The sequence below is a fragment of the Sodalis ligni genome, from assembly GCF_016865525.2.
GTDB lineage: Bacteria > Pseudomonadota > Gammaproteobacteria > Enterobacterales > Enterobacteriaceae > Acerihabitans > Acerihabitans ligni.
Genome location: NZ_CP075169.1, coordinates 5,359,187 through 5,474,529 on the forward strand (window position 1 = coordinate 5,359,187; position 115,343 = coordinate 5,474,529).

Annotated in this window: 100 protein-coding genes and 7 pseudogenes (2 of these 107 running past the window's edge); 39 read left to right on the forward strand and 68 right to left on the reverse strand. The window is 54.1% G+C overall.

The window, feature by feature from the left end:
* Both GTU79_RS25115 and GTU79_RS25120 read right to left on the reverse strand, forming a co-directional pair.
* Positions 1 to 577, reverse strand: partial view of an ABC transporter permease gene (locus GTU79_RS25115; RefSeq protein WP_203521018.1) — the 5' portion only. 182 nt of this gene lie to the left of the window's left edge; 577 of the gene's 759 nt are visible here — the first part of the coding sequence; its start codon is at positions 575 to 577; the stop codon falls past the left edge of the window.
* Positions 574 to 1,323, reverse strand: a complete 750-nt coding sequence (locus GTU79_RS25120) for an ABC transporter permease (protein ID WP_203521017.1) — start codon at positions 1,321 to 1,323, stop codon at positions 574 to 576. Before GTU79_RS25120 ends, GTU79_RS25115 begins: the two co-directional genes overlap by 4 nt.
* Positions 1,324 to 1,607: 284 nt before the next feature.
* Between GTU79_RS25120 and GTU79_RS25125 the strand changes: the two genes are divergently transcribed.
* Entirely contained in the window at positions 1,608 to 3,017 is a 1,410-nt protein-coding gene (locus GTU79_RS25125) for an aminotransferase class I/II-fold pyridoxal phosphate-dependent enzyme (RefSeq protein WP_203521016.1), read from the forward strand.
* Between the two features lie 42 nt (positions 3,018 to 3,059).
* On the opposite strand, the gene GTU79_RS25130 is transcribed toward GTU79_RS25125, so the two are convergent.
* From GTU79_RS25130 to GTU79_RS25145, 4 genes are all read right to left on the reverse strand, one after another.
* Entirely contained in the window at positions 3,060 to 3,386 is a 327-nt protein-coding gene (locus GTU79_RS25130; RefSeq protein WP_214513477.1) for an ankyrin repeat domain-containing protein, read from the reverse strand.
* Positions 3,352 to 4,356 (reverse strand): hypothetical protein, encoded by a 1,005-nt coding sequence (locus GTU79_RS25135; RefSeq protein WP_214513478.1) that lies wholly within the window; start codon positions 4,354 to 4,356, stop codon positions 3,352 to 3,354. The genes GTU79_RS25130 and GTU79_RS25135 overlap by 35 nt, the downstream gene beginning before the upstream one ends.
* A 51-nt stretch (positions 4,357 to 4,407) precedes the next feature.
* Positions 4,408 to 4,788, reverse strand: a complete 381-nt coding sequence (locus GTU79_RS25140) for a hypothetical protein (RefSeq protein ID WP_214513479.1) — start codon at positions 4,786 to 4,788, stop codon at positions 4,408 to 4,410.
* 207 nt (positions 4,789 to 4,995) lie between these two features.
* The gene (locus GTU79_RS25145; RefSeq protein ID WP_203521014.1) at positions 4,996 to 5,907 is read right to left on the reverse strand and encodes an AraC family transcriptional regulator; all 912 of its coding nucleotides are present in this window, start codon (positions 5,905 to 5,907) and stop codon (positions 4,996 to 4,998) included.
* A 100-nt stretch (positions 5,908 to 6,007) separates the two neighbouring features.
* On the opposite strand from GTU79_RS25145, the gene GTU79_RS25150 reads away from it, so the two are divergent.
* Complete coding sequence (locus GTU79_RS25150) at positions 6,008 to 6,757, forward strand: SDR family oxidoreductase (RefSeq protein ID WP_203521013.1); 750 nt, start codon at positions 6,008 to 6,010, stop codon at positions 6,755 to 6,757.
* 95 nt (positions 6,758 to 6,852) lie between these two features.
* Here the strand turns inward: GTU79_RS25150 and rcnR are convergent.
* Positions 6,853 to 7,124, reverse strand: a pseudogene (gene rcnR / locus GTU79_RS25155) (Ni(II)/Co(II)-binding transcriptional repressor RcnR).
* 119 nt (positions 7,125 to 7,243) lie between these two features.
* Here rcnR and GTU79_RS25160 point away from each other — a divergent pair.
* Positions 7,244 to 8,167: a nickel/cobalt efflux transporter gene (locus tag GTU79_RS25160; RefSeq protein ID WP_203521012.1), complete on the forward strand. Its 924-nt coding sequence runs from the start codon at positions 7,244 to 7,246 to the stop codon at positions 8,165 to 8,167.
* An 81-nt stretch (positions 8,168 to 8,248) separates the two neighbouring features.
* Here GTU79_RS25160 and GTU79_RS25165 read toward each other — a convergent pair whose 3' ends face one another.
* Positions 8,249 to 13,012: an ATP-dependent helicase gene (locus GTU79_RS25165; RefSeq protein WP_203521011.1), complete on the reverse strand. Its 4,764-nt coding sequence runs from the start codon at positions 13,010 to 13,012 to the stop codon at positions 8,249 to 8,251.
* 359 nt (positions 13,013 to 13,371) lie between these two features.
* Between GTU79_RS25165 and GTU79_RS25170 the strand changes: the two genes are divergently transcribed.
* From GTU79_RS25170 to GTU79_RS25205, 8 genes are all read left to right on the forward strand, one after another.
* Positions 13,372 to 14,580, forward strand: a complete 1,209-nt coding sequence (locus tag GTU79_RS25170) for a PfkB family carbohydrate kinase (RefSeq protein WP_203521010.1) — start codon at positions 13,372 to 13,374, stop codon at positions 14,578 to 14,580.
* A gap of 74 nt (positions 14,581 to 14,654) precedes the next feature.
* Entirely contained in the window at positions 14,655 to 15,740 is a 1,086-nt protein-coding gene (locus GTU79_RS25175) for an ABC transporter ATP-binding protein (protein WP_203521009.1), read from the forward strand.
* Positions 15,734 to 17,011 (forward strand): sugar ABC transporter substrate-binding protein, encoded by a 1,278-nt coding sequence (locus GTU79_RS25180; RefSeq protein WP_203521008.1) that lies wholly within the window; start codon positions 15,734 to 15,736, stop codon positions 17,009 to 17,011. Before GTU79_RS25175 ends, GTU79_RS25180 begins: the two co-directional genes overlap by 7 nt.
* Positions 17,012 to 17,039: 28 nt before the next feature.
* Positions 17,040 to 17,888, forward strand: coding sequence for a carbohydrate ABC transporter permease (locus GTU79_RS25185; protein WP_203521007.1), 849 nt, complete (start codon positions 17,040 to 17,042; stop codon positions 17,886 to 17,888).
* Positions 17,885 to 18,721, forward strand: a complete 837-nt coding sequence (locus GTU79_RS25190; protein ID WP_203521006.1) for a carbohydrate ABC transporter permease — start codon at positions 17,885 to 17,887, stop codon at positions 18,719 to 18,721. The genes GTU79_RS25185 and GTU79_RS25190 overlap by 4 nt, the downstream gene beginning before the upstream one ends.
* Before the next feature lie 31 nt (positions 18,722 to 18,752).
* Complete coding sequence (locus GTU79_RS25195; protein WP_203521005.1) at positions 18,753 to 19,685, forward strand: nucleoside hydrolase; 933 nt, start codon at positions 18,753 to 18,755, stop codon at positions 19,683 to 19,685.
* 780 nt (positions 19,686 to 20,465) lie between these two features.
* Entirely contained in the window at positions 20,466 to 20,924 is a 459-nt protein-coding gene (locus tag GTU79_RS25200; protein WP_253073696.1) for a ferritin-like domain-containing protein, read from the forward strand.
* Positions 20,925 to 21,026: 102 nt separating this feature from the next.
* The gene (locus GTU79_RS25205) at positions 21,027 to 21,938 is read left to right on the forward strand and encodes a manganese catalase family protein (protein WP_132925401.1); all 912 of its coding nucleotides are present in this window, start codon (positions 21,027 to 21,029) and stop codon (positions 21,936 to 21,938) included.
* 48 nt (positions 21,939 to 21,986) lie between these two features.
* Here the strand turns inward: GTU79_RS25205 and GTU79_RS25210 are convergent, their stop codons facing one another.
* Complete coding sequence (locus GTU79_RS25210) at positions 21,987 to 22,400, reverse strand: winged helix-turn-helix transcriptional regulator (RefSeq protein ID WP_203521004.1); 414 nt, start codon at positions 22,398 to 22,400, stop codon at positions 21,987 to 21,989.
* Between the two features lie 84 nt (positions 22,401 to 22,484).
* Between GTU79_RS25210 and GTU79_RS25215 the strand changes: the two genes are divergently transcribed.
* The gene (locus tag GTU79_RS25215; protein WP_203521003.1) at positions 22,485 to 23,426 is read left to right on the forward strand and encodes an aromatic alcohol reductase; all 942 of its coding nucleotides are present in this window, start codon (positions 22,485 to 22,487) and stop codon (positions 23,424 to 23,426) included.
* Between the two features lie 132 nt (positions 23,427 to 23,558).
* Here the strand turns inward: GTU79_RS25215 and GTU79_RS25220 are convergent, their stop codons facing one another.
* The 3 genes from GTU79_RS25220 to GTU79_RS25230 all read right to left on the reverse strand — a co-directional run bounded on the left by GTU79_RS25220 (position 23,559) and on the right by GTU79_RS25230 (position 24,925).
* Positions 23,559 to 23,996 (reverse strand): type II toxin-antitoxin system VapC family toxin, encoded by a 438-nt coding sequence (locus GTU79_RS25220; RefSeq protein ID WP_203521002.1) that lies wholly within the window; start codon positions 23,994 to 23,996, stop codon positions 23,559 to 23,561.
* A gap of 2 nt (positions 23,997 to 23,998) precedes the next feature.
* Positions 23,999 to 24,238, reverse strand: a complete 240-nt coding sequence (locus tag GTU79_RS25225; RefSeq protein ID WP_203521001.1) for a type II toxin-antitoxin system Phd/YefM family antitoxin — start codon at positions 24,236 to 24,238, stop codon at positions 23,999 to 24,001.
* 126 nt (positions 24,239 to 24,364) lie between these two features.
* Positions 24,365 to 24,925, reverse strand: coding sequence for a GNAT family N-acetyltransferase (locus GTU79_RS25230; protein WP_203521000.1), 561 nt, complete (start codon positions 24,923 to 24,925; stop codon positions 24,365 to 24,367).
* Positions 24,926 to 25,122: 197 nt separating this feature from the next.
* Here GTU79_RS25230 and GTU79_RS25235 point away from each other — a divergent pair.
* A pseudogene (locus GTU79_RS25235) lies at positions 25,123 to 25,218 on the forward strand (antibiotic biosynthesis monooxygenase); the annotation flags it as partial.
* Positions 25,219 to 25,809: 591 nt separating this feature from the next.
* Here the strand turns inward: GTU79_RS25235 and GTU79_RS25240 are convergent.
* Together GTU79_RS25240 and hpxD are read right to left on the reverse strand one after the other, a co-directional pair.
* Positions 25,810 to 26,778 carry a PDR/VanB family oxidoreductase gene (locus GTU79_RS25240; protein WP_203520998.1) on the reverse strand — a complete coding sequence of 323 codons (969 nt, stop codon included), beginning with the start codon at positions 26,776 to 26,778 and terminating at the stop codon, positions 25,810 to 25,812.
* Positions 26,779 to 26,797: 19 nt separating this feature from the next.
* On the reverse strand, positions 26,798 to 27,832 hold the full coding sequence (hpxD, locus tag GTU79_RS25245) for a molybdenum cofactor-independent xanthine hydroxylase subunit HpxD (RefSeq protein WP_253073424.1): 1,035 nt from the start codon (positions 27,830 to 27,832) through the stop codon (positions 26,798 to 26,800).
* Positions 27,833 to 27,969: 137 nt separating this feature from the next.
* Between hpxD and GTU79_RS25250 the strand changes: the two genes are divergently transcribed.
* The 9 genes from GTU79_RS25250 (at position 27,970) to GTU79_RS25290 (ending at position 34,989) form a co-directional block, all read left to right on the forward strand.
* Positions 27,970 to 28,872, forward strand: a complete 903-nt coding sequence (locus GTU79_RS25250) for a LysR family transcriptional regulator (protein ID WP_203520997.1) — start codon at positions 27,970 to 27,972, stop codon at positions 28,870 to 28,872.
* An 85-nt stretch (positions 28,873 to 28,957) separates the two neighbouring features.
* Positions 28,958 to 29,452, forward strand: a complete 495-nt coding sequence (locus tag GTU79_RS25255; protein WP_203520996.1) for a DUF1198 family protein — start codon at positions 28,958 to 28,960, stop codon at positions 29,450 to 29,452.
* Between the two features lie 367 nt (positions 29,453 to 29,819).
* On the forward strand, positions 29,820 to 30,815 hold the full coding sequence (locus GTU79_RS25260) for a hypothetical protein (protein WP_203520995.1): 996 nt from the start codon (positions 29,820 to 29,822) through the stop codon (positions 30,813 to 30,815).
* Positions 30,816 to 30,981: 166 nt separating this feature from the next.
* Entirely contained in the window at positions 30,982 to 31,275 is a 294-nt protein-coding gene (locus tag GTU79_RS31665; RefSeq protein WP_420854203.1) for a CobW C-terminal domain-containing protein, read from the forward strand.
* Positions 31,164 to 31,403: a GTP-binding protein gene (locus GTU79_RS25270; protein WP_253073425.1), complete on the forward strand. Its 240-nt coding sequence runs from the start codon at positions 31,164 to 31,166 to the stop codon at positions 31,401 to 31,403. Before GTU79_RS31665 ends, GTU79_RS25270 begins: the two co-directional genes overlap by 112 nt.
* Before the next feature lie 197 nt (positions 31,404 to 31,600).
* Entirely contained in the window at positions 31,601 to 32,737 is a 1,137-nt protein-coding gene (locus tag GTU79_RS25275) for a mandelate racemase/muconate lactonizing enzyme family protein (RefSeq protein ID WP_203520993.1), read from the forward strand.
* Between the two features lie 25 nt (positions 32,738 to 32,762).
* Positions 32,763 to 32,954, forward strand: coding sequence for a GntR family transcriptional regulator (locus tag GTU79_RS25280; RefSeq protein ID WP_214513483.1), 192 nt, complete (start codon positions 32,763 to 32,765; stop codon positions 32,952 to 32,954).
* 16 nt (positions 32,955 to 32,970) lie between these two features.
* Positions 32,971 to 33,471 carry a GntR family transcriptional regulator gene (locus GTU79_RS25285; protein ID WP_214513484.1) on the forward strand — a complete coding sequence of 167 codons (501 nt, stop codon included), beginning with the start codon at positions 32,971 to 32,973 and terminating at the stop codon, positions 33,469 to 33,471.
* Positions 33,472 to 33,651: 180 nt separating this feature from the next.
* Positions 33,652 to 34,989 carry an MFS transporter gene (locus GTU79_RS25290; protein ID WP_203520991.1) on the forward strand — a complete coding sequence of 446 codons (1,338 nt, stop codon included), beginning with the start codon at positions 33,652 to 33,654 and terminating at the stop codon, positions 34,987 to 34,989.
* A 106-nt stretch (positions 34,990 to 35,095) separates the two neighbouring features.
* On the opposite strand, the gene GTU79_RS25295 is transcribed toward GTU79_RS25290, so the two are convergent.
* Positions 35,096 to 35,737 carry a glutathione S-transferase family protein gene (locus GTU79_RS25295; protein WP_203520990.1) on the reverse strand — a complete coding sequence of 214 codons (642 nt, stop codon included), beginning with the start codon at positions 35,735 to 35,737 and terminating at the stop codon, positions 35,096 to 35,098.
* A gap of 172 nt (positions 35,738 to 35,909) precedes the next feature.
* On the opposite strand from GTU79_RS25295, the gene GTU79_RS25300 reads away from it, so the two are divergent.
* Positions 35,910 to 36,446 (forward strand): TetR/AcrR family transcriptional regulator, encoded by a 537-nt coding sequence (locus GTU79_RS25300; RefSeq protein WP_203520989.1) that lies wholly within the window; start codon positions 35,910 to 35,912, stop codon positions 36,444 to 36,446.
* 28 nt (positions 36,447 to 36,474) lie between these two features.
* Here GTU79_RS25300 and GTU79_RS25305 read toward each other — a convergent pair whose 3' ends face one another.
* A complete protein-coding gene (locus GTU79_RS25305; RefSeq protein ID WP_203520988.1) occupies positions 36,475 to 36,993 on the reverse strand; it encodes a cupin domain-containing protein in 519 nt (172 codons plus the stop codon).
* A 299-nt stretch (positions 36,994 to 37,292) separates the two neighbouring features.
* Between GTU79_RS25305 and GTU79_RS25310 the strand changes: the two genes are divergently transcribed.
* The 4 genes from GTU79_RS25310 to GTU79_RS25325 all read left to right on the forward strand — a co-directional run bounded on the left by GTU79_RS25310 (position 37,293) and on the right by GTU79_RS25325 (position 42,177).
* Positions 37,293 to 38,057: an alpha/beta hydrolase gene (locus GTU79_RS25310; RefSeq protein ID WP_203520987.1), complete on the forward strand. Its 765-nt coding sequence runs from the start codon at positions 37,293 to 37,295 to the stop codon at positions 38,055 to 38,057.
* Between the two features lie 29 nt (positions 38,058 to 38,086).
* Positions 38,087 to 38,767, forward strand: coding sequence for a heavy metal response regulator transcription factor (locus tag GTU79_RS25315; protein WP_132925356.1), 681 nt, complete (start codon positions 38,087 to 38,089; stop codon positions 38,765 to 38,767).
* Positions 38,764 to 40,215, forward strand: coding sequence for a heavy metal sensor histidine kinase (locus GTU79_RS25320; RefSeq protein WP_214513485.1), 1,452 nt, complete (start codon positions 38,764 to 38,766; stop codon positions 40,213 to 40,215). Before GTU79_RS25315 ends, GTU79_RS25320 begins: the two co-directional genes overlap by 4 nt.
* Positions 40,216 to 40,491: 276 nt before the next feature.
* Complete coding sequence (locus tag GTU79_RS25325; RefSeq protein WP_132925352.1) at positions 40,492 to 42,177, forward strand: NAD-dependent malic enzyme; 1,686 nt, start codon at positions 40,492 to 40,494, stop codon at positions 42,175 to 42,177.
* Positions 42,178 to 42,244: 67 nt separating this feature from the next.
* Here the strand turns inward: GTU79_RS25325 and GTU79_RS31050 are convergent, their stop codons facing one another.
* Positions 42,245 to 42,835, reverse strand: a complete 591-nt coding sequence (locus tag GTU79_RS31050) for a TetR/AcrR family transcriptional regulator (RefSeq protein WP_203520985.1) — start codon at positions 42,833 to 42,835, stop codon at positions 42,245 to 42,247.
* 111 nt (positions 42,836 to 42,946) lie between these two features.
* On the opposite strand from GTU79_RS31050, the gene GTU79_RS25335 reads away from it, so the two are divergent.
* On the forward strand, positions 42,947 to 43,687 hold the full coding sequence (locus GTU79_RS25335) for an SDR family NAD(P)-dependent oxidoreductase (protein ID WP_203520984.1): 741 nt from the start codon (positions 42,947 to 42,949) through the stop codon (positions 43,685 to 43,687).
* 131 nt (positions 43,688 to 43,818) lie between these two features.
* Here GTU79_RS25335 and GTU79_RS25340 read toward each other — a convergent pair whose 3' ends face one another.
* On the reverse strand, positions 43,819 to 44,904 hold the full coding sequence (locus GTU79_RS25340; RefSeq protein ID WP_203520983.1) for a lactonase family protein: 1,086 nt from the start codon (positions 44,902 to 44,904) through the stop codon (positions 43,819 to 43,821).
* A 288-nt stretch (positions 44,905 to 45,192) separates the two neighbouring features.
* A complete protein-coding gene (locus GTU79_RS25345) occupies positions 45,193 to 45,741 on the reverse strand; it encodes a DedA family protein (protein WP_132927981.1) in 549 nt (182 codons plus the stop codon).
* 195 nt (positions 45,742 to 45,936) lie between these two features.
* Here GTU79_RS25345 and yajD point away from each other — a divergent pair, with 195 nt between their 5' ends.
* Positions 45,937 to 46,287, forward strand: coding sequence for a YajD family HNH nuclease (yajD, locus tag GTU79_RS25350; RefSeq protein WP_203520982.1), 351 nt, complete (start codon positions 45,937 to 45,939; stop codon positions 46,285 to 46,287).
* Here the strand turns inward: yajD and GTU79_RS25355 are convergent, their stop codons facing one another.
* From GTU79_RS25355 to GTU79_RS25510, 32 genes and pseudogenes are all read right to left on the reverse strand, one after another.
* The gene (locus GTU79_RS25355) at positions 46,288 to 46,974 is read right to left on the reverse strand and encodes a GntR family transcriptional regulator (protein WP_132925342.1); all 687 of its coding nucleotides are present in this window, start codon (positions 46,972 to 46,974) and stop codon (positions 46,288 to 46,290) included.
* Positions 46,975 to 47,046: 72 nt separating this feature from the next.
* Positions 47,047 to 48,450: a glucuronate isomerase gene (uxaC, locus tag GTU79_RS25360; protein ID WP_203520981.1), complete on the reverse strand. Its 1,404-nt coding sequence runs from the start codon at positions 48,448 to 48,450 to the stop codon at positions 47,047 to 47,049.
* A 100-nt stretch (positions 48,451 to 48,550) separates the two neighbouring features.
* Positions 48,551 to 50,029, reverse strand: coding sequence for a mannitol dehydrogenase family protein (locus GTU79_RS25365; protein ID WP_253073426.1), 1,479 nt, complete (start codon positions 50,027 to 50,029; stop codon positions 48,551 to 48,553).
* 380 nt (positions 50,030 to 50,409) lie between these two features.
* On the reverse strand, positions 50,410 to 50,976 hold the full coding sequence (locus GTU79_RS25370; protein WP_203520980.1) for a hypothetical protein: 567 nt from the start codon (positions 50,974 to 50,976) through the stop codon (positions 50,410 to 50,412).
* A gap of 37 nt (positions 50,977 to 51,013) precedes the next feature.
* A complete protein-coding gene (locus GTU79_RS25375) occupies positions 51,014 to 51,265 on the reverse strand; it encodes a hypothetical protein (RefSeq protein ID WP_203520979.1) in 252 nt (83 codons plus the stop codon).
* Positions 51,265 to 51,912 (reverse strand): HrpE/YscL family type III secretion apparatus protein, encoded by a 648-nt coding sequence (locus tag GTU79_RS25380; RefSeq protein ID WP_203520978.1) that lies wholly within the window; start codon positions 51,910 to 51,912, stop codon positions 51,265 to 51,267. The genes GTU79_RS25375 and GTU79_RS25380 overlap by 1 nt, the downstream gene beginning before the upstream one ends.
* Positions 51,857 to 52,495 carry a type III secretion apparatus protein OrgA/MxiK gene (locus GTU79_RS25385; RefSeq protein ID WP_203520977.1) on the reverse strand — a complete coding sequence of 213 codons (639 nt, stop codon included), beginning with the start codon at positions 52,493 to 52,495 and terminating at the stop codon, positions 51,857 to 51,859. The genes GTU79_RS25380 and GTU79_RS25385 overlap by 56 nt, the downstream gene beginning before the upstream one ends.
* Positions 52,476 to 53,234, reverse strand: coding sequence for an EscJ/YscJ/HrcJ family type III secretion inner membrane ring protein (locus tag GTU79_RS25390; protein ID WP_203520976.1), 759 nt, complete (start codon positions 53,232 to 53,234; stop codon positions 52,476 to 52,478). Before GTU79_RS25390 ends, GTU79_RS25385 begins: the two co-directional genes overlap by 20 nt.
* Positions 53,231 to 53,530: a type III secretion system inner rod subunit SctI gene (sctI, locus tag GTU79_RS25395; protein ID WP_203520975.1), complete on the reverse strand. Its 300-nt coding sequence runs from the start codon at positions 53,528 to 53,530 to the stop codon at positions 53,231 to 53,233. The genes GTU79_RS25390 and sctI overlap by 4 nt, the downstream gene beginning before the upstream one ends.
* A gap of 234 nt (positions 53,531 to 53,764) precedes the next feature.
* Positions 53,765 to 53,989, reverse strand: a complete 225-nt coding sequence (sctF, locus tag GTU79_RS25400) for a type III secretion system needle filament subunit SctF (protein WP_203520973.1) — start codon at positions 53,987 to 53,989, stop codon at positions 53,765 to 53,767.
* A 22-nt stretch (positions 53,990 to 54,011) separates the two neighbouring features.
* The gene (locus GTU79_RS25405; protein ID WP_214513486.1) at positions 54,012 to 55,130 is read right to left on the reverse strand and encodes a PrgH/EprH family type III secretion apparatus protein; all 1,119 of its coding nucleotides are present in this window, start codon (positions 55,128 to 55,130) and stop codon (positions 54,012 to 54,014) included.
* Between the two features lie 526 nt (positions 55,131 to 55,656).
* Positions 55,657 to 55,926 carry an acyl carrier protein gene (locus tag GTU79_RS25410; protein WP_203520969.1) on the reverse strand — a complete coding sequence of 90 codons (270 nt, stop codon included), beginning with the start codon at positions 55,924 to 55,926 and terminating at the stop codon, positions 55,657 to 55,659.
* A gap of 68 nt (positions 55,927 to 55,994) precedes the next feature.
* On the reverse strand, positions 55,995 to 58,421 hold the full coding sequence (locus tag GTU79_RS25415; RefSeq protein ID WP_214513487.1) for a hypothetical protein: 2,427 nt from the start codon (positions 58,419 to 58,421) through the stop codon (positions 55,995 to 55,997).
* Between the two features lie 16 nt (positions 58,422 to 58,437).
* Entirely contained in the window at positions 58,438 to 59,526 is a 1,089-nt protein-coding gene (locus tag GTU79_RS25420) for an IpaD/SipD/SspD family type III secretion system needle tip protein (RefSeq protein ID WP_203520965.1), read from the reverse strand.
* 120 nt (positions 59,527 to 59,646) lie between these two features.
* Positions 59,647 to 60,795, reverse strand: coding sequence for an IpaC/SipC family type III secretion system effector (locus GTU79_RS25425; RefSeq protein WP_203520955.1), 1,149 nt, complete (start codon positions 60,793 to 60,795; stop codon positions 59,647 to 59,649).
* 13 nt (positions 60,796 to 60,808) lie between these two features.
* A complete protein-coding gene (gene sctE, locus GTU79_RS25430) occupies positions 60,809 to 62,596 on the reverse strand; it encodes a type III secretion system translocon subunit SseC family protein (RefSeq protein ID WP_203520953.1) in 1,788 nt (595 codons plus the stop codon).
* Positions 62,593 to 63,093 (reverse strand): annotated as a pseudogene (gene sicA / locus GTU79_RS31670) (type III secretion system translocator chaperone SicA). The gene sctE and the pseudogene sicA overlap by 4 nt, the downstream one beginning before the upstream one ends.
* Positions 63,094 to 63,283: 190 nt before the next feature.
* Positions 63,284 to 64,330: an EscU/YscU/HrcU family type III secretion system export apparatus switch protein gene (locus GTU79_RS25440; RefSeq protein ID WP_203520949.1), complete on the reverse strand. Its 1,047-nt coding sequence runs from the start codon at positions 64,328 to 64,330 to the stop codon at positions 63,284 to 63,286.
* Positions 64,331 to 64,365: 35 nt separating this feature from the next.
* Complete coding sequence (sctT, locus tag GTU79_RS25445) at positions 64,366 to 65,157, reverse strand: type III secretion system export apparatus subunit SctT (RefSeq protein WP_203520947.1); 792 nt, start codon at positions 65,155 to 65,157, stop codon at positions 64,366 to 64,368.
* Positions 65,157 to 65,420, reverse strand: a complete 264-nt coding sequence (locus tag GTU79_RS25450) for an EscS/YscS/HrcS family type III secretion system export apparatus protein (protein ID WP_203520945.1) — start codon at positions 65,418 to 65,420, stop codon at positions 65,157 to 65,159. Before GTU79_RS25450 ends, sctT begins: the two co-directional genes overlap by 1 nt.
* A gap of 21 nt (positions 65,421 to 65,441) precedes the next feature.
* A complete protein-coding gene (locus GTU79_RS25455; protein ID WP_203520943.1) occupies positions 65,442 to 66,098 on the reverse strand; it encodes an EscR/YscR/HrcR family type III secretion system export apparatus protein in 657 nt (218 codons plus the stop codon).
* The gene (gene sctQ, locus GTU79_RS25460) at positions 66,088 to 67,023 is read right to left on the reverse strand and encodes a type III secretion system cytoplasmic ring protein SctQ (RefSeq protein ID WP_203520941.1); all 936 of its coding nucleotides are present in this window, start codon (positions 67,021 to 67,023) and stop codon (positions 66,088 to 66,090) included. Before sctQ ends, GTU79_RS25455 begins: the two co-directional genes overlap by 11 nt.
* Entirely contained in the window at positions 67,020 to 67,937 is a 918-nt protein-coding gene (locus GTU79_RS25465; protein ID WP_203520939.1) for a hypothetical protein, read from the reverse strand. Before GTU79_RS25465 ends, sctQ begins: the two co-directional genes overlap by 4 nt.
* Positions 67,925 to 68,377 (reverse strand): hypothetical protein, encoded by a 453-nt coding sequence (locus GTU79_RS25470; RefSeq protein ID WP_203520937.1) that lies wholly within the window; start codon positions 68,375 to 68,377, stop codon positions 67,925 to 67,927. The genes GTU79_RS25465 and GTU79_RS25470 overlap by 13 nt, the downstream gene beginning before the upstream one ends.
* Positions 68,361 to 69,655, reverse strand: a pseudogene (sctN, locus tag GTU79_RS25475) (type III secretion system ATPase SctN). The gene GTU79_RS25470 and the pseudogene sctN overlap by 17 nt, the downstream one beginning before the upstream one ends.
* Positions 69,656 to 70,057 (reverse strand): SPI-1 type III secretion system chaperone SpaK, encoded by a 402-nt coding sequence (gene spaK / locus GTU79_RS25480; protein ID WP_203520933.1) that lies wholly within the window; start codon positions 70,055 to 70,057, stop codon positions 69,656 to 69,658. It abuts the pseudogene before it with no gap.
* Positions 70,058 to 70,163: 106 nt separating this feature from the next.
* A complete protein-coding gene (locus tag GTU79_RS25485) occupies positions 70,164 to 72,131 on the reverse strand; it encodes an EscV/YscV/HrcV family type III secretion system export apparatus protein (protein WP_420854130.1) in 1,968 nt (655 codons plus the stop codon).
* 47 nt (positions 72,132 to 72,178) lie between these two features.
* Positions 72,179 to 73,285: a type III secretion system gatekeeper subunit SctW gene (sctW, locus tag GTU79_RS25490; RefSeq protein WP_203520930.1), complete on the reverse strand. Its 1,107-nt coding sequence runs from the start codon at positions 73,283 to 73,285 to the stop codon at positions 72,179 to 72,181.
* On the reverse strand, positions 73,276 to 75,012 hold the full coding sequence (gene sctC, locus GTU79_RS25495) for a type III secretion system outer membrane ring subunit SctC (protein ID WP_203520927.1): 1,737 nt from the start codon (positions 75,010 to 75,012) through the stop codon (positions 73,276 to 73,278). The genes sctW and sctC overlap by 10 nt, the downstream gene beginning before the upstream one ends.
* Positions 75,009 to 75,779, reverse strand: coding sequence for a helix-turn-helix domain-containing protein (locus tag GTU79_RS25500; RefSeq protein ID WP_253073427.1), 771 nt, complete (start codon positions 75,777 to 75,779; stop codon positions 75,009 to 75,011). Before GTU79_RS25500 ends, sctC begins: the two co-directional genes overlap by 4 nt.
* A gap of 263 nt (positions 75,780 to 76,042) precedes the next feature.
* Positions 76,043 to 76,537, reverse strand: a complete 495-nt coding sequence (locus GTU79_RS25505) for a transglycosylase SLT domain-containing protein (RefSeq protein ID WP_214513488.1) — start codon at positions 76,535 to 76,537, stop codon at positions 76,043 to 76,045.
* A 9-nt stretch (positions 76,538 to 76,546) separates the two neighbouring features.
* A complete protein-coding gene (locus GTU79_RS25510) occupies positions 76,547 to 78,103 on the reverse strand; it encodes a winged helix-turn-helix domain-containing protein (protein WP_214513489.1) in 1,557 nt (518 codons plus the stop codon).
* Between the two features lie 1,261 nt (positions 78,104 to 79,364).
* On the opposite strand from GTU79_RS25510, the gene GTU79_RS25515 reads away from it, so the two are divergent.
* Genes GTU79_RS25515 through GTU79_RS25530 form a run of 4 tightly spaced genes read left to right on the forward strand, consistent with a single transcriptional unit; the run spans position 79,365 to position 88,374 of the window.
* Entirely contained in the window at positions 79,365 to 80,618 is a 1,254-nt protein-coding gene (locus tag GTU79_RS25515; protein WP_253073428.1) for an MdtA/MuxA family multidrug efflux RND transporter periplasmic adaptor subunit, read from the forward strand.
* Positions 80,615 to 83,830 (forward strand): efflux RND transporter permease subunit, encoded by a 3,216-nt coding sequence (locus tag GTU79_RS25520; RefSeq protein WP_203520917.1) that lies wholly within the window; start codon positions 80,615 to 80,617, stop codon positions 83,828 to 83,830. Before GTU79_RS25515 ends, GTU79_RS25520 begins: the two co-directional genes overlap by 4 nt.
* A complete protein-coding gene (locus tag GTU79_RS25525) occupies positions 83,830 to 86,934 on the forward strand; it encodes an efflux RND transporter permease subunit (protein ID WP_203520915.1) in 3,105 nt (1,034 codons plus the stop codon). Before GTU79_RS25520 ends, GTU79_RS25525 begins: the two co-directional genes overlap by 1 nt.
* A 48-nt stretch (positions 86,935 to 86,982) precedes the next feature.
* Positions 86,983 to 88,374 carry an efflux transporter outer membrane subunit gene (locus tag GTU79_RS25530; RefSeq protein WP_203520913.1) on the forward strand — a complete coding sequence of 464 codons (1,392 nt, stop codon included), beginning with the start codon at positions 86,983 to 86,985 and terminating at the stop codon, positions 88,372 to 88,374.
* 94 nt (positions 88,375 to 88,468) lie between these two features.
* Here GTU79_RS25530 and GTU79_RS25535 read toward each other — a convergent pair whose 3' ends face one another.
* Entirely contained in the window at positions 88,469 to 89,137 is a 669-nt protein-coding gene (locus GTU79_RS25535; protein ID WP_203520911.1) for a TetR/AcrR family transcriptional regulator, read from the reverse strand.
* Positions 89,138 to 89,729: 592 nt separating this feature from the next.
* Here GTU79_RS25535 and GTU79_RS25540 point away from each other — a divergent pair.
* Complete coding sequence (locus GTU79_RS25540; protein ID WP_203520909.1) at positions 89,730 to 89,981, forward strand: YdgH/BhsA/McbA family protein; 252 nt, start codon at positions 89,730 to 89,732, stop codon at positions 89,979 to 89,981.
* Between the two features lie 715 nt (positions 89,982 to 90,696).
* Here GTU79_RS25540 and GTU79_RS25545 read toward each other — a convergent pair.
* From GTU79_RS25545 to GTU79_RS25555, 3 genes are read right to left on the reverse strand one after another with little or no spacing between them, the layout of a single operon-like run.
* Entirely contained in the window at positions 90,697 to 91,731 is a 1,035-nt protein-coding gene (locus GTU79_RS25545; RefSeq protein ID WP_203520907.1) for a lysylphosphatidylglycerol synthase domain-containing protein, read from the reverse strand.
* Positions 91,728 to 92,972, reverse strand: coding sequence for a cardiolipin synthase ClsB (gene clsB / locus GTU79_RS25550; RefSeq protein WP_203520905.1), 1,245 nt, complete (start codon positions 92,970 to 92,972; stop codon positions 91,728 to 91,730). Before clsB ends, GTU79_RS25545 begins: the two co-directional genes overlap by 4 nt.
* The gene (locus tag GTU79_RS25555; protein WP_203520903.1) at positions 92,969 to 93,733 is read right to left on the reverse strand and encodes an endonuclease/exonuclease/phosphatase family protein; all 765 of its coding nucleotides are present in this window, start codon (positions 93,731 to 93,733) and stop codon (positions 92,969 to 92,971) included. Before GTU79_RS25555 ends, clsB begins: the two co-directional genes overlap by 4 nt.
* Before the next feature lie 595 nt (positions 93,734 to 94,328).
* Between GTU79_RS25555 and GTU79_RS25560 the strand changes: the two genes are divergently transcribed.
* Positions 94,329 to 95,423 (forward strand): DNA alkylation repair protein, encoded by a 1,095-nt coding sequence (locus tag GTU79_RS25560; protein ID WP_203520901.1) that lies wholly within the window; start codon positions 94,329 to 94,331, stop codon positions 95,421 to 95,423.
* 128 nt (positions 95,424 to 95,551) lie between these two features.
* Here the strand turns inward: GTU79_RS25560 and GTU79_RS25565 are convergent, their stop codons facing one another.
* The 5 genes and pseudogenes from GTU79_RS25565 to umuC all read right to left on the reverse strand — a co-directional run bounded on the left by GTU79_RS25565 (position 95,552) and on the right by umuC (position 101,621).
* Positions 95,552 to 96,502 carry a hypothetical protein gene (locus GTU79_RS25565; RefSeq protein WP_214513490.1) on the reverse strand — a complete coding sequence of 317 codons (951 nt, stop codon included), beginning with the start codon at positions 96,500 to 96,502 and terminating at the stop codon, positions 95,552 to 95,554.
* Positions 96,460 to 97,260, reverse strand: a complete 801-nt coding sequence (locus GTU79_RS25570) for a hypothetical protein (protein WP_214513491.1) — start codon at positions 97,258 to 97,260, stop codon at positions 96,460 to 96,462. The genes GTU79_RS25565 and GTU79_RS25570 overlap by 43 nt, the downstream gene beginning before the upstream one ends.
* A 210-nt stretch (positions 97,261 to 97,470) precedes the next feature.
* Positions 97,471 to 98,004 carry a hypothetical protein gene (locus GTU79_RS25575; RefSeq protein ID WP_214513492.1) on the reverse strand — a complete coding sequence of 178 codons (534 nt, stop codon included), beginning with the start codon at positions 98,002 to 98,004 and terminating at the stop codon, positions 97,471 to 97,473.
* Between the two features lie 41 nt (positions 98,005 to 98,045).
* Entirely contained in the window at positions 98,046 to 100,214 is a 2,169-nt protein-coding gene (locus GTU79_RS25580) for a hypothetical protein (RefSeq protein WP_214513493.1), read from the reverse strand.
* Positions 100,215 to 100,354: 140 nt separating this feature from the next.
* Positions 100,355 to 101,621 (reverse strand): annotated as a pseudogene (gene umuC, locus GTU79_RS25585) (translesion error-prone DNA polymerase V subunit UmuC).
* 373 nt (positions 101,622 to 101,994) lie between these two features.
* Here umuC and GTU79_RS25590 point away from each other — a divergent pair.
* From GTU79_RS25590 to GTU79_RS25600, 3 genes are read left to right on the forward strand one after another with little or no spacing between them, the layout of a single operon-like run.
* Positions 101,995 to 104,448 carry a DmsA/YnfE/YnfF family dimethyl sulfoxide reductase gene (locus tag GTU79_RS25590; protein ID WP_203520889.1) on the forward strand — a complete coding sequence of 818 codons (2,454 nt, stop codon included), beginning with the start codon at positions 101,995 to 101,997 and terminating at the stop codon, positions 104,446 to 104,448.
* A gap of 9 nt (positions 104,449 to 104,457) precedes the next feature.
* Complete coding sequence (locus tag GTU79_RS25595) at positions 104,458 to 105,075, forward strand: DMSO/selenate family reductase complex B subunit (RefSeq protein ID WP_203520887.1); 618 nt, start codon at positions 104,458 to 104,460, stop codon at positions 105,073 to 105,075.
* A 1-nt stretch (position 105,076) separates the two neighbouring features.
* Positions 105,077 to 105,937: a DmsC/YnfH family molybdoenzyme membrane anchor subunit gene (locus GTU79_RS25600; RefSeq protein ID WP_214513494.1), complete on the forward strand. Its 861-nt coding sequence runs from the start codon at positions 105,077 to 105,079 to the stop codon at positions 105,935 to 105,937.
* Between the two features lie 1,101 nt (positions 105,938 to 107,038).
* On the opposite strand, the gene GTU79_RS25605 is transcribed toward GTU79_RS25600, so the two are convergent.
* Both GTU79_RS25605 and GTU79_RS25610 read right to left on the reverse strand, forming a co-directional pair.
* Positions 107,039 to 107,398 carry a hypothetical protein gene (locus GTU79_RS25605; RefSeq protein ID WP_214513495.1) on the reverse strand — a complete coding sequence of 120 codons (360 nt, stop codon included), beginning with the start codon at positions 107,396 to 107,398 and terminating at the stop codon, positions 107,039 to 107,041.
* Positions 107,399 to 107,804: 406 nt separating this feature from the next.
* Positions 107,805 to 108,008: pseudogene (locus GTU79_RS25610) on the reverse strand (methylated-DNA--[protein]-cysteine S-methyltransferase); the annotation flags it as partial.
* 96 nt (positions 108,009 to 108,104) lie between these two features.
* Here GTU79_RS25610 and GTU79_RS25615 point away from each other — a divergent pair.
* Positions 108,105 to 108,965, forward strand: a complete 861-nt coding sequence (locus tag GTU79_RS25615) for a DmsC/YnfH family molybdoenzyme membrane anchor subunit (protein WP_203520884.1) — start codon at positions 108,105 to 108,107, stop codon at positions 108,963 to 108,965.
* A gap of 742 nt (positions 108,966 to 109,707) precedes the next feature.
* On the opposite strand, the gene GTU79_RS25620 is transcribed toward GTU79_RS25615, so the two are convergent.
* From GTU79_RS25620 to darB, 6 genes and pseudogenes are all read right to left on the reverse strand, one after another.
* A complete protein-coding gene (locus tag GTU79_RS25620; protein WP_214513496.1) occupies positions 109,708 to 110,757 on the reverse strand; it encodes a DUF4097 family beta strand repeat-containing protein in 1,050 nt (349 codons plus the stop codon).
* Positions 110,758 to 110,959: 202 nt separating this feature from the next.
* Positions 110,960 to 112,027 (reverse strand): annotated as a pseudogene (gene ada, locus GTU79_RS25625) (bifunctional DNA-binding transcriptional regulator/O6-methylguanine-DNA methyltransferase Ada).
* Between the two features lie 145 nt (positions 112,028 to 112,172).
* Entirely contained in the window at positions 112,173 to 112,589 is a 417-nt protein-coding gene (locus GTU79_RS25630) for a hypothetical protein (RefSeq protein WP_203520882.1), read from the reverse strand.
* 558 nt (positions 112,590 to 113,147) lie between these two features.
* The gene (darD, locus tag GTU79_RS25635; protein ID WP_203520881.1) at positions 113,148 to 113,807 is read right to left on the reverse strand and encodes a darobactin export ABC transporter ATP-binding protein; all 660 of its coding nucleotides are present in this window, start codon (positions 113,805 to 113,807) and stop codon (positions 113,148 to 113,150) included.
* 1 nt (position 113,808) lies between these two features.
* Complete coding sequence (gene darC / locus GTU79_RS25640; protein WP_214513497.1) at positions 113,809 to 115,065, reverse strand: darobactin export ABC transporter periplasmic adaptor subunit; 1,257 nt, start codon at positions 115,063 to 115,065, stop codon at positions 113,809 to 113,811.
* Positions 115,056 to 115,343, reverse strand: partial view of a darobactin export ABC transporter permease subunit gene (darB, locus tag GTU79_RS25645; RefSeq protein ID WP_214513498.1) — the 3' portion only. Its footprint extends 2,097 nt past the window's final position; the window shows 288 of its 2,385 coding nt (coding positions 2,098–2,385); its start codon lies off the right edge, out of view; the stop codon is at positions 115,056 to 115,058. Before darB ends, darC begins: the two co-directional genes overlap by 10 nt.

Below are 115,343 nucleotides of genomic sequence, written 5' to 3' on the forward strand. Positions count from 1 at the left end.
CGGCGATAACCAGGCTCAGCGGTATGGCCACATTAATGCCCGCCAGGATTCGCGGCATCAGCGCCGGGATCACCACCAGGCACTGGCGCCGCCAGCCGGCGATATGAAAGACGCGCGCGGTATCGAGCCACTGGCCGGGTATATGGCGTACGCCGTCCACCGTATTGATAAGCACCGGCCACAGTATGCTGAAGGCGATAATGGCGATTTTCATTCCATCGCCTATGCCCATTAAACCGATGGCGACGGGCAACAGCGCGACGCTTGGGATGGCGCGCACGAATTCAATGAGCGGCGTTAAGGCCAGACTGAGAAGCCGTATCTGGCCGATGGCGAGACCGGCCAACACGCCGAGGATAACGCCGTCCATAAGGCCGAAGGCGAGGTTGCCCAGCGTTGATCGCATATCGGCCAGCCCGTCGGAGGAAAACCAGTACGACCATGCGTCCCCCAGCATGCGATGCAGCGGCGGAAAGAAGGTGCTCTGCGAATGAAAGCTCACCAGCAGCCATATGCCAATCGTTAACGAGGCGCCGAAAACGCCGCGGGCCATGCGCCTGCCGGGAGAAAATTTCATTGCGGTCGTCCTCCGGTAAGCCGCGAACGGCTGATAACCAAACGCCCCAGGACGATATTGAAACCGACCCCCAATAAACCGCAGAGCAGCACGTAGGCATACATCAAGCTGAGGTTTGATCCCGCATAAGCCAGCGAAATGATCCTGCCGATACCGGACGCGCCGGTCAGCAGTTCCATGCTGATAAGCAGCATCAGCGAGGCGGTGGCGCCGATGCGTAACGCGCTCAGCATGTACGGTTCAAGGGCGGGCAAGGTTATCCAGCGGAATATCTGCAGCCGCGTGAAACCAAAGACGCGCGCAGTGTCAAAGGCCACGGGGTCGGACCGGCCTACGGCGCGGCTCAGTATGGGCAACATCTGCCACAGGGTTCCGAACGTGGTGAGAAAGATCACGCCTTCGGCCGTCGCGCCCAGCGACAAAATCACCAGCGGTATCAGCGCGGTACAAGGCAAGGGGCGCAGGAACCCGATAAGAGGCGCACTGAGGTCATGCAGATACGCCGATGCGTTAAGGGCGACGGCCAGGATGAGCGCAATGAAAAACGACAAAACCAGTGAAACCAGCCAGTTTACCGCCGTGCTGCCCAACGGCGGCCACAGACGGCCGCTCAGCGCTTCGTCGGCCAAGGCGGCTACGACAACGCTCACCGGCGGTACCCTGACGATGCCGGCGCGCGCCAGGCACTCTTCCAGGAGACCGAGGGCGATAAGGGTGCAAAGCGGCACGGCCATCGTAAAACCCATGGGCCGGCGCCGGCGCGATTCGCCGGTTTCGGGAGGTGCATCCGCTGACAATGCGCGAATGGCTGGCAGGAACTGGAGGAGTGTTTTCATGTCGGTAGAATAACGGCATGAAAACGGCGAAGGCCAACATAAAAAACAAATATGTTTAGCGAAAAAAAAACTATGTTCAACAAAAAAGAGACGCCCCGTCCGCTTCCCCTTGTCCCTGGTTGACCATAAGTTGAGGGCGCGCTATTTTGAAAAATATGTTTGCGCTGCATTAGCATTTATTCAACTGAAAGCTGATGCGGTCCAGCCCCCATACGATAGGAACCGCTTTGCGCCAGGACGGGATTAACCACGAATCAGGACAATTGGCGGAAGCCGAGTGGCTGGCCCACTATGTTGCCACGGACGGCGCTGGCAATCTGGTTGCGAGCATCGGCGATCTGGTGCGGTCCGGCCGGCTGGAAAAGGGCGCACGCTTACCGACGGTGCGGGCCCTTGGCGCCTGCATGGGCATCAGTGCTGCCACCGTAGCGGCGGCGTGGCTGCAATTGCGTGAGCAAGGGCTTATCGGAACGCGCCGCCGCGGCGGCACGGTGGTTATCTACCAAGCCACCCATTCTAGCGAGCCATGGGCCGGGCCGGGCAGCGGGCATTCCCTGGACCTGGCCCAAGGGCTGATTGATCATGCGCTATTGCCAGAACTGGGTCCGGCGTTTGTTTACGCCTTAGGCAATCGGTCCGTCCATGGCGCGGCGAAAGATCACTTCATTGCGCCTTTGCTGGAGGCGGTAGCGCTGACCTGGCCATTTAAACCCCAGGCATGGAGCACCGCCGGCAGCGGGACGGAAGGCGCTCTGTTAGCCGTTGAAGCCGCCGCGCGGCAGGGCGGCGGGCAGCTCGTGGCCATCGAGTCGCCCACCAATCCGCGCCTGCTTGATTTGTGCCGCACGCTGGGGCTGACATTTATCCCGGTGGCATGCGACGATGCCGGTCCGGTTCCCGACTCCCTGCGGGAAGCGCTTTTGCACCGCCCCGCGGTTTTCCTTTACCAGCCTCGCGCCCAGATTCCCTTAGGCCATTCCGTACCGGAATCACGGGTAGGGCAAATCGCCGGGGAATTGGCTAAATCCCCCAATACCGTGGTAGTGGAAGATGATTTTTTGGGCCCCCTCGCTCGCACGCGGGTATATAGCGTCGCGTCCTATCTGCCGCAACGGACCCTGTTTGTGCGAACCTATTGCAACGCCTATGGCATCGACCTGCGCACCTGCGTTCTGGCGGGCGCCGCGACGCTTATCGATAGCGTTAGACAGATTCGCAGCCATGGCGCCGCCATGAACAGCCGTATCCTGCAAGGCGCCCTGGCCTACCTGCTGACCGACCCCGAGACGAACTCATGGACTGAGCGGGCGCGGGAACGGTATGCCTCCCGCCGCGTCTCCCTGGTTGAAGCCCTTCGCCACCAGGGATTCCAGATAAAAAATCACGACGGACTCAGTATCTGGCTGCCGGTGGAACATGAAACCCGGGCCATTGTGGCGCTGGCGGAAAAAGGAATCTCCGTCGGCAGCGGGAGCCGATGTTTCCCCGCCGACCCGACGGGGCATTATTTGCGATTGGCCACCGGCCGTCTTCCCGATGGTATGCGCGATATTGATGATATTGCCCGTGTTTTCGGTGAAATACGGTGCTATCAGGATGCCTGAATTGTATTCCACGCGAGGCGTTGATATGCCGTACGCTGAGGCCTAGGACACTCTGCGCCACTTTGGGGGGACGCCGGAAGGGACATTGGCGTCCGATAGATAATCCTTGGTAATGGCCGATTTTTTTTTCAAATTATCGAAGGTTATCTTATAGCTCTCGAATATCTGTATGACCGTGTCATGTTTATTATCTACAGCTATCTTCAAGGCGGTATGGCCGTTTTTATCGGTAGCGTCAAAGTGAATTTCTTCGTGCTCCAGTAAATCCATGACTACAGTAGCCCAGCCCTTTGCCGCCGCCAGCATCAGGGAAGTGGTGCCGGAGTTATTCTTTTCATTGATAAGAAGAGAGTTTATCCTTAAGGCCATTGTACGCGACTTTATCGTCGTGATGGATCATGGCATGAAGGAGTGTATTACCATTTTGTCTTTGAAGTCTTCGATTTTCATTAAGTCTTTTTAACATATGCAATGGACAGCAAATATATATTTTGTTAAAGAAGTCATTAAAAACCTTGCCAACATCCCCGCACCAGTTGCTATGATAATATTCAAGCAGCGATTCCTCTGGAGAATAGGTGATGGCGTCACGAAGCAAATCATCTTGAATGCGACAATTTATCCTACCCATATGCAAGGCCTGCAACGTTACAGAGTCCCTATATTGGCCGTGATCGACCCAAAACAAACCCTTAAATGATTTAATAGTGCTCGAATATGAGATGCGTTTAGACTGGATATTATAAGCATTTCCCTCATTATTTTCCGCGACTAACGCTTCAGCTAAACCACCATAAATGGCACCAGAATATTCCAGTAAATAAATATTATGATTATTTGCGACATTTCGCCCCAGGATCGCGGTGAGATCCACCGGCAGGCTCGTTGATTGCGTAAATTGCAAGATTTCCTGATGGCCACGTTCAGTTAAATACCTCATATCGCCCACGTCGGCATAATTCCCCGGCATATTGAATATTCTTTCTACATTTTGACGTATCCCATCACCGATGTCTTTAATCATGGTGATGATATTGGTAGCTTGATTAAGCTTAGCAAGCATAATATAGAAATGCTCTTTCGTGATACTGTCAATATCCGCTCTGAGCCTCTCATTCTTACACTGTAGTGGGTAAATCCAGTTGGCTTTTTTCAAATGCTGTTTGTAGGCGTCAACGTAGAGTTCCTGTTCATCCCGGTCAATGGTCGCATGATATTGTTGGACATGCTTTATAATGACGTCATGAGCCGTTTTTTCTATGTGTGCATTGATATGTTGCGCAATATTTTTCCCTGAGGGAACATTGATTATTTCATTGATCTGAATGATATCTGACAACGCTTGCTCAACATTATTTTCCAGATTGAGAATTATATTATTCAGCATCCTTTAGATATAAATTTTATGTGCAAAAAAAACGTCAAAATTTAATTGCCTGAAGCCCATTAAAGATTCACCAAGGCCGGCATATAAAAACGGTTTCAGTTCATTTCTAACATTCTGACATTGGTGGAAATTCTGGCAAAAGAGTCTTATAGCTTCTTCGGATGAACGATCTGCATTTATATTTTTTGCAATCGCCTTGAAGTCATTTTCGATCTGTTCAATATATCGAGCGAAGTCTTGGCTGCTTTCAAAATTTTCGGCACAGCCATATTTTCGCTCTGAATAGAACACTCTATTTGTATCATCCTGCCGTGCCGGCTCTTTTGTCAACAACCCGGTGGGGGGAAGCCCTTTAGACGCGGTGCTAACATCACAAACTGGCATGATATCTCCTGGTGATAGGTTCTATTGATTAACCGCTGAAATAGAAATTTTACGGAAATCCTTGATGTTTTACTCATGTTTATACTATTTAAAAAACCGACGGCCATCCATAAGAATTGCCGAGGAAATATGTTATTAGCTTAGGGTTTCATGCTCTTTTTTGCTTGCATAAATCGCTGTAAGATCAATCTTTGCATAATTAAGCGTTTATTTGGGGACCGCGGCCCGCTGCAATCTCGCATATCTGGTGGGCGCCATGCCCACATGGCGCGTGAACGCCACGCTGAAAGTACTGGCCGAGCTGTAGCCGACGTGCTCGGCAATCCCGGCTATGCTGCCCTTGTCGTGCCGCAGCAGATCCTTGGCCATCGCCATGCGCCAGGTGAGCAGGTATTCCATGGGCGTCACGCCCACGGCGCGGCTGAAGCGCTCAAAGAACGCCGAACGTGAAAGCGCCGCCTCTTTCGCCAGCTCCGCCACCGTCCAGGCGCGCGTCGGACGCTCGTGCATGGCGCGGATCGAGGCCGCGAGGCGGCTGTCCGCCAGACCATGCACCAGGCCCGGCGACGCTGCCGTCCCCGCCGTTGACCGCAGCGCTTCAATAAGCAGCACCTCCATCAGGCGTACCAGCACAACTTCGCGCGCGGGCCGCTGCTCGCGAGTCTCTTCGCCCACGAGCTGCACAAGTGTCGTCAGCCGGGGCTCGCCGCGCACGTGCATGATCCGCGGCAGCAGCGAGACCAGCAAGGCTTTATCCGGCGAGCCGAAGCTGCAGTGGCCCGCCAGCATACGAAAGTCGGTCGGCCCCTCCTGGCGGCCGATTCTGAATCGGCCCGCCCCTAACTCGGCGTGCTGCGTCTCGGCGCCCGCGGGCGGCGTCTCAAGGCTGGACATCGCAACACCGTAGACCGATGGGATAAGGGCGAAGTCACCCGACCGGAGCTCGATGGGCGCATGCCCATCGGCAGCAAGGCGGCAAGCGCCCTCGAGGACTACGCAGTAGAAGGGTTCCCCGGCTTCCGAACGGCGGATGGCCCAGGGACCCGCGCCGACGACGCTCTTTGAAAAGCCGGCGCCCGGCTGCAGCAGCGTGACTACCTCGGCGAGAGGATCGACCATACCGGACTCCTACGGATGAAATATGGACTTTTGATTGTAGTGAGTACGGCGTCCGCCGTCTATCATCTGGACATCGCTCACCATAATACCAGGAGCTTTCATGAAGACAGTCTTGATTACCGGTTGTTCGTCCGGCTTCGGCCTTGAAATCGCCCGTCATTTCCTTGACCGCGGCTGGCGGGTTATCGCCACCATGCGCACCCCTCGGGAAGATATCCTGCCCGTTTCCGAGCATCTTCGCGTGCTCGCCCTCGACGTAACCGATGCCAAGAGTATTCAACGGGCCGTGGAGGCTGCGGGGCCTATTGACGTGCTGGTGAACAATGCGGGATTCGGCGCGGCGGCGCCCATCGAGTCCATGCCCCTTGCGACAATGCGCGAACTGTTTGAGACCAACACCTTCGGCACCATGGCCTTGACGCAGGCAGTGCTGCCGCAATTCAGGCAGCGCAAGGCCGGCGTCGTTATCAATGTCACATCCAGCGTCACCTTTAAGGCACTGCCGCTGGTGGGCGTTTACCGGGCCAGCAAGGCGGCGGTGAACGCCTTCACCGAGTCTCTGGCCGCAGAGGTTGGACAGTTCGGCATCCGGGTACGCCTGGTATTGCCGGGGCGCGCTCCCGAGACCCGTTTCGGCGATAACGCACAGCCCCATACGGCGGGCATCGACCATGAAGCCTACGCCGAACTGGTTAAGAATCTTTTCGCCACCTTTGCCGAGAACGTAGGTCCTATCACGCACTCAGAAGATGTAGCCCGGGCGGTATGGCGCGCGGCCACCGACCCGGACAGCCCGATGCATATCCCGGCCGGCGAGGACGCCGAGGCGTGGGCCGCCGAACAGCGGTAAGATGCCTGGCCAAAAAATCGTCAATCTTGATCCTAACGGCTCCCGGAAGCCCTGGTTTCCGGCGAGCCCCATGCGAGCCGCGCGGGTAAGATCAGCTATTTCATATAGGAATCCAGCACCTTCAGCACAACATCAAGGTCTTCTTCCCGTTTTAGCTCTTCGTCCTGATGAACAATGTGTTCCGTGAGATGGCCTTTATCACTTCACGCATTAATCCGTTCACCGCTCCGCGGATAGCCGCTATCTGCTGAAGCACTGCCGCACATTCATTAGGCTCATCAAGCATTTTTTTCAGAGCGGCCACCTGCCCCTGAATTTTATTGGTTCTCGCCTTCAGCTTCTGCTGGTCACGAAGGATATGCGACACGTTAACCTCACTCCGACATCAAATCTGGGGTCAATATACCATTGCAGGGTACTAGGGGGTAGTATATTGTACTGGGGGGGAGTAGTATGCCATCATCTGTTTAATCAAAAATTATTATCATGAATGAATTTAACGCTCTGCTTTCGCAAGGCAATGCCTGGTTATTTATCCCCAGCGCTATTCTACTCGGTTCTCTACATGGGCTGGAGCCCGGTCACTCAAAAACGATGATGGCGGCCTTTATCATTGCCATCAAGGGAACCATCCGCCAGGCCGTTATGCTGGGCCTGGCCGCCACGGTATCGCATACCGCTATTGTCTGGCTGATTGCTTTCGGCGGGATGTACGTCAGCAGAAAATTCACCTCGGAATCAGCCGAGCCCTGGCTTCAGATGATCTCTGCCGTGATTATCCTGGGCACGGCGTTCTGGATGTTCCGGCGGGCGCGGAAAGATGAGGGAAACCGGTTTGGCGATGGGCAGGAAGACGCCCATCCCCATCCTCATCCGCACAACCACTCTCATCCTCGCCACCACCTTCACCCGCATCAAGACCGCAATCCCCGGATATTTCTCGGACCTATGCATCCGGCGCCGGCGGGCGTAAAAGCCTGTCCCGATGCATATCAAACCGCCCATGAGCTGGCGCACGCCGGCGCTATTGCCCGCCGCTTTTCCGGGGACCGTGTCGGCAACATGCAAATCGTTCTTTTTGGCCTGACGGGAGGACTAATACCCTGCCCGGCAGCTATTACGGTGCTGCTTATCTGCCTTCAGCTGAAGGAAGTGGCGCTGGGCGCCGCCATGGTTCTGTGTTTTAGCATCGGTCTTGCGCTCACCCTGGTCACGGTGGGTGTTGTCGCTGCCGTCGGCGCAAGGCAGGCGGCCAAACGCTGGCGCGGCTTTAGCGTTCTTGCCGGGAAAGCGCCTTACCTTTCGTGCCTATTGATGGCTATTGTCGGTCTCTACATGGGTATACCCGTCATCCTTCAAGTTACAGGTGCGTTGGCCCGCCTCGTTCACCCCGGTCACTTACTCGGGTAAGCTCTTGTGGTTCGCTGCGTTGCCGCCTTCCTGCAACTCGCATTATTTAGGGTATATACCGGCTGATACGGCCATTCCTCCTCACCCATACCAGGCGTACCCCTTTGGTGCGCGCGAAAAGCCGGCGGCGGACAGGGCATCCGCCGCCGGGCTGGCGCCCGCCGGCCGGCCATCGACATCTTCCAGGGTAAAACTCCGGCGCGGCTCGCGTTTCAGCGCGGCCGCCAGCGCCCGCAGTACGGCGGCAAGCCATCCGGCGGATTCCGCGTCATTTTTATCAAATGCCTCTTTTTTGCCGGCAAAGGTCAGTAGCTGGCGGCCGCCCTGCCCCAGATAGCATGCCAGACGGCCGTTGCAGATGACCACCAGGGCGCCGCCGCGCCGGGCCGGACGGATACCTGAAGGGTGGGAGGGCCAGGGCAACAGCCAGCCGAAGGGATTGGCCGGATCGTTGGCGGACAGCGCCACCGCTACCGGTTCGCCGGAGGACGCCTCCGCCAGCTCGCGCAGACGCTCGATGCAGTCTTTATCGGCGAACTGCGCGGCCCCCAATCCGCTGATAAAGCGGCCGCGCAGCACACGACCCGCCTCTTCCATGCGCCGCAACACCGGCGTAAGCGCGGGAAAGCCCCCCGGCAGTTGCTCCGCCACCGCCACGCCGCGGCTTATCACGCCATAGCGATCGAAAAGATTCTCCACCAGGGTCAGCGTTCTGACGGTGGGGTTGACCGGTTCGCCGGCTAGCAGCGACCAGCGTCCGGCCAGGGCCGCATCGCCAAAGCGGGCGTTTCTCGCCGATACCGGTTTGGCCGGCTGCCACACCGGCACCCACCCCGCCACCTGGCGACGGTGGCGCGGTGAGCGGACCGGGCGCGAACGTACCGGCGTGCGCACACCGGTCAGCGCGCGCAGCGGCGACCAGGTGTCGCTGGTGACGCGGCCTTGCCAGGCCAGATCCCACAGTGCTTCCGCCACTTCGGCGGCGGTGACCTCCGCCGCGCTCCCTGGTTCGGCCGTTTCCTGGGCAAAAGCCTCCATCAGATGCCCCTGGGCAAGGGTGACCAGCTGGCGGACAAAATAGGCGCCGCCATCCGCCAGCACGTTGAGAATAGCCTGTTGCAACGGGGAAGAAATGGGTACGCCGGCCTCATCATCCGCGCTGTCACCCGTGACGGGCAGCGTTTCGCCGGCCAGCTCGCGCAGATGCAGCGAGACCAGCCCGTCGTCGTCTCCCTGCGCGCCATGGCCGGCCCACAGCACTTCGCCGGCGGCGATGAGTTCGTCCAGCATGGCCGGCCGATAGTCATGCACGCGGCCGGGCAGAATCTGGCGCTCCCACAGCGAAGCCGGCAACGCAATGCCCGCCAGTTGTTCGATGACCCGCGCTACGCCCTCGATACCCTCAAACGCGCCCTGCCCCGCGGCAAGCGCTTGTATCGTGGCCGGGAAAGCGGCGTCGGCCAGCAGCCCCTGACGCTCCAGCACCAGCCGCACAAAGGCTTCCTGCGGCACCGGCCGGGTCGCTTCGCGGGCCGCCTGCAAAGAACGCGCCCGCAAACGGCGGAATACTTCATCCCATACCCACCGGCGTGTGGATCCGGCATCGACGTTACAGGGCAAAATCCTGCCCTGATCCCGCAGGAGCTCCAACTGCTCATTGACCACGGCCACTCCCAGCCCAAGGCGCGCCGCCGGCTGCGCCGAGGCGAAGGGGCCATGGGTGCGGGCATAGCGGCCGAGCAGTTCGCGCAAGGGATCGCTCGCCGCTTGCAGAAATACGTCAGGAATGCCCGGCGGCAACGCCACCCCCAGCCCGTCGCGCAAACGGGCGGCGTCCTCTATGCCGGCCCAGCGCCCCTCGTCGGCTATGCGCACGGCAATAATCCGCCGGGCCGCCTCCAGCGGCGCCAGATAATCAGCGGGATCCTCGCCGGACAAACGACCGGCGATTTCCGCAAGCGACAGCGGACCCAGTTCGCGCAGCAGATCCACCAGCCCCTCAGCGCCCTTGGCCTGGGTGCCCGCGGCGGTGCGCTGCAACTCCTGCTCCACCCGTTCCACCACACGGGGATCGAGCAGCTCGCCCAAATCCACCTGCCCCAGCAGTTCGCCGAGCAGGCCGCTGTCCAAAGACAGCACGGACGCCCGCCGTTCGGCCAGGGGCACATCCCCCTGATACATAAACTCACCCACGTAGCCGAACAGCAAATCGGCGGCAAACGGCGAAGGGATTTCGGTGGTTACCTCTTGCAGCCGCACCGCGCCGTCATGCAGCCGCTGCATCAGCGCCTGCAGTGCGGCCAGGTCGTAAACATCCTGCAAACACTCTCTGGCGGTCTCGATGATAAGCGGGAAATCGTCATGCTCCCGGGCAATCTCCAGCAGTTGGCCGGCGCGCAAGCGCTGCTGCCACAGCGGCGAGCGCTTGCCGGGACGGCGGCGCGGCAGCAGCAGGGCGCGCGCCGCGCATTCGCGAAAGCGCGCGACAAACAGCGCCGACTGCCCCACCGCATCGGTAACGATTTGCGCCAGGGCATGGGGGTCGAAAACAAACAGTTCCGCGCCGGGCAGGCGGCCCACGCCGTCCGGTATGCGAATAATGATGCCGTCATCGCTGGCGACGACGGAAGGATCGATTTTCAAACGCCGGTGAATGCGCGCGGCGATGGCCAGCGCCCAGGGAGCATGTACGCGCTGCCCATAGGAAGAGTGCAACATCACCCGCCAGTCGCCGCTCTCATCGCGGCAGCGCTCGATTACCAGCGTCCGGTCGGTGGGCAGCGCCTCGGTGGCCTCCCGCTGCTCCGCCACCAGCTGCAGCAGATTATTAACGGCGTTTTCGTCCAGGCCGGCGGTTTGGAGGCGCGCCGCCAGCGGACTATCCTTATGCAGCGGATCCCCCTTGCCCGCCGTGGCTTCCTCCACTTCGCGCAGGAAGGCGCCGATGGCTTCGCCTAATTCCGCCGGACGGCCCGGGTTATCGCCATGCCAGAACGGCAGTCGGGCGGAACGTCCCGGCGCCGGGATCACCACCACCTGATCGTGGGTGATCTGCTGGATTCGCCAGGAAGTGGCCCCAAGCGTAATCACGTCGTTGACCCGCGACTCGTAGACCATCTCCTCGTCCAGCTCGCCCACCCGCCGCGCGCCGCGCTGCTCCTCGCCTTCCGGCAGGATCACGCTGAACATGCCGCGATCCGGAATCGTGCCGCCGCTGGTCACCGCCAATTGCTGCGCGCCCGGGCGGGCGGTCAGCGTGCCGCTGCCGCGATCCCACACCAGGCGCGGGCGGAATTCACCAAACGCCTCCGACGGATAGCGACCCGCCAGCATGTCCAGGGTGGCGTCGAAGGCGCTGCGGGGCAACGCGCGAAACGGATCCGCGCGCCGCACCATGGCATACCAGTCCTCAATGTTAAGCGGCCCCATGGACACGGCGGCAACGGTATGCTGCGCCAGAACGTCCAAAGGATTGCGGGGCGGCGCCACCGCTTCCAGAGACCCCGCCAGCATGCGTTCCACCGTGACGGCGGTGTCGATCAAATCGCGCCGGGTACGGGGATAAAACACCCCGGAGGAGACGCCTCCCACCTGATGTCCGGCCCGCCCCACCCGCTGCAGCGCGCTGGCCACCGAGGGCGGCGCGCCAACCTGGATGACCTGATCCACCAAACCCATATCAATGCCGAGCTCCAGGCTGGAGGTGGCCACCACGCAGCGCAGTTCGCCGGATTTAAGCGCGATTTCAATCTCCGCCCGCTGCTCCTTCGACACCGAGCCGTGATGGGACCGTGCGACGGCGGGCGGCTCGCCGGCGGCGCGCTTTCCGGTGCCCCCCGAGGAAGAAAGGTAATTCACGGGCGATTCTTCCGCTAAGGGTGAATGGGCGTAATGCTCGGCATAGCGTTCATTGAGGCGCGCCGTCAGCCTCTCCGCCAGTCCGCGGGAATTGGTAAACACGATGGTGGAATGGCAGGCGAGAATCTGTTCCAGGACACTGGCTTCCACATGGGGCCAAATCGACCCCGGCCGACCGGGCCCGCCGGTCTCCGGCGAGGCATCGCCCCGGGCCGGTATATCGGTCATATCCTCCACCGGCACCACGATTTTCACCTCCAGGGGACGGCGAGACGGCGGATTGATAACGGTGACCGGCATTGCGCCACCCAAAAAACCGGCCACGCGTTCTACCGGGCGCACCGTCGCCGACAGGCCGATGCGAGCAGCGGGCGCTGGCAGCAACGCGTCCAGCCGCTCCAGGCTCAGCGCCAGATGGGAACCGCGCTTGGAACCGGCCACCGCATGGATCTCGTCGATAATCACCGTGGTCACGCCGCGCAGGGTCTCGCGCGCTTTGGAGGTCAGCATCAGGTACAGCGACTCGGGGGTGGTGATCAGAATATCCGGCGGTTTGCGCTGCAGGCCGGCGCGTTCAGCGGCGGGCGTGTCGCCGGTGCGCATCCCCACCGTCAGTGCCACCTGGGGATCCCCCCGCTGCCGGCGCCTGGCGCTGACGCCGTCCAGCGGCACGCTCAAATTGCGCCGCACATCGGCCCCCAGCGCCTTGATGGGAGAGATGTATACCACGCGGGTGGCGGTTTGGCGCGGCCGGGCAGGATCGTTTTCACGCTCCCGGAACAGTGCGTCAATGGCGTGTAAAAAGGCCGCCAGCGTCTTGCCCGACCCGGTGGGCGCAATCACCAGCGTGCAGTGGCCGGCGCCGATCGCCGCCCAGGCGGCCTGTTGCGCAGGCGTAGGCGCCGGGAACGCCGACGCGAACCAGTCCCTGGTGGCGGGCTGGAACCGGCTTAGGGGATCCGGGGAAGTCTGTCCTGGCTTTGCCATCGCTTATCGACGCCTGATGGTGCGGTACCGAACCCGTATTGGGACGGGATACGCGGTTGGTAAACAGTGTCCACTCGACTTCAGACCGGTTTTCTTCATGACAAGATCCTTGCAAAGGCCGGCGGGCCAACCGTTCCCGCATCCCGGGCTCAGGCGAACGGCAGGCCGCGGCAGCTCCGGACAGACATTGAATAACAGCTTAGCACTATTGCTGAATAGCGATCGACTCCATGCCGGTATCGATAAAACAAGTGTTAAATTTTTGTTTGTTTTTGTTTTCCTGAATATTACATGCTAGAGATCACTTTACCGACAAAGTTTACTTCCTACCATTAAGACCATCCGGTGAAGAGGTCCTTATGTTTGCTGAAGAGAGACGAAAAGGCATCCTTGACTATTTAGATAAACATGAACGCGCCAGCGTGCCGTTTTTGTCGAATATGTTTGGCGTCACCAAAGAAACCATACGGGCTGATTTACGCCTGCTTGCAAGCCAGGGAGGATTAAAACGCTGCCATGGGGGAGCCATGGTTATTCGCTGCGGGCTTTATCGCAGCCTAATATCACCGGCAAGCGGTAATTTCGACGTTTTATTGCAGCGCGTGCAAAGCAAAAACTATAAGCGCGATAAAAAAAGGAAAAATCCAATGAGCGGCAGAGTCTGTATTCTCGGTTCTTTTAATGTCGATATTGTGGCCAAGGTAAAACGCTTTCCCCGGGGCGGTGAATCACTGCTTGCGGAAAGCAGCAATCTCGGTCCGGGGGGAAAGGGCTCCAACCAGGCCACCGCCGCCAGCCGGGCCGGTGCCAGAGTGCATTTTGTGTCAAAAGTCGGCAAGGATCAATTCAGCCAGTTCGCCTGCGATCACCTGGCTTCTTCCGCCATTCATTCGTTTCGGCTTTATCAGTCGGAAACGGAACCCACCGGCAATGCGATTATTTATGTCTCCGACGAAAATGGAGAAAATATGATCGCGATATATCCGGGTGCGAATAAAACCATCACGGATGAAGAAATTGCGGAAATGGCCGCTGAGCTGTCGGAATCAAATGTTTTACTGGTGCAATTGGAAAATAATATTTCCGCTATTTTAGGCGCGATAAAATTAGCCAAGGCGATGGGTGTCACTATTGTTATGAATCCCGCGCCTTATTCCCAAGAGGTTGTGCAATGCCTGCCCTATATTGATTTGGTTACCCCCAATGAAACGGAAGCCTCGCAGCTTTCCGGCATCGAGGTCACCGACATCCACAGCGCAAAAAAAGCCGCGCTGGCTATTGTCGCCCTGGGGGTGCCACAGGTCATCATTACGCTGGGTTCCCAAGGGGCGCTGCTGTACCAGAATAATCAATTCCAGCTTATCCATGCCTTCCCCGCCCTGTGTATTGACAGCACCGGCGCCGGAGATGCGTTCAACGGCGCGCTGGCCGCCGCCCTGGCCGACGGCCGGCCCCTATTGCAGGCGGCCACCTATGCCTGTGCCTTCGCGTCGCTGGCGGTGGAGCTGGAAGGGGCGTCCAATATGCCCAGCCATCAGCAGGCGGTCAGCCGTTTGAGCCAGAGATAATCCGTTTACCGGGTTAACGTCCACATCCCGATACCCAGCTATTTCGCTACAGGTCGTAAGGACAAAATGCCGCTATGAGCAGAGTCGCGTTAAACAATATCGAAAAAGAGTTCCATGGCCACCGGGTTATCGACGGCATTGATTTGACCATCGAAGACGGCGAATTCATCGCCCTGGTGGGCCCCTCCGGCTGCGGTAAATCCACCCTGCTGCGGATCATTTCCGGCCTGGAAACCGCCTCCAAGGGGCAAATACTGATAGACGGTAAGGTGGTGAATGCACTGCGGCCGAAAGACAGAAACATCGCCATGGTATTCCAGAACTACGCGCTTTATCCCCATATGACGGTACGGCGTAATATCAGCCTGAATCTTGAAATCGCCGGACTGGGCAAAAAAGAAATCGATGAACGCGTGGACAAAGCCGTCAAGCTGCTGGAAATCGAAGAGTTGCTGGACAGACGGCCGTCGCAGCTCTCCGGCGGACAGCGCCAGCGCGTCGCCATGGGACGCGCCATTGTGCGGGAACCCTCGGTGTTCCTGTTTGATGAACCCCTGTCGAACCTGGACGCCAAGCTGCGCGCCCAAATGCGTATCGAGATAAAAAGCCTGCATCGCACATTGGCCACCACCCTGATTTATGTTACCCACGATCAGTTGGAAGCCATGACGCTGGCGGACCGCATCGTGGTGCTTAACCGCGGCGTTATCGAGCAGGTAGGACCGCCAATGGAGCTGTATCTGCGGCCGAAAAACCAGTTTGTCGCCACCTTTATCGGCTCGCCGTCCATGAACCTGCTGCCGGCCACGGTGCGAACCGCCGCCGGGGGGACATCGCTGGTTCTGGAAGAGGATGTTACGCTGCGGTTGCCCTTTACCCTGCCCGACCGACAGGCGGTCACCCTCGGCATCCGGCCGGAGAACCTGGTGATAGACGGACCGGGATTGCCCCTGGAGGCCGCGGTCCTGTTCAATGAACCCTCAGGCGCCTATAGCCTGGTGAGCGCACGTATCGGACAAAACATGTCTTTGTCGCTGATGGTGGACGGCTACCGGTCCATCGAAGCCGGCCAGCGCCTGCGGCTGGGCATCCTGCCGGAGCATATTCATCTGTTTGACGCGCAAAGCCAGAAATCGTTGCGGGAGGGCGGGCCGTGTTGATATTCAGCCCCAAGGGCATCGGCGCAATATTATCCGTCGCCGTGGCGGCGCTGACTCAGCCCTGCGCGGCGCAGGAGCAGGCGAAAACCACGGTAACCTTTCTCACGGCGGAGCGACCCGATACGTTTGCCCCGGCCATCGCCCAGTTTGAACGGCAGCATAAAAATATCCATATCGAGTATCAACAGGTGCCTTTTGATAATCTGAGCGCGCAGGTCGCCGCGCGTATCGGCTCCGGCGATAAAGACCTCGACCTGTACGCGGTGGACGTTCCGCGCGTGACCGAACTGGCATCGAAATCCTATCTTGCGCCCCTGGAGGATGAACGGGCCAAGCTGGAAAACATCGCCGGCGATAAGGCCATCCAGGCGGTCAGCTACCAAGGCAAAATCTATGCCTATCCACTGTGGACCTCGACCCAGATAATGTACTTCAACCGCGATTTGCTCAATGCCGCCCATATTCCGTTCCCGTCGGCGGATCCCGCCCGGCGCCTGACCTGGCAACAGTTGGTCGGCCAGGCTCAACAGGCGCAGCAGGCGGGCGCTCCCTGGGGATTTTCATTCGAACAGGTGGATCGCTACTACCAGCTGCTGTCGCTGTATATCTCTTATGGCGCCGGCAGCGGCCTGAAGGGCAACGACGCGCTGACCGCTGATTTAACCAGCGGCGGGTGGCAACAGGTCAGCGACTGGTATCGCTCCCTGTATATCAAGCATATCGCGCCGCGGGGGGTCACGCCGGAGCAGACGCCGGATCTGTTCGGGGACGGCAAAGTCGCGTTTTTTGTCGGCGGGCCCTGGAATATCGGCCGCTTCAACAAGGTCGCTTCCCTGCATTACGGAGTGGCGCCCATGCCCTATTTCGCCGGCGGCAGTCCCAGCACGCCCACCGACTCGTGGGCGGTGGGGATCAATCCGCACTCCGCCCACGCCCGTGAAGCGAAGCTGTTCGCCGAATTCATCTCCATCGATCCCGAGGGCTCGTACAGCACGGTCATCAATAACCCGCTGCCCCCGGTCAATAACGTCGCCTTCAAGCGCTACATCGGCAATCTGTCCACCATGGACAGCAAGATTGGCCCGATCTCAAGCATCGTTTCCTACGAGTTGGCCCATACCGCCGTCAGCCGGCCGTGTACCAAAGGGTACGTCATATTTGAAACCATCATCGACCGGGCATTCAGCGATATCCGAAACGGCGCCGACAGCAAGCAGACCCTTGAGCGCGCGCAGCTGCGCTTGAACCGCTCTTTTGCACGGATTAAATAACGAATAGGGGTATGCCATGGACAGTAAAATGAATCAAAAATGGGTGCAACTGTTTATATTTCTCGGTCCGGCGCTGCTCTGCGTGGCGGTACTGCGCCTCTGGCCGGCGGTGCTCGCCATCCATGAATCGTTGATGGATCCCATTTCCGGCAAATACGGACTGAGCAATTACCTGTATATCCTGACCGATCCCGAATTTATTGCCTCATTAAAAGTGACGCTGCTGTTTTCCATTATCGTCAATCCGCTGCAAATCGCCATCGCCCTGGCCCTGGCGCTGCTGACCAACGCCGCGCTGCCGCTGATAGGCCTGTGGCGCACGCTTATCCTGCTGCCGGTGGCCATCCCGCAAAGCGTTTCCGCGGTGGTATGGGGAGTGGGACTGCGGCCGGACGGCCCCGTCAACGGTTTACTCAACGCCTTGGGCATCGCTTCCCAGCCGTTTGTCACCTCCCCCGATCAGGCCCTGGCCTCCATTATCCTGATTGTCAGCTGGGTGGGGGTAGGCTACTGGATGACCTTCCTGGTGGCCGGTTTACAGGATATTCCCCAGGCCCTGTACGATGCCATAGAGATTGACGGCGCCAACGCCTGGCAAAAATTCCGCTATGTCACGCTGCCGCAACTGCGACGCCCGCTGACCTTTGTGCTGGTGGCCAATACGGTAGCCAATTTTCTGGTATTCGCGCCGGTGCAGATTCTCACCAAAGGCGGCCCCCAGGATTCAACCAATCTGATCATGGAAGAGATCTATACCCAGGCCTTTTCCTTCGGCGACCCCAGCAGCGCCTATGCGTCCACGGTGATTCTGATGATTCTGGTGATTGCCATCGTCGGCCTTCAGTTCAAACTGATGCAAAAAGGAGGCGTACGATGAGCCCATCCCTCTCTCGCAGCGGGCTTCGTCTGGTCACGCTGCTTATCATCGTGGCCTTCTTCATCCTGCCGCTCTGGTGGACCGGCGTCAGCGCCTTCAGGCCCAGCGAGGAAATTTTCCGTTATCTGTCCCCCATCAGCATCCGCACGCTGTTCCCGGACCGGGCCACCTGGTCACAGGTCATCGCCCTGGTGCAGAGCCCGTTCCTGCTGGCCATCGGCAATTCGGTGCTGGTGACCGCCGTAACGGTCATCATCGGACTGGCGGTGTGCTCGGCGGCGGCCTTCGCCCTGGCATGCATCGAATTCAAAGGACGTGGCGTCGTTTTCGCCATTATGGTGGTAAGTTTCCTTATTCCCTTCGACGCCATCGCCCTGCCTTTGTATCAGATATTCCATCTGCTCAGGCTGGATAACAGCTATACCGGCTTGGTTTTACCCGGTATCGGCAACGGTATTGCCGTGTTTTTATTACGCCAGTTCTTTTTGGGAATTCCGAAAGAGCTATCCGAAGCCGCCTTTCTCGACGGCATGGGCTGGACGGCGATTTTTCTACGCATCTACCTGCCGTTGTCGAAACCGGCCATGATCGGCGCCGGACTTATCCTGTTTATTTTCCAATGGCAATCATTCCTCTGGCCGCTGCTGATCGCGCCGTCGCCGCAGTATCAAATGGCCGCCGTCGCCATCGCGCAGTTCTCGGCCACTACCGGCACCCAATGGGGATTGATTTTTGCCGGCGCGCTGTTTACGTCGGTGATTCCCATGCTGGTGCTGGTGATTTTCCAGAAATACTTCACGCCGTCGGTGGCTGCCGCCGGCAATAAAGAATAACGCGGATGCCGCAAGGCTAAGGATCTGAAAAATGAGTCTTAATGAAACCGAGCGGGTCAGGTTATTAACGCCGCCCCAGGGCAAGGTGCGCATGGTGCTTGATACCGATGCGTTTAATGAAATAGACGATCAGTTCGCCATTGTCCAGGCCCTGCTGTCGCCGGACAAGGTGACGGTTGAAGCACTCTACGCCGCGCCCTTTTCCAACCAGCGCGCGGATAATCCCGCCCGGGGCATGGAACTGAGCTTCGAGGAAATCAACCGCCTGCTGGAACGGCTGGGCATGCAAGGCACCGTCCCGGTGCTCAAGGGCGTGACCTCATACGTCGGCACGGCAAAGGAAGCCCGCGAGGCGGAGGCGGTGGATCACCTGATTGCCGCCGCCCGCGGCGCCTCGCCGCAGTCGCCGCTCTACGTGGTGGCGATTGCCGCCATCAGCAATATCGCCTCCGCACTGCTGAAGGCGCCGGATATCATCGATCGTATCGTCGTCATATGGCTGGGGGGCCATGCGTTAAACTGGCCGGATACCCTGGAATTCAACCTGCGGCAGGATATCGGCGGCGCGCAGATCCTGCTGGACAGCGGCGTTCCCCTGGTGCTGATTCCCTGCAAAGGCATCACCACGCACCTGCGCTCTACCGTGCCGGAAATCGAACGCTACGTCGAACCCTGCGGCGACATCGGCGCCTTCTTATCATTACGCTTCAAGGAGTACAGCAGCGAACACAAAGGCTGGTCAAAAGAAATTTGGGATATGGCCGCCGTCGGCTGGCTGCTGCATCCGGAGTCCATGCACAGCGGCCTGACGCCCGCGCCGTTATTAACGGCGCAAGGCACCTGGAGCGCCGACCCCGCCAGGCATCTTATTCGCTATATTTCTTATATTGAGCGCGACGTTATTATCACCGATTTTTTTAACCGGCTTGAATCCCATGTCCAGGGAAGACAGCCGACCGTTTGATACCGCGCCGGGGCCGGGACCGTCGGCAATACGCGACCTTAGGTTGCGGGCTGATGCTCCCGGCAAGGCCATGAACAGATGTGATTAATGGCTGTTATGAAAGGAGGTTATTAAAGGTTGCGATCAATAAATAACTTTCCCCCGCTTCGCTTTAAAGTCCCGCCTTTTGTCATTCTCGTGCGGATGCATTAACACCGCTAGCGGAACTATTAAAATATGTCAAATTTCCAATTTAAAAACGCCATCAGAATTATATCCCTAGGACAGTATATAATAAAAAAGAGCGTAATGAGTTTGCATTAATTTTATGATGAGCTAACTTTAGATAGACGACACAGGCATTATAAAACGTCAGAGACTGCAAAAAAATAACGATATCTAATTGTATTGTATTTTATTCTTTATCATTTTTATACTTTATATCTGTGTGATACTCACCGTAATGGTTGATAATTTGCGATTTTTAATTCATTCCCGCGATTCAATCTCCCTGTCGGCATACTTCGTTTCCGCTTTATCTCATGAGCACAAGTCTCGGGTTAGCACGAGTTTTGTTTTAGCCAAGAAAATATTTTCATTTAAATTTAATCAATATTTTTATTAATTTGCCATTTACTATTTCCAGTAAAATCAAATTATTCAATTCTTATCATATGCGAATAGTCCTAAATGTTTATTTGTTCAAATCCGTTCCCTACATAAGTAGTAATAGTTAATCAAAACGAGGTGAATCATGACTTACGAAAAAATTACCACGATTGGCTGCGTGACGCCCACGCTATGGAAAAGCAGGCGGAAAGCATGCTGGAAAAAATGGCCGGCAGGATCGAACACTATCCCGATCTTAAAGCGCGCATTGAACAGCATATCGCAGAAACCCGCCAACAGCTGGTTCTGCTAAATGAAGTCATTGACCGTAATGACGTTTCCCGCTCTACGCTGAAAGACGCGATGGGAAAATTATCGGCCTTTGGCCAGGCAATGGGGGGCATGACCGCGGAAGATGAAGTGATAAAAGGTGCGATCAGCGGCTATGTCTTTGAACACTTCGAAGTCGCCTGCTACACCTCGCTGATTGCCGCGGCCGAGCTGGTTGGGGATATTGAAGGCGCTCGTGTTTTTGAACAGATCCGCGAACAGGAAATCGCTATGGCTGACTGGGCGCTGACCCATTTGCCGGCGCTCACGGAACAATTTTTGGTGCGGTCCAATACGCCGGATGTCGAGGCGAAAAAATAATTTTACCGGACAATGCGCCGCGACGCGTTGCCAATAGTAAGAAAACAGGGATCACAGGGCAAGGAATCGCCGAACCCGTCATTTTGATTTTTGGAGAGAGTAATGTTTAGACATGTAAAACAACTGCAGTACACCGTCCGCGTCGCCCATCCTAATCCTGGGCTGGCGAATCTTCTCCTTGAACAATTCGGCGGCCCGCAGGGAGAACTGGCGGCGGCATGCCGTTATTTTACCCAAGGTATCGGGGATGAGGATCCGGGCCGCAAGGATTTGCTGATGGATATCGCCACCGAAGAACTGAGCCATCTGGAAATCATCGGTACCCTGGTGGGCATGCTGAATAAAGGCGCCAAAGGCGATCTCGCTGAAGGCACCGAACAGGCAGGCGAGCTTTATCGTTCATTAACCGGCAATGGCAACAGCAGCCATACCACGGCGCTATTATACGGCGGCGGGCCGGCATTGACCAACTCCGCCGGCGCACCCTGGACCGCCGCTTATATCGATACCATCGGCGAGGTCACGGCGGATTTACGTTCTAATATCGCGGCGGAAGCCCGCGCCAAAATCATCTATGAACGCCTGATTAACCTGACGGATGACGCCGGCGTCAAAGACGCGCTGGGTTTTCTGATGACCCGTGAAGTGGCCCACCAGATTTCGTTTGAGAAAGCGTTGTATTCCATTCGCGACAACTTCCCGCCCGGCAAGCTGCCGCCCATAGAAAAATATGCCGCCACCTATTTCAATATGTCCGACGGGGGCGAAGTCAGGGGCAGTTGGAACTCGGACGAGAATTTCAACTACGTGGCCGAACCGGCGCCGGCGGTGGATGGCGGCGACGGCGGCGCCAGCGTGACGTTGCCTAAAAAACAGCAGGCCAACCTGGACAATCTCGCGCTTCGTACGGCATCCGACCCGGCGGTGAACCCCATAACCGGCGCGGAAATCGGCGCGGTCCCGCCTATTGAAAATGAAGCGGCGGAAAAAGGCAAAGCATCGAAAAAGAAATAACGCTTCGGGCGGTTTATCCGTGGGAAATCCACAGCTGCGGATAAGCCGTTATCCCAACTCCCTGGCCGCGAAATCATCGCGGGACTGGCGAAAGGCCGCCGAATTTTCAATGATCCAGTTCCATAGCGGCAGCATATTAAGCAGCATGCTTTCTCCCAGCGTTGTCAGCCCGTATTCCACCCTGGGATGCGGCGTTTTCTGCTGATAATCATGCCTGCTGATAAGGCCATCCCTCTCAAGACGGCGCAACGTCAGGGTCAGCATTCTTTGCGTAATCTTGGGTAATGCCCGTATCAGCTCCGCATGACGCAACGCCCCCCTAGTTCCCATCGCATACACCACCCCCAGCGACCAGCGGTTGCCGGCATGGGCAAGAATTCCCCGCTTCAGGTCGTCATCTTCATCGCTCAGCGCATCACAAATGGCAGAGAATTGCGCTATCTGCGCTTTCGCTAGTTTCATTTACTCCCCCGGTATCATCTATGTACCTGATTGCGGCATGGGTTTCCTGCTGGCAGGATGTGGCCACATCCACAGGAGGATACTATGAACGGTTCAATTACTCGTCAATGGCGAAAAATTCTGGTTCTCGGCGCCGGAGAACTGGGTATAGCAATGCTTGATGCCTTTGTAAAAGAGCGCGAGCGGCATCCCGATATCAGTTTAACCGTATTATTGCGCCCGGCATCGTTAAAAGATGACGGAGCGGCGAACCGGACCCGCCGCCAACGGCTGGCGGCCTGGGGCGTTGCGGTAATCACCGCGGATTTCAGCCGGCTAACCGCTAAAGAACTGGCTGAGCGCTTCACTTCTTATGACGCCATCATCAATTGCAGCGGTTTTGTCGGCGGGGCAGGGACCCAGCTTAAAATTACCCAAGCAGTGCTCGATGCCGGCGTGGAACGTTATTTTCCCTGGCAGTTTGGCGTGGATTACGATCGGGTGGGTCTGGACAGCGGGCAGCCCGTGTGGGATGAACAGCTGGCCGTGCGTCAAATGTTACGCGCCCAGCGCCAGACCCGCTGGGTCATCGTTTCCACGGGCATGTTCACCAGCTATCTTTTCGAACCCGGCTTCGGGCTGGTGGACATGCCCCGGCATCGGGTACATGCGCCGGGCGATGCGGACTATGGGCTGACCCTTACCACTCCGGAGGACATCGGCATCCTGACGGCGAAGATATTTTTCCATCAGCCTGTTATCGAGGATGAAGTGGTGTATATCGCCGGCGATACCCTTACCTACCGCCGGCTGACCACGCTGTTGAGTGAACATTATCAGCGTCCGTTCACCCTTGAGGTGCATAGCCATAATGACCTGCGGCAGGCGACAAAAGCCGCGCCAAACGATGTGGCGGCGGCCTACCGGCTCGCATTCGCGCGACCGGACGGCGTGGCCTGGCGGAAAGAAGAGAGTTATAACGCCCGCAACGGAATTCGGGTTACCGATGTAAAGCAGTGGCTGGAAAACAATAAACCAGCAGAGTGATGTGTGGTTGCCGGCCTAGCCGGCAGCGGCTGAAACCCTGACAAGAACAAGAACAAGAACAAGAACAAGGGCGTGGGCGTGGGCGTGGGCGTGGGCATGGGCATGGGCATGGGCATGGGCATGGGCCAATTTTTAAACACATTCAACGATGTTGATATAATCAGAGCAGAATTTAATGATAATGCCATCGTTAGTGATAAAGTTCAGATTCTCCGCCTTCGCCTGAGCAACCAACAGACGATCGAACGGATCTTTATGCATCACCGGCAAGCCACTGATACCGCAAGCATGTCGCGACGTCATCGGCAGCTCGGTATAGCCCGCCTCCAGCAAGCCTTCGGTCAATGCCTCGGCATCAATACTGAAATCAGGTTTGTTCAAATCGGTCTTGATAGCGATCTCCTGAATAGATACGGAGGAAAAGTACAGACGGTTCTTCTCATTGGACAGGATATCAATAACCTTGCTGTTCAATCGCTCAGGCTCCCCCGCCACCCAAATCAAAACATGGGTGTCCAATAGATAATCCGCAAAAAGCAACTTTTTGATATCATCCTTTTTTGCCGGCATTCTTACTTCCCATAAAACAGGTCGGAAATATCGTCACTGTTCAGCTCGTTAAAATTATCGGGAGCCGAGATTTTCCCTTTCATAAAGCCAATCCTGGGTGTTTTTTCCGCTGCCGACAAAGGGACGATTTTAGCCATAGGCTTGCCGTTGCGAGCTATCACATAGGTTTCTCCCGTTTCTTGTACTTTGGAGATAATCCTGGAAAGATGGGTTTTTGCATCATAGAGATTTACTTTTTGCATCACTGCCCCCTTGGCGTTAACGGTAAGCCAGCGTCAAAAAAAGTTGGTCAACCATATTGAGTCTAATTGGTCTAATCTTGTTGGTCAAGACATGCAAACAACTAATGAGGCTTTCATCCCAAGGTATCATACCGTCGTGTAGAGATAGATATGGGTGTCATCCAACCGGCCATGGCCATCGAGACGCTCGTTGGAAAGAACGGCTTCGCGCTTGAAACCGCAACGCAGCGCCACGGCAGCGCTACGAATATTCTTTCCCGCGGTTCTGATTTCCAACCGGTTCGCTTTCAAAACGTCGAGGGCAAGGTTTCGCACCAAAATGCACGCTTGGGTCATCAATCCTTTGCCAAAAACGTCGGTTGCAAGCCAATAGCCTATTTCATAATAGGGGATTTGCGGATTACGAATAAAAAGACTGATACAACCCAAGAGTTTTTGGCTTTCGCGACTGATGATGAGGAATTTGTATTCGTTACTATCATTTGCAAAATCCTGTATCGCTGCCCGCATATTTCCCCGAACATCATCAAGGCTGTTTTCCCTGGATGCCCATAAAAGGAATTCATGGTGCAGTTCATTGAAATGACTTATCAAAATGAGCATTTCTTCAACTCTGCTCATCGTAGGCGCAATGAGTCCAATGGAGTCATTACAGAGAGATTCCACCGGAAAATCCGTGATTTTCATGATAATAGCCATCCTGTTTACCGACCTGTCAGCGCGAAATAGTCCATCCGAAGCCGCAATAAAAGTAAAAAAACGGTGAATGCACCGAGAAATGGAGAGACCCCATCCCCCGTTTCCGCTACGTTTCGTTCTTTGACGAAGTATTCCCTACTGAAAGCCGTAAAGTGGTTATCACTCGTTTACCAGAGGGAAGCATTATGATTGCCGTACTTTTCGAAGCGTATATTATGCCGGCCGGACAAGCGCGTTATCTGCAACTTGCGGCCGAACTCAAACCGCTGCTTGCGGATTTAGGCATTGCGAGCAAAAAGGATGGTTAACCAGAACGCCGGGCTTCAGGGAAGTCACCCTGACCCACAGCGGCGCACCGGCGTTCAGAAGATTGTTCAACGTTTAAACCCTTTTGCTTTCATGATCCGGCAAAATGCAAAAAAGCCACACCATGCCCCTCCAGATCTGTTTATCTTTGATTTAATATGATATATGAACTGTTTTGGTGCAACTTTGGGTAAACAACTCACCAAAATCAATCAGAGAAAAGGATAAGCTTATGTGTTTCTATAAAGCGACGTCGTTAAAAGAAGCTGAAAATATTCTCAAAACGGGCAAGGCAAAAAGTTGAATTCGCCTTCGCAATGACCAGCGATGAGTTTTTGAACTGACTTCGAACCTAACTGCCACCGGAGGTAAAATAACCAAAGAAAACGGTAACTTCATCTTCACCCTGAAAAATTCCCTTTCCTGCCAAAATCTTTAAAACCACCTATATAACATTTTAATACCACCGCATCAGCTTTCGGAGCGGTGTCAATAATCAACGAGCTAACGCCTGCAAGGGTGATGGAGATGCGTCATATGCCCCTTCTCCATCGCCACGGACAATCCTACAAATCAATAACCAAATTGCCGGTCAGGCTGCGGGAGCAGCAAAGGGTTATCTGCTGTTTATGGCCGGCCTTTTCCGTTTCTGACTGCACGGTGTCGCGATGGTCCGCTTTGCCCTCCAGCACCGGCGTCAGGCAGGCGCCGCAAATGCCCATTTCACAGGACAGGGGCACATCGACGCCATGCTCTTGCAGCACGGCGGCGATGGTTTTGTCTGGAGGAATGGTAAAAGACATCCCGCTGGATTTCAGCGTTACGGTAAAATCATGCTCTATCTGGGTGCAGGGTATATTACGCGCGGGGGGCTGGAATGATTCAGAGTGAATGTCTTCAGAACGCCAGCCGGCATCAAGCGCTCTGTTGCGGATATGCGACATAAACGCCTCGGGGCCGCACAAATACAGTTTTTTACCCGCAGCGGGCTGCGTCAGCCCTTCAGGCAACGTTGTCCGCGGCGATCTCCCCTCGCAACCCGACCCGACATGGCACCGGCCATAGGCAAAATGGCTGTCCAGCCTTTCCCGGAATATTACGTGGCTTCTCCGCTTCACATAATAATGCAGTTCAAAGGGTTGCTTAAAGCGCTCCAGTTCTTCCGCCATCGCCAGCAGAGGCGTCAAACCGATTCCGCCGGCGATAAGCAGATAGCTGTCAGCCTCTTCGAGGGGAAAGAGATTTCGCGGCGGTGAAATCTCCATCTGCTGGCCTAACCGCAGTTCATTATGCAGATAGCGCGAACCCCCGCGGGAATCCCGTTCATTTTTAACGCAGATGAGATAATGATCCGTTCCGCCCGGAGGCCCCGTCAGGGAATATTGCCTGATTAGCCCGTTGGCCAGATGGAGATCAATGTGAGCCCCCGCATCCCAAGCCGGCAGCGATTTCCCCGGCTCCGGGATAAGCCTGACGGCTATGCAATGTTCTCCCTGGCGCGAGAGCGCATCGACAAAAACGGCAAGTTTTTCCATTTCCGTTTCCTTTTAGATTTCAAACCAGGAAGAATTCGCCAAAACCGAGTTTTTTCAGTCCGCGCCGGTAGGCAATGGAGCTCCGGTCAGCGGGAATATGCGCCTCCAGCGCTAAATCGAGAGGAAGGCGTTCCGGCCGTTGCGTCTCCACCATCAGCCGATCCTCTTCGAAAACCTTATGGTTAAAGGCATGAACGTCCTCAACCGGTACATGAAGATCGAAGTTACGGGCGATGGGCGCGAACATGCGGGTCTTTCTGGCGGAAACGGGGGAGGCCGCGTTCATTATGACCAGCCGCGACTCGCCGGGAAAATGTATGGTCAGCGTGGCGGTGAACGGCAGATACATATCGAAACGGCGCAGCCATTTAAAGCCCCCGGGGCCGCGGTGCTCCGCACTGGCGGGATAATTTCCCACCGTACTCCAGTAATCAACGGAAAAACCGTACGGCGTTTCAGCGGGGGAATAGTCCGGTACTTCCTGGTTGTCGGGATCGGCGAAGGTTGCGGTATGGATCCAGGCAAAATGGGCGACGTCCAAAAAGCCTTCGACCTGGCGCCCGGCAAAACCCGCCACATCGAACGGGGGGCAGGTTATTTGCTGAAAACCGGCATCGTCCCAGTGGGGCATCGACGGCAGCGGAGCGTCAGTGTCTTGCGCCGGTGCCAGACAGGTCCAGATCAGCCCATAACGCTCCCGGGCAGGGAATGTCGTCAGGTTGAGCTTTGCCGGAATGGTTTGTCCCGGGCTGGAGGGAATCCGGTTGCAGCGGCCATTTTCACCGAACCGCAGCCCGTGATAGGGGCAAACAATGCCCTCCTCTTCCTGAAATCCCAGGGTCAACGGCACTCCGCGGTGCGGGCAGACGTCTCTGGCGACGACAATTTGCCCTTTCAGCCGGTAAATCACCAACTGTTCGTCCAGCAAGGTCGCCTTTTGCGGCGCGTTGCCCACATCGCACGCTCGCGCCACGGGATACCAATAGCCGGCCAGCCGCAGCCAGTCGTCAGGCTCGAAACTGCAGTGAGGAGGGGGCGCTATTTTATTCATCATCCGATTCCTCTCAGACTCACAAAAATTAATGGATAAGACATTGCTCTTGCATTTACATTGTGAATACACTTTGGTGTTGCAGTCCATAACAGAATTTTAACCTTTACTCTGCAAAAAACAGTACAGGAGCGACGCCAGTGGATCCTTTCTCCAGATTTGCCACCTATTTTGTGGAAGTCGCCCGCAGCGGCAGTTTGCGTAATGCATCTGAAAAACTTCACGTTTCCGCGTCGGCGATCAATCGGCAAATCCTGAACGCCGAGGAGGAAATGGGGGTATTGTTATTTGAACGGCTACACGCCGGTTTGCGGTTAACGTCCGCCGGAGAGCTGCTCTGCGATGATTTGCTCCGCTGGCGCCGCGAATACACACGCACCCGAGAACGTTTTGATGAGCTCCAGGGACTCAAGCGCGGCCATGTATCCCTAGCGCTGATCCAGGCCCTGAGCGAAGGCGTCATCGCCGGAAAGCTGGCGGAGATTGCGCTGGAATGTCCCTGGCTGACGCTGGATATCAGCGTGAATGACAGCCGTGACATCAGCCGGCGCGTATCGGATGCGGAAGTGGATTTCGCCATTATGCTGGACCCGGTGGAACATCATGGGCTGGAGGTGAAAACCTTTATTGAAATACCCATTGGTATCGTGATGTCGCCGGCCCACCCTCTCGCTTCCAGCCAAACGGTGTCTATCAGCCAGATGTCGGAATACCGCCATATTATGCCCGCAGCCCCACTGACCGTGCACGATCGGGTGCATCTCCACTACAAAAGGCACAGCATCACCCCCGACGCCGGGATCCTGTGCAATGATATCCGGATGATCAAATCGTTTATTCGCGAGTCGGCCGGTATCGGCATCTTGAGCAAACTGGATGTCATCACCGAGGTGGAAAGAGGCGAGCTGCTGTTCGTTCCCATCCAGGGCAGACCGATACGCCCTTTAACCCTGGCGCTTTGCGTCGCCCCTCGCCGCCAGCTGTCGCGCGCCGCGCAGATGATGATACAGAAGCTGGCGGTCACGCTGGATGAGATGGCGTGAACGAAGACAACCTTCCCTCAACGCCGCTGTTTTCTCTTCTATGGTTTACCCTTATGATAGGGCTTGGTTTGCTAAAGGATGTCCCATGATCTGGCTAATACTGGCGACACTGGCTGTCGTTTTTCTTATCGGCTTTCGCATTGTGAACTCCGATTCCCGCCGGGCGTCGCAGGCGTTGACCAAACGGCTGAACATCGAGCCGGTTTACGTGGAATCCATGATAAGCCAGATGGGGAAGACCCCCGGCGGCGAGTTCGTCAGCTATCTGCTGCATAATACCGAGGCCCATATCGGCAACGCGGCGGGCGTGCTGCTGATCTACCAGACCTTTATTATCGATGAGTCCGAAGAGAGCCTGCTGTTCTGGCACTCGGTGCTGGGTAAAGCGCGGCTGCCCGCGGAGCTGACCCATAAACACATACGTCTGGCGCTGTCGTTTTTACGGGAACTGGAGCCGGATGCCGATGAGCTCGCGGCTTATCGCCTGCGGTATAACGGACGATTTACCGCCATCGCCGATGCGGGCCCCGCCGCCAACGGCAATGTGTTCTATATGGACGGCGTTTCACCGAAACATTAAGCAGCGCCGCCGGCGTGGCTTCGTGCGCCCGGCCGCCCTCTCCTGCCGCCCTCTCGCCCTCTCGCCCTCTCATCCAGGCGGAACCTGCCGTTATTTATTACTCTCCTAGAAAATCGCGGCAGTATAAAAATAGCGACTTAAGCCAAATTGGAATATGCTTAAATTCATTACAGGTTGAAAAATAATATTGCCCAATTATGGGCGACTCTCTTTGAATATATATATGTATTCGATCAGAATACATAAATAGATTCGATCCGAACGATCGATTTTATCAATTATACATTATCGATGATGGGTCTTAAAGTATTTGCTTCGGTATACTTCTTGAATACATTTTGAATAGAATAATGGTAACGGAGCGAATATGTTTACACCCACCTTTACCGCCGTGATGGCGCGCATCTATGCCGGCCAGGAAGATGAATCTGTTGCAGCCCTGCTTCACGCCGCCGGAGACGGACGAAAATCCCACGATCCCTTGGCATTGCGGCTTAAACCAGGCGTTCGGGAATTTGTCGTTCGCCAATCAGCCGGTTTGGGTATATCGGCTTCCGGCCTGATCAATCTCATTCTGGAAGGGGTTATCCGTGAAATGCTGCTGCCGTTTGAAAATCAGGCCAGTCATGTTTACGAACGTTTCCAATTACTTATGGAAGCGCATGGTTTGGGCATCACCGAAGTGGCGACGCTGCTGGCGCCGTTCAACATTCGCCTGGGGGTGCTTGAAGACCGGGCGCGAACGCTGGATTATCTCAATGAAGAAACCCTGGATTGCATAGCCGGCTGGTTCAATATCGATGCCGACTGGCTGAAGGCAAAAACCGCCGCGCCGGTCAACCTCGCCCTGTCTGCCCATCGGTGGCGGGATAATCTGGACCATGCGGCCAAAAGCCTGCTATCCGCCGACAGCGGAGATATTAAAACGGATGTTTATTTCTTTCGTTCAAGCCAGCACTCGTTGCTCAATAACAATATCGATAACGATCATCATGTGGGACTGTATGTTCTGCGCCGTAAAAGCATTAACGGCGTAAGCATCAATACTGTGAGGCTTTTTGAACAGGCGCCGTGGAGTAGTGAGCAGGCCCGGTCGCAATACCGGATGTTGATGGGGTTTTGTGCCCTAGCCCAGACCGCCGGACGATTACATCTGAACACGGTGGCCTTGCGACCGGGGCAAATGATGGCGCTGCGCAGCGGCGTAACGCTGCCGGCTTTGATAGCCTTCCTGCCGCAAACCGTGGGCTCGTTGAACAGCTGGCGTCCGGAGGAGAATTTACCGCTGCGTTATCCGGATAATTACATGACGCCGGAATGGCGGGCCATCGCAAATAAGTACCTGCATGGGACAAATGTTTAAACCATGCGGAGATGACTTTTTTATTATTGATCATGATTAAGACCTACCTAAAAGAGACATTAATGATGCGCCGGCATCAGGGAATTCTTTTGCTTAAGATCTTGCCCCCTTTTGAAAAGGACAAAACACAATGGACCATAATTTACCCGAGACCGAAAGATACGGCATGGGCAACTTTATCTACCGAGCCCGTCGACCTTTCCATCCTGAGCGTTTATATCCTCTTCTTGAAGAAAATTTACCGGGCGTCATACGCTCCACCGGTTTTTTCTGGCTGGCTACGCGTCCCGGTTACACCGGTTTCTGGTCCCGCACCGGTGGCGTCAGCATTTATGGGCTGGCGGGACAGTGGTGGTCCGCCATACCCGCGACAATGTGTCCCACAATGCCCAAGCCCGGATTCCTCCACGCCAACATTGGCTTGAAGGAATTGGCGATGCCCGGCAGGAGCTGGTATTGATAGGCCGCGGCCTTGATGAAGCGGTGTTGAGAAAACGATTTGATGATTGTTTATTAACCGATGAGGAAATGGCGCTGGGAGCGAAAATCTGGCAATGGTATAGCGATCCGTTCCCGTCATGGTATTAAGCCGCTGATCAGAATCTGCGGCTTTGTTCACATATTCGATTTTTGATCTTGAACACTTGGATACAAGTGTCCAAGATATCCTTACATAAACAATACTGGTTGTTAACATAAATGCCATAAAGCGCTGTCCAGGCGCCTGAAAAAGGATAACTACCGGCCGGTAAGAATTCTTTATTCAATTTAACAGGGTAAAAACAATGAAAATCAGCAATATAAATGTCTCGGTTTACAGAACGCCGCCCAGCGTCGCCTGGGAAGACGCTACCAATAAAGTCCAGGGCATTGAATTCATCATCGTTGAGATTCAGACAGACAAAAATATTGAAGGAACCGGCTTTACCTATACGGTGGATATCGGAGGCACCGCCATTGCGTCGCTGATTGAAAATTACCTGGCGCCGCTGGTTATCGGCATGGACCCGCTGGATAACGAAAAAATCTGGCACACCCTGCAACGCCAATCAAGGCGCCTTGGTATCGGGGTTAATCTAATGGCAATCGCCGCCATTGATATAGCGATATGGGATATAAAAGGTAAAGTATTCAATCAGCCCTTATATAAGATTTTCGGCGGTATGCGTTCCGACATCCCGGCCTATATCAGCGAGATTAATCTCAGCAAGGATGACCCGCTGGAGAACTTTCTGGACAGGGTAGATGATTATATCGCCAGGGGTTATCAAACCATCAAATTCAAAATCGGCCGGGATGACCTGGAAGAAGATATCGAGCGAATTGTAAAGGCGAAGGAGAAATTGGGCGGCAGCGGAAAGCTGCTGGTCGACCTCAACCAGAAATGGTCCGGCAGCGACGCGCTGGTAAACTGTGCGCGGCTGGACGCCTTAGGACTTGGCTGGATTGAGGAACCGCTGCTGCATGATAATCTTGAGGGCTATGTCGATCTGAAGGCCGCCGTCAGGACGCCTTTGGCCCATGGCGAAAGCATGCATGCCCGATCGCAGTTTCTGGACTACCTGAAGGCCGGCGCCATCGATTTTGTCCAGGCGGACGTTGCGTTTGTCGGCGGCTTCACCGAATGGCTCAAAATAGCGCATTTATCCCAGGCTTTTGGTAAATTGGTCGCGCCGCATTTTATGATGGAGTTGTCCGTCCATATGCTGTGCGGCGTGCCGAACGGCTTCATGCTGGAAAACGTTATCGGCGGCTCTTTCCAGGAACTGGGCATAGCGGAAGGGTCCGTCACGATAGAAAATGGCATAGCCTATCCCAGTGAAAAACCAGGCCATGGCATCGTATTTGATAAAAAAGCGTTAATATCGATAAAGCTAAATCCCGATGATGTCAGAAATTCATTTAAAGGAGGCAGTAAATAACGGCGGTTTTTTACCGGAGACAGGTATGAATGCAAATACATCCAATGCTTTTGAACTCGACAGAAACACATTGGAAAACCAGATCTATAAAGAACTGAAAAACAGGATTGTTTCGGTGCAAATTCTGCCGGGACAGATGATTTCCGAGAACGAAATGGCCAATAAATTCAGCGTCAGCCGTACCCTATCAGGCAGGCTTTTTCCGCCTGTCGGTTGACGGATTGCTGGAAATTATGCCGCAGAGAGGCGCGCTGGTATCGTTTATCTCCAAACGAAAAGTCAGGGAGGCACAAAGGATCCGGGAAGTCCTGGAGCTTGAGGCTTTCACGGAAGCCGCGGGAAAATGGGATAAAACCGCCTTGGAAAGCATTACGCTGTTGGAAAAAGCAGAAATGCTGATAACAAAACAGGAAGAAGAGATAAAAAAGCTCGATTATTATGAATTCACCAAATTAGATGAAGAATTCCATGATTGCATCATTCAATTTTCCGGAAATCTCAGCCTTGCTTATATCGTTAAAGAAATGCGTTCCCATTTGAACCGGCTTCGCTATATCGAATTGCAGGAAGCACATCACGAAGCAACGGCCATTCTGCAACACCGTGCATTGCTGCTGGCCATCAAAAACAAGGATGATGACGGCGTGAGTAAAATTCTCATCGACCATCTTAAATTAGTGGAAAACTTCAGGGAGTTCATTTTCAAAAAGCGGGCTGAACTGTTTATTGATTAAAAAATAAATCAATACTCTCGCAACGCGCCAGCGTTCGGGAGCGGTTTTTCCAAAGACTCTCTTTATATATCGGCTTTTGCTGAGCCGCGGTGCTGTTTATGTTTTTTGCATGACATTATTTTTTATTTACCTACCCGTATTGGCGTATATCAAGATGGTATCGAATTCAGGAGAGACAGAATGAACGCTGAAAAAAGTTTTCTGCCGGAAAGTACTCTGGTCAAGCAAAGGTCGGGAATAAGGCGCGCGGTTATCGCATCCACCGTTGGTACCGTTATTGAATGGTTCGATTATGCCCTGTATGGCTCCGCGTCGGCCCTGGTTATCAATAAACTTTTTTTCCCCCAGCTTTCCAATTTGGCCGGCATTCTCGCCGCATTCGCCACCTTTGCCATCGGCTTTTTCGTTCGGCCTATCGGCGGGATGATCATTGCTCATATCGGCGACAAATTCGGCAGGAAACCGGCCTTATTGCTGACCATTATCCTGATGGGTATCGCCACCGTCGGCATGGGGCTGTTGCCCACCTATGCCCAGGTGGGCATATTGGCGCCCATACTATTGGTGCTTACCCGCGTATTGCAGGGTTTCGGCGCGGGTGCGGAATACGCCGGCGCCGTGACCCTGGTGGCGGAATATTCCCCCCCTGGCGAACAGGCCAAGCTCACCGCCATACTTCAATCCGCCTCGTTAGGCGGCATACTGCTCTCAACCATCGTATTTCTGGCGGTGGCGCAGTTGCCGGAAGACGTATTGCTGGCATGGGGATGGCGGATACCCTTTTTACTTTCCATCTTTTTATTTGTTATTGCCGTTTATATCCGTAAACATCTGGAAGAAACGCCTGAATACAATTTAGCCATGGCCAAGGCGGCGAAGAATAAGCGCGAAAAACAGATTCCCATTAAGGATCTGCTTAAAAACTCCCCTAAAGAAGTGATATTCGGTTTCCTGTCGATCACCGGACATAACGCCAATGCGTACCTGTTGGGAAGCTTTGTATTAAGCTATCTGACCAACACCGTAAAGATGCCCAAAAGCGACGGGCTGGTTGTGGTGATGATCTCTACTCTCGTTGGCGCGCTGATGACGCCGCTGGCCGGGAAAATCGCCGATAGAATCGGTTGCGCGCCGGTGTATGCCTTTGGCGCCGTGTTCACCGGCATCTACGTTTATCCGCTTTTAATGATCTTGCAACAGGGAAACCTGCTGTTCTCCATCCTGGCCATGTCCCTTGCCTATGGCGTGGGTTTTGCCACCCTGGCGGGGGCCCAGGGCGCGTTTTTGTCCAATCTCTTCCCGACCCGCTACCGGTATTCAGGCATCGCCATCACCCGCGAACTCAACGCTATGCTTATCGCCGGGCCCACCCCGTTTATCGCCACGGCGCTGGTGGCGGCGGCCGGCGGCAGCCCCTATTATGTGGCGGGGTATATGTCCCTGTGCTGCCTGGCGACCTTTGTCGCCATATATGCCCTAGTGCGCGTACAAAAAAGGGCGGTAAGCACTGAATACTGAATATTGAAAATCAACTCCGCCCGCGGCGCCGTAAACAGGGCGCCGCGTCAGATGCCGTCCGTCGCGGCACCCTTCACCAAGCCGAAGAGGTATAGGGGGAAAAGGTTCAGGCGTTGGCCACGCTCGGGCGCTGGTACATGCGCTCCTTCCAGGCCAAGAGCGCGGAATACTCTGCCGACACCGGGATGTCGGCATAATGCGCAAACAGCAATCCTCCCAATACGGTGGCGTCAGCCATGGAAAATGCCTCTCCGGCAATGAATGGCTGCTCTCGCAGTACCCTATCGAAATAGTGCAGACCGCCCTCCGCCTGTTCGCGATGCATCCGGCCCCATTGTGTCCGCCCCTCCCATTCCGGATGCTTATGGGCCTGCAAGATGGGACCCAGGCCGGGCGTGGCGTGGTGGAAATAGATGCCGATGGCATCGATAAGCTCAGACTCGGCGCGCTTTTGCATCATGTGGATCACCGCCTTTTCCCGCGCCGTCCTGCCGGTGAGGGTTGGATTCCCCGCCAGATTGTCCAGATACTCGGTAATGGCCGTACATTCAGAAATATACGTGCCGTCATCCAGTTCAAGCACCGGTACCGTACCCGTGGGATTAATGGCGAGAAACGCCGGCTGTTTATGCTCGGCGGCAATCAGGTCGATTTTGATAAACTCCACCTGTGACAGCAGATCTTTTTCGCCGAGAACAATGCGCACGCGCAGGGGATTGGGAAAGCCCGGGGTGTCGTAAATTTTCATAATGTTTATCCTGTAAAAAAGCGCGGGGCCGATGGTTGACACGACAGATTTCATGAATCTATCGGTAGATAGACAATAAGGCTTGCATTTCCAGCCGTCAACATTTATTAATCGTTGCAGGAATCAACGGGAGAGCACCGAAATGGGCAGTGCGGACACAAAGGAAAATATCATGGCGATTGCGCGCTTGATGGTGCAGGCCAACGGCTATACCGCCCTGAGCTTTCGCGACATCGCCGCCGCCGTGGGGGTCAAAAGTTCAAGCGTGCACTACCACTTCCCCACCAAGGGGTTCCTGGGAGCGGAACTTGCGCGCCGCTACACGCAGGAAATGAATGATTATCTTGAGCAGTCCCTCGCTGAAAGCCCGGACGCCGCAGCGTTTATGGACCGGTATACCAACGTGTTTCGCGCCGCCCTCGCCAATGACAATCGGATGTGCATGTGCGGGATCATGGCGGCGGAGCATGACGAGCTGCCGCCGGAAGTGCAACAAGAAGTCGCGTGTTTTTCCGAGGTTAATGTACTGTGGCTGAGCCGCGCCTTGGCGCTTTTTCGCAAGGAAGAGCCGGCGGCAAGGCTTCAGTCCCATGCGCTGGCTATCTACGCCGCGGTGGAAGGGGCTCAGCTTATCGCCCGCAGCCGCGGCGATATCGCCGTCTATGACCACACCATTGACGCGTACCGTTCCAACGGTCTGCTGCCTTGAGAAGCCGGCCGGCATAGAGATAACGGTATCATCTTGATGCAGGCAGAGAGCCCTCATCTCCAGGCCTAACATCCGGCAAACCATCGTGTCCGCCGAACGCCTGCTCCGGCGGCGATATCCAGCGATCTTCACGCGTCAGTTCATAGTGCGGGTTTTTCGGATAATGAATCCTGTTTTCCGCTTTCGACGCTTCCCCCACCACCAGTAAACGCACTTCATTGGCGCTATTATTGATAAAGGTGTGACAGATACCGGTCCCGGCGGGAAGTCCCACCGCATCCCCCGGCGAGAGTTGATGCAGATAGCCGTTGATCCAGGCATGGGGGGAGCCTTCCAGCACATAGATAAACTCCTCCTCCGCGCTCTCGGCATGAGGATAGCTGGTGCGGTGTCCGGGCAGCAGGCGTTCGTGATTAATGCCGATACGGGTCAGACCCAACGCACGGCCCAGCGGGGCTTCAATGCACATCGGTTCATCGCTGTCCTCATAGGATTTCGCGTCTTTAGCCTCTAGTTCGCTCCAGTGCTTGATAAATTCAGGGCGCATCAGTTTTCTCCTTTGCGCAAACGCCACGGATGTGACGGGAAGGTGGGTGAAATTTAGTCTGTCTGCTTTAAAAATAGTCGCATCGGTTAATGAACGCTATTCAGCGCTGCCTTCATCGCCATGCCTCCGGCTTATAATGTACTTGGTTCAAGAGCGTCAAAGAGACTGGGTGAGAGCAGTTCGGCCCGGGCCCGTCATTTTTTTGTAATAACCTGGTCATGGTCCTGTTGGTGGCCCGCCCGTAGTCTGGGAAACGTGCTCAACACCACTCATCCAACGTTATCCATTAAGGACTTGCCATGACCACCAAACGTACCGCCTTATCCCTGTTATGCTCCGCCCTGGTGTTAGGGGCGGGAACCGCATCCGCCCTGGCCGCGCCCATTAAAAATATCGTGCTGGTACACGGCGCTTTTGTTGACGGCGCCGGCTGGCAACCGGTCTATAACCTCCTCGTCAAAGACGGTTATCACGTCACCCTGGTGCAGGAACCGCTGACCTCGTTTAGCGATGACGTGGCGGCCACCAAGCGCATCCTCGACCAGCAGGACGGTCCGACGGTGCTGGTGGGCCATAGCTACGGCGGCGCCATCATCACTGAAGCCGGCAACGACTCCCATGTCTCCGCCCTGGTCTATATCGCCGCCCACGCGCTGGACAGTGGGGAAACGGAAGCAAGCAACGGCAAAAAGCTGCCGAACACGGCGCACCCGTTTGTCAAAACCCCGGATGGCTATTTATATATTGACCGCAAGAATTTCCCGGCGGATTTTGCCGCCGACCTGCCTCCCGCCGTAGCGCGTTTTGAAGCCGACTCGCAAATACTCACTTCCGCCTCGGTGTTTACCGCCAACATTCCCGACCCGGCGTGGAAAGTGAAGCCCAGCTGGTATATGGTGGCTCAGGCCGACAAAATCATCAGTCCGGATCTGGAACGCATGTATGCCAAACGGGCCCACAGCACCACGGTGGAAGTGAAAGGGGCCAGCCACTCGGTCTATCGCTCCCACCCGCGAGAGGTGGCCCGCCTGATTGAAAACGCGGCGCAGAATGCCCTAAGATAACCCTCCTTCCACCCGACAGGCGGCCGGCCATGCAAAGGATCCTGATTATTGAAGACGAGCCGAAAGCCGGCGAGTATATGCGCTCGGGCTTGACCGAGGCCGGCTACGTCGCCGACGTGGCTACTGACGGCATCACCGGGCTGCACCTGGCACGGGAGTTTCAGTTTGACCTGATTTTGCTGGACGTGATGCTGCCGGATATGGACGGCTGGCAGGTGATGGCCGCGCTGAAAAATCACGATGTCCCTACGCCGGTGCTGTTTCTGACCGCGCGCGGCACGCTGGAGGATCGGCTGAAAGGCCTGGCCTCCGGCGCGGAGGATTATCTGGTCAAGCCCTTTTCGTTTGCCGAACTGCTGGCGCGCATCCGTATCGTGCTGCGGCGCGGCGGGCGGGAACCCCAGCCCGATCTGCTGGAGCTGGCCGGCCTGCGAATGGACGTGCCGAAACGCCGCGTGGAGCGCGACGGCGTGCGTCTGGCGCTGACCAATAAGGAATTCAATCTGCTGCATCTCTTTTTAACCCACCGGGGTCAGGTACTCTCCCGCACGCTCATCGCCTCCAGGGTATGGGACATGAATTTCGACAGCGACACCAACGTGGTGGACGTGGCGGTGCGGCGCCTGCGGCAAAAAATCGATGAGCCATTTTCCCGCCGCCTGTTGCATACCGTCCACGGCGTGGGCTACCGCTGCGACGACGAAGCATGAGTCGCTTCTCGCTGACCGCCAGGCTGTCCATTATCCTGGCGGTACTGACGCTGACGGTCATGACCGCCGTGGGCTTTATCATGTACCGCACGCTGGAGCGGCAGCTTATGGTGCGCGACGACGGGGCGCTGGTGACCCGCGTTGAGCAGATCCGCGCCCTGCTGCACGATGAGGATGTACTGGATCTCATCCATAACAAACCGCAGCTGTTCGCCAATATGCTGGGCAATACCGAATCGCTGCTGGTGCTGCGCTTTCCCGGCCGCACGCCGCTTATCGAAGTGAACCCCGGCAACTCCCCGGTGCCGGATATCGCCGCCGTGCCCGCCGACGGCAAGCTGTCCCTTGCGGCGGTGCATCATCGGCTCCAGGGCGATACCCCCTTTATCTATACCGCTGCCCAGGCAAGGACCACCCGCCCGCCCTATCGGCTTGAAATCATCACCGGCCGCCTAATGATGGAGCGCACGCGTATGCTGGCATCCTATCGCAACCAGATTTTCGCCGTGGTGGCCGGCGCGTCGCTGCTGACCATGCTGCTGGCGGGGCTGGTGGCCCGCCGCGGGCTGCTGCCGCTCCATCGCCTTGCCGCCCAGACCGGGCGTATCGGCAGCAAAAACCTGTCCATACGCATCGATAGCGAAGATGCGCCCCGTGAACTCAAGGCCCTTATCGACGCCTTCAATTTGATGCTGGATCGGCTGGAACTGAGCTTTACGCAGTTAAGCCAGGTATCGGCGGATATGGCCCACGACCTGCGCACCCCCATCGCCACCCTGATGGGCCAGACGGAAGTGGCCCTCAGCCGCCCGCGCCCGGAGGAGCACTATGCCCGGCTGCTGGGCTCCAATTTCGAGGAACTGGGCCGCCTGTCGAAAATGATCGAGAATATGTTGTTCCTGGCCCGCGCCGAACAGGCCGGCCATGCCATCGGCCGCGTCTGGCTGGATATCGGTGACGAGTTCGCCACCCTTAACGACTATTTCGAGGGGCCGGCGCAGGAGCGGGACCTGGGGCTGGCGTTCAGCGGCGCAGGGCGGATCTATGCCGACCCCCAACTGCTGCGCCGGGCGCTGGCCAATCTGCTGGCCAACGCCATACAGTATGCCGATGCGGGTTCCACGGTGACCATCAGCGCGGAACACCAGGCCGGCCATACCACCCTGAGCGTCAGCAACCTGGGTGCGGATATCGGGGAAGAACATTTAGCACGCCTGTTCGAACGTTTCTATCGCGCCGACGCTTCCCGCACGACCGCCAACCAGGCCAGCGGTCTGGGGCTTGCCATTGTGCGCGGTATCATGACACTGCATCAGGGCGGCTGGCGGGCCACCAGCGCGGCGGGACAAACCTGTTTTCAGTTGACCTTTCCCCACGGCGAACGGCGGCACGATGACGATGGCCGGGAGAATGGCGCGGAGGCTCCCGCCCCCATTGAGCGGCCATAGCGGGCGGGTTCAATCCCTCAGCTGATTTGCGGCGATAACGGACGCGACGGCGCCGTCGGACCGCCGCTGTTCCAGCAAGCGGCGAAGATATGCGTCATCCGGCAGCATAAAATAAGAAAAAAACGCTGAAAAGACATTTTTCAATCTCTATCGACCGCTATTCCCGGAGCCGTTTTAGCAATAAATTAAGTATAATAATTCAACAGACTGGATAGCAAGATCTTAAAAAAACCGCTGCATAAAGACATGCCGTAATGCATTTCATGAGGCCATTTCATGCTAACAAAACGTCCGCTCTATACCCACTACACTGGTTCGTTGTTGATCGATAATCCGCTCCTTAATAAAGGTTCAGCGTTCAGCCAGGAAGAAAGGCTGGAATTGAATCTCACCGGCCTGCTGCCTCAACAGGTTGAAACCATTCGGGAGCAAACCGATCGCGCCTATACGCAATTCAAGGATTTCAAGCGAGATATCTCCAAACACATATATCTGCGAAATATTCAGGATACCAACGAAACCCTGTTCTATAACCTGCTTACCGAGCATCTTGAAGAGATGCTTCCCATCATCTATACGCCGGTGGTGGGTGAAGCGTGCGAGCAATTTTCCGATATTTATCGCCGGGCAAGAGGTTTATTTATCTCTTACCCCGATCGCGATCACATCGAAGATATGCTGCAGAATTTCTCCAAAAACGATATTAAGGTCATTGTCGTGACCGATGGGGAACGGATCCTCGGCCTTGGCGATCAGGGCATCGGCGGGATGGGAATCCCTATCGGCAAGCTCTCGCTGTATACCGCCTGCGGCGGCATCAATCCCGCCCATACGCTGCCCATTATGCTGGATGTCGGTACCAATAATGCGCTGCGCCTGGATGACCCTTTATATATGGGCTGGCGCCATCCCCGCATTACCAGCGAAGATTACCGGAATTTCTTGGATATGTTCGTCCAGGCGGTCAAAGCGCGCTGGCCTGATGTATTGCTTCAGTTCGAAGACTTCGCCCAGAAAAACGCCATGCCGCTGCTGCTACGCTACCGCGATCAGCTTTGCTGTTTTAACGACGACATCCAGGGAACGGCGGCGGTGACGCTGGGGTGTTTGATTGCCGCCAGCCATGCCGCGGGAACGAATTTACGCGATCAGCGTGTGGCTTTTTTAGGCGCCGGCTCGGCCGGTTGCGGTATCGCGGAAAAAATTATCGCGCAAATGGTGGATGAGGGCGCTGATGAAGAAGAAGCGCGCGGCCAGGTATTTATGGTGGACCGCTTCGGTTTATTGACCGATGAGATGCCGAACCTGCTCGACTTCCAGCAGCGGCTGGTGACGAAACGCGACAAGATAAACCATTGGACGGTGGATCCGCACAAAATATCGCTGTACGACGTGGTGCGCAACGCAAAGCCCACGGTGCTTATCGGCGTATCGGGCCAGCCCGGCCTGTTCACCGAGCAGATCGTGCGCGAAATGAACCGGCATTGTGAGCACCCGATTATCATGCCCCTGTCGAACCCCACTTCACGGGCGGAAGCGCTGCCGCAGGATATCATCGACTGGACGTCGGGAACCGCCCTGCTCGCTACCGGCAGCCCCTTTGCACCGGTATTCTATCATGACCGGACGTATGATATTCCGCAGTGCAACAACGCCTATATCTTTCCGGGGCTGGGTTTAGGGATTCTGGCCGCCAAAGCCAAACGCGTGACCGACGCCATGCTGCTGGCGGCCAGCCAGGCCCTGGCCGCGCACTCGCCGCTGGCCTCCACCGGCCAAGGTTCTCTGCTGCCCGCCATCGCCGATATCCGTCAGGTCTCGCAGGCGATTGCCATTGAGGTGGCCAAAGTCGCCCAGCGAGACGGCGTGGCGCCGATAATCTCTGATGAAGACCTGGCGCAGGCGATAAAAAACGAATTTTGGCAGGCCGACTACCGGCCTTACAAACGCTCGGCACTGTAAGGCGGCATCACCGGCGCCGCGGGTGCCGGCGGTAAAGTTTGATAACATGGCGTCCGGTCGGGCCCGATTATGCCGGCCAGAGGGCCATCGCCATCTCCGCTACGGCATCAAGGGCCTCGAAGCCGGCGCCGTCGCGGGCCTGTATCGACAGTCCCTGCTGAATGCCGACATACATCCTTGCCAGCGCGGCCGTATCAATGCCGGCGGGCAGTTCGCCCATTCGCACCCCCTGCTCCAGGCGGCCGGCCAGCTTATCGATGCCCTTTTGGCGCAGCCGCATAACGATTTCCCCCAATCGGGGGTTGCCTTCACTGGCGACGGTGGACAGCGTTACCATGCAGCCTAGGGGAGCATCATCGCGCGTCAGAACTTTCGCGGAGCATTTGAGCCACTGCCGTACCCCTTCGCGTACGCTGGGGGCGGTATCCAGCGGCGACCATAACTGCGGCGCAATGCTTTGCTCGTAATAGGCGACGGCCTCCAGATAAAGATCCTCTTTATTGCCGAAGGCGGCATACAGGCTGGGCGAATTTATTCCCATCGCCTGATAAAGATCCGCCATCGACGTGGCGGTGTAGCCTTTTTGCCAAAACAGCGCCATCGCCGCGGCCAATGCGTGCCGGCGATCAAAACTTCTCGGACGTCCTCTTACAACCATCGACCCGCTCTCATTAATTTTGTGCCAATCGATATAATAATCCTGTTGACCCTGGGAGACAATTACGTTTACTGTAATTGTGTATCGATCAACACATAAATAGGAAACAAGATGAACTCTCTAAAAGATAAGCGTGCGCTGGTAACCGGCGCCAGCCGCGGATTGGGCAAGGCCATGGCGTTGTCTCTGGCGCGGGCGGGCGCCGATGTGGCGATAACCTATGAAAAGTCCGCGGATAAAGCCCGACAGGTGGTGGAAGAGATCGAAGCGATGGGCCGCAAAGCGGTAGCCATCCAGGCCGACAGCGCATCCCCCGCGGCGGTGCGCGGCGCGGTAACTCAAACCGTGGCCGCGCTGGGGGGCCTGGATATTCTGGTGAATAACGCCGGTATCGCGCGCGGCGGTATGCTGGAGGAGTTGTCGCAGGAGGATATCGACGCAATGATTAACGTCAATATCCGCGGCCTGGTGATTGCGACTCAAGCTGCCCTGCCTCATCTGGGCGCCGGCGGCCGCATCATCAATATCGGCAGTTGCCTGGCGGAACGCGTTCCCATGGCGGGCATCAGCGTTTATGCCATGACCAAATCGGCGCTGCTGGCGTTAACGCGCGGACTGGCGCGGGAATTGGGTCCCAAAGGTATTACCGTTAATCTGGTGCACCCCGGTCCTACCGACAGCGACATGAATCCGGCCGACGGCGAAGGCGCCGAAGCACAACGCCAGTTTATCGCCCTGGGCCGGTATGGCAAACCCGACGACGTGGCGGCCGCGGTGACCTTCCTGGCCGGCCCGGCGGCACAGCATATCACCGGTACCGGCATTAACGTCGACGGCGGCGTCAACGCCTGATAGGGTCGGGGAACGGCGGCGCGCCAGGCGCGTTCCGGCGTTTCCGCGTTACAGCGTTACGGCGTTATGACCTTGCTGCGACGCCGTTTGCCCGGTCCGGCTCATGGGCGAAATGATGTCCGCCCTTGATATCAGTTAAAAGTTACCGTCTCAATCCAGTTCGGCCCTTTACCCACCGGATAGTGTCCGATGGCGGTAAGATTTCCGGTGGATTTATCGATACCATAGACGCTCATTTGCGTGGAAAGCTGTCCCACCGCCAGCAGATAACGCCCGGAGGAGTCAATGGCGAATCCCCGCGGCTGTTTCTCGGTAGGCCAGGTGCCGGTGCGCGTGAGCTTGCCGCTGGCATGGTCCACCTGAAACTGCGCCAGGGTGCTGGAGGTGCGCTCCGAGGCAAACAGGTAGCGTCCGTCGGGAGTGAGATGCACATCGGCGCCCCAAGGTTTGGCGCCGTTGAAATCCGCCGGCACGATGGGCACGGTTTGCACCGGTTTAACGGTATCGTGTTGCCGGTTCAAGGCCAGTACATGCAGTTTCCCGTCGAGTTCGTCAATCAGGTAGACAAACCGATGGTCGGGGGAGAACACAAAATGCCGGGGGCCGGATTTTTCCGGCAGCTTGAACGCCGGGGACTTGTCCTGCGTCAAACGGCCGTTTTTCGCATCAAATTTCAGCCGCAGCCAGGCATCGGATCCGAGAACCGAGGCAAATACATAGCGATTATCCGGTGCGTTTCTTATGGCATGGGCCATGGGACCGGTGGGTATGACTTGCTGTACGTTCCCCACCAGGCCATCCGCTCCGATAGGGTTCACCGCCAAAAGATTGCCGCCATAGGATGCGGAAAACAGGTAGCGCCCGGTGGCATCCGTGGAGATATACGCCATGCTCTCCGCCAGCGGTGAGGCTTTGACCTGCGTCAGGTGCCCGTCGGCGGGATCGATGCTGAAGCTCAGCACCTGATAGGGCTTGGAGCGCAGCGCGGCGTAGAGATGGTGTTTATCCGGCGATACCGCCATGGGCATCACGGTTCCCCCCGCCGGCTGAGTGGCCGCTTTTGTCAGTAAACCGCTGTTTTCATCGAGCCGATAGACCGAAATATCGCCGCTGTCGGCATTGGATATATAGGCGAATGTCGCCGCCCGCGCCGTACCGCCCAAGGCCGCTAAAACAATCAGGCCGATACGGCCGTAAAGAGATAAAGCGTTTCGCATTTTTTGGTCTTCCCCGACGGTGAGCGTTATAAGGCGAATAGAAAGACATGCCGGAATCCGTGCATTCAAATCCATTGATAATCATAAAAAAGCGTGAAATGACGTTTAAGCACACATCAGGCAGCAGTATAAGAAACGGCAATGGCGGCGGCAGCGGTCAAAAGCACAGAATTATATTCACTGCCCGCGGTATTTTTGGGCGGGTGTATAGACCGGTGCGAATTGAATCACAAAAAAATCATGTGGCGGCTTACCGCCCGGATTTGGGCGGGTTAAATGCGGAGTTTGCTATGACCTGCGATGTTTCAGAAAGTAGCGAATGGTTCTGGGAAGCAGCCAGACCACCACCACCACCGCCAGCAGGAAAAAGGCGTATTTCAGGTGATGATGGACTTTTGCCAGCCACGGCGCGACCATCTGGCCCCCCAGATAACCCAGGGTGACGAAAATAAGCGCCCACAGCACGGCGCCGATGACATTAAAAATAATGAACTTGACGGGCGAGAGCCGGCTGGCGCCGATCATCATCGGCCCCACCAGGCGAAAGCCATACATAAACCGAACAGCCATCACAAAAAATAACGGATGGCGCAGAATCATTTTATTGGCGCGCCGGATATTGGGCTGGGCTTTCTTGAAACGCCTTAATAATTTGGCGCCGTACCGGCGACCGAGAAAATAGAGCAGCATATCCCCGGTAGTGCCGCCGAGGGCGGCCACCGCCACGACATAGCCGTAGTTCAGCAGGCCATCGTGGGCCAGCAGGCCACCGAGCAGCGTGACCGTTTCTCCCTCGGCCAGGCAGCCGACGAATAGCGCCCAGTAACCATAGAGCATGATGAAATGAGTGAAATGCAAGGTATTCAGTTTCCTGTAAATCCGCGACTGCCAGCCGGCGTTTCCGCCGGAAGAGAGATGCTATTACAACATGTACCCGACATACTTCAGCACGGGCTAAAACATGGTAATTAGCCCTGTTTTAGCGTTAGTATAACCCTATATCCTTTGCACTGGGCTAAGAACAGGTTCCCTATGGCATACATTCCGAAAAATTACGCGCGGCTCGAGACCGACTACCGTGAAAAGGCGCTGAAGCTTTTTCCCTGGGTCTGCGGACGCTGTTCCCGAGAGTTTGTCTATTCCAATCTGCGGGAGCTCACCGTGCATCACATCGATCACGATCACAGCAACAATCCGGCGGACGGGAGTAATTGGGAACTGTTATGTCTCTATTGCCATGACCATGAGCATTCGAAATACACCGAGGCGGATCAGTACGGCTCCACGGTGGTGGCGGGAGAGGATGCGCAAAAGGATATAGGGGTGGCCACCCATAACCCTTTTGCTGATTTGAAAGTGATGCTGAACAAGAAAAACCGCTAGCTACTTGTCTTCAAACCAGTCGCTGTTTTGCTGGGCGATAGGCGTGATGGTATAGATAAGCTCCTGCAAATGCTCGCGGATGGCCCGTTCCGCCGCATCGGGATCCTGATCCCTGATGGCGTTGAATATCTGATAATGCTGGGTTATCAGGCTCTGCGGCGGCGAGACCTCGCCGAGGCTGAGAAAACGCACCCGGTCCATGGTGGCCTTGATGGATTCGATGATATCCCAGGCCAGGGCGCAATCGGCTATTTCCGTCAGCAGCTGATGGAAATCGTCGTCCAGGTTGAAAAATTCCCCTATCTGCCGGTTCTGCGCCGCCAGCTCCTGGCGATGCAGGTTATGCTCCAGCAGCATAACCTGTTCGTCCGTGCGTTCCGACGCGGCGCGGCGCACGATGCTGCACTCCAGCGCCTGGCGGATGAAACGGGCGTCCGCCACCCGCTTCGCCGAGATTCGCATGACAAAGGTGCCGCGCTGCGGCAGGATTTGCACCAGGCCGGCTTCCGCCAACTTGATAAAGGCTTCCCGCACGGGTTGGCGGGATACTTCAAAACGGGTCGCCGTCTCTTTTTCAGACAACAGCTTGCCGGGAGGAATAACGCACTCGACGATATCCTTGCGCAGCAGCCGGTAAATTTGCTGATTAACCGGCTCGTTATTATTAAATGAAAATAATGTATCCATGCGAGTGCATTTTTCCCCTGCTAAACCCGATATCGTTACCGTATATTATACCAAATCCATCGGGCCGATTTGCTAGAATTGGAAATAATCCCGAGCATTGTTATAACAAACATTTTCCGTAAGTCGTTTGAGCAATTTCATATCGTTGGGAATTTCTCCCTGGGTAACCCAAAGGCCGACCAAATTGCAAAAAATCCGCCGGAAATAATCGTGGCGGGGATAAGAAACAAAGCTCCGTGAATCCGTCAGCATGCCGACGAAATTCATCAGCAACCCCTGATCCGCCAAGGTGGTCAATTGCCTGACCATGCCCCGGCGGGTATCATTAAACCACCAGCCGGATCCAAATTGCATGGGAGATTTCACCGCCCCGGGCCGCTGGAAATTAGCCAGTGCTGAGGCAACCACGTCGTTTTGCGCCGGATCCAGATTATAAAGAATGGTTTTCGGCAAACTTTCCCGCTGATCCATGGCATCCAGCAGAGCGTTAAGCTGCTGTGCTATATCCGACTGCGAACAAAGTGAATCACATCCTATATTGGCCCCCAGCTCGTTAAAGCGACGGGTATTATTATTACGCAGCGCGCCGAAATGAATTTGCATGGCCCAGCGGCGCCGGGCATAAGCCCCGGCCAAAGCCAGCAGTACCGCGGATTGAAAGCGTATTTTCTCGTCCGGCGCCAAGGTCAGGCCCCGGCATTTTTTCGCCAGCAGTGCGTCCAGGGTCTTTTCATCGGCAGGCAGATAGTTCACCTCCGTCAGCCCGTGATCCGCCAGGCGGCCGCCGTGCTGATGGAAATACTCCACCCGGTTTTCCAGCGCGGCGGCGAAATCGCCGAACCGGGTAATCTTTTTACCGGTCAGTTGTGCCATCACCGAAACGAAGTGGATAAAGGCTTCTCCTTCGGCATCCAGGGCAGCATCGGGCCGGAAGGTGGGCAGGACTTTGCAGGGGAACGCCTCATCGGCCCGAATGGCGTCATGGTATTCCAGCGTATCCGTGGGTGAATCCGTGGTGCAGATTACCGCGACGTTGGATTGGGTAATAAGGCCCTTGGGAGAAAATTCCGGACGTTGCAATAACCGATTGCACTGGTCCCATATACGCCGCCAATTATCGCCATTCAGGGTTTCGGTAATGCCGAAATAAAACTTCAGTTCCAGATGCGTCCAATGATAAAGCGGGTTGCCGATACAGGAATCCAATGTCTCCGCCCAGGCCTGGAATTTCTCCACCGCCGGCGCGCTGCCGGTTATTTTCCCTTCTGGTACGCCATTGGCCCGCATGGCCCGCCATTTGTAATGATCTCCCTCCAGCCATAAATCCGTAATGGTATCGAAAGGTTTATTTTCGGCAATCGCCCGCGGATCCAGATGGCAGTGATAGTCGATAATAGGCTGGTGGGCGGCGAACTGATGGTAGATCTCCCGCGCGGCCTCGTTGGTTAACATGAAATCTTTACCAATGAATTCCATAACGCCTTCTCATGAAAGGAGTGAAGTAGCTGTCTGATAGGAGCGACCCGACAAATAGGCCTTCGCCGTATTGTCGGGTCATTGGTGGCGCACGGGCGGATTAAATGTCCGCAACCTTGCTTACCGCCTGTTTTGCGCCATGGTTTTTCAAGAGCGCATAGGCATCGCAAATGCTTTTGACGAAGAGATCGTTGGCCGGCAGCTCGTCGCCGAACACGCTGGATAAGGAGAGCAGCGCCTTGACCCGTTCATTTCCGTCGGCGGAAGACTTCACCAACCGGGCCAGCTTGTCCTTCAAGGGATCGCTGATATCGATGGCGTTGCCCTGATCGTCCACGCCGCCTACATAACGCATCCACCCCGCGACGCCCAGCGCCAGCAGCGGAAACGGCGTACCGCGTTCCAGGTGAACGCGGATGGAATCCAGCATACGCTGCGGCAGCTTCAGGGTGCCGTCCATGGCGATTTGCCAGGTGCGGTGCTTCAGCCCGGTATTACGATAGCGGGCCAGCAGCGACTCGGCGTACGCGTTTAAATCAACCCCTTCGGTATGCAGGGTCGGCGCCTGCTCGTTAAGCATCAGCTGACGCGCGGCGCGAGCATAATGCTCATCTTCCATGCACTCATCGATGTATTGATAACCCGCCAGATAACCTAAATAGGCCAGGAAGGAGTGGCTGCCGTTGAGCATCCGGAGCTTCATTTCTTCATAGGGCAGCACGTCGGCCACCAGCTCCGCGCCGGCTTTTTCCCATTCCGGCCGGCCGGCGACAAAATTATCCTCGATAACCCATTGCCTGAAGGGTTCGCAGGCGATCCCCGCCGCATCCGTCATGCCGCCCAGCAGATCGGTAATTTTTCCCTGACTGGCAGGGGTCATGGCCGGCACGATCCGGTCCACCATGGTACAAGGGAAACTGACATGCTGTTCAATCCACGCCGCTAGCTCGGCATCGCCGGCTTTTGCCAGCGCCAGCACGACATTGCGGGTCACATGGCCGTTATTGGGCATATTGTCGCAGGACATCACGGAAAACGGCGGCAATCCCTTTTCCCGGCGAATGCGCAGCGCTTCGATAATCACCCCCGGCGCCGATTGCGGCTGCCGCGGATGGCTGATGTCATGCTGTATCAGCGGGTTTTCTTTGTCGATGGAGGCGGTGGAGGGCAGATAGCAGTAGCCTTTTTCGGTCACGGTCAATGAAACGATGGCGATTTCCGGCTGCGCCATGGCTTCCAGTACCCGATCGATGCCGTCCACGGCGCCGTGCAGCGCCTGGCGTACCACGCCCACCACCCGGCCGTTCCAATGATCGCCATTCATTTCGCAGACGGAATACAGCAAATCCTGCTGTTTGATCGCCGCTACCTGCTGCTCACCGCCGATAAGATTAACCTCGCAGTAACCCCAATCGCTGCCGTGCCCGGATGCCAGCAAATCGGCGAATACCGCCTGATGGGCCCGGTGAAAGGCGCCGAATCCCAGGTGAAGGATACGGATTTTCAGCTTGTCGCGATCGTAGGACGGCGTGGTGACCCGGCCGGCCAGATGTTTTAACGTATTGGTTGTCAGTTGCACTTTTTTATCCTGCATAGTCAGGTTAATTACCCATTTCACAGAGAACCGTCATCGATATCACGGACGCCCATTCATGTCTACTACCATACAAGTATCGATGCTAGTATTTTTTGAGGCAAGTCACAGTTTTCGCTAAACCAGCGATATTTACCGAGGTGAGAATATCATGCGCGGCATGACCGGCGCACCCGGCGAGATGTCAGATGAAAGTATATACCCTAAATAATTCGAGTTGCAGGAAGGTGGCGACGCACCAGCAACACGGGTATAGCCTACCGCGGCCGATAACTAGCGATTAGCTGATTGGCGGGATTTCGGGGGGTATTTGAGCGCGGAAATAGTCCGATGCCAAGGCTGCCGCCGGCACCGGTGTGCGGTAATTACCGGATATTCAAGACATCGGTGGCACAGTGCATATAGCCGTTCAACGCACTGTTCCATAACGTTATGTCCCCTGCGCCGGCATTCTCCCGGCCGGTCAGAACATAGGCGGGCGCATAGATCGGCTTGCCGATATCCTGAACCTGACGGCACAGTGCGGCCAATTGCTGTTTATTGCTAAAGCGCGCATTGATCGCCCGCCAAAAGGCCTGCCGCTGATCGTTATTAATGGATTTCAACGCTTCTCCCAGCATCGAGGAGTGCGCCTGCCTGGCCTGGTCCGTATCAACACGCAGTGCGTCGAAATAGGAATAAGTCCCCGCCAGGGCAAAGAGCAGCGCCCCATCATTCAGGTTATTGGCTTTAATGCAACTTACCATGCCCTGATACAGCACCGGCGGCGTCAGGGTATTGTTCAAGGAGGCGTGCGGCAGGCACCCCGGATTGGCGACCTGGGTTAAATACTTGCCGCCGGGGTTGTCCTTTTTAGTGGACTTCATGGGCGAGGAAGTACAACCGGTCAGGATCATCACCACCGCTATTGTCGCCAGGGCGCGGGAGTTCATTGCTTGCCCTCCTGTTTGATCTGTGCCTGAATCATATTCATTCGTCTTTCCATGCCTCCCACCAATCTTGTGGTTTATTGGCCACCATATTCATGGTGAAAAAGTCTAACGATAATATTCTGCATACTTCGGCATTATCCGGTACTTCAGCCCCCCCTTCCGTGGCCGGTATCCCGGCTTTGGCTTTTTGTATTGCGGCCTGAACGCGCTCTTCGATGCTGGTCGGCTTTGACGCATTTACCGCCGAATTTCGTGGTTGATTTCCCACCGGTTGAATCGATATCGACATCAGTTGTCTTCCTCTTTGTCCAGATTATCTCCGGACGAAAATTGTAAAAAAATCTCATTAAGTCTTTCCAGCGCCGCTTCGCTAAGGGTCCGGCACTGCTCCGGCAAGGTATCCGCCGAAAAGAGGCGCTGCATCCCCGCGGCCATGAATGCATCGGCGTCGAATTCAGCCAATTGATCGCCGTATTTCATCACAAACCGTCTGTCGTCGTGGTAGGTCAGGGTGAATTTACCCGGCCACACCGACTCCACCTTGTGCTTAAAAGCGGCATGGGATTTACGGGCCGCCTCCGGTAGCAACAGATCCAGAACGGCAGGGGACGCCGTATCGGGTAATGCCGCCAGCCACTCGTCAACCAGTTCCAGAAGCATGCCCGGATGGTTCAACGCGGATGACAACAGCTGCCGCGCGTGTCCGTTGATACGCTTTTGCAAATCCGCGGCCAGTTGCCGCTCCTGCGCCAGAAAGCCGGCAACGATCGCCGCCGACGCCAGGATACCTTCCTGATAACCCTCGCTGACGGCCTGGGCACGGATAGCCTGGGCTTCCTCTTGGGCCTGTTTCACCAACCTGGCGGCCTGGCGGCGGGCATCACTTAATAAATCCAGGCATTGGCGCTGACGCTTGAGCTGCGCGCGGGTAATCAAAACGCCGCCTGAACTCGGCGGCATCCGGCGTATCGGGATCTCTCTTGGCATGTTGAAAGGCAAGCTTAATCAATAACGGATTGGGCGATATCTGCCGCGAAGCATCATCGTCCCGATCCATATGGGGTGGAAACAACAGGGAAATACGCTGCCGGAGAGCCTCCGGCAACCGCTGCCCGCAGGCGGCGAGTTCGTCTTTTCCCCAGGCTATCAAGGTAAGCGGTTCCCATGGAAATAACGTCAAGGGGGCGGCTGAATCAACGATATCCAATTGGGCAAAGCGACGTACCCAGGCCGGCAGGGACATTATCCGGCCTTGGCGCGTCAGCGCCGCCCGGTGGCGCTGGCAGGCTATCAACAGCGCGACCTGGGGCAAATCATCCCATTGGTGGATGAAATGCTCGGCGAGGCCGGTTTCCGGTAACGCCGGACGCTCGGTGGACCAGCCATGGGCCCGGATAATCATATCGTTGATAATCGAGCGCTGAGGGATACCGTCAAATCCTCTTTTAAGGGTCAAACGCTGCGGATGCATCCAGGACAGCGGGTTGAAGAGTATCGTATCAAGCGGCGTTATTTTCATCAGCGGCGATCCGGTGCGGTTGCAATGCCTTTAACTTGCGCCAATAAACCAGTCCCGCGGCCAGGGCGATCAATAACAGTAATCCTCCCGCGATGGTTAACAGACCGTTGGATGCTCCGCTTTTGCCCGCCCGGTTATCCACGGGCGGCTGATGCTGAATCGCGGTCTGTTTGGACATCACCACGGAAATATTGTCATAGTCCACTTGATTGAAACTATTTTTCAAAAAGCGTTTGATATCGCTTATCAGCAGCGAAGGATCGGCGTCGCTTTGATAGCTGACCAGCGCCGAGAGGTGCACCGGGGCCGGGGCCCGGCCTGTCTCGCCGGAGTCGATATCGTAGCTCACGTGCACCCGGCCGGACAGTACGCCGTCCAGAGTCTGCAAGGATTGCTCCAGCCGCTGTTCGATGGCCGAATAAAGGCGGGCTTTTTCGGCCCGCGGCGACGAGACCAGCGAATCGCTGGGAAAGAGCTGTGCGATTTCCATACGCGGCCGCGACGGCAGATCATGGATCTTAAGCAGGTCCACCGCCGCGGGGATATCCGCCTTATGAACGCTGATGCTATAGCCGCTTTTTCCTTTATCGGACTTGGCGGTGTCGATATTATTCCGTTGCAGGGCGGCGATAACCTCATTGGCCTGCTGCTGATCCAGCCCCTTGAGCAGAGGTTCGTCTTTGCAGGCCGCCAGAGTGAATACCAGCAGTGGAACAAGCAATAATGATTTTTTCTTCATGATGACCGAAGCAGCGTTTCCGCCGTGCCGACAATTTTACGCGCCGCGGTACCGATAAAAGCCACGGTATTGCTGTATATCAGCATCGACTTTTGAATCGAACCCAGGACCGCGGGGTCGGCAAGATTCTCAGCCTTCATCATCCGGGTGATATCCTGCTTTTCCTCGTGAATATCGGCGGTGGTTTTCGCCATAGTCTCTTTTATAATATCGTTAATGGAAGTCGCTTCCCCGGTTGCCGGATTAATATCCACCGCCCGATGGTGATTGACTTCAGTAATGCTGCTAATAGGCATACTCTGTCCTTACTATACATAAATACTATATATAAATCGCAATGAATACCCCTGGACGATGCGAAGGGCATCCCATGTCCAAGGGATATCGAGCACTTATATACTCGTCATACTTCAAGTTGCAGCTGCGTTGACTTTCCTCGCTCACCCCAATCATTTACTTGAGTAAGCTCCTGGGGATTCGCTGCGTCGTCGCCTTACTGCAACCTGAATTATTTAGGGTATAATCAGGCGCTAAAATTTCGATAGTATTAATGAATCTAGATCGGCCACTTTCTTGATCGCCGTTGCGCTCAAGCTCTGCACCACGGTATATTCATTGAGCGTGGCCTGATACTCCGCCAGAGACATGGGACTAGACGCATCCTCTATGGCTTTATCATATGCGGCTTGCACAGCTTTGTTCGCAGCATCTACCTTAGGCGCCAATCCTTCATAAATCGCGGTAATTGAACCCATAATTTTCTCCAGTAACAGGTTATCAAGGTTTAGGAAAATACCAATGACCGGGCGTCATTTTGATGTAGCCATGTTGCCCGTATTTAAATGATTTGCCTTTCAGCCAATCGTCTTCCAGCTCGACGGCAAATTGCACGTAATGCCCATTCCAGCGGCGTTCGTATCCTTCAACAAAAGCACGGATCCTTTGACGTTCGCCATCGTTTAATGCCCCGGTAATAACAAATGTCACGCTATCGGCATTATCTATCCGGGTATAGGGCACGGCGAGTTTTTTAACGCCCTCCTCCGCGGCCGTTGCTACCGCCTGGTCATCCATGTTTTCCAATTGGATATCCTGAGCGTAGGGCAATTGCTCCATCAATTCTTTGTGCAATAGGGTTATTCCCGCGTCGTCCAGCGAATTTCTTTGCAGGCTTATCAATAGTAACGGCCGCATGGGCTGCTCAAGATTGAAGTTATGCAGCTTGATAAAGGGGTAATTCATCTCCAGCCAGCGCCCAATGCGCTGCGCCTCTTCACGGTAACTGGCGATAGCGACCGTTTGCGACGCTTTGATACGCACCAGGGACTGGCGTCCCCAGGATGCATCCCGGTCATTGGCCGTCAGCACGTGCATCGTGCCGTCACGCCCGGGCAGTATCCGGTATTTTTCCGGTTCGTCGCTCAGCTGATTGGCCAGCGCCGTGATTTCCCGCTGCTGGACATCCCATTTGCCCAGAAGTAATACCAGCATAAAGGCGGTAGCCGCCGCGCAGGCCAAGGCGGCGATAGCCCACCGGTTGCGATTTTTATTGCGTAAGGGAACGGGCTCCGGCGCCTTATCAGCCTGGAAATTCAGGATGTCGTCCGACCAGGTTTCATTCCCTTTCCGTATGGCCAGCATCAGGCTCCCAACCGGATATGCCCGGTTGGTTTCCAGCGCGGCTTCCCGCGCCTCGCTATCATCAAGAATGCGTAAAACGGCCGTTTCGCCGGTAGCCGGCGCGGTGATAATCTCGAAATTGACGCTTTCGCCTTCCACCAGCAGCAGTACGCTGTCCTGAGGAAAGGAGGGTAACGCGCAGGCGTCCAGCTCTTCTCCGCCCGCCGCGATAAACAGCGTTTTACCGGAAGAGAGATTATATTCGCACCCTTTCAACAGCCCATTCAGCAATCGAACAACTATAACGTCATGGGGTCGGCCAATCTATCTTGTTCAGTATGCATGTTAAAATTTTATCGGTATTCCATGAGATCATGATGAAATGGAGTATAAGCCGTTCCCTATATCACTTCATGATGACAATCTGATAAAGTATCCTCAATAATAATGATGCCAATAATTCTTTTTCGTATTGCACTGTTCGGCATCAAAACCTGTCCGACGCTTTGTCTATTATAGCGCCGGCGATCGCGGCATATATTGGAGAACCCTGTAGGTTACGCATGCTTGACCGTCAACGATTCGTGTAAGATATAGCATGACTATCCTACTTCAAGAATTTTAACAGCAGTGACTTCAACATCAGCATAATCACTTCTTTATTTGATGATGAATCGTCTTTTGCGGCCTTTCACCCAGGGTATAACCCAATTACCGCACATTGTCGATAGGCGGAAATAATATGCAGCGGATGATAACCTTACCGTCCCGTACGGTCTGCAGGAAATCCGGCTGCATAGATCTATTTCTCGGTAATATGTCTCCTGACGATATGATAAAGATCCTCCACTGTTTCCATTTTCAGCACCTCTTTTTCCGAAATATTAATATTAAATGTTTCCGAAATACCGATTTCAATTTCGACGAGATCTAAAGAATCAACGTACAGCTCATTTACCAGATGAAGGTGATTTAAGATCTCGTGTTGCTGTCGGCCCAATTTATCGGCCAGCAAGGCATGCAAGCGCTCTCTGATCGGCTCATCACAATGGGTCTGCGGAGTGTTGGTCATGGTATGTTAGCCTCGTGCGTTATCCAGTTGCGTATAGGCCTGCCGCCCTAAGGGCGGTGGGCCGGATTTCAGCTTTTGCCGTCTTCTTTGATGTCGTTGGCCCCGGGTTTATAAGCGGCCAGGCGTTTTGACATATAATTCGTTTTGTCATTTGCCAGCGTTGGCACAACCTCTGGCGTTCCGTCCATCGGCACGAAATGTTTTACGCCCGATGTTCCGTGCGTACGGTTGGACCGCCGAAGTCCCGCCGCGGAAAGCATCACCCGATTATCTGCCACCGCCGGCTGAGAAACCGGCGGCTCGGTTGTCGATGCGACCGAGGGTTTGCTTGGCGGCACTGCTTTCGTTTCAGCAGTCGGGATAGCCGGCGTATCAGCGGACTGCGGGGCCTGCATATCCTGGGCCATCATTTGAGCGACAACAGCCCGCGACAGCTGCTGTGTTCTGGCCCGAGTCTCGGCGCCGCCGTCTGCCTGCAGTTTAATTGCCTCCACAGGCGGCGACAGATAATCCACGCCGGTTTGTTTCAGATGACGCTTTGCGACTGTCAAATCTTCCCTTTTCATATTTGACGGCGCGAAATGCTTCACTTTCGGTTCGACGCGCGGCAATTGTGATAGCTGTCTGCCCTGGTTGGTGAGCACGACCGGCTGCGGGCCTTTCAGCACTGTGGAACTTGTCTGCTGACCGGTTCGCAAAGCATCTTCGTCGTTACTGTCCCGTTGATCCCGGTCCGATGGCGGCACATTTCGTACCTGGGCTCGGGAAACCGGCGACCCGGTTATGTCGGCGAAGCGTTTATTGTCCGCCATGGTACGGCTGATGCCATAAAGCGGCAACTCCTGCGCCTTTGACAGCGGTGCGGCATATTGTGGCGCCTGGGCTGTCAGCGGCTGCGAATGGATAACGGTGGATGACAGCGCTTCATTACGGCGTGTCGCAATGGTTTCCGATTGCGCCGTGTTCAAGGGTATCTCCACCGCCTGGGTACTTACCGTCGCTTTTTGCTCCTGTGGAAGAATCGCCTCGAGGGACGTCTGTGTTCCCCAAAGAACCGGCGGCGAAATATGTTTCGCAACCTGAGAACGCGGCACAACGATACTGATGGTCTCTAGCCGGCCGAACATTTTCGCTATGCGGTTTTGTATATCCTGCTCTACCACCTCAGCAAACATCGGCTGTGGCCCCACGTCAATCTCATACTTATCCTGGGTAGGAAGCCGGAATCGATCCGTATTGGTCGCGGCATCCACCCGTTCGGTATGGGATTTCTTACTGTCCGACTTTTCCTTGCCCCGGTAGGTGATATCGACAGGACTATAAGTGAAACGCGTGCTGAAATCGTATATGTTTATATTGTACTGGCCTGGATTTGGCGGCCCGTTAGTTTTTTCCTGATTGTCGCCCGAATGCACGGTGGCGGGATTAATCTCATGCTCATCCGTCCCAGTCGTCAATGGTTTAGGCTTGGGCTGCTGCTCCAGAGTGGCTGTTTCCGAGGAAAGCTTCTCTTTGATCCGGTCTGCGCTCATTTGCCCTAACAAATTCGGCAGCGTCAACACCATATCGATAATACGGCAGATCTTTTCAATCTCATCGGTTTGATGTGCCTGCATGCCATCATGCACATTTCCCCAGGTCATTTTGGCCCAGTCATCAAGGAGGTCATCGATTTTTTCCGATTGTTCCGGCGTGAGCAAAATGCCCGGTTTTTGTTCAATATAGGCTTTGATAAAGGGTCCGACGCATTGGGCACGCAACATATTGCCAGCGGCAAAAGCACCTTTGCCTGAGATAGTCGCTAAACCCATCAATAATTTATTTTCAAGATTTTTGACTTTGACATGACCGGCCTTCTTTCCCAGCTGATAACTGCCAAAAACAGACTTTCGACCCAATCCATCCGCAACCATCATTTCGGTCAGTTTCGTCATGGCGTCATTAATGCCATTCATTGCATCGCTTGATGGACCCAACGTGCGGGCCGTGTGATAAATAGTGGCGATATGGTTTAAGTGGTGAATGGCTATTGAATTTTCACCAGTGGCAAACAACAACTCAAGTTTATCTTTATTTTTACCGGCGGCCTCAAAAAGTGAAAGTAGTTTATCCCGTTCAAAATTTTCCTTACAATCGTTGAGACCAAGCGGTGTTTGCGGATGCTTGCTTTTCGCCGCAGCGGATGCAATGGACTCGGTATCGTCCGCCGCGTTTGCCGTGGCGCCATCGTGATTATCACCGTCATCCGAACTGGTTAAACGGGCAATATTTTTTGTACGGGTTGAACGTGTTTGGCCCGAAACGTCCTTGCCTACGTCGCCACGAGAGACGCGACGGGCATCTGACTTTGCCATCGGCACCGATGATGACGCGGCCCGTGCTGTCACGTTGCCGATACCCTTCATGTGGCTTGCCAACGGCGATGGATCTAAAATATCGCCGATTTTACGTAAAGCTGCGCCTATGGCGTTTGTTGTCGCGCTAATAGCGGTCATAGTCTTTTCACCTATGCTACATGGAGGCAAGAATTTGTTTCAGCGCTTCGGCGCCGGAGGTTATCGTCGAGCTCAAAATCTTGTTTGCCGTATCGAACATCCCGTTGGCATTGCCGTATTTGGTGGTTAACGTTTGCAACGTCGTCTGGAATTTACTCGATTGGGCATCAAAGCCGCTTTTCCACGACTGGTACTGAAAGGTCGTCATGGAACCGGACATCTCTTTAAGATTATCGCGGATGGTGATCAAAGGAGAGAGGTCGATTGTTACCACAAAACCGCTGCCGGAGCTTTTGACGCAACCGGCGGGCAAACCCAGTTCAGAGGCCCACTTTTTCGCCTCGGTTTCGCTCACCGTGCCGGAGGCGGGGAAAAGCACGGCCTTGTCCCCGGAATAAGAGTTAATCAATGCTTCGATTTTCTTTAGCGCTTCCGGTTTGAATTCCATGGTCTGAGTGCCTTTATCATCCGTTTTAAAGGTGATTAGGGCGGTCAATCCACTCATAAAATCGCTAAAAGCGCTGTAAAAGGCGGTATAACGCTCCACCACCGTTTCATACACGTCCAGGTAGCCCGCTTTGACGATTCCAATGCCATCCACCGCATCCTGCCAAAGCTCCCGGTAGCTTTTAAACCTTTCCTCATCCAGGCCGGCAAACACAGCCGAGGCGCCGTCATCAAGGCTCTTGGCAAAGATATCAGAACCGACCGCGCCCTGCTCAAGGGCTTTGACCCCATTCAGCTTATCCATGGCCGACTTGAAATCAACCTGCCATCCCGGATCGGTTTGCGCCGACGCCAAAGAGGAGACGTTTTGCTCTTGATCGGGGGTTTCACCCCGCAGGCCGCCGTCGATGGCATTATCGAGCCGCTGTTTGCTCGCTTGGAATTGACTTTCCAACTTCGCCGTGTTGTCTTTTATATTCTTGTCATTTCTGCTCAACGTTTCACGGCAATTTTCCAGATCGGCAAGGGCCTGGGACGTTAAGGATTCCACCTCATTGACCAGCGCCGAATGGTTATTCGTGCTGATTTCTGCGGTAGACGTTTCGTCAAGAGAGTGCGCTTCAACGGCGTTTGTACGCTGGCTTGACGTCTTATCCACATTTTTGTCAAAAAAAAGGGGGTTTGATTGATTTGTTATTGATGAGAGATTTTCATAAGGCATGGTGTTAACGCTCCATATTGCGCGCCGCCGCGTCTTGGCCGGCGGCGCTTGTTATGATCAAACCGATTTACCCGCTATCATGCCGGCGGTGTCCAAATGGGCCCGTAGGATATCCGCGAGTTTTTGCGCAATGGTTTGCAGCAGGCTCTCGAAATCACGGGAATTGGCGCTGCTGGTTTCCCCCAGACCGTCGGCGGCATGTCCCACCTGCTGCAGAATATGCTGCTGCGCATTCTCACTGGCCTGAATAGCCTGGGTTTGGCCGGCGGCGATGCCCGTGATGGGGTGGTTCATCTGTGAAATGAACGTACCTTTGTTTTTGATACCCTCTGCCTTAGCCTGCTTATCCTTAAGATCGCGTTCAAGGTCGCCGATATTTTTCTTCTCGTTGTTAAATCTGGCGCCATCTTGGATATGCGACCCATATTCATTATTAGATGTTTCATGGCTCCGCTGTTGGGAAACGCTTGCGCCGTCGGCGGTTTTGAAACGTGGCGACTCGGTATCCATTGCCGAGCCAGGGGTCTGACTGCCACCCTTTGCGAAATTCAGCTGGTCGTTGTTCAGAGCATGCTGCTTTGCGAGAATAGTCTTGCTATCATTTTGTAATAGGCTTCGTTCCTGGTTAATGCCTTTTCTTTGCATCGCGTAACCCCCGCCGGAAATGGCGGTGCCGAATGCCGCCTGGCCGATAGCGCCATTGAGTGCTGTTTGTCCACTCGCTATAATGGCTTTTGCGGCGCCCTCGGTCATATCCCCTTTCAGGATCGCCATATCCCCTTTATTAATATTTTCCGCCGTTTTATTTGCCTGCAGCGCCTTTAAAATTTCGGCAAATAGGGCGGCAATATTACTGGACGTTAATTTACTGATATCAAATTCCTTTTTGACCTCCTTTTGTTCCGTGCCGTCGGCGGCACGTTGCTCCAAAACCTGCAGGAAATCCGGTCGTTCCAGCATTTTTTCCACCTCGGCATGCAGTTCTTTGACCGGCATGCGCCCGGCGCTATCGGGATGTCTTAACGTGACGGCGGCACCGGTACCTAATAAAGAGTCAAGCATTTTGTCGGTGACGATACCGGCAAAAGATTGGCTGGATGATATCGGTTTCCCGTTGGCCTCGGCATTGCTGGTTTGAGCATTTGCGGTGAGAGCTTCCTGGTTCAGCACACTAGAGGCTATGCCTTGCGAAGATATTGCGGACATGATAATTTCCTTTTTAAGCTATTGAATTTCTGAGTATGGATTTCTGGGTTTGGCCAGTATTGGTTTGCGCGTCTGACAACATCGCCATAAGCCGTTGCTGATCCTGTTGCGAATCGGCGAACTTCTCGATTAATTGTTCAATCAGTTGCCTGATTTGCGCCATCACCGCGCTGGACAGGGTGAAGCTTGCCTCAATGTCAGCGGCATTTTTTTCAGCGACCCCCCTGGCCACGCCGATGCCCGCTTGTGTCATTTCCGAACCCAGTGCGGTAGCGGCACTGACATTGTTAAGACGATTGGTGTAGAGCTGAAGGGCCTCTTTATCCGACGCCTTATTGAACCAGTCAAGCATCCGTTTCACACCGCTTCTCACCGCGCTGTTCACCGTGGTGGCGGCATTCTTCAACACCGCAGGCAGGATATCCTTGATTGCTTCCTTCGCCATATTGGCAAAGGCCGTGGAGGCCACTTTTCCGGCCGCGGCTTTGCCCACAATCATGACGGCGATGACCAGAGCCGCGGCCACCAGCGTTCCGACAATGCCGCCGATCATGTTGGCGGTGGCGGCGTCCATCCCCAGCCTTTCGAGCATTTTGGCAATGCCTTTGCTCAGGGCATCCACCAGGGGTTTGATGATATTGTCCATGATCGGGCTGAGTGCTTTTTCCATAAAAGAAACGCCGGTGACCGCTTTACTGATTTCATCACCCACCATCAAAGCGATACCGACGGCAGCGATGGCCAGGCTGGCGCCTCCGGAAAATATCGCCCCGACGACGCTTATCAGCGTGATAAGGCCGCCAAGGATCCTGCCGACGCAGCCCAATGCCGTATTCAAGGTCTCGGCTTTTTTCATCTCTTCGGCGTGTTTGTCACCCTGGATTTTCAACGATCGCTGTTCGCTTTCCTGGATGTTGAGAAATAATTCCTGATCGTTTGCCAGCGCTTTTTCATTGTTTTCACCCATCAGCTTCATCAGGGTACTGATAAGGAATAACATGCGGGCCATGGTGCTGAGGCTTTGTTCCGCCAATTCCTTCATCATCGGGGACGGCATATTCGCCACTCCCTGCATTTTCCGGAACAGATCGTCCAGTAATAAAGAACTTTCCCGTGCGGCCTGATAGGACTCACCGGCTTTTACCTGCGCCTGGGCGACATCCCTTGCGGCGTCGGACAATTCCCGCTCGGCCGATTCGAACCGGCTTAGTGCGGCGGTATATTCCGGGTCCTCGGGAGAAAGCAGGTCCAATCGATTTTTGGCCTGATCATAATTTTCCTGTTTTTCCGCCAGCGAGTTTTGTGCGGTTTGCAATGATGCGCTATCAGCTTCCGCGGCACTGAGCGCGGCCGCGCTGCTGTCCACAGCCTGCTGGAATTGCTGCGCCAAAGCCTCGTTAGCCTGTTTTAACGCCTCGCTATTGGCCTGTATTATCTGCAACCGATCGGCCAACTGCACCAGGGAGTGATTCCCCAGCAGCATCATGGCGTTTCCGGCCAACAGTGTGAACACGGCGCTGCCGCTGAGTTTTGCATCCGCGCCCACCGGTTTCGCCGGTTCTCTTAACTCAGGCGCGCCGCTTTCAGCCAAAGAACGTGAGGAAGATTGTGAAGCGCCATCGTTCAGGACGGCCAACATGGCCAGCGCAGCCTTCTGCGATTCGTAAAAAAGCGACAGCGCTTTTTCCTGGGTAATATGTGTCTTATTGAATAAAGCCGTATTTACGGCCTCATTACCCCTAGCAGATTCCGTAGAAATAGGAACTTGACTGCTGTCCAGGGCTTTGGCGATGTCGGTCATGTAAGCTCCTTATGTTCAGCAACTGAATCTTTTTCTTCAACATTCTTATTTAGTTGCTCCAAATAAGCGTTGGCTCTAATACGAAATGCTTCTTCTCGTGAATGTTCCGCCACTAATTCGAAGCATTGTTTTGCTTTATTGGCCTTTTGCATCAGCAGCTGGCATTGTCCGCTGAAAAACACCGGCCGATAATCATCTTGTGCAAGAGAAAAGCCACGGCATAAATGTCCGCCGCTTTTGGAATTGCTTTTGCAATTGATATACCGCCGCTAACCCCATGTAATAATCAGGATTGTAAAATCGTAAATACACAGAAAGCGGAAAAAGTAGCGGCTTCGTCCAACTGGCCTTTATTGTAAAATCATAGGCGTGTGCATAAAGCCCTCCATCATTTCATCCGGCAACTCATGCACATCCTTTAACGTTACGCCGCTTTTAACCGCATTCCACAGCATAGACGCGATTTGCTCATCGCTGACATTATCATTTACATTCATAAAAACTCCTGAAAATGTCACCATCGATAATAATGGTGACTTGATTGAACCACGAACAAAATGGCAATACTTTCAACTATCGCTTACTCAAAAGAAGCCATCGAATACTTTTTATTCATTGAAGTGTGATGCGCGTCTTATTATTGAAACCATACATCCGAAAAAATTGATAAATAATTTTTCAATTAAATCACTGACCTTCTTCATTCCGCCAAGCATTTTCTACTTCATGAAGCCAGCTTAATAAACGCATGACTTTATCGAGTTGTTCTAATTTGATAAAAGTATGTAAACGATGAGTTTTATAAATCTTTCTGGCCAGCTGTATATCACGCACCACGGGCACGCCGACCTCTTCGGCATAGCGTCTGACCGCTAATGCCCGCTGGTTGCATTCGAACACTGAAATAAAGGGCGCCGGCACAACATCCATGTTGAAATAAATACCAATTGCAATATGCGTCGGGTTGGCGATGATAAGCTTTGAGCTCCTGATATCCGATTTGGTCTGCTCTGACAATAGCTCCATATGCAGCTGGCGTCGCCGTGATTTGATCTCCGGGTTTCCGTCTTGCTCTTTCATTTCACGTTTAACTTCCTGTTTATCCATTTTCAATTCTTTTAAATGCAGAAAATAATCCGCCAAGGCATCCAGAATCGAAACGAGTATAAGACAGGCCAGGCAGGTTAACACCAGCGATAAAAACAGATCGCGCCAGATAAAAACGATGCTTGCGCCGGTACCGTGGACCTGAGAAAACAGAAGGTGTTTATTGTTATGCCAGGTGATAACAATTGCGAGGGCAAAGCTGGCAAAGTATAAAAGCGCCTTTACCGCATCCTTGATGGTCCGCATGCTGAATATTTTCTTGATGCCCTTAGTGGGATTCAACGCGTTAAAATTCAGCTTCAGCGCCTTGGTGGCAAGGACAAAGCCGGTTTGAATCAGCGTCGGCAGCGCCGAGGTAGCCAGGCATATCAGCAAAATAGGAATAATCAGCTTTAGCGCCAGAATAATTATCGCGGTGCTGTACGCTTTTAAATTCAATTCAAAATTGACGGCTATCAGATTACGATACAGTCCCATCAGCTCTGACAACGAGCTCACGGAGGTCAGCCAAAGAACACCGCACAGCAGCATGCAGGCCACCAGAAGATCGCGGGATTTAAAGGTTTGACCTTTTTGCGCTGCGTCCTTTAAGCGTTTTGAGGTCGGTTTTTCTGTTTTGTTCGACATCGGGTTTCCTGCGGCTGGACATTATCCGGGGATGATCAGTTTATGGTTGATGCTAATACATCTTTTAACAGCCAAATATTCAAACGGTCGCCCTGGGGCCATAACGCTCTGAATGCATCGGGCAAAACCGGTGAAAAGTAGAGTATGAGAATAAAGAATGCAATTAAGCTTTTAATGGTTAATGAGATTGAAAAAGCATTCATTTGCGGCGCAAAACGCGACAGCAGCCCCAGCAGCATTTCCGATAGCAATAGCGCGGCCAAAACCGGGCTGGCCAGTATCATCATCTTTGTCACCAGATAGGATAACAGGCCCATTACCGGCGCTAACGGCGGCGAGCAGGCTAGAAAGGGATCGCATAACTGATAGCTGCGTTTAAAACCTTCCATCATCAGCATCAATCCACCGCCGAACAGGAACAGCGCGCCGGCAAAAAGATTGAATAGATTGGCCAGCTCCGAGGTATCGACCCCGGTCATGGGATCTAGGGTGCTGCTGATGGTGGCGCCGCGCTGGTTGTCGATAACACTGCCGATGGCATGCATGACCCAGAACGGCAAAGCGAACACGATGCCCAGGATCAGGCCGATAAAGGCTTCCTGGGCAAGAATTTTCATATAATCAGCGACATGCTCGAGAGGCAGGGCGTTGATGGGATGAGGCCATAACGACAGGCCAATCAGCATGATTACCGGCATACGGATGGTGGCGCTGACAACGCTGCTGCTTAGAAAGGGCAGCAAAAAAAACGCCGGCGTGATTCTTACTGAACCCAGCACCATGGCGGCCAACCCATGCTGTATGTCGAAAATCGAAGAGATATTCATTAATAGGGTCGGCTCAAGGCCATTCTGATGACTTCCCGGCCAAAACCCAGCAGCGTTTCACCGTACCAGCCGGATAAAAGAAAAAGGCATAACGTTACGCATAATAATTTTATGCCGAAAGGCAACGTTTGCTCTTGTAATTGCATTACGGTTTGAAACAAGCCCACCAGCAGGCCTACCAAAGTAGCCACCAGTATGGGTCCGGCGGATAAAATAAGCACAAGATAAAGCGCTTTATTACCTGCAAATACAATATCATTCATTATTACACCAAATTCACTTAATTAGGTAGCCAGATCGATGTACTGTAAAATAAGGCCCTTGGAGAGCAGCGTCCAACCATCAAGCACCACAAATAATATCAGTTTAATAGGAACCGATATGGTTATGGGGCTCATCATCATCATGCCCAAGGCGAGCAGAATGCTTGAAATTAATAAATCCACCACCACAAACGGCAAATAGAGATAAAAACCTATCTTGAAGGCGTTTTTTATTTCACTTAGGGCATAAGCCGGCAGCAGGGCCAGCATCGAGGGAGAGGAAAGCGTATCCTCAATATCGTTATCCTCATTTTTTTGTGATTGCGCTTTTTCAAAAAAACGGGCCAGATCGGGGTCGGTGTATTTTTGCAAATAGTCCTTATAGCCATCCAGACCGTTTTCCATAAAGTTCATCACGGATTCCGAGTTGGCCATATCCACGCCTTGATCGTGAAACGACTGATAGGCGTCGCGGGCCACGGGCGCCATAACGAATAACGCCAGCAGCAGCGCCACCCCGTTGAGCGTCATATTAGACGGCACCTGCTGCAAACCCAGCGCATTGCGCACCATGACAAAAACGATGGAGAATTTGATATAACAGGTGCCGGACGCAATCAGGAACGGCAATAACGACAAGAACGATAATGTGCCGATAAGACCTATATCAGTGTTCATTGGCAGGGTCCTGGTGTAACGACATTATCTCAACCCCAAGCCTGTCCTCCAGTTGCACCAGTTCACCCATCGCTAACACATGGCCGTTGGCCCGGATTTCTATATTCTTTTCACCGGACGGATCGATTTCCAATACCTGACCTTTAAACAGCTGCTGCAGCTCACCGATAGGCAGATAACGCCGCTGCAGGATAAACTCCACCTTCAACGGTACCGCCGCCAATACGCCGGAAACCGGTTCTGTTGCCGGGGACGTCATGGCATCCCCCTCCGGCAGGTTGCCAAGCTGATGGTTCTCTTTCATCATAATCATCTCTTCTTTTTGCCAATAAGTGCCGATTGTCATCCCCTGGCAGCGCACCTGGTGTTCCGCCTTGTTGATAAGCAAAACATCGCCAACGGACAGTTGTTTCGCCAGGGCCCCGGGTAAACGGCTTGAGCCGATAATCCACTCCACCGCCAACGGCATCCCGGACAGGCTCGCGCCGGTGGATCGAGGTTGCATTACCAGGCTGGCGGCGATGTCGGTTATCCACAGCGTACATTCCCGGGCGGATACGCGGGGTAAGGGTTTTGAATATTCGCCACCCAACTGGATAAAACCTTCGGCCCGCAGTGCGCGGTACGTCAGGGCGCTGTGGGCAAAGGTCAACGGGCGCGATCGGAGATTGAACAACGCCATGATTTTTTCGTCGTCGCAGGCGGCGCCGGCGAGAGTCGCCAGCTCAGGAAATTCATGGCACAGCCACTCCCTGGGATCCATGAACGCCCGCCAGACGCCGCCATCGGCGCTGACCAGCATACGAAGGCCGACAGGTGCCGGCGTCTCCAGGGAGACCGTGATATCCTGCGCCCGCCAGCCCGCCAATACGCATTGCCAGAAGATCTGCGCCCGGGGCAGAGACCGCAGTTGCCGATAGCTCACTGATCCTCTCCCGCATCCTGGTCGTGCTGCTGTCGCCGCTGCTGTTCACGCTCGGAAGCGGGTTGTACCAGATAACCCCGCGCCTCGCTTTGGTTCGCCAGCAGATTTTCCTCGACGGTTCTATTGGACGGGGCCAGTATCGTCGAACCCTGGAATGCAATCTTTACCTGATTGACTTCCGTGGCTCCTGTGCCGAGCGCCTTACCGTTATTAAATGTATAGAGCAGCGTGCCGCCGCGATCGCCGTCGTGGCTTTTAGTTTCGGGCGCGAATTGAGCGGTATTATGCCGTTCATTCAACAGCGGCTCGGGCGTTTTTAACTGCGCCGGCGCCGATTCTCCCGCCGGGCGCGCGTTCACCGGAACACCGGCGGACATAAGGCCGTTAAAGGAATTATCGTCTCCCTCGCCGGCTCCGACAGACCGGGTATCGGGCAGGTCGGCAAGCCTGGGTTCGGCGGCATTAGCCGCCGCGGGCAACAAAACGTCCCCCGACGGGACGGCGTCTTTGGCCGCCGGCGGCAACGATGTTTCCCCCGCGGCGGCGGCTTTTAACCGGCGGCGGCCTTCCATATCTGCCAACGCGCCCCGGATATCCTGTCCCGCGCCATGACGGTTTTCAAGCCGGGATGCGATTCTATTTCCCCCCATGGCCGCAGGCTCCGGCAATGGCATGACGCCCGGTGCCAGGGCACCTGCTTCGCCGTCAAGGCCGGGCTGCTTCTTTTTCCTGCCGGCGCGATCCTTCCGAGACAGCTCTTGTCCGGGCGATGCCTGTGCGGCGGAGTCCGGCGGCGGGTTGGCCTGGGATGGATACGCTCCATTGCCGGCAACGATCTGTTTAATATCAACAGCGGTTTGCCGGTCGCTGAACGAATCGGCGTAAACATGTGCTGAGGTCGTTAAGATTTCCACGTAATGATCTCCTGCATTTCATTTTCTTCCTGGCGTAACCGGACGACTCTGCGCTGCTGTCGCTGCCGGTCGGCCCAACGCTGATATTTTTCCTGCTGCCGATGCCAGTGCTGCCGGCGGGCCTGCATCTCGCGCATCTGCTGACCGAGCTCCTCCATCTCCTGATGAAGCTTTTTTTCCTGGAGCTGCATATCATGAAATTTCCGGCGCAAGACTGCCAGGCGGCGCTGGCGCAAAAATAGCTGCGCCCGATCCAGCTGGCCTTGCGGCCGCTCCAGTTCGATTAATTGCCGCACCCCCTCGTTATGCCGCCGCAGCGCGGTAATCTCATCGATAAAACCCTGCCGGCGCCGTTCGTCGCTGGCCAACTGCAGTTCACAGCGCTGCCGGCTGACATCACAACGGCCGATCAGGGTTTTTATCTTATGAAATAACGTCATACATCCCCTGCAGCGTCGCCGTGAAATCGGTGGCCTCGGCGGTGGATTGACAAAGAAAATCCCGCAATGCCTGGCGTTTGTTGATAGCGCGGTCGTTTTCGGGATTTTCGCCGGGTTTGTATTCGCCGAGATCGAGAAAAATTTGCAGCTCCTCAAGCTTGGCCAGCAGTTTGCGGATCCCCCCACCATAAGCTGCTGGTTATTGTCCGTCACCTGGCCGGAAACCCGGCTGATGCTGCGCAGCACGTCGATGGCCGGGTAATGGTTTTGCATCGCCAATTTCCGGCTCAGATAAATATGCCCGTCGAGGATGGAGCGTATTTCATCGGCGATGGGGTCCGGCTCGTCGTCGCTTTCCAGCAGTATGGTGTAGAAAGCGGTTATGCTGCCGCGCCGGGTATTGCCCGGCCGTTCAAGGATGCGCGGCATGGCATCGAACACCGAGGCGGGATACCCCCGGCGCGCGGGGGCCTCGCCGGCGGCTAGGGCCACATCGCGCAGGGCGCGGGCATAGCGGGTGATGGAGTCTAGAAACAACACCACTTTTTTGCCACGATCGCGGAAATACTCCGCTACGGTGGTGGCGACCATGGCGGCGTTGCAGCGATCCAGGGAGGAGTAGTCCGAGGTGGCGTAAACCAGCACCACCCTGTCCTGCCGTCCGGAAAGCCGCAATGCTTCGGTAAACTCGGTGACTTCCCGTCCGCGTTCGCCGATAAGGCCCACGACGAACACATCCGCGTCGGACCGTTCAATAAGCATATGCATCAGCACGGTTTTACCGCAGCCGGCGGAGGCGAAAATGCCGACCCGCTGGCCGCTGCCGCAGGTCAATACGCTATCGATGGCGCGAATGCCGGTAATAAAAGGCGAACGGATGCCAATACGCTGCTGATAAGAAGGCGCATCGGCATCTATGGGCCTGATTTCCGGCAACAGTCCCTCATACGGCTGGCAGAGCCGTTCGGTGATAGCACCTTGCGGATCAATAACCGCCCCCAGCAGGGCATCGCTGACGCCTACCGTCAGCTGCGCGCCGGTGGGATGCAAGACCACATCCCGCGACAGGCCGCGACCGTTGCCGATTAAACTCAGCACGGTACGTTCATGATGGAATCCCATGACCTGGGCGCGGGCAATCACCTCCGATGAGGTCCAGCTGCGGCGGATTTCGCAAATCTCTCCCACCTTGACGCCCGGCAAAGCCGCTTCAATGATAGGGCCGGCCAGCCGCAGGGGCATGGCCTGCCGTTGCAACAACCGCAAGGTGCCGGTCATTTACTGCATGACCTCGACAAAACGTTCAAGTCTCTCAAAAAAGCCGCTCAGGGCAACCGCGAAATTCTGTCCGCTGTTCATGCACATGGGTTTCAGCAGGGCTTTGAGTTCAAGGTAGCCTTCGTTCCTGGATAAATGAAACTGTTCGCCGCGGATAAATTCAGCGCCGCTCATCAATTCGTCAAGCAGGGCATGCGCCCGCTGCTCCAGAATATTATCGCTATATTCCGCCAGTCGCGACCACAGCCAGATATCCTCTTCCTGACTGCTGATATAGATACTTGGCAAATCATTAAAATCAAGGGCGATTGTGGAATGACTATCAAAATTACTCAGCAGATTCGGATCGCAACCGCTTTCTAATAGTGCTTCACGGACCAGCTCTGCAATATCAACATGCATGTATTATACTCCAAGGTTAATTAGATAGTTTTGATAACATTGACATTGACAACCTCTGTCAATTCGCCAAAAGACATCACTTCAAGGTCGCGGAATCGTGTTTCAATCAATTTTTGACAAAACGGCGAATATCCACCGACGTCAATAAAACCATGTCTTTATGTGCAATCAATATGTTTTCTAAACCTACAGTAAATAGATCCATTAATTCATCTGAAATTGCCGGTTCTAGATTAAGAAAAGCGCCCGAGGAGGTGTTTCTGATACCGCCCCGAATCGTTTCTTCAACTTCTGCTGAAATAATTATCGCCCTAAGCTCATTATTAACAGCGAATTTATGGCAAATATAGCGCGCCAGCGTATTGCGCACATGCTCAACCAGGGTGATAACATCCTTCTCTCGCGGCGCCCACAAGGCCAGCGATTCCATAATAAGCTTCATATTGCGGGTGGATATCCGCTCGGTTAACAGCCGTTGCAGCACTTCGGCGATACGTTGTACCGTGGCGTGGCGCAGTACTTCCTTCAACAGGTCGGGATATTTGCTTTCCATCATGTCCAGCATGTGCTTGGTTTCCTGCACGCCGAAAAACTCATTGACATGGTGGGTAAGCAGCACCGAGAAACAATGATAAATTTCATCGATCGCGGAGCGTAACTGGTACCCTAATTGTAATAACGTTTCCTGCGCCTGTCGCAGCACCCAGATAGCGTCATTTTCCTTTCGGGTTTCAATGCCCAATTGATACAGCTCATCGGTGCCGTTTACCACTCTCATCAAATTGAAATGGATAGTGAACGCATCCGCGCGAATCTCATTGATCAAGACCACTACCGTTTGATCGTCCACATTATCCGAAGCGCGCAGCATCAGTTCCGGCAATTTGACGCCATAGTCCACAAAAAACTGGCTGCGGAGCCGTTCGCATAGCTGCTCTTTTTCCAGCACGGCGTGGTTGCCCCGGGAGACGAGCAGGATCAACGCGACGGTTTCGGCGGTCATTTTATCGAGATCGTTGATAATGCCCAATTGGCTTTCCATGCCGGGATTTTGTCCGGGCGTTCCCTCTTGGAACGCCATGGAGGAAGAAGCGGCGCTCCCGCTGGCCCGCCGGCTTTGGCGATGCTTGTAATAGAACAGACCGCTAAGCGCCACCGCCAGCAAAATGAACACCGGCATGGGGAATCCCGGCAGCATACCGATGCACAGCGCCAGCATGGCGGTCACCACCAGGACAAACGGATTGCCCAGCAGCTGGTGCATGATGGTGCGGCCCATGTTGTCGCCGTCCCCGTTGACCCGGGTGACGATCAGGCCGGCGCTGATGGAGATGAGCAGTGCCGGTATCTGGCCCACCAGCCCGTCGCCGATGGTTAACATGGTATAGGTGGCCAGCGCCGTGGACATGTCCATATGGTGCTGGTTCATCCCCACCGCCATACCGCCGATAAAGTTAACGAAGGTGACGATAATGCTGGCGATGGCATCGCCCTTGATGAATTTCATCGCACCGTCGTAGGCCCCGTACAGCTGGCTTTCCCGCTCAAGCACGCTGCGCCGCTCGCGGGCGCCGTCCGCATCGATCGTGCCGCTTTTGAGATCGGCGTCGATACTCATCTGTTTGCCGGGCATACCGTCTAGGGAGAAACGCGCGGCCACTTCCGCCACCCGTTCCGAGCCCTTGGTGATAACGATAAACTGCACCACGGTCACGATGGCGAAAATCACGAATCCCACCACCAGGTTGTCGCCGATGACGAACTGGCCGAAGGTGGCGATGATCTCGCCCGCATCGGCGTTGGTGAGGATAAGGCGCGCGGTGCTGATGGTGAGCGCCAGCCTGAATAACGTGGTAATCAGCAGTACGGAGGGGAAGGTGGAGAAGCTCAGGATACGCTCGATATAAAAAGCGCCCATGAACACCAGTACGGCTATAACGATATTAAGGCCGATCAAAAAGTCCACTAAATAAGTTGGTAATGGAATAATGAGCATAGCGATGATCATGATAACCAACGCTAAAATCAGCAGCTCCGGCCGAGAATGTATATTATGCAGTAATTTATTAAACACGTAACTATTCCATTACCAGTTATAAATATGATGACGGGTATAATGAATTATTTTCTTCTTCTTTCAAACTTTTCATGCCGATAGGCAATAGAGGCGAAAGATTGCAGATCCCTAAGCAGCTTGAATGCTGACTCAGCACAGTCAAATAATTCATGGGGCAATGATTTGCATGCCTGAAAAAGCAATTGCAAAATAGCCGATCGCTCTTTATGGTAAGCCAACATAAACGTGTCGCCTAATAATAAATGAAGATGATTTCCTATCTCTTCCGGATATTCCAGAAGTGAAAACAGCAGCATCAGCCATTCTGGTTCGCTTTTATTCAAACCGGCCATCGTATTACTGCCCATTATTTTTTTGATGAAGAGTTCATCGCCGGACCGAATGAGCTTTACCTGGCTCAGCTTGCCGATAAGGTCGCCGAACTCCAGTTTTGAACAGCTTGGGTCCTGCGAATCAATATCCGTCAGCAGAGACGCTTTGATAAAATCCAGCACCACGCCGCGATATTGATAACCATAACAGGAGATCCAATCTTTGTAATCCTCGATGGCGTCCTGATCGTTTTGCAGAAAACGACGGTAGCTGCTGCGCAATAAAGAGGGTTTCAGCGCCAGGTATTTCTGACCGAAAAGGCGTGCTTTCAGCGCGCAATTGATGCCCGCCTTAGACTCGCGGGGATTGGCTTGCGCCACCACTTCATCAAGCAGGGCTTTAAGCCTTTCCTTCACGGTTTCGCTTAATTTGTGGCGCAACAGCTCCCGCAGCACCATGATCAAATCGCTGTCGTCGGGAAACATGGATCGGGCGTAAAGCAGCAGATTCACCAGAGATTCTTCTTTTACCGATGCGACCTTGAGCAGTGATTTGGCTTTCGGTATCGCATCTTCCTCCAGTACCCGTTCAAAACCATCGGACAGGGATTCCCCTTTTTTATCAAAAAGACGCCTGTTGGCGAATTGGGACGCCAGAGCCGACATTTCGTCGCTGGATTGAATAAACTTCAACAGCTGCCCGACCGGCGCCTCCTCGCTTTCCAAATGTTCGGCCAAGTCATGCGCCGCTGTCGGTGCCGTATGCGGTTTTGTCTCCGCCCGCGCCGGACTGCTGAAAGCAACGGGTTGAGGCAGCGGGTTATTGATGCTCAGCGCCATTTTTGACTGTCCAGGTAATTGCGGGACCAATCGGGTAGATTGTCGTTCTCGCGGTTGCTGACGTTACCCCTGGCGAATTCCCCCGCATCCGTCGACAGGGGCTCGGTAATCTCACGGGGCTGTATCAGGAAAATCCGTACGGTATTGGACTGGCTCTCCTGCGTGTAGCGGAACAGGCCGCCGATCAGGGGGATATTGCCCAGAACCGGTATCTTCCCTACCTTGCCGCTGGATTCATCCCGCGTATAGCCGCCCACCAGCAGGCTCTTCCCCTTGGGTACCCGCGCCACGGTGCTGATATGGGTGCGACCGACTTTAGGCAGCAGCGCCTGTGCCGATTCATTATTTTGCGGTATCTCATTGCCGTCTTCGATATTCAGCACCATCTCTATTTGCCCGTCGGCGGCAAAGCGCGGCAGCACGCTTATCATGGTGCCGTAAGTGACATGCTGCAGATCGGCGAACCGCTCGCCCAACAGCTCGGTATAAAAGGTGCGGTTATTGTCAAACAGCGCCGGTACGTTCTCCTGGGTCAGCACCACCGGACGGGAAACGATATTGGCCCGTTTTTTTTGCGACAGGGCCTGTATGGAGGCAACGAAGCGCCCGCCGTCCAGCGTGGAATAGGAGCCCTGGTTGAAGGTGGCGCCCAATTGGCTGCCGATCTTGACGCTGCCCTGCCAATCAACGCCCAGTTGATCCAGATCCTCTTTTTGCAGATCCACGATCCACAGCGACAGCTCCACATGGCGTTTGGCGATATCCAGCGCCGACACCAGATTGGTCACCAGTTGCACCTGCCTGGGCGTGCCTTTTACCAGCAGGCTGTTGGTATCGGGATTGGCGATAACGTTGATTGCGCCGGTTCCGGTGCCGGCCTCGGCGCGCAGCGCTTCAGCCAGGCTCGATCGGGGCTGGTACTCCATACCCCGCGCCCCGATATTCTCTTGGTTGAACGCCGGCATCGCCGGCGCCGGCATGCCGTCGGGCACCAGATTCATCACCTGGGGCTGTACCGTTTTTTCCCCCTTTTTGGTTTCCCCGTGCAGCAGCCGGTCTATCACCGTGGCGATGCCGGGGATAGTGATTTTCTCGCCGCGGGATTCATAGGTCCGGTCGCCGACAAAGGTATTGCTCAGGCGGATAACCGCGGTCTTTTCGCCGCCGCTCGCCGTTTCGGGCTGCTCGTCCATAAACTTGGCGGTATTGAGCACCAGGTCCACATACACCGGCGGGCCGGAAACATAGAACGTACCGCTATTGTCGTCGCCGCGCAGCGCATAGCGCTTGTCGTAAAGCTGCGAATTGCGCAGAAAATTATTCAGCGCGCTGAAGGAGGTATTGCGCAGCGACATGACAGAGTTGCGCATTTCACCGGCGTCGTACACATAAACGGCCTGGCCGTCGTGATACCAGATGAGCCCCAACTGTTGCGATATCTGTTCCAGCAAGGCTTGCGGGTGACTGAAATCAAACTCGCCGCTGATGTGTTTGCGCGCGGCAAGCTTGCTGACAATCACCGGCTTGCCGAGGCGCGAGGAGAGCGCGTCGAAAAACATTTTCAGCCCGTCTTTATTGGCGATATACCCCTCGGCGCCGGCGCGACCGCCGTCAGCGTCGGTGAGAACGCTGTCGGCAAAAGGCGCCGCCTGAAGGTGAGCGGATAGCAGGCCGCCGGACAGGCACCAGCATATGAATGTTAATCTAAAATAGCGTAGCGATTTCATTTTTCCGATTTCTTGTTGATCATGTTCCACAAACCCCTGGGAGAGACGCCGAAAGCATCTCTGATATCGTTGGAAAGATGCGAAGATGAGGCATAGCCGTATCGCATGGCCACCTGGGTCAGACTTTGACCCTCTTCCACCACATCCAATAACGCCCTGGCTATGCGCCAGCCGCGCAATTCACTTTTCGCCGAATTGCCCAGGGCAGTGCGGCATAAACGTCGAAAGTGGGAATAAGACAAACCGTAACGCGCGCCCAGCTCTTGCAGCTTGCCGTTATTCACCGATTCATTGAGCAAAAAACGAATCAGCCAATACCATTCGGTCCGGCGCAAAAAAGAGGCCAAGGTCGCCATTTCCGCGGGCAGCGTATGGGTCTGCGATAATAACCAGCGCTCCACGTCGCCGCAGGATGCGATATGCGGATAATTGTTCAGTTCTATGGATTCCCAGTGTTGCGGCTGCTCATATTTCAACGTTAGGTTTTTTGATTCATCAATAAAGACCTGCAATTTCACCAAGGCAAATAAAGGCAATTCCTGCTGCTTCATGGCGCCGAATATCACCTCGATATTGACGCGGTTCATCATCAATATGCCGCGCCAGCCGCGGGGCAAATCAAGACAATGGGATTCCCGTGCGCCGTGAAAATGAAAGCGACACCCTGTTTCACCGGTTTCAAACAGCCAGCATTTTGGCGAATTAATATCCTCTTTAAAGGTTGCCGACAGCAGTCTTTCGGGAGCAATAATATTTTCCTTGTGCATTATTAGTCCCGCTCTTCTTTGATTTACCTTAACATTCATTATGATGCCTATCTATTTTGTAAAAATCATGATGAGAATCTGATTCGTGGTCAAATATTCATTATTTTATAAGGCATAGCGAAATATAATAAAACCTAAATAGCCTCGCTGTTTGATCAAGGTGAAGGACTTTATTCATCCTTAACGATTGAAGCAATTAGCGAGTCAAATGGGGCATTTCGCTTTATTTATAAGTAAATTTAATTATGTATTAGTAACACCTTTCAACCTGGGGCTGACGGGATATTTTGCCGGCACCGCGTGCGCGTTTCCTGGCCCTCCGGCCGGGAGCTTTCATAATGATCCCAAACACGTTTGGCGTAGCGCCGCCGCAAATCCCGGCGATCGGCAGCCGTACCGGCATTGTAGGCCCCTACCGCCTCCCAGGAATAACCGTACCGTTTCATCATATCCGCCAGTACCGACGCTCCCACCATGACGGAAAGGCAGCTGTCGTTATAAAGAAGATGCTCATCAATGCCCAGCGCTTTCAGGCGGGGCAAATGGGTGCTGTTTATCTGCATCAGGCCGATATCCCGGCTGCCGTTTTTGTTAAATCCCGTTGCCCGGGGATTCATATTCGATTCGGTCATCGCTATAGCCTGCAATAATCTGGCTTCGATGCGGAAATGGCGCTCCGCATCGCTCCAGCAGGTCGCGGACGCAGGGACTGAGGCCACTATCAGCAGCAGCAGGCAACACGTTCGACGGTAAGACATGATGCGCTCTTACTCCCCCGCCAGGCTATAAAGCTGTTTTACCCGCGGATCGTGACGCCATAACATCAAACAGCGTGAAGATGAGTGGCTTAAGCGGTCATACCATTTTTTGGCGGCGCGCAGCCCCTGGCTTTGCATGATAACAGGCAGCAGCGCCGACGGCATCGGATGCTCCGGCTGTTTCATCATTTGCGCGAATTGCTCCTTATCCGCCTCTGCGGGCTGAGAGAACAGGCGGGCATACAAGGTGTTGAAAAAAACAATCCCGTCGCTTTCATCGCCATGCCGCAGGTGATCGATCAATTCCTTCGCGCGGCAAGGCTGTCCTTCGGTGCAAAGAATAACCGCTTTCATGCTTAGCAGAACCGGATGCCGCTGGACGCGGTCCGGCTGCCCGTCCGCCATTTGCAGGGCGGCGGACGCGTTATCGTCGCAATACGCCAGCCACATCATCAATACCTGGATCGCCATCATCGCCGGCTGCATGCCATGGGCCTGCTGCGCGAAATGCCGCGCCCGTTTGATTTCGCCGACCAGGAATAAATGCCAGGCATAATAGTAGCTTACCGACGGGCAATCCGCCGCCGGCGTCAGGGCGGCGCGGAACATTTCCGCCGCCTGGCCCAATTGGGAATTCAGGCCGTGCAATACCCCGCCCAGCGCCAGCGCCAAAGGATGCCGCGGATCCTGCGCCAGTATCGTCTCCACCAGCGCGCCGCACTCCCGCAGCGCGCTGTCCAGCCCCTGCATCCCCATCTGCCCCAGGGCGAAATAGCACTCGGCCAGATGGCATAACACCTCCCTGTCCTCCGGCAACCGCTGCCGGCATTGCTGGAACAAGGAGAGGGCCAGGGACAGGCTCGCAGGGGTATATTGCAGGAAGGCCTCGCGCCCCGCCCGCAGCAGCATTTGCGGATCGCTCCCCCCCTGCGGTTTCTGGGCGTTTTCCTGCCGGTTCCCCAGGCTGGAAAGATGCCGCAGGAGTAAAGGCTTTAGCACGGCATTGATACTGTCGGCGTCCGGAGGATCGCCCAGGGCGATGCCGGTGCGGTGCATGACCACGTGATCGTGGACCCGTATCAGCTCCATACGCAGGCAAGGCCCGTCGCACAGCGGCAATTCATAGCCGGTAAGATAAAAATCGGGACGGATTTTTTCCAGCATATCCAGGGTCGCGAGTATGGTGCTGCAATTGTGCGTCAATGAGGATGGCAACACGTGCAGCCCCGCCGCCGCATAACCCGATAACTCCTGTACGATGGCATCATGGAGCCCCAGCGCTTGCGGCTGGCTGTTCAGTTTAAACGGCAGCACGGCGAATATACAGCTGGCACAGACCGGCCGCTCCGCCGGAACAGCTTTGGTGACCGGCAGGGAGAAACGATATCCCTTGCCGTAGACCGTATCGATAAAGCGCTGATGCTTACCCTCCTGCAAAATGCGGCGCAAGACATAGATACACCGGGTCAGGGACTCCTCGCCAACGTTGCCGCCAGCCCACACATTATCAATCAGCTGCTCTTTGGTCACGACCTCGCCGGCCGATTCCAGTAGTGATACCAGCACGGCCAACTCTTTCGGCGAGACGTTGATTTGCCGGGTTTTATGAAACAAAACGCGTGAAGGCTGTAGAATAAAATCGCCAAAAGAGTATTGCGCTTTAATACGATTGATTACCTCTTTTCTCACCCTTTGATGGGGAGAGAGGGTTTCTCAGCATGCGGCTCATTTAATGATGTCATTGTAATTTAACACCCCAACGAAATTAATATACGCCTAATATTTATCACGACTCGCCTAAGAATATGATAAAATTCGTGTATGCTTCATAAATGAAACAGATTAACTATTATCTATTGACAGGCTGTGCAATTCATTTTTTATACGATCCTCGATGAATAAAATTAACACCGGGCATTAAATACTATGCAATAATTATCCACATCAATGATGTAATATATTTTATAAGCGAATAAGCTCACTGTTATCCTTTTTCAAATGTAATGATAACTAAAGCTTACAGATAAAAAGACATAACTTTTGCTGCGCAGATCAAAAATGTAAAATATTAGATTTACGACCGTTAACTTTGGTGCCTCTCAGCGTCATTAACACCGCCCATGCTTTCAGGTCTTAAAGAGTGTACCTTAAAACCTATTACCTCTTCAGGTAAAAATCACTAAGGATAATGACCGGTCGCTGCATCAGATTTCTGTCGAGTATATAGTGAGTATGCTTACAGTCAAATTAAGCAAAATGGTGATGTGTAAAGTTATGGCATCCGACGTTGCCGGAACGGGGAAGCGGAGATATTTCGGAATAAACCACGGTTGGAATAAACATTATACCCGTATAAATAATCATTATTTTAACATTTTTAACTTTTGTGAAACAAATTGCCATTGATGATTCAAACGCCGTTTTACGAAATGAAAAATATGACCTGCTAAAAAATACTTTCATAAACAAGGGACTAAATGGAATGAGGACAACAGGAAATTGCAAAATAAACTATTAATATCAAATCATTACGAATTTTGTCGTTCTTGGGTTCCTACCGCTGCCTGATAATAATCTTGATTTCATTATGCACATTGCACCAAATAAGCTTGGAAATTAATTCATCCCATTTATAGATGCCTGACAATTTTTACAGTTTTTCACCCGCTACCATCGCAAACTCGCAGGGAAAAGCCTGCATGGCCGACCTTAATCGAAGATAAGTGAAATGGTTTTTGTCAAAACTTTTACAGTAACTATGAGTAAAATACTTTATCCTTATTGAATCATTTATCTTATGATCATCACCTTTGGCCGCCCGTATCGCATGAAAACCCATTCAGCCTCCAAAATTAAATGGCGTAACGTCATACTGCTGTTAGTCCTGGTATTGCTTATCGTATTTCTGGTGTATTACTTTTTCTTTCGTCACGCCGCAGGGGATGGACGCGGCAAACCGGGTATGGACCTCGCCACGCCGGTGCATAGCGGCGTGGCGCGGCAAGCGGATGTGCCGGAGTACCTTTCCGCGCTTGGCACGGTGGTGGCCAATGCCACGGTCACCGTCACCAGCCGGGTGGACGGCCAATTGATGGCGGTCTATTTCACCGAAGGCCAGCAGGTTGCCAAAGGGCAGCTGTTGGCCCAAATCGATCCGCGCAGCTACCAGGCCACCCTTGAGCAATATCAGGGCTCCCTGGCGCAAAACCAGGCCCTGCTGAAAAGCGCCCAGCTGACACTGGCGCGCTACAAAACCCTGTACGCGCAGGACTCCCTGGCCCGGCAGGATTTGGATACCCAGACCGCCACCGTGGGCCAATACCTCGGCGCCATCAAAGCCGACCAGGCGCAGATTGATGCCGCCAAGCTTGATCTTGAGTATGCCCGCATTACCGCGCCCCTGTCCGGCCGGGCGGGCCTGCGTTTGGTGGACCCCGGCAATATGGTGCACAGCAGCGATACCACGGGGATTGTGACCATTACCCAAACCCAGCCCATCGCGGCAACCTTCAGCGTGCCGCAGGTCTATTTGCAGACCTTGCTCCAGGCGCTCCGCCAGGGCAACGGCCTGCCCGCCACCGCCATAGATCAGGACGGCGTGACGGTATTAGCCCAGGGCAAGCTTAACTTTATCAGCAATCAGATCGACAGCGATACCGGCAGTATCAAGCTGAAGGCGATTTTTGATAATAAAGACGAGCGCCTCTACCCTAACCAGTTCGTAAATATCCGCTTACAAACCGGCACGCTGGCAAAGGCGACGGTGATTCCCGCCCAGGCGTTGCAGCTGAGCAGCGACGGCGATTTTGTCTATATCATCAAACCCGACAATACCGTGGCACGCCAGGCGGTGAAGACCGGGCCGACCTTCGGCGACGATATGCAGGCCATTCTTTCCGGTGTGGCGCCTGATGACCGCGTGGTGACCGAAGGTATTGATCGTTTGAAGACCGGCAGCAAAGTGTCGGTGGTGAACAGCGCACCGGTGGGCACCGCCGCGCCGGTCCCGGAAAAAGCCCGGGATGCCGCCGGCTCCCCGGAGCATAAGGCCATCCAGAATAAAAGCGTGACCGCGCAATGAATCCATCCCGTCTGTTTATTGAGCGTCCGGTCGCCACTATCCTGTTGATGATCGGCGTGCTGATAGCCGGTATTTTCGCCTATCGGCTGCTGCCCACCTCTGCGTTGCCGCAGGTGGATTATCCCACCATCCAGGTCACCACGCTTTATCCCGGCGCCAGTCCGGATGTGATGGCATCTGCGGTTACCGCTCCGCTTGAGCGGCAACTGGGCCAGATGGCCGGCCTTAGCCAGATGTATTCCGCCAGCTCCGGCGGCGCGTCCACCATCACCCTGAAATTTTCGCTGGATTTATCACTTGATGTGGCGGAACAGGAAGTACAGGCAGCCATCAACGCCGCCAATAGCCTGCTGCCGGACGATTTGCCCAATCCGCCCACCTATAAGAAGGTCAATCCGGCGGATACCGCGGTGATTACCCTGGCGGCCACATCCGATACCTTGCCGTTAATAAAGGTACAGGATCTGGTGAATACCCGCATCGCGCTGAAGCTGTCGCAAATTTCCGGGGTCGGCATGGTGACGCTGGCCGGCGGCCATCAGCCGGCGATTCGGGTGCGGATGGATCCCCGGGCCCTGGCGGCGCGCAACCTGACGCTGGAAGACGTCAATACCCTGATTGGCAACAGCAATGTCAACGGTTCCAAAGGGGGATTCGACGGCAAGCACCACTCCATTACCATTGATGCCAACGATCAGCTGCGCACCGCGGCGCAATACGGCGATTTGATCCTTTCGTATCAGAACGGCGCCGCTCTGCGCCTGCGGGATATCGCGCAGATCGATGAGGCGGAAGAGAACATTTACCAGTCCGCCTGGGCAAACCGGCAGCCGGCCATTATCATCAGCGTCCAGCGGCAGCCCGGCGCCAACGTGATATCGGTGGTGGATGCCATCAAAGCGCAGCTTCCCACCCTGCAGGCGGCGTTGCCGGACGGGGTCAAGGTCACGGTTTTATCCGATCAGACCCAGACCATCCGCGCCTCCATCAGCGATGTACAGTTCGAATTGCTGCTGTCGATAGCCTTGGTGGTAATGGTAACGTTCCTGTTCCTGCGCAACCTGGCCGCCACCCTGATTCCCAGCATCGCCGTGCCGCTGTCCCTGGTGGGGACGTTCGGCGTCATGTATCTGGCGGGCTTTAGCCTAAATAACCTGTCGCTGATGGCCCTGACCGTCGCCACCGGCTTTGTCATAGACGATGCGATAGTGGTGGTGGAGAATATCTCGCGCCGGCTGGAAGACGGGGAGACGCCGATGCAGGCCGCCCTTAATGGCTCGGCGCAAATCGGCTTCACCATTATTTCACTGACGTTTTCCCTGATCGCCGTGCTGATCCCGCTGCTGTTCATGGGGGACGTGGTGGGGCGCCTGTTCCGGGAGTTCGCCATTACCCTTGCGGTATCGATCCTGGTATCCATGGTGGTGTCGCTGACCCTGACGCCAATGCTGTGCGGCTATCTGCTGCATCATATTCCGGAGGAGCGGCAGAGCAGGTTCAACCGCAAGGGCGGGCAAATTTTCGATAAGCTGATTGCCGGTTACGATCGCCTGCTGTCCATTGTGCTGGATCACCAGACCCTCACCCTGCTGGTGGCCCTGGCGACCCTGCTGTTTACCGCGCTGCTGTATGTTATCGTGCCGAAAGGATTTTTCCCTACCGAAGACACCGGGCTTATCCAAGGCATCACTATCGCCTCCCAGGATGTCTCATTTAAGGAAATGGCCACGCGCCAGCAGCGGCTGGCGGACGTTATCCTGAAAAATCCCTCGGTGGAAAGCATCTCGTCCACCATCGGTATCGACGGCAACAATACCAGCCTGAACAGCGGGCGGCTGCAGATCAATCTCAAACCGTTCTCCGATCGGGACCTGCGGGCAACGGAGATCATTCAACAGCTCTCCACCGCCGCTCAAAACGTCGCCGGCATCCGGCTTTATCTGCAATCGTCCCAGGATCTTACGGTGAACGATCAGGTCACCCCCAGCCAGTATCAGTTCACTCTTGATGATGCCGACAGCGAAAATCTGGTGACCTGGACGCCCAAAATGGTGGCGGCATTGCAAGGGCGGCCGGAGTTCAGCGACGTAGTGAGCAATCTGCAAGACCAGGGTCAGGTGGCGTATGTGGAGCTGAACCGCGATGAAGCGGCCCGTTACGGCATTACCGCCGCCGATGTGGATACCGCGCTGTACAACTCCTTTGGGCAACGGCTGGTGTCCACCATATTTACCCAAGCCAATCAATATCGCGTGGTGCTGGAAGTTGAACCGAAATTCCAGCAGTCGCCGGCGTCGCTGGACGATATCTATCTGGCCGCCGGTTCCACCAGCAGCACCGATTCTTCCAGCGGCACCAGCACGTCAAGTACCTCCGGCAGCTCCACATCTTCCAGCAGCACGAGCAGCACCACCACCAACGATTCCGGTTCCTCTTCCACTACCACCGGCATGGTGAAGCTCACCTCCATTGCCCATGTGCATCTGCGCACCGGTTCGCTGGTGTATGCCCGGCTTAATCAATTCCCGGCGGTCACGCTCTCGTTTAATCTGCGGGACGGTTATACGCTGGAGGATGCCCAAAAGGCCATCGCCAGCGTCAGCAAGCAGATGAAGCTGCCTGACACCATTACCCTGCGTTACCAGGGGGAGGCCTCGGCGTTCCAAAGCTCCACCGACAACACTCTTTGGCTCATCCTGGCGGCGCTGCTGACTATGTATGTGGTGCTGGGCATCCTTTATGAAAGCTTTATCCACCCGGTAACCATTTTATCCACCCTGCCCTCGGCGGCGGTGGGCGCCCTGCTGACGTTGCTGTTCGCCAATACCGAGTTCAGCCTGATCGCGTTAATCGGCGTCATTCTGCTGATAGGCATTGTGAAAAAGAACGCCATCATGATGATAGACTTCGCCCTTGAGGCGGAGCACAAGCAGCATCTCTCCCCCCGTGACGCTATTCACCAGGCCTGCCTGCTGCGCTTTCGTCCCATCATGATGACCACCATGGCGGCCCTGCTGGGGGCCCTGCCGCTGATGCTGGCCCATGGGTCGGGGGCGGAGCTCAGGCGGCCGCTAGGGCTGGTGATAGTCGGCGGTCTGATATTCAGCCAGGTGCTGACCCTGTTCTCCACGCCGGTTATCTATCTGGGATTTGACCGGTTGTCCCAGCGCAGCCGGCAGGTATGGCAGCGGTTCGGCCGGCAGGCGCGCTAATGAATATTTCCAGGGTATTTATCTTCCGGCCGGTGGCCACCCTGCTGCTGACCGCGGGCATCCTGCTGCTGGGCATTCTGGGCTACCGGCTGTTGCCGGTGGCCCCGCTGCCGCAGGTGGATTTCCCCACCATTATGGTCAGCGCCAGCCTGCCCGGCGCCAGTCCGGAGACCATGGCCGCCACGGTGGCCACCCCGCTGGAACGCGCGCTGGGGCAGATCGCCGGCGTCAGCGAAATGACCTCCAACAGTTCCCAGAGCTCCACCAACGTCATTTTGCAGTTCGATCTTGACCGGGATATCAACGGCGCGGCGCGGGATGTGCAGGCGGCCATTAATGCCGCGCGCAGCCTGCTGCCCAGCAGCATGCCCTCGCTGCCCACCTACCGCAAGGCCAATCCGTCCGATGCGCCCATCGTGATGCTGGCGCTGACCTCCACCACCCGCAGCAGCGGCGAACTGTACGATTTGGCCTCGAGCCAGATCCAGCAGAAAATCGCCCAGGTGGACGGCGTCGGCCAGGTCTCGGTGGTGGGCAGCTCGCTGCCGGCGGTGCGTATCGATTTACGGCCGCAGATGATCACCCATTTCGGCCTCTCCCTGGACAGCATACGCAGCGCCATTGCCGACAGCACCACCAATCTGCCTAAGGGAATGCTGGAAGGGGATCATCAATCCTGGCTGGTGGACGGCAACGGCCAGCTGGATCAGGCCCGGGACTACCGCGCGCTGATTGTCAGCTACCGGGACGGCCACGCCGTGCGGCTGGGGGATGTGGCCAATGTCTACGACTCGGTGGAAGACAAATACAACGTCGGTTTTTACAACCAGACCCCGGCGGTGATGATAGGCGTTACCCGCCAGGCCGGCGCCAACATGTTGGAAACCATCGACGCCATCAAGGCCAGGGTGCCGGCTTTGGCCGCCACCCTGCCCGGCGACGTCAGCCTGAATATCGTCATCGATCGCTCGCCGACGATTCGCTCATCCCTGCGCGCCACCGAAGAAACGCTGCTGATCGCCATCGCACTGGTGATAGGCGTGGTATTCATCTTTCTGCGCAACCTGCAGGCGGTGATAATCCCCGCGCTGGCGCTGCCGGTGTCGCTGATCGGCACCTGCGCGGTGATGTACCTGCTGGGCTATAGCCTGGATAACCTGTCGCTGATGGCGCTGATTATCTCCACCGGTTTTGTGGTGGATGACGCCATCGTGGTACTGGAGAATATCACCCGCTATATCGAGGAAGGGCTCGGTCCGGTACGGGCCTCCCTGAAAGGGGCGAAAGAGGTGAGTTTTACCGTGCTGGCCATGACGGTGTCGCTGGTGGCGGTGTTTATTCCCATCTTGCTGATGGGCAGTATCGTCGGGCGGCTGTTCCGGGAATTTGCCATTACCCTCACCGTCTCGCTGCTGATTTCCATGCTGCTGTCCCTGAGCCTGACGCCGATGCTGTGCTCGCGCCTGCTCAAGCGCAAGGCCCCGCCCACCCGCCGGCCGCCCCGCATTTATCTGCTGATCGAACGGGGCCTGGCGCGGATGCTGGCGGGCTATTCGCTGGGGCTGGCCTGGGTGATGCGCCATCAGGGATTCACGCTGCTGACACTGCTGCTCACCATCGTATTGAATATCTTCCTGTACACCGTGGTACAGAAAGGCTTTTTCCCCAACCAGGATACCGGTTTGCTGATGGGCATGCTGCGCGCCGACCAAAACGTGTCGTTCCAGCAAATGAAACCCAAGCTGGCGGAGTTCTCCAAGCTGGTGCAGCAGGATCCGGCGGTGGACGGCGTGCTGGCATCCATGGGCAGCGGCGGCTTCGGATCGCGTAATACCGCCAATTTTTTCGTGCATTTGAAAGACTTCAGCCAGCGGGACGCCGATGCCACGCAGGTGGCGAACAGGCTGAGCGCAAAAACCCGCAACCAGGCGGGCGTACAGCTGTTTTTGATGCCGGCGCAGGATTTACGCGTAGGCGGGCGCAGCGCCAACGCCTTGTATCAGTACAGCCTGCAGGCGGACGACCTGTCCTTACTGCGAATCTGGACGCCCAAGGTGGAGGCGGCGCTGGAAAAAATCCCGCAGCTCACCGGCGTGGACAGCGATGCCCAAACCGGCGGCCAGGAAGTGATGCTCAACATCGATCGCGATAAAGCCACCCGGCTGGGGGTGGACGTCAAGATGCTGGATACCATGTTGAACAATGCCTTCAGCCAGCGGCAAATCGCCACCCGCTATAAGACGTTGAACCAATACCATGTGGTGATGACCCTGAACAGCGATTTTACCGCCGACCCGTCGGTCCTCAACGATCTGCTGGTGGTGAACAACGACGGCAAACAGATTCCCCTGTCCGCTTTCGCCAGCTTCAGCGGCGCCAATACGCCTTTATCGGTGGCGCACCAGGGGCAATCCGCCACCAGTACGGTGGCGTTCAACCTGGCGGACGGCGTGTCGCTGGAGCAGGCGCAGGCCCTTATCAAAACCGCCATGGCGCAAATCGGCCTGCCGGATACCATCCAGTCCGGTTTCCAGGGCACCGCCAAAGCCTTTACGTCGCTGGCCGCCTCGATGCCCTGGCTGATTCTCGCGGCCCTGGCGGCGGTGTATATCGTGCTGGGCATGCTTTATGAGAGCTATATCCATCCCCTGACCATTCTTTCCACCCTGCCCTCAGCCGGCTTGGGGGCGCTGCTGTTATTGCTCATCACCGGCACGCAGCTGACGGTTATCGCCCTGATCGGTATTTTACTGCTCATCGGCATCGTGAAGAAAAACGCCATTATGATGATAGATTTCGCGCTGGCGGCGGAACGTAAGCAAGGGCTTACTCCGCAGCAGGCTATTACCCAAGCCTGCCTGATGCGTTTTCGACCCATCATGATGACCACTCTGGCGGCTTTTTTCGGCGCCTTGCCGCTGGCGCTGGGCGGCGGCGGCGATGCCGCTCTGCGCAGCCCGCTGGGGATGGCCATTGCCGGCGGCCTGGCGTTAAGCCAGCTGCTGACCCTGTTCACCACGCCGGTCGTGTATCTCTATATGGATCGCCTGAGCCGAGGCAGCCGACGAGTCTGGCGGCGCTACGCTAAGCGCGACGCGGTTTAACCTGACAATGACGATGGAATTATGCTAAAGAAACGCGGACTGCCTGCCATGAAGCTGCTCCCTTTGACCGCCGTGCTCCTAATGGCCGGTTGCCTCACCGGTTGTATGGTGGGGCCGGATTACCGGCGCCCAACGGTCCAGACGCCGGCACAGTTCAAACAGGCCAAGGGCTGGACGCAGGCGGTACCGCAGGATCAGACGGACAAGGGAGAGTGGTGGGGAGTCTATCGGGATCCGGTCCTGTCCGGGTTGCTGAGCCAGGTGAAGATCTCCAATCAGAACGTGGCGCAGTATGAAGCGCTGTACCGGCAGGCGCGGGCATTGAGCGCCGCCTCGCGGGCCAATCTTTATCCCACGGTAACCGGCACCGCGTCCAGCACCCGCAGCGGTACCGCCGGCAGCGCCGCCGCCACCCATAACGCCGAGGTCAGCGCCAGCTGGGAGCTGGATATCTGGGGTAAACTGCGCCGCACGCTGGAAGAGAATCAGGCCAGCGCGCAGGCCAGCGCCGCCGAACTGGCCAACATCACCCTGAGCGCCCAGTCGGAATTGGCGCAGGATTATTTCCAGCTGCGGGTTATGGATCAGCAAATCGCCCTCTATCAGCAAAGCGTCGAGGCTTATCAGCGCTACCTTCAGATCATAGACAATAAATACCGGGCCGGCAGCGAGTCGCGCGCCACCCTGGCCCAGGCGCAAACCCAGCTGGAGAGCGCCCGCGCCTCGGCGCTGGATCTGCAATGGCAGCGCGCGCAGCTGGAACATGCCATCGCGGTATTGATGGGCAAAGCGCCGGCGCAGTTCAGCCTGCCGGCCGCACCCCTGACCGCCGCCATGCCGCGCATACCGGTGGCATTGCCGGCGCAGTTGCTGCAGCGGCGGCCCGATATTGCTTACGCCGAGCGTAACGTCGCGGCGGCCAACGCCGCCATCGGCGTGGCGCAGGCGGCCTATTATCCCGACCTGACCCTGAGCGCCAGCGGCGGTTTCCAAAGTTCAGTGCTGCATAACCTGATTTCCATGCCGAACCGGGTCTGGTCGCTGGGGCCGGAACTGAGCGGCACCCTGCTGGATTTCGGCGCCACCAAGGCCGGCGTGGAGCAGGCGCAGGCCGCGTATGACGCAAGCGTCGCCAGCTATCGTCAATCGGTGCTGGATGCTTTCCAGGAAGTGGAGGATTATCTGGTGGAATTATCGACCTTGGCAGAGGAAACCGCCGCCCAACAGCGCGCCGCGGAATCGGCCCAGGAATCCGCCCGGGTGACTTACAATCAATACCAGGCCGGCATGATAGATTATCTCGATGTCGCCACGACGCAGAACACCAGCCTCTCCCAGCAGCAAAATCTGCTGTCCCTGCGCAGCACCCAGTGGGTGGCCAGCGTTCAGCTGATTGTGGCCTTAGGGGGTGGTTGGCATGGAGAAGGAGTGCAGCCCTAAGTGCCTGGCCGGTGTGAACCTTTGGGGTCCCCCCGGCCAGGATGGCGGAGTGAGAGCGCCGCCATCCGCGCCTGATTTCCTTTCATCGCCTGTGTCAGGCTTCTTCCGCTACCGGGGCCTTATTCTTTCCGGCGCTGGTGAGCTCCGGCCAGACGGCCATCAGCGTGGAAACGATATTATCCAGCTCTTCCTGGGTCGCCCCGTCACGGGCCTGCACCGCCATGCCCTGCATAATACACATCAGGTACTTGGCCAGCGTGGCAATATCGGCCGTGGGAGAGATATCTCCCTTGGCCTGCCGGGCCCGCAGGAAATCCGCCAGCATATTTTCCTGGAAATGATGGCGTGCGCGCAGCATTTGCGCCACATCGTCCGATTGTGAAGAAAGCGCCGCGGACGTACAGATAAGAAAACAGCCCGACGGCAGGTTTTTATCGGTATAGAGCGCCGCGGTATCGCGCATGAAATCTTCCGTTGCCTCCGACACCGTGCAGTTCGGATTGGTCAGCAGCGCCCTGCCCCGTTCGGCGAATTTAGTCATATAACGTTCAGCCGCCGCACGGAACAACCCTTCTTTATTGCCGAATTCACCGTACAGCGTCGGTGCCTTCGCGCCTGTTGCCTCAACCAAGTCGGCCAGCGAAGTCGCTTCATAGCCATGGCGCCAGAACAATTCAAGCGCCTTATCCAGCGCATCGTCACGATCGAACTGTTTTGGACGTCCGCGTCCCTTTTTGGCGGACACAACATGCTCAGTACTCATCAGGTCCTCTCTTAGCAAAAAATGCCATCACCATATAATTAATGATCGTTAAAAAAATTACAACCACTTTTTGTCAAAATGACAAAAATGGGGTAATTCATTAGCATCGTAACTATATTGTTGCTCCTTGCAGACGTTGGTTTTTATACCTCAAGCACAGAACGAACAAGCGAAACAGAATGGCGTTTCGTTCCCCAAATCAACATTATAACAATTATATTAACGATCGTTAAAATTTTAGTTGATCTCAGTCACAATTGCCAATATTATTTAATTATCGAACGTTAATAAAAAGTTAATTTAACGTAACTCACCTCTTCAAACGCCAAGGTCAGGCCGCCTGTTTCGACAGGTATGGCGCCTGAGCCTCAACCGGGACGCCAAAGGAGCGCGCAACCTTAACCGGGCAGCGAGGCAACCTTGCTGGGTACAAGAAAAAAAGCCCATAAAACAACGCGGTAAGTTTTATCTTAACGATCATTATATTATTTACTTGATCCTGCTTCACCCCTGTACTACCATTTACTTATCGAATGTTAATAAATTTGCGGCGTGATGAAAATAGTCATCTTTGCCGTAAGGAGTAAGCACCATGCGTAAGGTAAAAGCAGTAAGCCTGGCTATTGTCTTGGGGACGTTATCTTTCGGCAGCAGCGCAATGCAGATAACCACCCAGGGGACAGGTCCGGCGCAAGACACGGCCGTAAGAGCGAGCGCTGTCCTGGCCTCCTCGGCCAACGGCGCTTTGAATGAAAAAGCCGTACCGGACGGTACCCGTTCTTATCCGATGACTTCTGTTGCCGGCCAGCGGAATATGCACAGTACGTCGGTTGTGTATGAATAATGAGCCCCCGACAACGGCGGCGCATTTTTTATGCGTTACGGTCTATTTAAAATAGCGTTTGTTAATAGTTTGGCAAACGCTTTTTTTATGCAGTTCCGGCCTGTGTTTTTCAGGAATATTCCGCTAAAATAGACTAATCCGAAAAAACAAATAAATATTTAAATTAAGCCTTTTCTTATTTCCAAATAGCGAGTATGTTTATTCTATCCTCAAGAACTTCCTTTCCCGTCATTAATCGTAATTTGATACATTTGTAGTAACTATTTTTACGGTTAGTCTCATTGACCTATTATTCATTAAGGTTAATCATTACAGCGTATGCAATGATAAATTAACTGGAGCTTGCCAATGCGTCGTATTTTGACTTACCTCGGGATTATTATGCTCAGCGTTGCTTTAAGCGGCTGCATTTGGGGTGGACCGTGGGGCCGGGGCCATGGCGGCCATGACGGCCATGACGGCGGCGGATACCATCGCCATTATTAATCCGATTCTTTAAAAGCTGCCTTGAGAGCTGCGCCCCAACCCCCTGTGCGTTTCCCCGGTGTTTGGCGGCGCAGTTTTTTATGCCAGTGTATAGATTCCGATACCCGCCGATAATATTCATTTATCCATATGTGGCAGCAGGCTTAAATTGTTTTCCTTGCCGTCGCTGCCCGGTTTGAACTCTTTCCTCCAGCCTCATAAGACCGGTTCTTTTCAAAACCTTACCGGTCTAGGATTCTCCGTCCTCTGCTATATCGGGACCCACGTTCTTGTCCCGTGAGGGTGTTTTCGCCCGCAGCGCACCGGCACGGCTCTCCAAGCCGAAATAGAGCACAATCGCCAGCAATAACGGCGCGATAAAATAGATGGCGCGATAGGCCAACAGGGCGGCGATAATGGTGCCGTGACTAAGATGCTCGCCGCCGAGCATGGCGACAAATACCGCTTCCAGCACCCCGATGCCCGCCGGAATATGCACAATCACCCCGGCAATGCTGCTTACCAGCAATACGCCGAGCACCAGCGGGAAATCCGCTTTATTATTCAGCAGGACATAGATAATGGCCGCCATCACCATCCAGTTGGTACAAGACACCAGCAACTGCATGCCGGCCATGCGCAGCGACGGCAGCACCAGCTTCTGGCCCCTGACGGTCCAGCGGCGGTGTTTGGCAAAGGCGCAGCACCACAGATAGGCGGCGATAAACAGCAATAAGCCGATGCCGATGAGCCGCAGCGCCATATCGCTGATATCCCATTTTCCCGGCAGCTTTATCACGCCGAAGGCGCAGACCACGCCGGCCAACAGAATATACCCCAGCCAGTTGGTGGCGAGGCTCAGGCTGAATATGCGGGTGATGGCGCTGTTGGACAGCCCGAGACGGGAATAGAGCCGGTAGCGCATGCCGATGCCGCCGACCCAGGTGCTCAGGGTCAGCGTAAAGGCATAACAGATAAATGAAACCAGCATGACCTGCGACACCGCCAGTTTGTGGCCGCAGTAAGCGCGGCCGATGAGATCGTAAATGCCGTACAGCAGATAGCTGACCACCACCAGCCCCGTCACAATCAGTACCGATCGCCGGCTGTAATGGGTAATGGCCTGCGCGACATCGCCCCAGTCCACCTTGCGCGCATACACCACCAGCAACACCGCCACGGCGATAAAAAACAGCGCCGTCAGCATTTTTTTTATTACGGGCCAGCGCCCGTGCTTTTGTTTCGGCTGCCTCCCATGGCGGCGGGAAGAGTCGTCATGCTTCATGGCTTGGCGCCCTCGTTTTCAGGTTCGGCGCGGTCCTGGGTTTCAATTTCCGGCTGCACAGGCGGCGGCACCAGGGATAATTTCGGCGTATGGGCCGGCAGCCAGCCGATCCAGGCCGGAAAATGCCGCAAAAAATGGAACACCAAAACGCTTTTCGCCAGATGCCAGTAGGTCTGTTTCGGCACCTGGCTCTCATCGATAAGCTGGCAGTCCTCCGCGATTAGCCGATCGAGTTTATTACGCAGCGTATGGTTGAACTGACTGTCGTGAATCATCACGTTAGCTTCAAGATTCAGCGACAGGCTCAGGGGATCGAGATTACTGGATCCTACGGTGGCCCAATAGTCGTCCTTGACGGCGACTTTGCCGTGCAGCGGGCGGCGGAGATATTCATATATCATTACCCCCTCCGGCACCAGATAGTTATAAAGCATCCGCGCCCCTACCTTTACGATGGGCATGTCCGGCTCCCCCTGCACGATCAATTTCACCCGTACGCCCCGCCGCGCCGCGTTACGCATCTCCTTGAGCAGCCGGTAGCCGGGGAAAAAATAGGCGTTGGCGATGATCACATCCTGCTTGGCGGTGCGCAGCATATCGAGATAATGCCGCTCGATATCGGTATCGTGTTCGTCGTTATCACGATAGACGAACAGCGCCTGGGCATCGCCGGGCTGACGGTTATAGGCCGGCAGTTTCGAGCGTCGTCCCCACCAGTTGCGCTGCCGGGCCTCGCTGTACAGCGTTTCCAGGGTATAACGGTGAATATCCGCCACCACCGGCCCCTCCAGCTCTACCGCATAATCCTGTTTCGCCTGCGGGCCGTAATCGCTGTAATGCTCGGCGGAGAAGTTAATACCCCCGATAAAGGCAATGCGTCCGTCCACGACGACCGTTTTACGGTGCAGGCGGCGGAACATATTAGTGCGCATCCCCATAAAGGCCGGGCGGGGATCAAAAAAGCGGAAACGAACCCCGGCGGTGGTCAAGGCGGCGATATATCCCTCGGAAAGATTGGCCGAACCGTAACCGTCCACCATGACTTCCACCTTAACGCCGCGCCGCGCCGCGGCAATGAGATTCTCTTGCAGGGCCAAACCGACCTTATCCTCGAACAGGATAAAGGTCTCCAGCAGCACTTCCGTTTCCGCCCGGCCTATCCGGTCATAAAGCCGCGGGAAGAATTCCTCGCCGTTTTCCAGCAGGGAGATTTTATTGCCGTCACGCCATTCCATATTCATAACGAAATCTCCACCGCCAACGGGGCATGATCGGACAGATGCGACCAGGGCTGATTGGCCAGGGAGGTGGGCCGGCTGATACGGGCATTGCGAACATAGATGCGATCCAGGCGCAATACCGGAAAACGGGCGGGAAATGTCTTGGCCGGGCGGCCGTAGGCTTTGGTGAACACCTCTTCCAGACCGGCTTCCCGGCCGAGCAGGGCATTGGCCTGTTGGCGCCAGTCGTTGAAATCTCCTGCCAGCACCAGCGGCGCGCCCTCGGGCAGGGTGGCGATATGTTTGCTTATGAGCAGCATCTGCGCACGACGATGCCGCTCCCTTAATCCTAAATGCACGCACATCATGTGCAGCGGCATATCCCGGCCCGGCACCTGGAGGATACAATGCAGCATACCGCGCTTCTCGGTGCCCTGAACCGAGAGATCCAGGTTATGGTAGCTGGCGATGGGAAAGCGGGAAAGCAGGGCGTTGCCGTGATCGCCATCGGGATAGACCGCGTTGCGGCCATAGGCAAAATCGGCCCACAGGGTATCGGCCAGAAATTCGTATTGCGGCACCACCGGCCAATTTTCAAACCGCCGCGAATGTTTTTCATGGGTTCCCAATACCTCCTGTAAAAAAACGATATCGGGATCGACGGTACGTACCGCTTCGCGCAGCTCCGGCAGGATGAAACGCCGGTTAAACGCGGCAAAGCCTTTGTGGGTATTGATGGTTAATACCTTAAAGGAGAATCCCTGCTCCGCTGATGTCGTCATGCTCACTGTTTCTTTTTTCTCTACGTGAAGGTTCGTTCGAAGCATGGTGCAAAACCCCTGGGTTATCCTTTGGCAAAAGCCCGCCGCTTCCGGTGACGGCAGGCGAAAAGTACAAGGTTGGTTTGAACCGCGAATGTTACGGTGCGGAGTTCGACGGCTTATGCCGTGAAATCGGGCCGCAAAATTGATGGAAACCGTCATGGTGCGGCTTCCTCATTTTATTGAAATTTATGATCATGCTTATTATCGTAGCCATCCAGGGGCAACTCCGCCAATGGCGATCCCCCGGCGAGTGAGTGGCCGTGCCCGTGGCCGTCCGTGACGGTTCCGGTTTATCTGATTAATAACCCTGACTTTTACCCTCATGGCGGCCCTCATTCCGGCCACGGCGGCGCCGACGCGCGACAAAGAAAAAAGTTATAAAAATTGATTCAAGATTACGTTTTGTTACCTGCGGATACGTTATGACATCCACGTTAACCCGCCGTCGTTATGGCGGCTTTCCGCGGCGGCCGGCCGGCGGGTTCTTCGCCCTTGCGGCTAGCGGTAATTTTCATTAGCCTGCTTTATCGCAGCCACCGGATGGAGAGAGGGAATGTCCGAACAAAGCGCCCCGGCGCTGAAAGAGATTTTCAACCAGCAGCGGCTGGAGTTTATCGCCGCGCAAACCGAGTCCGTTTACGGGGAATTTCCCAAGGCGCGTTTTTTGTCCGCCGCCGCCGCCGGACTGGACGAACTGTCGCTGATGGCGCGGCTGCGCCGGGTCAGTGCTTGTCTTCACGACGGCCTGCCGGCGGAATTCCCCGCGGCGCTGGAGATTTTGCGCCGTCTCGCTCCCCGTCTGGACAGGGGCTTCGTTACGTTGATTTTACCGGAATACGTGGCCATGTACGGGCTGGAGGACTATGAGCTGTCTATGGAGGCGCTGCGTTTTTTTACCTCCTTCGGCTCGTCGGAATTCGCGGTGCGGCATTTCCTGCGCCAGGATATGTCCCACGGGCTGGCGCTGCTGGAAATCTGGTCCCGGGATGAAAACGAGCACGTCCGGCGGCTGGCCAGCGAAGGCAGCCGCCCGCGGTTACCTTGGTCCTTTCGTCTGGAAGCGCTGCGGGCCGATCCCTCGCCGGTACGCGGGATACTGAACAACCTGCGCGCCGATCCCAGCCTTTACGTGCGAAAGTCCGTGGCAAATCACCTTAATGATATCACCAAGGATCATCCGGAATGGGTCATGGATCTCCTGGCGGGCTGGCCGCTGGAGGATCCCGCCAGTGCCTGGATTGCCCGCCATGCCTTACGCACCCTGATCAAGCAGGGAGATCGCCGCGCATTGGGTCTGGTAGGGGCCGGCAGCGCGGCACAGGTCAGCGTCGAAGCCTTCACGGTCACTCCGGCGGCGCTGGCGCTGGGGGAACCGGTAGTCCTGGCTTTCAGCCTGCGTTCCACCTCGGCCCTTCCGCAGCGGCTGGTTATCGACTATACCGTTCATTATGTCAAAAAATCCGGCGCCACCTCAGCCAAGGTGTTCAAGCTCAAGACCTTGACCCTGGCCCCTCATGAAACGGTGACCATAACCCGTAGCCAGACAATCCGGAATTTCACCACCCGGACGCATTACGCCGGTAAACACGTGGTGGAAATTTTTATCAACGGCGAGTGCCTGGCGCGCGGGGCATTTGCGATCCGCTAACGAAGGCCGAAGCGCCTTGTCAAAAGAGTTGACGGAGGCGGATTGATTTGATGGGGATCAAAAATAATTTCGCCAGCGTCCATTTGACAAAGGCAAATTTTGCTGAATTTCCTCAATTGGCACCACGCTTATCTCTTGGGGATCAATATCATTCTTATAGATATGCATTTCGTCCAGATAAATTGCGCCTTGACTGTCGCTGCCCAAAGAATCGATAGTTCGGTAATTCTTTTTGTGTTTTCAGCAAGGAATAATTTTAGCCCATCCTGGTTTCTCATTAAATTATCTTTTAGAGACACTCCTCTTGTATTCGTTAATCTAATTTTGTACAAATACGAATCTTTAACTAATGTTTTATATCGTAGTGCCCCGGTTATATCTCCTGCTACTATCACACATGGTTCGTCTGGCGGAATCATTTTTCCAATAGCAGTATAATCATGCGATGAAGTAAAACCTTGTTTCAGAATGAGATCGGGAGAATTCACATCCACCCGATACGCATAACCTTCTGCACCGTCGAAGGAATAAAGACCATTGTCCTGTACTGATGGGCTTTTAAAACGCGGGCAATAGTTTTCAAACTCCAGCAATTTAAACTCATTCGCCCATTCCGGAATCTGCCCTGATTCTTTAATCCAAAGGGCAAAATTCACCTCTGTATAGAGTTCACTGTCTTGTGGAAAGTCATAATTATCCAATAAAGTCTTGGCCTGCTGTTCGCTCATCCCGAGCTTGTGTTGTATGACCTGATGAGGTTTTGCTATTCTGCCACTCAACCCTTCCGACTGTAGTCTTCTTAACCTGTGAGATAAATTTTCCAGGTAAATCCTGTCTTTTTTTATAATCAGTGGGATATATGTTTCCCGTGATTTCAAAAAGTACTGTCCCTTTGTAATTTTCAAATTCACGAAATTATTCTTAACTTTGATATAAATGTTACCCTGGGCATCCCGCCGTATCCCCTGACTATCAGATACAGACAATCCAGCAACATCCACATCTCGTGCATACATCTCAGGAGTAATAAATTTCTTCAGTTTTGGAGACACATGGATATTTGTAGCGAGTTCATCCAATGAAATAAGCCGGCCGTTTTGGCAAGAACAAAGTGGGCCCCGGCGTTCATTCCTATATCAGGACTCATGGGAGAAAAGATATTCTTCCCATATATGCGGCCTATTTTCTTTACAGGAATCATTAACTCCGTGTTTGGAAGTCTGCCCATAGCGTAAGGCGCTGTGGAAACCTGCATTCGTCGTTGCGCGACATACTCCAGTTTTTCCGCTAAGGCAGCGGTTTTCCCATCAACTTTAAGCTGTTTTATCAATCTATGCGCGGATTCTTTTCCTAACCCGTACAGCAGGTCAAACCCTGGGTCCATACCCCGGAGAAACGTTTTTCCCAAGGCGGACAGTTCTTTTAACTCCGGTAAGCTGACTTTCTGCAAAAAAGCCGGGCCGGCGCGTGAAATCGCCCCTTGACTTAAAGTCATACCGCCGGCACGTACCCCCTGGGCAAAACCCGTACCGAACCTTTCGCCCAGTCTGGCCGCGCCCGCCAACAGTGGGATAAAAGACACCCAATCCATCAAACAGGAAGGAAGGGCCTGAATGGGATCGTTATTTACGATACCTTCAATACAATTATAAAATGGTATCATTTCTTTTGCCACTGCCCAGACATTTTGTCCTTGAGATTTTTCATTTCCCGCTTCATAAAGAGCAGCGTATAAAAAATCGTGGTATTGCTTATTCAGAAAATCGATAAGCACCTCACCGCTTTGATTATTGTCTTTGATAATAGCTCTTAGAGGAATAATTTTAAACTCGAACAATTCATTATCAACATAAACGGTATTTTTGTTGATAGTGTATTTTTAAGAAAAATCTTATAATCTAAAAGATCATTTTCTATATATTTATGTATATCCCGATCAACACGAAACAGTTCATACCGATTAACGGTTTCATCGTTTCCTGTTCTAAGGGCATATATTCTTTCTTCATTCCCTAACGAAACAATAAAAGGTTGGTTTTCTCAAGCTTCACCTTGATGTTTTGTCACATGGGTGATTATAGGCAAAGTTAATAGGTTTCCTGGTGTTCATGTTCAGCGCCACTGGACGGATAACCGCAGCCTGTGAAAAAATGAAATCCATTTCATCTTTTCCAGCCGACCTCATAGCGGAATAGAGTAGATACTCATTCAATGCTGAAAATTGATCTGCGACGCTCAACGTCAGTTTTTGATACTCGTCCTCCAGGCTTGTCGGCGCGTCCTTGCAGGGAGGAGCAATGCCATTCATATACAATTCCTTGGCTTCAGCTTTCCCTTTCAACTGCTTCTGTTCCTTAGTGAGTATGGGGTCAGCCAGGCTTGGTAGCGGGATTATTACAGAACACCTGTCGATGATTACATCAGCGAGCTTCCCTCTGGCGAGCCATTGCCGAACAGCAGATTTGTAGCTATCAAGCTTCACTGTCATATCTTTAAGAGCCGCCTGAACCCCTTTTCTGTATTCAAGATAGTCATTGATTACTGCTGAAGTGGCGTCATGAATGTTCTCTACGCCATTCATTTTATCCGAAGGATTCTGAGCAGCGAATAGCAACGCGGGTGTTAAAAATAGTGCTGTATTCCGGCTCCCACTCCATTGGCAATGGCTTGATCCCACATTTTCTCACCAATTGCCGAAACTTCCGTCCGGTTAAATTCACCTAAAGCATTAATGCTGTCTAGGTATCGGCATCCTGCATACAGATCCGCAAATTCGTTTTCACCAGGCGAAAGGGACTTCACGCCGCTTTCGTTAATAAAATAATAAAGAAACGGCATTTCTTTCAATGTGTATCTGTACCAAAATCGATTGAAATAAGAATTCATCTCGGTGGAAAGATCATTAAGATCAACCTTACCGTCGGCTTGTAGTTTTTCCAGGGAAAATAGATACTTTATGCTGCTGATAGCTATGTGGGATGGATTTTTATCATTCATAATTTCTCTATAGGCATATTCAGCTGGATTTTTTTTGAGTATTGCTCCAAAAAGCCAACTGCTTATGGCAGATTCCGCCTGGGTAAGAGTTAATGTCTTCGTGTTTTCTCCGACAAATAAATTCAAGCTATTAAGAATATATAATGGAATCGTTTTTTCAGTTAAATTATTAAGATGATATTCAGCAACCGCAGCGATAAGTTTTTCTAAAGAAATATTACCTTGACTATTCTTTCTTGCAGGAAGGATTTTTTCTTTCCTGAGAAACCTAATGATTTTTTTATTGATTCTTAATATTATCACCTCATTATCACTGTTATTCACCGACTTCAATAAGTCCGAGGAACGCTGATTGCCTGAGACAGTGCTGCCTACACTTTCAATTGAGTTTATAAAGTTATAGAGTGCCCTTGCTCCGCCCACGATGGTCGTAAGAGCCAAAGAACCGAGGGCCACCATGAATTTTTTTCCTGACAGAACCGAGTGCGGTGCGTAAGCAGTAGTGGCCAAAGCGGCCGCTGTCATCAACGGGATACGCACATCGTTACTCCCTCCCCCGCCAGCAACAGACTTTTGCGGATTAACCACTGCGTTGGCAACCACATTTACGGAATTAAAATCCCTTTTTTGGACAGAATAACCAGATTTTGTGGTTAACAAGGGGGGAACTACGGCCACTGCGTCACACTTAGTATTTAGCTGTGAATTTAAAACTATATTGTTAATTTCTCGTTCATACGTTCTTGTTATTTTAGTGTTACAATTCTGTAACTCAGCAATTTTATGTCGCTGTTTTAGCTTTTCGACGCTCCAGGCATGAAGGGCACGGGCGGCATCGTTATGGTTAGCTTCTGGCACTGGCGAAAATTTATTGTTCGCGGTCGCTTTGGTTAATGATTCCGGGTAGACTGTTGAATTCGAATGAAATGCCAACAGTTCTGTTTTTCCGGTAAATTTGCCGGATAAGGCGTTAGGCATGTTTGTTTTAGAAAACGTATGCTGTGAGAGACGTTCGTCATTTTTATGAGTGATTCTTACGAAGGTATCAACTTCAAACGCCGATTCCGGCAGGTCTCCCCGCGTTGCCGGCGCGATGTAGGCAGCGGCTCCACGCTGCGCCATATTCGAAAGAAGATGCCAATAGCAATTTACCCTAATCAGCAGGTTACCGAAAAAAATCGGCATCTTGAGCAACCTTCTTTGTGGAGCGCCTTCATCCGTCAGCCAATATCTGGTGATAAGAGCAAAAACGGCCAGAGCCGTAAAAAAATTTCCTGAGGGATGGCCGTCGTCACGGCTTAGGTATTGATCAAAATAAGTCTCACTCGTATAGTCCAGTATGGTTTCTCGTATAAAATGAGCCAACCCTGGAATGGGGTTATTGCTGCCAAACGTGCAGCAAGAGGCCAGACCCATCGCGTTTAAAAAGACCATATCCACGTTTCTTTTTTCCGTGACGGCTATATACAGGCTGTGCGCGGCCATGACGACATCCACCGGAAGTCCCGGAAGAATTTTCGCTAATCCAGCCGAGATAAGTTCTGCTTGCTTCACTGCGCCCAAAATTCTAATAAGTTCTTTGACACAGCGGCGGCAGTCTTCCGTAAAAGGAATCATCGATTCAGCCTGTTCCGCTGGGGAAACAGGCGAACCGGAACGATCTGAATCATCGTGCCATTGCTCATTTATATTGAAATGCACGCAGGCATTTAACCAGATACCGGCGCTGTTTATGGCGGAAGACGCCGTTGAAAAAACGGTGACAATGGGTGAGACCAAAGGCGTTATGAGCATGAGAATTCTCTTGATGCGGAACCGCTGGAATTTTCTTATATAATGTATTATTTGCGGAGGAAAAAATTAAAAAAAATGGCAAAATATCAAATAATAAAATAACTATTCCGTGATGGAACATCACCGAGGCTACCCGCCGATCACACCGACACCCGGAGCAAATCCTTTAATCGGGTGGTATAGGCCGGCGACAGCATTTCCCGTTTCATTTGCCACTGCCGCCGGACGCCCTGGCCGGCGAAATAGACCCGGCTTTCGCCGCCGCGATTCAGTTTATCCAGGGTCTTCATTAATAACCCGCTGTTTACCCTCGGCTTGTAGTCATCAAATAAGCCGAACTGCGCCACCCCCTGATCAAAAAAATCACCCAGCACGACGCCCGCTTTCAAATAGCGCTGATCCTCCAGCCAGATACTCTCCAGGCATTGAACCGCCTGGGCGATGATATCCCGGGTATCATTGGTGGGAATGGGAATCAGGCCGGTGGCTTGATTGCCGTAGAATTGCTCCCCCTGGGCATGGGGGCTGGTGCGGATAAATACCGATACCTGCCGGCAAAATTGTTTCTCGCCGCGCAGTTTCTCCGCCGCCCGGCCGGCATAATCACATACCGCCTCGCGCATGTCCTGATAGCGGCTGACACGCGATCCGAAGCTGCGGCTGCTGATAATCTGCTGTTTTACCGCCGGCACCTCCTCCACCGCCAGGCAAGATTCGCCGCACAGTTCCCTGACGGTGCGCTCCAGTACCACGCTGAAGTTTTTCCTGATAAACGCCGGCGGGGAATCCGCCAGCTGCAGCGCGGTGCAAATGCCCATGGCCCGCAGGTTTTTTCCCCATACGCCGCCCGATGCCCCACACGGCTTCCACCGGCATCAGCGCCATTAACCTGCGTTGGCGCAGGGGTGAGGAGAGGTCCACCACCCCACCGGTCTTACGCCACTTCTTGGCCGCATGATTCGCCAGTTTGGCCAGTGTCTTGCTCGGAGCGATGCCCACCCCGGAGGTGAGCTTGGTACACTGCAGCAGGGTTTGCCGCACCTCCCGTCCGAACTGTTCCAAAGAGGCGCACGCGCTGACGCCGGTGAGGTCGAGGAAAGCTTCATCGATACTGTAAATTTCCACCGCCGGCGCCATCTCCTCAAGGAGGGACATCACACGCTGGGACATGTCGGCATACAGGGCATAGTTACTGGAAAAGACCGCCACGCCGTGGCGGGCAAGATGCTCGCGGATTTTGTAATAGGGCTCGGCCATATTGATACCCAACCGTTTGGCCGCCGCCGAACGTGCAATCACACAGCCGTCGTTATTACTGAGCACCACGACGGGCCGGTCCCGCAGCTCCGGCCGGAATACCGTCTCGCAGGATGCATAAAAGGAATTGATGTCTACCAGGGCATACATGGATGCGCTCGCCTGAATACTGTAATTAAATACAGTATAGCGGCATGCGCTTCGCCTTGTGAAGCCACCCTCCCCCGGCAAACAGCCAACCCGTTGTTAACAGGAAATATTCAGTTATCGCTTTCGGGTTAAGGCTGTGCCGCCTTTATAAATCGTCTCATTTATCGCACCGTTATATAATAAATTACCTAACGTATCATATTTTTTGCTTTTTAAAAAACGGGGTTTTTATAACAAAATTGTCCGAGAACAATATTCGCTGATTATTTTTCATTCATCATCATAAAAGTAATTCATCAAATAACCATAAGCACACTATGTATATCCGTGCCGCCGGCAGACAGGATGATAAAAATATATCGGGGGATGGCAGATGAAGGAAAACTTTCTTTTAACCGCCCTGGCCGAGTCGGGCATCAGCCGGCGCAGCCTGGTGAAAGGCGGCATGGCGGCGGGAGGACTGCTTATCGCCAGCAGCGCGCTACAGTTACCCTTCACATTCGCCCGTAGCGCCATGGCCCCGATCCCGGCGGCCGGGGCAGACGATAAGACGGTCTGGAGCATGTGCTCGGTGAACTGCGGCAGCCGCTGCGCGCTGCGTCTGCATACCCGCGATAACGAAGTCTACTGGGTTGAGACGGATAACACCGGTCAGGATATTTATGGCGATCACCAGGTGCGCGCCTGCCTGCGCGGCCGATCCATACGCCGCCGGATGAACCATCCCGACCGGCTTAAATATCCGATGAAACGGGTGGGTAAGCGTGGTGAAGGCAAATTTGTTCGCATCAGCTGGGACGAGGCGCTGGATACCATTGCCGATAATCTCAAACGCATCGTCAAAGACTACGGCAACGAAGCGGTGTATATCCATTATTCATCGGGCATCACCGGCGGCAACTTTACCCGCTCCTCTCCGTCTGGCTCGCTGGTGACCCGGCTGATGAACTGCTACGGCGGTTCCCTGCAGCAATACGGCACTTACAGCACGGCGCAGATCAGCGCCGCCATGCCTTACACCTACGGCAGCAACGACGGCAACAGCACCTCGGACATCGTCAATACCAAGCTGGTGGTGATGTTCGGCAATAACCCGGCGGAAACCCGCATGAGCGGCGCCGGCATCACTTACCATCTGGAGCAGGCCCGTGAACGCGCCAACGCCCGCATGATTGTTATCGACCCGCGTTATACCGATACCGCCGCCGGGCGGGAGGACCAATGGATTCCCATCCGCCCCGGCACCGACGCGGCGCTGGTCTCGGCCCTCGCCTGGGTGTTGATTACCGAGAACCTGGTGGACCAGGCGTTTCTCGATACCTATTGCGTCGGTTACGACGAAAAAAACCTACCCGCCGGCGCACCGGCCAACGGCCACTATAAAGCCTATATCTTAGGCCAAGGGGACGATAAGACCGCCAAAACGCCGTTCTGGGCGGAAAAAATCACCGGCATCCCGCGGGATCAGATAATCAAGCTGGCTCGTGAAATCGGCGGCGCCAAACCGGCCTATATTTGCCAGGGATGGGGACCCCAACGGCAGGCCAACGGCGAACAGACGGCGCGCGCCATCGCCATGCTGCCGATCCTCACCGGCAATGTGGGTATCAACGGCGGCAACAGCGGCGCCCGTGAATCCACCTACACCATTACCATCGAACGGATGCCGGTGCTGAAAAACCCGGTTAAAACCCAGATCCCGGTGTTCATGTGGACCGACGCCATCTATCGCGGCAAGGAAATGACCGCCCTGAAGGACGGCGTTAAAGGCAAGGCCAAGCTGGATGTGCCCATCAAGTTTATCTGGAACTATGCCGGCAATACCCTGGTGAACCAGCACTCCGATATCAACCGTACCCACAAGATTCTGCAAAACGAGCAGGACTGCGAGATGATTGTGGTTATCGAAAACTTTATGACCTCTTCGGCGAAGTATGCCGATATCCTGCTGCCGGACCTGATGACCACCGAACAGGAAGATATCGTGCCCAATGACTATGCCGGCAATATGGGGTATTTGATCTTCGGCCAGCCCTCCACCACGCCGAAATTCGAACGGCGCTCCATCTATGAGATAACCAAAGGAATCGCGCAGCGGCTGGGGCCGGATATCGAGCAGAAATTCACCGAAGGGCGCAGCCAGTCCGAATGGCTGCAGTTTCTCTACGGCAAGATGCTGGCGGAAGACCCCCTGCTGCCCTCTTACGATCAGCTGAAGGCCCAGGGGATTTATAAACGCCGTGACCCGGACGGACATTTTGTCGCCTACCGGGATTTCCGCCAGGACCCCCAGGCCCATCCGCTAAAGACCCCCACCGGCAAAATCGAAATTTATTCCACCGCCCTGTCCGCCATCGCCGCCACATGGGAACTGAAAGCGGACGAAGTCATCAGCCCGCTGCCCGTGTATGCCAGCACCTTCGAAGGCTGGAACGATCCGCTGCGCTCACGTTTCCCGCTGCAGCTGGCCGGATTCCACTATAAGGCGCGCACTCACTCTACTTACGGCAACATCGACGTATTGCAGGCGGCCTGTCCACAGGAAGTCTGGATCAACCCGCTGGACGCGCAAAGCCGGAATATCAACAACGGCGATCGGGTGCGGGTATTCAACGACCGGGGTGAAATCCGGATCTTCGCCAAGGTGACGCCGCGCATCCTGCCGGGCGTTACCGCCATCGGACAGGGGGCGTGGCACCAGGCCGATATGGCGGGGGACAAAATCGATCACGGCGGCTGCATCAATACCCTTACCACCCAGCGCCCGTCGCCGCTGGCCAAGGGTAACCCGCAGCATACCAACCTGATTGAGATAGAGAAGGTTTAGGAGTAGCCGATGAGTACGCAATACGGTTTTTATATTGATTCAAGCCGGTGTACCGGGTGTAAAACCTGTGAGCTGGCCTGCAAGGATTACAAAAATCTCGGTCCCAATGTCAGCTTTCGCCGCATTTATGAATATACCGGCGGCAGTTGGCAGCAAGACGGCTACGGTTATCATCAGGATGTTTTTGCCTATTATCTCTCCATTGCCTGCAACCACTGCGAAGATCCCGCCTGCGTCAAGGTGTGTCCCAGCGGCGCCATGCATAAAGGCGACGACGGCTTCGTGGTGGTGAACGAAGATATCTGTATCGGCTGCCGCTACTGTCATATGGCCTGTCCTTACGGCGCGCCGCAGTTCAACGCCGAGAAAGGCCATATGACCAAATGCGACGGCTGCCATGAACGGGTGGCGGTGGGGCAAAAACCCGTTTGCGTGGAATCCTGCCCGCTGCGGGCGCTTGATTTAGCGCCCATCGGCGACTTGCGCGACAAATACGGCGATCTGGCCGCGGTGGCGCCGCTGCCCGACCCGATGTTCACCCAGCCCAATCTGGTTATCAAGCCCAACGCCGGCAGCCGGCCGCTGGGTGATACCACCGGCTATCTTGCCAATCCTAAGGAGGTTTAATATGGGTAACGGATGGTCGGAGTGGCCGCTGATGTTTTTCACCGTGGCGGCCCAGTGCGTGATTGGCGGTTACCTGATCATGGCCATGGTGCTGTTGGCGGGTAACCTGACGGTGGCAGGCATCCGCAAAGTGCATCTGTCGATGTTCTTTTTATGGCTATTGATGGGGCTGGGATTCCTTGCCTCCATGATGCATCTGGGTTCGCCGCTGCGGGCCTTGAATTCATTAAACCGCATCGGCGCCTCGCCGCTGTCCAACGAGATCGCCGCTGGCTCGCTGTTTTTCGCCCTAGGGGGCATCTACTGGCTGATAGCTGTGCTTAATCGCATGCCCCGAATGGCGGGCAACATATGGCTGGTGATCACCGCCCTGTCCGGCCTGCTGTTTTTATATGCCATGGGCCGGGTCTATATGATAGATACCGTGCCCACCTGGGATACTGTTTATACCCCTCTTGGTTTCGTGCTGACGGTATTTATCGGCGGACCGCTGCTGGGCTGCCTGCTATTGCAGGGCGCAGGCATCAGCGGTCCGGGCTGGCGCTACCTGCCCTGGGTAAGCGTTATCGCGGTGATGATAAGCGTGGCGGCGGTAATGATGCAGGCCGCCGGTCTGGCCGCTATCCACAGTTCGGTACAGCAGGCCTCGGCGATGGTCCCCGATTACGGCCTGCTGATGGCGGGAAGGGTGTTGCTGCTGGGACTGGGACTGGCCTGCTGGCTTTGGCCGGTGGCCCGAGGCAAAACGCCGCCTGTAGCCGGGCTGGCGCTGGGACTGGTGCTGATTATCGGCGGCGAACTTATCGGCCGGGCGGTATTCTACGGCTTGCATATGACGGTGGGCATGGCGATTGCCAGCTGATGCATGATCTCCATGCTTCAGGCTGGCCGTTGGTCTTATTGCGCTAACTGTGGAACCTGCCGGCTTAGGCGACCGGTTTTCTAACCCATCAAATTTGCCGTGAAAAATTTATTGTTTCACTTTTTTCTGGGATTCGGCGCGGCTTGCAACAGGACTGTAACTTAGGGTTAAGGACCCTGTTATTGTATCCGCAATGAGAACGTCACCGCCATTAGCGTATACATTGCCTTTAACATTTTCGGCCAGGTTTAAAGCTCCATTCAGATTTTAATTTTTAATGAATTTTCTGATACATCTGTACCGGATGAATGAGCGCATTGATTCGCAGTGGCTGGACTGGTGCCTGGCTGTGAATTTCCTGAAATTTGCATGTTGTTTAAATCCATCTCTTCTATAGTAATGAGCTCTAAAAATACCTAATTTGATATTCTTAAAGCCTTTTCTCTCCCTTTACTTTTTATTTCTGATCTTTTATTGCCAGCAAAACAACGTTTTGGGAATTATGAAACCACCTCGATAATATTATCTCTATAATCCACACTGCCGGTACCTTTAGTGACCAACCTTAATTTAGCATCCGGGTTAGCCGAATTATCCACCGTTAATGTCAAAATCTTCCCGGAAACAACGATTTCAAAACATTTTCTCCTATATTAACAGATTTGGAAACATCAATCTGGTATTTATCGGGCTGTGAAACAAAAAGGTCTGAGCGTTATCCACAATTGACTTGGCCTTGCAATTATTAAAAGTACTACCAATTGTGATTGAACCAGCAAACCTTTGCTTAAGGATTTCATGCCTTGTTGTGGGATTATTTTTCTCACAAGACTTTTCAGGTATAACCCAATGGAGATGGTTCAAGCTTGATTTTTCATCAATAACAATATTTTTACTATTTGCTGTAATCATTGCAGTATGTTGAGTATTTATAAAAGATGTATTACCTGTGTCTTGTTTTATATGCGTATTTTATTGGTTTTAATATTACGGATAATGATTTCACCGGATTTCGTTGTCAGCCTTTCGGGGAAGTCGGGATGTGAAAACATTAACGAAATTTTCCCGCCAGTGGTTTTATCTCTTCGGCTCCAGAACACTTTAGCGTAACGTGACCGGATTCATGACAAGTCTCGATCGTTTTGCTTTTGATCCATCTTTCAGCTCAACGGTGCCGCTGTAGGTCTTTATGCTATTCTGAACTTCACTTTCTTCCAATAAAACGGAGCCACAATCTGTAACAATAGAAGCAACGGTTGACTGACGGAACATTCCTACAAAGGCATTCTTAGTTTCGATGCCTCCGGTAACCTGGCTATTCGTGAGGAACACTTTACCAGACTCATATTCGGTGGTGATGCTAGTTACCTTAGCACGATCCGTGAGTTTAACAGTACCGCCATTTGTATTGATATTTTCTAAGGTCGCATCCTTTAAGCTGATATTACCGGCTGATTTCACATCGGCGTTATATTTCCCTTCTCGATTTCTATATCTCCCTGGCTGCTTTCGATGAGTATCTTATCCTCCCTTCGGTGGTATAACAGTTTAACAGTGTGACTGTTTTCTGAGAAAAATATCTGAAGACAATTCTTCTCCACAACGGTAAAATTTATCTGTTGAACCATCGGATGGAATGTTTGAGTTAGAAAACTGTGTGTTAGAAAACTGTGTGGTACTTGAAGTGTTCATAATAAAATCTCCCAGAACATTTGGTATTGATATGCATTTAAGAAAAGCAAATTCGTAAATTTGAAGGGAGGATTATAATATAAGTTTCTTAAACATACCCGTAACAGCCTTATCTCAAAAACGAACTTCAGCAGGTATGATTTCGGATAGAATACCGGTGAGCCAGCATAATAAATTATTGCCGCCGCCGACAGTACTTTCTCCATGCTTTTGTAAGCAGAGCTTCTGCCGCCAGCAGTTGACGTTTACGTTCAACGTCCCAGCGATAGCCGGACAGCGCCCCGCCGCTGCGCACCACCCGATGTAAGGGGATGGCCACCGCCAGCTGGTTGGCGGCGCAGGCGCCGGCCACGGCAGGCGGAAGCATAGGCCCTAGGCGTCAGTGCGGTAATGGATTTGAACAGGCGGTGAAAATAAAACGGCCATCCGCTGGGTTATACCAGCGGCTATTTTGCCAATCCTAAGGAGGTTTAATATGGGTAACGGATGGTCGGAGTGGCCGCTGATGTTTTTCACCGTGGCGGCCCAGTGCGTGATTGGCGGTTACCTGATCATGGCCATGGTGCTGCTGGCGGGTAACCTGACGGTGGCAGGCATCCGCAAAGTGCATCTGTCGATGTTCTTTTTATGGCTATTGATGGGGCTGGGATTCCTTGCCTCCATGATGCATCTGGGTTCGCCGCTGCGGGCCTTGAATTCATTAAACCGCATCGGCGCCTCGCCGCTGTCCAACGAGATCGCCGCTGGCTCGCTGTTTTTCGCCCTAGGGGGCATCTACTGGCTGATAGCTGTGCTTAATCGCATGCCCCGAATGGCGGGCAACATATGGCTGGTGATCACCGCCCTGTCCGGCCTGCTGTTTTTATATGCCATGGGCCGGGTCTATATGATAGATACCGTGCCCACCTGGGATAATGTTTACACCCCGCTGGGTTTTGTGTTGACGGTATTTATCGGCGGACCGCTGCTGGGCCGTCTGCTGCTGCAGACGGCGGGCATCAGCGGACCGGGCTGGCGCTACCTGCCCTGGATAAGCGTTATCGCGGTGATGATAAGCGTGGCGGCGGTAATGATGCAGGCCGCCGGTCTGGCCGCTATCCACAGTTCGGTACAGCAGGCCTCGGCGATGGTCCCCGATTACGGCCTGCTGATGGCGGGAAGGGTGTTGCTGCTGGTACTGGGACTGGCCTGCTGGCTTTGGCCGGTGGCCCGCGGCAAAACGCCGCCTGTAGCCGGGCTGGCGCTGGGACTGGTGCTGATTATCGGCGGCGAACTTATCGGCCGGGCGGTATTCTACGGCTTGCATATGACGGTGGGCATGGCGATTGCCAGCTGAAGCACGATCTCCATGCTTCAGGCTGGCCGTTGGTCTTATTGCGCTAACTGTGGAACCTGCCGGCTTAGGCGACCGGTTTTCTAACCCATCAAATTTGCCATGAAAAATTTATTGTTTCACTTTTTTCTGGGATTCGGCGCGGCTTGCAACAGAACTGTAACTTAGGGTTTGGACTGGTGCCTGGCTGTGAATTTCCTGAAATTTGCATGTTGTTTTACTCCATTTATCTGTATTAATAATCTCAAAATAACTGTTTTTCTATCTAATTAGAAAATGATCTTAGGTAAAGTGGTATCAGGATATTTTTTATCTATAGTAGCAAAAATTCAATCCAGCATTAGGGATTACATCGGTCATTGCCAATATTATTTCACTGACGAGTAACAGTTACTACAAGATATATTCAATAACGTAATTATTATCCTTATATTGAATTGAATTTCATTCTATTCAATTTTTCCGTTTCATTCAATTCCATCGTCTATTATTCAATTTCCTGATCTGAAGTTGATAAATCTTGAACCGTGATCTCAATTTTACTATCAAATGAATACCCTTCTTCCAGCTTAATCTCTTTATCAATGATCAGGCGCACTGTTGCTCCGGGGTTAGCGCTATCGTCCACCGTGATTTTAGATACTTTACCCTTGAGAACTATATCGAACGTACGTTCGGTCGTATCAAGGTTTTAAGTGTTTTGATAGCAATACGATGGTTTTTCTATAGGGAATAACATAGGTGACTAAATCATCTGTGTCTTTGGAGCAAGATTTGGTTCCCGAGGAAATTGAGCATTTGTATTGGATTCTGCCGGTATTTTGAAATGTATATGTTCCAGCTTTGAATCCTGATTAATGACTGTACATTTGCTATTAGTTTCAAGCGTCCCTGAAAGCGTTGTTTTATAAATAAAAGATATTCCTGTTTTTTGATCGATATTGATATTATTACTGGATTCAGCAGAATTAATAAATATTAAACCGCGTTCAGTGGTCAAACTCTCAGATAGATATGTAGGGGTTTGGATTTCAATATACCCGCCGATTGTATTTATCTCTTTAGCTGAAGATTCCCTTACTGTGACTGAAGCTAAATCACCTTTGGTATTAATATTACTCACGTTTGCTTTACATGTCAGGGTAACAGAGGCGTCCGCAGTTTTTATTAAGCCGCTCACCGTACTTTCATCCACCGTAATCTCGCCACGGGAAATTAATGTAGTGATATTGTTAACTTTTGATTTATTTTGGATTTGAACTGATCCGCCGTAAGTTGAGATATCTTCTACCACTTGACTTTGGTCGACGATGACAGAACCCCCTGCAAGTGTAGTGTTAATCTGCTTCGCAGTTGATCCCTGCAAGAGTTTGACAATACCACCCGTCGTTGAGATATTCTCATTCACGACACTTTCACTGACCGTGACATCACCCGAACCTAGCGTCTCGATGGCTTCTACATTTGTACGCTTCGAAATATCAACAGCGCCTTTTTCTGTGTTAATTTTTTTTAGTACTGCTTCCTTTACAACGATCTTCCCACTGGTTGATTTAACATCGGCGGCTATTTCCCCTTTTTCTATTAATATACTACCTTGCCGGCTGTCGATGGTTATTTTGTCGTCTCCTTCATGGGTAAAACAATTTAACAAACTAATATCATTCCCATTCGAAGAAATATCAGAAGACAATCTTTCTCCAATTTTCTGAATATTACCATGCGTATAAGTATTTGTTGGGTTATTGCTGGAGGTACCGATATTGGAAGGTGATATAGCGCCTGAAGTATTCATGATATAATTCCCTAAAAATGTGACGAGATCATGCGTTTTTAACAAAAATAAACACAATAAAATGAGAGGGGATTATAATAAGAACTTATTAAACGAACTCTTAACAGCTTTATCCTAAACACGAATTATGAAGCGTACCATTGCGGATAAAATACGTATTAGGGAGCATAAAGAACTGTCGCCGCCGCTGAAAGAACCTTATCTACGATTTTGAAATGTCGATCTCCTTTTCCAACAGCAACCGTTTACGCCCAATTCCCCAGCGATAGCCGGACAGCGCCCCGTCGCTGCGCACCACCCGATGGCAGGGGACGGCCACCGCCAGCGTATTGGCGGCGCAGGCGCCGGCCACGGCGCGAACGGCGGCGGGCATGCCGATGCGTTTTGCCACCTCGGCATAGCTTAACGGCATAGCTTAACGTGCTGCCGGGGGGAATGTCCTGCAAAGCCTGCCAGACCCGCGGCTGAAACGCGGAGCCCTTGATATCCAAGGGTAAATCCAGCCCGAGGCGGGGCGCATCGACAAGGCCGATAACCAATGCCATCCGCCGGGCGAATTCGCCATTGTCGCCCGCCAACCGGGCGTGGGGATATTTATCCTCCAATTCCCGCACCAGGGATTCGGCATCGTCCCCCAGCGAAATGGCGCAGATGCCCCGCTCGCTTTGCGCCACCAGAATCGCCCCCAGAGAGCACTGTCCCACCGCGAAAATGATATTCGTTCCTTGCCCGCCCGGTAATCGCCGGGCGTCATTCCCAACAGCGCATCGGCCTGCTGGTAAAAGTTCCCCGCCGATTGATACCCCGCCGACATTATCGCCCCGGTGACGGAGTCGCTTTGATCCAACCGTTGCCGCACGCGCCGGCCTCGGCAGGCTGAAGCATAGGCCTTGGGCGTCAGTCCGGTGATGGATTTGAACAGGCGGTGAAAATAATACGGGCTCACCCCGGCATGGGCCGCCATTTGCGCCAGCCTAGGAATGTCATCTTGCTGCTCGATATAGCGGCAGGCGGCGGCGATTTTCGTCGCCTGCTCTTGCGCCAGGGAAGGGCGGCCCTGCCTGCAACGCTTGCAGGGACGAAAACCGACCCGCTCGGCTTCAGCTGCATCGGCGAAGAAGCGTACATTCTCCGGACGCGGCCGGCGGGACGGGCAGGAAGGGGAGCAATAGATGCCGGTGGTTTGCACGCCGTAAACAAAGCGACCGTCCGCCGCTTTATCACGGGAAACAATAGCCTGCCAGCGCGGATCCGGCGTAACGGTGGTCATAAGGGCGGTTTTACAGGATTGCATGGTGTCATACCCTTCATCATATCGCTGCGGCCATGAATCGGCCAGGCAGGAATCCAGGATGACAGGATCTCAAACGGTCGGCACTTCGGAACTTGCTTTCTCATTCAAAAAAAAGCCGCCGTCAAGCAGCGGCACGTGCTCCATTATTGATAACGGTAAGCCCCTGAACGCCAGGGTCACCGTCAAAGCGGGCGTCATCAGGCACAACCAAGGTACAGCTTACGTCTTTATCAAGGGTTATCGACTTCAATACCGAGTTTGCGCCGAGAGTAACGTTGCTTTTTAACGGAATAGCGCTTTCCGCTTGGTCTGTCCTGCGGGAATATTCAGCTGTCATCTCAAAAATATTACGTATAAAATTGGGTGTGTTAAACTTACTGGTTACCCAAGAGGAAATATTGTATTCAGTGTTCTTTACATGAATATTATTTATTACTGAGTGTGCGCCTATTTTCAGGTTGTGCTCACTGGCTTCAGGCATCTTGTCGGTTTTAGTGCCAATAATAGATAGGGTTCCATTAACGTGGCAATGTTCCATCTCCAGAGCACCTTTTTAATTTCAATGTTTCTAATCGAAGTGCTTATTAGGGTGATTTTCCCTGTTTTGAGCTGACATCGCCTTTGATATCGCTTCGAGTAATCTCAATGTTACCATTTTTACTTGTAATATCAATTACATCACTCCCTACGAATGTAGAGCAGCCTTTCAATTTTATATAACTATTTCCGATAGCATTGATGTTGCCAAGCAGCTCTTTTCCTTCATGAGTGATGTTTTTGCAATTAAATAAGACCCGCCAAAATTTATACCACCTAAACTAAAATTCACTCTGTTTCTCCGGATAAATAAGGCATAAACTACCCGTAAACGATGTAATGATGGCTTTGATTAAAACCTGCGCAGCGGTATTAATTTATATTCCCCGTGTAAGTCTAGAGATCAAAATTCATAAAAATTACTTTAACAAATCTCTACTAAACGAATCACTAACAGTTATATTTTAATGATAATCCTAAGAAGCACGTTATTATTGATTTTTCACATGCAAGGGACGAATGACACATCCAAAGGTTTGCTTTTTTAAGTTATGGGGCCTTAGCCGAGTCGACCGTCGCGCATCATCATGACCCTGTTGGCGAAGGACGACGCCTCCCGCGAATGGGTCACCATTACCACTGTGGTTCCCTGCCCATTGATTTTTTTAAGCTGCTCAAGTACCGCCCGGCTGTTTTTACTGTCCAGATTGCCGGTGGGCTCATCGGCCAGAATCAGCGCCGGATGGGAGATCATGGCGCGGGCAATGGCAACCCGCTGCTGCTGGCCGCCCGAAAGCTGAGACGGGTAATGTTCCGCCCTGGGGGTCAGTCCAAACGTCTCCAAAGTCTGCTTGACCCGCGCTTTACGCTCCGTTTTGGGCACATTTCGATACTTAAGCGGCAGGGCGACATTTTCATTTACCGTCATATGGGAAATAAGGCTGAAGGACTGAAAAATATAGCCTATCAAGCGCCGCCGCAGTGCTATTCTTTGGGAATAAGAGAGCCCTTCCACCACTTCGCCATCCAGGGTAAGACGTCCTGTATCCAGGGACTCGAATAAACCCAGAACGTTCAGCAAGGTGGATTTTCCCGAACCGGAGGGGCCCATGACCGACAGGAATTCCCCAGGGATAATGGCAAGATCCACATTATTAAGCGCCAGCGTTTTGATGGTCTTGGTGAGATAGAATTTTCCGGCATGTTCCAATTTAATCATATCAATCGAACTCGATGATGTTGGATTTTTCATAGTCGTTGTCAGCGAAGGTCACCACCTGCTGTCCCTCGGCAAGGCCATCGATAACTTCTGATTGCGCCGCCCCTTGGCGCTTGATCTTCACCGGGGTTTTCACCGCCCGCCGCGTCTGTTTATCAAAGACATACACCATGGCCTGGCCGTCCTGAAAGAATATCGCTTCCGAGGGCGCCAGCAGCGCATTGCGGGAGGTGCCCAGAGAGACGCGCAGATCAATGGACTGGCCGCGTTTCAATGCAATCTGCCTGGGCCGGGACATCAGCAGCTTCGCTTTGAACTTGCCGTTATCTACTACCGATGAAACCGTCTCGATGGTCGGCGGGATGCTAATGCCGCCGGCATCAGCCATTACATTCACCTGCGGCTTTATTTTATCGAGGTAATACTCGCTGAAGGCGGCCTCAAAGTAGTAGGAATGCAAATTATCCACTACGCTGACTTTTTCGCCGGGTTTGATTTTCTGGCCGATTTTAATATCCAGCGCGGTGAGCGTACCCTCTATGGGGGAGACTATCGTAAGCTGTTCCAAACCGCCTTTAATCAGATCAACCAATTTTCCCAGACGTTTGATGGATTCGTCTATCTCCCGATATTGATGGGGCAAAATGATGGCTTGTTGTTCATTATGTTCGGATAGGATTTCATAGGTCTTTTTCCAATATGCCAGCTCATCCACCAGGTTTTCATATTTGGCTTTTTCAATGATGGATTTCTCGTACAATTTTTTATTCCTTTGAAGTTCCTTTCTTGTTTTCATTAAGTTATAGCCCGATTTCTCGAGTTCTATTTTGGTGTCGCGGCTATTGCGTTCAAGCAGCATACGCATATTACGCAAATTATTAATTTGCTCGGTGGCATCAGCGATACGGGAGGTCACCTGTAAAACAAAATCATAATTAGACAGCCGGGCGATAACCTCTCCCTTTTTGACAAAACCGGAGGAAAATTTGTAAATTTCCACCACTTTCCCGCCCCGTTCGGAGGAGACAACCACGCTTTCATTTGGAATGGCGACAGCCCGTGTCACCAACGTATCATTATACGAGCCGCGTTTGATCTCATGAAATTTCACCCCGGAAGAAGGCACCCGCAAAAAATTATCCGCGGTGGCCAATCGATACATGAACCCGCACAGTGAGATAAATAACAGTAACGCACCCCAGGCCAGCCATTTGGACCGCCAATGTATGAAGGATTTTTTTTCCAGCTTTACATCCATGCCTCCCCCTTCTGCGTGCGCCCTGTGGCCCGGAACCACCGACCGCCCGCCATCAGCGACAACGCCATCACCGCCGCCACGCCCAGAGTCAGCAGCAGCAGCGCGGCGAGTGCATAGGTATAGGTTAACCCGGTCACCAGGTCATATCGCTTGAGCCAGCGATGTAAAAAGCCAAAACCTACTATAAAAGCAAGGGCGGAGGATATAAGCAGCGGCGCCATGTTTTGCTGCAAAAAGAAAACGATGCCGGTATAGACCGAACCGCCCACCGCTTCCAT

Bases quoted from the DNA above. Each gene is read 5' to 3' on its own strand.
- GTU79_RS25525 (WP_203520915.1), top strand. From the start codon at position 83,830: ATGAATATTTCCAGGGTATTTATCTTCCGGCCGGTGGCCACCCTGCTG.
- GTU79_RS25295 (WP_203520990.1), bottom strand. From the start codon at position 35,737: ATGAAAATTTACGACACCCCGGGCTTTCCCAATCCCCTGCGCGTGCGC.
- GTU79_RS25280 (WP_214513483.1), top strand. From the start codon at position 32,763: ATGAATGCAAATACATCCAATGCTTTTGAACTCGACAGAAACACATTG.
- GTU79_RS25165 (WP_203521011.1), bottom strand. From the start codon at position 13,012: ATGGCAAAGCCAGGACAGACTTCCCCGGATCCCCTAAGCCGGTTCCAG.
- GTU79_RS25355 (WP_132925342.1), bottom strand. From the start codon at position 46,974: ATGGATACATTATTTTCATTTAATAATAACGAGCCGGTTAATCAGCAA.
- GTU79_RS25320 (WP_214513485.1), top strand. From the start codon at position 38,764: ATGAGTCGCTTCTCGCTGACCGCCAGGCTGTCCATTATCCTGGCGGTA.
- hpxD (WP_253073424.1), bottom strand. From the start codon at position 27,832: ATGATGAATAAAATAGCGCCCCCTCCTCACTGCAGTTTCGAGCCTGAC.
- clsB (WP_203520905.1), bottom strand. From the start codon at position 92,972: ATGAATATGGAATGGCGTGACGGCAATAAAATCTCCCTGCTGGAAAAC.
- GTU79_RS25200 (WP_253073696.1), top strand. From the start codon at position 20,466: ATGGAAAAGCAGGCGGAAAGCATGCTGGAAAAAATGGCCGGCAGGATC.
- GTU79_RS25210 (WP_203521004.1), bottom strand. From the start codon at position 22,400: ATGAAACTAGCGAAAGCGCAGATAGCGCAATTCTCTGCCATTTGTGAT.
- GTU79_RS25205 (WP_132925401.1), top strand. From the start codon at position 21,027: ATGTTTAGACATGTAAAACAACTGCAGTACACCGTCCGCGTCGCCCAT.
- GTU79_RS25385 (WP_203520977.1), bottom strand. From the start codon at position 52,495: ATGAAAATAACGCCGCTTGATACGATACTCTTCAACCCGCTGTCCTGG.
- GTU79_RS25175 (WP_203521009.1), top strand. From the start codon at position 14,655: ATGAGCAGAGTCGCGTTAAACAATATCGAAAAAGAGTTCCATGGCCAC.
- GTU79_RS25230 (WP_203521000.1), bottom strand. From the start codon at position 24,925: ATGAAAATCACGGATTTTCCGGTGGAATCTCTCTGTAATGACTCCATT.
- sctC (WP_203520927.1), bottom strand. From the start codon at position 75,012: ATGAAATCGCTACGCTATTTTAGATTAACATTCATATGCTGGTGCCTG.
- GTU79_RS25340 (WP_203520983.1), bottom strand. From the start codon at position 44,904: ATGCGAAACGCTTTATCTCTTTACGGCCGTATCGGCCTGATTGTTTTA.
- GTU79_RS25540 (WP_203520909.1), top strand. From the start codon at position 89,730: ATGCGTAAGGTAAAAGCAGTAAGCCTGGCTATTGTCTTGGGGACGTTA.
- GTU79_RS25505 (WP_214513488.1), bottom strand. From the start codon at position 76,537: ATGTCTTACCGTCGAACGTGTTGCCTGCTGCTGCTGATAGTGGCCTCA.
- sctI (WP_203520975.1), bottom strand. From the start codon at position 53,530: ATGCCTATTAGCAGCATTACTGAAGTCAATCACCATCGGGCGGTGGAT.
- GTU79_RS25410 (WP_203520969.1), bottom strand. From the start codon at position 55,926: ATGACCAACACTCCGCAGACCCATTGTGATGAGCCGATCAGAGAGCGC.
- GTU79_RS25345 (WP_132927981.1), bottom strand. From the start codon at position 45,741: ATGCTCTATGGTTACTGGGCGCTATTCGTCGGCTGCCTGGCCGAGGGA.
- GTU79_RS25150 (WP_203521013.1), top strand. From the start codon at position 6,008: ATGAAGACAGTCTTGATTACCGGTTGTTCGTCCGGCTTCGGCCTTGAA.
- GTU79_RS25545 (WP_203520907.1), bottom strand. From the start codon at position 91,731: ATGAAGCATGACGACTCTTCCCGCCGCCATGGGAGGCAGCCGAAACAA.
- yajD (WP_203520982.1), top strand. From the start codon at position 45,937: ATGGCATACATTCCGAAAAATTACGCGCGGCTCGAGACCGACTACCGT.
- GTU79_RS25375 (WP_203520979.1), bottom strand. From the start codon at position 51,265: ATGTCGATATCGATTCAACCGGTGGGAAATCAACCACGAAATTCGGCG.
- GTU79_RS25575 (WP_214513492.1), bottom strand. From the start codon at position 98,004: ATGAATGGCGTAGAGAACATTCATGACGCCACTTCAGCAGTAATCAAT.
- GTU79_RS25560 (WP_203520901.1), top strand. From the start codon at position 94,329: ATGTCCGAACAAAGCGCCCCGGCGCTGAAAGAGATTTTCAACCAGCAG.
- GTU79_RS25185 (WP_203521007.1), top strand. From the start codon at position 17,040: ATGAATCAAAAATGGGTGCAACTGTTTATATTTCTCGGTCCGGCGCTG.
- sctE (WP_203520953.1), bottom strand. From the start codon at position 62,596: ATGACCGACATCGCCAAAGCCCTGGACAGCAGTCAAGTTCCTATTTCT.
- GTU79_RS25195 (WP_203521005.1), top strand. From the start codon at position 18,753: ATGAGTCTTAATGAAACCGAGCGGGTCAGGTTATTAACGCCGCCCCAG.
- GTU79_RS25590 (WP_203520889.1), top strand. From the start codon at position 101,995: ATGAAGGAAAACTTTCTTTTAACCGCCCTGGCCGAGTCGGGCATCAGC.
- GTU79_RS25595 (WP_203520887.1), top strand. From the start codon at position 104,458: ATGAGTACGCAATACGGTTTTTATATTGATTCAAGCCGGTGTACCGGG.
- GTU79_RS25515 (WP_253073428.1), top strand. From the start codon at position 79,365: ATGAAAACCCATTCAGCCTCCAAAATTAAATGGCGTAACGTCATACTG.
- GTU79_RS25190 (WP_203521006.1), top strand. From the start codon at position 17,885: ATGAGCCCATCCCTCTCTCGCAGCGGGCTTCGTCTGGTCACGCTGCTT.
- GTU79_RS25620 (WP_214513496.1), bottom strand. From the start codon at position 110,757: ATGAATACTTCAGGCGCTATATCACCTTCCAATATCGGTACCTCCAGC.
- GTU79_RS25160 (WP_203521012.1), top strand. From the start codon at position 7,244: ATGAATGAATTTAACGCTCTGCTTTCGCAAGGCAATGCCTGGTTATTT.
- GTU79_RS25470 (WP_203520937.1), bottom strand. From the start codon at position 68,377: ATGACGTTATTTCATAAGATAAAAACCCTGATCGGCCGTTGTGATGTC.
- GTU79_RS25370 (WP_203520980.1), bottom strand. From the start codon at position 50,976: ATGAACTCCCGCGCCCTGGCGACAATAGCGGTGGTGATGATCCTGACC.
- GTU79_RS25125 (WP_203521016.1), top strand. From the start codon at position 1,608: ATGCGGTCCAGCCCCCATACGATAGGAACCGCTTTGCGCCAGGACGGG.
- GTU79_RS25305 (WP_203520988.1), bottom strand. From the start codon at position 36,993: ATGCGCCCTGAATTTATCAAGCACTGGAGCGAACTAGAGGCTAAAGAC.
- GTU79_RS25255 (WP_203520996.1), top strand. From the start codon at position 28,958: ATGATCTGGCTAATACTGGCGACACTGGCTGTCGTTTTTCTTATCGGC.
- GTU79_RS25530 (WP_203520913.1), top strand. From the start codon at position 86,983: ATGAAGCTGCTCCCTTTGACCGCCGTGCTCCTAATGGCCGGTTGCCTC.
- GTU79_RS25325 (WP_132925352.1), top strand. From the start codon at position 40,492: ATGCTAACAAAACGTCCGCTCTATACCCACTACACTGGTTCGTTGTTG.
- GTU79_RS31050 (WP_203520985.1), bottom strand. From the start codon at position 42,835: ATGGTTGTAAGAGGACGTCCGAGAAGTTTTGATCGCCGGCACGCATTG.
- GTU79_RS25415 (WP_214513487.1), bottom strand. From the start codon at position 58,421: ATGACCGCTATTAGCGCGACAACAAACGCCATAGGCGCAGCTTTACGT.
- GTU79_RS25275 (WP_203520993.1), top strand. From the start codon at position 31,601: ATGAAAATCAGCAATATAAATGTCTCGGTTTACAGAACGCCGCCCAGC.
- GTU79_RS25520 (WP_203520917.1), top strand. From the start codon at position 80,615: ATGAATCCATCCCGTCTGTTTATTGAGCGTCCGGTCGCCACTATCCTG.
- GTU79_RS25290 (WP_203520991.1), top strand. From the start codon at position 33,652: ATGAACGCTGAAAAAAGTTTTCTGCCGGAAAGTACTCTGGTCAAGCAA.
- GTU79_RS25315 (WP_132925356.1), top strand. From the start codon at position 38,087: ATGCAAAGGATCCTGATTATTGAAGACGAGCCGAAAGCCGGCGAGTAT.
- GTU79_RS25580 (WP_214513493.1), bottom strand. From the start codon at position 100,214: ATGCTCATAACGCCTTTGGTCTCACCCATTGTCACCGTTTTTTCAACG.
- darC (WP_214513497.1), bottom strand. From the start codon at position 115,065: ATGGATGTAAAGCTGGAAAAAAAATCCTTCATACATTGGCGGTCCAAA.
- GTU79_RS25335 (WP_203520984.1), top strand. From the start codon at position 42,947: ATGAACTCTCTAAAAGATAAGCGTGCGCTGGTAACCGGCGCCAGCCGC.
- GTU79_RS25240 (WP_203520998.1), bottom strand. From the start codon at position 26,778: ATGGAAAAACTTGCCGTTTTTGTCGATGCGCTCTCGCGCCAGGGAGAA.
- GTU79_RS25425 (WP_203520955.1), bottom strand. From the start codon at position 60,795: ATGTCCGCAATATCTTCGCAAGGCATAGCCTCTAGTGTGCTGAACCAG.
- GTU79_RS25220 (WP_203521002.1), bottom strand. From the start codon at position 23,996: ATGCCGGCAAAAAAGGATGATATCAAAAAGTTGCTTTTTGCGGATTAT.
- GTU79_RS25310 (WP_203520987.1), top strand. From the start codon at position 37,293: ATGACCACCAAACGTACCGCCTTATCCCTGTTATGCTCCGCCCTGGTG.
- GTU79_RS25440 (WP_203520949.1), bottom strand. From the start codon at position 64,330: ATGTCGAACAAAACAGAAAAACCGACCTCAAAACGCTTAAAGGACGCA.
- GTU79_RS25600 (WP_214513494.1), top strand. From the start codon at position 105,077: ATGGGTAACGGATGGTCGGAGTGGCCGCTGATGTTTTTCACCGTGGCG.
- uxaC (WP_203520981.1), bottom strand. From the start codon at position 48,450: ATGGAATTCATTGGTAAAGATTTCATGTTAACCAACGAGGCCGCGCGG.
- GTU79_RS25285 (WP_214513484.1), top strand. From the start codon at position 32,971: ATGCCGCAGAGAGGCGCGCTGGTATCGTTTATCTCCAAACGAAAAGTC.
- GTU79_RS31665 (WP_420854203.1), top strand. From the start codon at position 30,982: ATGGGCAACTTTATCTACCGAGCCCGTCGACCTTTCCATCCTGAGCGT.
- GTU79_RS25630 (WP_203520882.1), bottom strand. From the start codon at position 112,589: ATGGAACATTGCCACGTTAATGGAACCCTATCTATTATTGGCACTAAA.
- sctT (WP_203520947.1), bottom strand. From the start codon at position 65,157: ATGAATATCTCTTCGATTTTCGACATACAGCATGGGTTGGCCGCCATG.
- spaK (WP_203520933.1), bottom strand. From the start codon at position 70,057: ATGCATGTTGATATTGCAGAGCTGGTCCGTGAAGCACTATTAGAAAGC.
- GTU79_RS25615 (WP_203520884.1), top strand. From the start codon at position 108,105: ATGGGTAACGGATGGTCGGAGTGGCCGCTGATGTTTTTCACCGTGGCG.
- GTU79_RS25300 (WP_203520989.1), top strand. From the start codon at position 35,910: ATGGCGATTGCGCGCTTGATGGTGCAGGCCAACGGCTATACCGCCCTG.
- GTU79_RS25555 (WP_203520903.1), bottom strand. From the start codon at position 93,733: ATGACGACATCAGCGGAGCAGGGATTCTCCTTTAAGGTATTAACCATC.
- GTU79_RS25500 (WP_253073427.1), bottom strand. From the start codon at position 75,779: ATGCACAAGGAAAATATTATTGCTCCCGAAAGACTGCTGTCGGCAACC.
- GTU79_RS25120 (WP_203521017.1), bottom strand. From the start codon at position 1,323: ATGGGTTTTACGATGGCCGTGCCGCTTTGCACCCTTATCGCCCTCGGT.
- GTU79_RS25450 (WP_203520945.1), bottom strand. From the start codon at position 65,420: ATGAATGATATTGTATTTGCAGGTAATAAAGCGCTTTATCTTGTGCTT.
- sctF (WP_203520973.1), bottom strand. From the start codon at position 53,989: ATGGGTTCAATTACCGCGATTTATGAAGGATTGGCGCCTAAGGTAGAT.
- GTU79_RS25140 (WP_214513479.1), bottom strand. From the start codon at position 4,788: ATGCCAGTTTGTGATGTTAGCACCGCGTCTAAAGGGCTTCCCCCCACC.
- GTU79_RS25130 (WP_214513477.1), bottom strand. From the start codon at position 3,386: ATGGCCTTAAGGATAAACTCTCTTCTTATCAATGAAAAGAATAACTCC.
- GTU79_RS25170 (WP_203521010.1), top strand. From the start codon at position 13,372: ATGTTTGCTGAAGAGAGACGAAAAGGCATCCTTGACTATTTAGATAAA.
- GTU79_RS25260 (WP_203520995.1), top strand. From the start codon at position 29,820: ATGTTTACACCCACCTTTACCGCCGTGATGGCGCGCATCTATGCCGGC.
- GTU79_RS25145 (WP_203521014.1), bottom strand. From the start codon at position 5,907: ATGGTCGATCCTCTCGCCGAGGTAGTCACGCTGCTGCAGCCGGGCGCC.
- darD (WP_203520881.1), bottom strand. From the start codon at position 113,807: ATGATTAAATTGGAACATGCCGGAAAATTCTATCTCACCAAGACCATC.
- GTU79_RS25535 (WP_203520911.1), bottom strand. From the start codon at position 89,137: ATGAGTACTGAGCATGTTGTGTCCGCCAAAAAGGGACGCGGACGTCCA.
- sctW (WP_203520930.1), bottom strand. From the start codon at position 73,285: ATGGCGCTGAGCATCAATAACCCGCTGCCTCAACCCGTTGCTTTCAGC.
- GTU79_RS25455 (WP_203520943.1), bottom strand. From the start codon at position 66,098: ATGAACACTGATATAGGTCTTATCGGCACATTATCGTTCTTGTCGTTA.
- GTU79_RS25390 (WP_203520976.1), bottom strand. From the start codon at position 53,234: ATGAAGAAAAAATCATTATTGCTTGTTCCACTGCTGGTATTCACTCTG.
- GTU79_RS25225 (WP_203521001.1), bottom strand. From the start codon at position 24,238: ATGCAAAAAGTAAATCTCTATGATGCAAAAACCCATCTTTCCAGGATT.
- GTU79_RS25215 (WP_203521003.1), top strand. From the start codon at position 22,485: ATGAACGGTTCAATTACTCGTCAATGGCGAAAAATTCTGGTTCTCGGC.